Below are 115,083 nucleotides of genomic sequence, written 5' to 3' on the forward strand. Positions count from 1 at the left end.
GCGCATCTCATAGATCAAGGGCGTCATACCGTAGATGCCGGCATCACCCGAAGAGATCACCACAACCGTCTTATCCTGTTCGGCCAGTTCAAAAGCCTGTTCAGCGCGCTGTCGTTCCTTCTTCATGCCCGTATCGATACACTCACAGTCGGCCTTTACATAAGGCATGATAAACTGGAAGTAATACAGATAGCCCACTATCACGTCGGCCTGTCGCACTGCCTCGAGCACTGCAGGTGTGATGTCCTGCTGCGAACCAGGACCAATGCCAGCTACGATAATCTTTCCCATATTCTCTTAGTTTTTGAATTTTACTTTCAGTCCTACCACTAGCATGCGTCCTGGTGTGTATAGCGCATACTTGCGCGTAGAAGAGTCTAAGCGACGGTCAACCTTATCGAAGAGATTATCTACACCGATGCTAGGCTCCAGATAAGCCCACTTGGCCACATCAAAGGCATGCGTGGTATGCAGGTTCCACAAACCGAAACCAGGCGCATCTTCATAACTGCCCGTATAATAAGTCTTCGACTGCAATCGTCCATTCAGGTTCACGGTGAGTGCATATTTTCCCCAGGCATGATGGTAGTTGGCTGCCACCGTAGCAGCGTGGCGCATACTGCGCTCCAGCACCGTCCACACCTCACCACTATGGGTGCGGGCATACGTATAGACATAGTTGGCTGAGAGGTTGAAACCACTGAAGAGATTAGCCGACACATTCATCTGCACACCCTTCACGTCGCCTTTATCACTGTTCTGATACAGGGCGTAGCTCACCATTTTGTCGGCCTGGTCCTGTGTCATCTCCGGGAATTCTGTCATGAGCATCTGCCTACTGGCATCATCCACATCCACATTCTGTTTCACCACCATATCGTTGATACGGTTCAGATAGCCCGTCACACTCACAGCCAGAGCCTGTGTGCGATATTCAGCATTCAGTGCGAAGTAATTGCTCTTCTCAGGCTTCAGGTCCTGATTGCCAAAGCTGATCTGTGCCTTACCACGATTCACTGAGAAATAGTGGTAGTAGAGTTCATCGAGCCCAGGTGCACGGAAACCGGCTGAGTAAGTAGCTCGGAATCTGAAGTTTCCCGGTGCATACATCAGTGTGGCTTTTGGTGTGAGATGCTGGTCAAACGTCTCATGATGCGTCAGTCGCAATCCCAGTGTCGCCGTCAGGTTCTTCAGCAGCGTCATCTCGTGCTGGGCATAGGCAGCGAGCGAATACACATGACTGTCGATATTACCGCTGGTGGCATTGAGATTCTCCTTGCGCCAGTCGGCACCGAAGATGGTGGTTGAGTGAGCCGTCAGTCCTAAGATAGTTTTCAACTGTCCCTCCATCATGCGCTGCTTCTTCGACTGCACGTAGTCGCCAATGGCATTGGTCTTCGTGGCCACATCATACTCCTTGCCATAACGGAAACGGTCCACCACGAAATCGGCCTGAATCGAGTTCTTGGCCGTAAACTTATAGATTCCGCCCACGTTCCATCGCAGTCCTTTGTATCGCATCTCGTAGTCGGTACCGCCAGTGATATCGCTGCGTGTTTCTGGGCGATCGGTTATCTTATATGAATAGTCTATACCCGCATTCAGCGCCAAATGCTTATTGGGGGTATAAGTAAATTTCTGTCCGATGATATCAGAGCGATAGCCGGTGAACAGCGGGGCTATCGACGCCTGAGTTTCTGTGTCGGAACCTTTCACCAGTTCCAGGTCGTTGTTACGATAACTGTCGGCCCTATCATGCATGAACGAGGTATAGGAGCCGAAGCCATTCTTAAAGATGTCGAGCCCAACCGACTCGGTGAGCACGCCATGCCCCGACACACGCGTGTCGCTGGTGACGCTCATCATTTCCTGTGTGGGCTGATCGGTGATGATATTGATAACGCCTGCGATGGCATCGCTACCATAGAGTGATGAGGCAGCTCCATCCAGCACCTCGATACGTTTCACGCGCGACATGTTGATACGATTCAGATCCACATTGTTTGAGATGTCGCCCGATAGTTTCTGACCGTTTATCAGAATCAGGATATATTTATTGCCAAGTCCGTTCAGTCTGAGGAAGCTCCCCATGCTGCTGGGAGCCATCGATGCCTGAGGCATCATACGTGTGAGTGCGCCGTCGAAGGTCGTGATACCTTGTTCACGCATCTCCTGACTGGAGAGCACCCTCACAGGTGTGGCTGTTGATTTCAGGCGCTGGTGATGACCAGAACCGGTAACCACAATTGGATTAAGGTTGTAAGAACGACGGACAGCATTCGAGTCCGTCTTATGAATTTGTGAAAAGGCGGTACTCCCCGAAAGGAGTACCACCAGGAAAGAGAAATATTTAATTCTCATTTAACAAAACTAATCTTAATTATTCGGCAGCTGTTGTAGGAGTCGAGAGGGCGTCGTCGGTGCCCAACTTGGCGATAGCCTCACGGGTGTGGTTCATCCACAACTTGCGCACGGCACTACGCTCAGCCAGTCCGGGGATATACTCCTCGCCGCTCTTATACTTCTTCCAGCAAGCCTCAGTGTAGTTGGTCTCATAGGCAGCAGTCTCAATGCCTGCAGCATTAAACATAGAGAACCAGCTCTCGTCATCATCGGGGTCAGCCATGTCGTTATGAGCGTGGTCACCGGCGATACTCATCAGCGGATAGAGCTGAGCCTTCTTAGCACCGTTGGCAGCATAGCTCATGCTCACGGTCACGTCACCTACAGCGATGTCAAAGTCGCCACCAGCCACATGCTCTAGCACATTATCTACATAAGTATCCTCCATATCCACAGTACCTACATAGTAGTTGGTATTGATGTCACGCAGGTAGTTCTCCAGCTGCAGGTAGCGCACGTTACCACCATAGTAGTCGTAACCCTCTGGATTTCCATGACCCATGAAAGCCACGATGCCCTGAGCCACAGCGGCCTTCACGTCAGCCTCGTTGTTCAGTGTGGTAGCCAGTGTCTTGGCGTCGCTCTCCTCAGCCATCAGTGGGGTACCTACAACCACCTGGCGGTCCAGACTCTTCATGTAAGCATCAGTGAAGTCGCCATTACGGTTGTTCATGAAGTCCTTCACATAGCTGTCGCGCACACGGCGATACTCTTCACCAGGGATTACCTGCAGCGACTGTACCACCACCTGCTTGTAACCAGCCAGACCGATAGCAGTGAGCCAGTGCTCTGGGTCGTAGTAGTCCTTTGGATCCACATTCTCACCCGCACGGGCATTGTTGATACAGATGGCCGAAGAGAATGAGAGATATACATCCCATCCACCGAACTGAGCCTTGTAGTCATCCACCACCTTATCAAAGGTATCGTAAGCCTGCTCCCAGGTAGAGCCGAAGGCTACCAGCAGGATCACCTTGTCACTCTTCTTCTGTGCATTCACAGTCTGGTTCACAGCCTGCTGATACCTGTCATAGTTCGACTGTGTTGATTTGTTGTCATCATCGCTGTCGCAAGCTGTAAACAGTGCGCTGCCCACTACTGTCAGCATGGCCAGCATCAAAAACTTAATCTGTTTCATTGTTGTTGTAATTAAAATTAGACTTATACTTATTTGATAGTTTCTTACCTTGATTGAATCTCAGCGTGAGCGAGGCATAGATAGTTCTGCCTGGCGAGGTGGTGCCCAAATGCAGTCCGTGAGGCGTGCGGTCCACGAAATCAAAGATGTTGTCGATACCGGCATCCACTTTCAGCAGTCGGCCTATCTGATGATTGGTTGAGAGTCGCCACAATTGATAACCCTTGCCGTCGCCGTCTATCTGATAGTAGCGCTTACTGCTCAAGCGTCCGTAGATACCCACGCCCAACTGGTATTTCTTTGAGAACTGATGGTTCCAGGTGGCATATACGTTGGCCTTGTGATGCGCCATACCGTCGATGGTCACCTTCTGCATCACGTCGTTCTCAGTGTCATACTGGTTGGCTTCGGTGTCCAGATAGCTGTAGCTACCACCAGCGGTGAAGTGCTTACCCTGATAGCGCACGGTGAAATCCACGCCATAGGTCTTGGCATCTTCCATATTCTGATATTGACGCACACGGATGGGGTCGTATTTCGTAATCAGTTCGCCCGGAGCCTGCTTGGTAGGTATGGTCACCAGCGTGATCATGCGGTCCACCTTATTAATATAAGGCGCCAAGGTCAGCGTCAGGTGCCCGATGGTATATTCCACGCTGGCACCGAAATAATTCGAGGTCTGTGCCTTCAGGTCTTCATTGCCCAGGTAGAGATACACACCATTCATATTCTTGATATACTGATAGTGCAACTCCTTAGGCGTAGGTGTCTTGTAACCCTGACTCCAGGTGGCTCGCAGTCGCAGGTCGCCCAACTTCAGCATGGCTGACAGTTTGGGTGTCAGTCGGGTGCCGAATCCCTCATTGCGGGTCAGTCGCAAACCGCCTGTGATGTAGAGTGGATCCAGCAGTGCCCACTCGTCCTGCACATACAGTGCTTCGGTATTGTCAGTCGCTTTTCCGCCAGCCACACGCATCGGCGCTTTCAACCAGTCGTAGCGATACTCCAGTCCGGCACTCAACTGCTGCTCATAGGGCAACGCAAAGATTCCTTTCAGCGAGATGTTAGTCAGTCGTTGGTCGCTCTGCAGTTCCTTATCACCGGGGAAGTAAGGGAAATAATTGGTAAAACGGCCGTTCACATAGCCATCCGTCAGCGTGGTATCGGTATAGGCGTAGTTATAGGCATGCTTCTTCCAGTCGGCATCCAGCGTAATCACGTCGGTCTTGTTCAGCTTCCACTTACCACCAACCGACGCCGACGCATTGTTGTACTGCAGATCCCATGTCTTCACGTCCACACCGGGATGATGACCGCAGGGGCGATAGATGCGCTTCCAGTAGATGCTACCGTCGGCATAGAGTTCGATGGCAGGCGTGAGCTGATAAGTCAGTCGCTCAGCTATCTGCCAGTTGGTATGCCGGTTCACCGTCTTGTTGCGCGAGTCGGTGATGTGGTATTCCGTTTGTTGGATAGCTTCCTCGGCGGTGTTCTGCCAACCGTCGGAGTGCTGCAATTGGAAGTTGGTGTAGCTCGACAGTTTACCATAGTTGAGCGCCACGCCGTTATGCTGCCTGATGTCGCCATAAGAGCCCACGCGCGTGGTGTTCTCCACCATCACGCCCTGTTCGCGATGCTTGCGGGTGATGATATTGATCACACCTGCTATCGCATCACTGCCATAGAGGGCACTCGAGGCCCCTTTCACGATTTCTATTTTCTCGATGTTGTGCGGGTCGATAAGACTCAGGTCGTTCTCGCCACCATTATCACCATGCAGGCGCCTACCGTCTATCAGTATCAGCACATACGCGTTGCCCAGACCATTCATCTGCAGTCTGCTACTCATATCGTTCTCGCTGAAATCGAACGATGCCGTCAGTCCCGACAGGATATCCTCGATACTCTTGCCGGCATACTGCTGCAACTGCCGGCGACTGATTACTTCGGTCTGCACGGGCGCATCTTTCAGCAGGTGCTGCGTACCAGTACCTGTCACCACCACCTCCTGCAAACTATCAGCACGCCAAATGTCCGTCTGGGCATTTACACCAATAGCAAGCAAACTCAGGCCTATTGCCAATTGCTTCTCTAGTTTCATTACTTTCAAATTATCACAACCGCTAACTCCTGAACGGTCTAAAGTTAAATTGTCAATCTTCAATTGACATTCGGCAGGTCTTCTGACTTTCCTCAGTCTGCCTTACCTTCCCGAGCCTGTGGCTCAGTGGCGTTATACAGGCAAACCCTTTTTGCGAGGATTACAGCTGCAGGTACAGTTACGGATTCTCACCGTATTCCCTTTTCATCGTAGTGGCATCGGCCACCAGATGACCTTATTTTGGCGACAAAGGTACAACTTTTTTCGGTTAACCACACATATTTAGCAGAAAATTTATATATTTGCACCCAAATCAACTTCAGAAGATGCCGAACAAGACAGCGTTTATGATAGCAGCACCCACCAGTGGCTCAGGCAAGACAACCATTGCCCGAGGCCTGATGCAGTGGTTCACCCAGAACGGTTACCGGGTGCAGCCCTTCAAGTGCGGGCCCGATTATATCGACACTAAATTCCACACAGCTGTCTGTTGGCACCCGTCGGTCAATCTCGATACCTTTATGACTACGCCCGCACACGTACGCGCGCTATTTGCGCACTACGGGGCTGATGCTGACATCTGTATCGTCGAAGGTATGATGGGCCTTTATGATGGCTACGATCGCGAACTGGGTTCGTCGTACGACATCGCCCGCGTGCTTGATATTCCCGTGATTCTGGTGGTCGATGCCAAGTCGGCAGCCTACTCGATGGCAGCCCTCTTATCGGGCTTTATCCACTTCCGCGGCGACGTTTATATCGCCGGTATAATATTTAACAAAGTTGGTTCGCAGCGCCACTTCAACATGCTGCGCGAAGTGTGCGATGAGCTCCATGTCAAGTGCCTGGGCTACCTGCCTAAATCGCCCGACCTGGAGCAAAATTCACGCTATCTGGGGCTCGATTTCTCTCAGCTACCCGAGTCAGACCAGCTGACTGCCCTTTTAGAGGAGAATATCGACCTTCCATCTCTCAAAAGTCTCACTACCACGCTCCTTGACGAGGTAGAGTCCAAAACAAGAAACTGCGAGTTCCAGCATCTGGAAACGAAAACGCTTATAGCCAGGAATCATGAAAGTTTTTCGTTCATCTATCAGGAAACTTTAGACCAGTTTGGCGACGTCATTTTCTTCGATCCTGAGAAAGATGTGCCAACTTTTGATGGCATCGACCTGCTCTATCTGCCAGGCGGTTATCCTGAGAAGCATTTGGAGGCTTTGACAGCCAATCAGGCTTGTCTGCATGCTATCAAAAAATTTGCGGAGGATGGCGGCAGGATTGTTGCTGAATGTGGCGGTATGATGTACCTCTGTCAAGCCATCATTACCGACGATGACAGCTACCCCATGTGCGGTGTACTGCCCTACTCGATCACTGCCCGCAAAGCTGATCGCAAGCTGTCCTTAGGCTACCGCCAGTTCACCCTCGATGGCAAGACCTATCGAGGGCACGAATTCCATTACACGCAATTCATCGGCGATCCCCCTGAGAGTATCACCCAAGTCTATAACGCTAAAGGTGAGCCTGTACCAACGCCCGTATTCAGATATCACAACGTACTGGCCAGCTACACGCACCTTTATCAAATACCCAGCATCCTATGAAATTCATCGTCATTGGTATCACAGACAACCCCAACCCCTATTTTCCCCCTGAGGTGATGGCCATCATACGCGATGGAAAGGTGTTTTCTGGCGGCAAGCGCCACCATGAGATTGTAGCCCCGCTGCTACCTGCAGATGCCGAATGGATAGACATCACTGTACCGCTCGATGCCGTATTTGATAAGTACTCTCAACATGCATCACTCCACTCGACCTTTGGTCGCTCGCAAAGCGAGAACACTAGACACTCAACAGAAATCATCGTCTTTGCTTCTGGAGATCCGCTGTTCTTTGGGTTTGCGAATACGATTCGTAGGAAGATGCCAGATGCTGAAATCATCGTCTATCCTACCTTCAACTCGCTGCAGTTGCTGGCCCACCGATTGGTGATGCCCTATCACGACATGCGTATCGTGTCGCTCACAGGGCGCCCCTGGGCAGAATTCGACAGAGCACTCATCGAGCGCGCACCGAAGATAGGTATCCTAACCGACCGCGAACATACACCTGCCACGATAGCCCAGCGCATGACCGACTACGGATATACCGATTTCATCATGCACGTAGGCGAGAAATTAGGCAATCCATCGGAAGAGCACCTTTCTACGCTTTCGCCGAAAGAGGCAATCCATCGTGATTTTGCCATGCCTAATTGCATCATCCTGGAACACCGTGGCGCAGTGCCATCACGACCATTCGGCATTCCCGATGCTGCCTTCACGCTCCTCGACGGGCGCGAAAAAATGATCACCAAGATGCCCATCCGCTTGTTGACGCTGCAGGCCCTCCAGTTGACCGGTCGCCATGTGCTCTGGGATATCGGCTTCTGCACAGGTAGCGTCAGCATCGAGGCGCGACTGCAGTTCCCACACCTGCAAATAGAGGCTTTCGAGATTCGTCCTGAGTGCGAATCCATCATCCAGCAGAACACCCGGAAGTTTGGCGCGCCAGGCATCCATACCCATATAGGCGACTTCCTTGAAACAGACTTGACCACCCTTCCAAAACCCGATGCCGTGTTCATTGGCGGACATGGAGGAAAACTTAAAGAAATCATAGCTAAGTTACTGACAGTCATATCAGATAACGGTATCATTGTATTCAATAGCGTCACCTCACCGAAGGTCACCACCGACAGTCATCAGCTCTGGGATGAAGCCTGTGCCGAACTCGGTTTGCAGCAATTCCCACCCCAACGCATACAGTTAAATGATTATAACCCCATAGAGATATTATCATGCAAAAAATAGCCATCATTCAGATTAGTGATGCTGGCAGCGAAATCGCCAGTCAGTTGCAGTGCGAACTCGGTGCCGAACTCATCCAACGAACCGATGTTGGTAACCAATGGGCAGCCTATGATGCCTTCGTTTTCATCGGTGCCATGGGCATTTGCGTGCGCACCATCGCCCCTTACATCGAAGACAAGCATACCGACCCGGCCGTGGTCTGCATCGACAGTTTCGGGCTCAACGTCATCTCCGTTCTCTCCGGCCATATCGGTGGCGCCAACGACCTGACACGCCACATTGCCGCCCATCTTGGTGCGCACGAAGTGATCACCACCCAGAGCGACAATGCCGGATTGTGGCCACTCGACACGCTGGACAAGCAGTTCAACTGGAATATGGTGGGGTTTGACGATATCAACGCGTGCATCAGCGCTTTCGTGAATCGCGAGCCCACTGCACTGCTCATGGATATCCGCGACGCAGGTACCGACTTCCTGGAGCGCACCCTGCCCGACCATGTCACCATCGTCAACAGCATAGATGAGGTTACCCCCAAAAGATTCAGACTGCTAATCCAGGTGACGCCCTACATCATCGACACCCCACCAGGCGTACTCAAGGTGTGCTATGTGCCAAAGGTAGGCGTACTGGGATTTGGTCTGGCTAGTCATCCTGCCAACAACGAGCACATCCTTGAAGAAATCGACGAGGCTATCACTGACAACGATATCATGCCTTGCTACAAGCGCTTCTGCACCATCGATGTGAAGCGGGATGAGGAGTTCTGCGCCGAGCTCAGAAAAGAACCAAATAGCGAGGTGGTTTATTACACCGCCGAGGAGTTGGCCAAGGTAGAAGTACCCAATCCCAGTCCTACCGTAGAGAAACATGTAGGAACGCCCTCTGTCTGCGAGGCAGCCGCCATTCTCGGGTCTAATCACGGACAACTGATTGTCCCAAAGATAAAAGGCAAGAACTGGACGGCGGCCTTGGCCATCGACCGCAAATACCTGCGCGAGCAGAAAGGACACATAGAGATTGTAGGTGCCGGACCGGGCAATCCCGACCTGATTTCGGTGCGTGGCCGCAATATGCTCGAAAGGGCTGATTTGATACTCTATGCAGGCTCACTTGTTCCAAAGGCTTTGACGGAGTGCCACAAGCCAGGAGCAGTAGTTCGTTCGTCAGCTGATATGGCACTCGAGGAACAATGCGAGCTGATGAAGAAGTTCTATGACGAGGGCAAATTCATCGTGCGCCTCCATACAGGCGACCCATGTATCTTTGGTGCCATTCAGGAACAGATGGCCTTTTTTGATGCCCACCAGATGGAGTATCATATCACCCCAGGCATCAGCTCGTTCCTGGCGGCAGCAGCCGAACTGCAGAGTCAGTTCACGATTCCAGAGCGCTGTCAGACGATTATTCTGACCCGTGGCGAAGGACGCACACCCATGCCCGAGAAAGAACAGTTGCACCTGTTGGCCAAGAGTCAGAGCACGATGTGCATCTTCCTCTCAGCCAGTATCGTAGATGATGTGCAGCGCGAACTTCTGCAGGAATATCCTGCAGACACCCCCGTGGCTGCCTGCTATCACCTCACCTGGCCCGACCAGAAGATCTATCGCGGAGTACTTAAAGATTTAGCTCAGATAGTTCACGATAACCACTTGACGCTCACCACAATGCTCGTCGTTGGCGAAGCCATCGACAACCGTCAAGGACTGTCTGAACTCTATTCAAAAAACTTCACTCATCTATTCCGAAAAGGCAAAGCATGATACTGGTATTTGGTGGAACAACAGAGGGACGCAAAGCCGTGGAGGTGCTGGAAGAAGGGGGTTCGCCCTACTTCTACAGCACAAAGACCGGCGAGCAGGACATCACGCTGCAGCATGGTGTGCGCATAGACGGCGCACTCGATGAGGCAGCAATGATGCACTTTTGCACCGAGCACGGCATCCGGATGATAGTGGATGCCGCCCACCCCTTTGCAGCACTGTTGCACCAGACCATTGCCAAGACTGCCAGCGCACTCTCGCTGCCCGTAGTACGCTTTGAACGCATATACCCGCCATGCGACCCTGCCATCACCTGGATTGACGACTACACCCAGATACCACGCGACATCCATAGCCTTCTCGCCACCACCGGCGTGCAGAGCATCAGCAAACTGAAACCGCTCGAGGCCGATGGAATCAGTATCTTTTATCGCATCCTCAACCGACCGTCGTCGATCGCCTTAGCTCTGAAACAAGGTGCCACCCAAGCGCAGCTATGCTATTACGACGACCCTAACGATATACCCGTTCAAGCAGACGCTATCTTATTGAAAGAAAGCGGTTTATCAGGCGGATTTACAGAAAAAGTAGAAGCAGCCAAAGCCTGCGGCATGCGGGTGATAGCCATCAAGCGCCCAGAACAGCCCAAATCATTCATCGTGGTTGACGGTCCTTACGGGCTACGGAGAATGGTAGAGAAGCTACTGCCAGAGTTCTATCCCCTGCATAGCGGACTCACCACGGGCACCTGTGCCACAGCAGCAGCGGTGGCAGCCTGCATCCGACTGACTTCAGGCGAGATGCCTGCCGAAGTGCCTGTGATGCTGCCTAACGGCGAGACCATCCATGTAGCAGTGAGCTATGGCGACGACTATGCCGCCTGCATCAAAGAAGCCGGCGACGACCCGGATGTTACCAATGGCATCGAGGTCAGGGCCCAGGTCACCGAATCCGATCACTTTGAGATTCTTGGTGGCGAAGGTGTTGGCAGGTTTACGCTGCCTGGCTTCGATTATCCCCCAGGCGAGGCTGCCATCAACAAGGCCCCACGGGAGATGATTCGCCAGAACTTAGAAAGATTGAAGATGGAAGATGGAAGATTGAAGATTGTGATTAGTGTGCCGCAGGGGGCTGAGATTGCGCGCAGGACTTTTAATCCGCGATTGGGGATTGAAGGGGGCATCTCCATCATTGGTGTTTCGGGCATCGTAAAGCCGTTTAGTGAGGAGGCGTTTGTGGATAGTATCCGTAAGTGTATGACGGTGGCTAAGGCGTCTCAATCGGCAAGAGTGGTGATCAATAGCGGCGGAAAGAGTGAGCGGTTTGTGAAGGCCCTCTACCCCGAGCTGCCCCAACAGGCGTTTGTGGAGTATGGCAACTATATTGGCGAGACGCTCAAGATAGCCCACGAACTGGATATACGCAGCATCACACTCGGCGTGATGATAGGCAAAGCCGTCAAACTGGCGGCTGGTCATCTCGACACGCATAGCAAACGCGCCACCATGGATAAGGCGTTTATCAGTGAGATGCTGCACGAGGCCCATTGCGATATCGACATCAGCGATATCACCTTGGCACGCGAGATATGGGAGAGACTCTCCCTAGAACAACAACAGGATTTTGCCGACGTCATCATCAGCCATTGCGCCGCTTATTGTCAACCGCTACTGCCCAATGGCGAGTTGACTATTCTTCTGATTGCCGACGACGGAACAATACTACCGCTATCACCGGCGCACCAACCAGTGCCGTCACGGAGTTAACGGGCAGTGCACCCTCGAAACCAGGCATACGGGCTATGAGATTGCATACCAGCGCCAAGGCCGCCCCACAAAACATCGTGGCAGGCATCAGCACGCGGTGATCGCTACTGCCAAACAAGGCGCGCGCCAGATGGGGCACCGCCAATCCGATAAACATGATAGGTCCGCAATAAGCTGTGACGATGGCCACCAGCACACCCGAGCTCAGAATCACCAGCAGTCGGGCACGCTTGATGTTCAGTCCCAGATTGGCAGCATATCTATCGCCCAGAAGCAGCAGATTCATCGGTTTCACCAGCAGGCAGGCCAGCGGCAGCAGCACACACATCAGTACCACAAACAGCACCATTTCATCGCCCGATACGCGCGAGAACGAGCCTAAGCCCCACACCACAAATGCCTTCACATCCTCTTCGGGCGAGAGAAACTTCAGTACACCGATGATGGCATTGGCCAGATAACCTATCATCACACCGATAATCAGCAGCGTCACATTTCCCTTCACCTTCTGCGAGAGCCATACGATGAGCATCATCACCGCCAGGGCACCGATGATAGCCGCCACACTCATGGCAGCATCGCCCAGATAACCCAGTCGGCTCAGTGCCACGCCACCTATCCTACCCGACAGTAGCACCACGAAAGCCACACCAAGCGCCGAACCATTGGAGATACCCAATACCGAAGGTCCTGCCAACGGATTGCGGAACACCGTCTGCATCTGCAGTCCGCTCACCGCCAGTCCGGCACCAGCCACAACAGCCGTCATCACCTGTGGCAGTCGTGATTGCCAGATAATATTCGTCCATATCTCGTTGGAGATATCCCCAGCCAGAATGCGGCACACATCCCCCACCGGAATCTCTACCGACCCCAGCAGCAGGTTTACAATCGCCAGCACAGCGATACCCAGCAACAGTGCTATGAACTTCGGTGCTTTCATTTCAGCAAGCGATAGAATGTAGGTTTATAATCAGACTCCACCAGTTCTGGATGGAAGATAGCCACAAAATCCTTCAGCAGCACGTCGGGCCTCACGGGCGATATCTCGTAATAGGCCGTCTGCTTCATGTTGCAGTAGATCACCTTTTTCTCCTTATAAGCCTTGAAGAGCTCGTTGCGCGGTTCAGATGCCTTCAGCGCCTCGTACGAGAACTCACCGGGATAACTATTCAAGATGCGCCAGTAGTCGGCATTGGCCGCCATGGCGTACATCTTCTCAAACTCCAAGTCTTCGCCACTGGTCTCCTCATCGTCGATCACGTAGTCGGCTCCTGCATCGCGGAATATCTGAGCCAGATAGTTCTTGCCGCCCACCGCATGCCAGTTGCCGTAGTGCATCTCACCACTCAGCACGGTGGGGCGTTTTGTCACGTTCTGTGTTTTCTCTTTCAGAGCGTTATACCGACTCTCTATACCGGCAAACACCTCGTTGGCCTGCTGCTCCTTACCTATCAGCATACCCACAAACTTGATCCATTCAGCCTGTCCCAGTGGGTCGAGCTCTTTATAGCCCAGATGGGGCACTAGTGTGATACCCGTCTCCTTGATGGCATCATAACCGCCACGTTTAGAAGGAGATATCAGGATTATCTGAGGATTTGCTGCAAGCACTATTTCGGTATCAAAATTACCCTCCATACCTATCTTTACAATCTTGCCTTCCTTCACGCGTTGCAGGATATCCTGGTTATAGAGGTTCTTGGTGCCGGTGATACCCTTCACCACATCGTGGGCATCCAGGGCGGTGAAATTCGAGAGTTGCAGTGCCGTCATACAGATGGTGCGCGTGATGGGCACCTGAATCCTGGTATAGCCCTCAGGCGCGTCGGCATCCGATTTCATCAGTGCAAAATGATACTTTTCACCGATATTCACCAGTCGCACGCCGGCCGAATCCTTCACGCTGAACCCTGTGGCATATTTCACGGTGATAGCAGCGGTAGAGTCGGCCTCACCATCGCCCTGCGCCTGTTGCACACCCTTACCCTTGCACCCCACAAAGAGTGCTGCAGCCACTATCATCCATGCTATTTTCTTCATTTTTTATCATTTTATTGGTTTCGTGTGTGCAAAAGTACAAAAAGTTTTCATATCTTTGCCCTCAAAAACGAAAATTATGCAGATAAATATTGATCAGACACATTGGTACGACCGTGTTTGGGCGGCATTGATATTTTTTACGCGGTTGCCTTTCTGGCGATTGCATCAGCCGCCTAAGGCTTGTTATGCCACGGTAGTGGAACACTGGCCACTGACAGGTTGGCTCACCGGCGGCACCATGGCTGCCACGCTCTATTTCGGCAGTTGGTATCTACCTTATTCGATAGCCGTATTGCTGGCCATCGTGGTACGACTCCTGCTGACAGGCGCGCTTCATGAAGACGGATTGGCCGACTTTCTGGATGGTTTTGGTGGTGGCGGCAGCAACCGCGATCGTATCTTGGCCATCATGAAAGATTCGCATATCGGCACCTATGGCGTTATCGGTTTGATTTGCTACGAAGTGTTGCTATTTGCTGCTTTGTTCGCCATGCCTCCCGCTTTGGCAGCACTCACCATCTTGGTCGCCGATCCATATGCCAAAATGGTTACTTCGCAACTCATCATTATGATGCCATATGCCCGCAATATCGAGGAGTCGAAAGCTCGTACCGTATATCGTAAAATCAGTGTAAAGGCTGGTATAGGGTTAGCCATTCAAGGGCTCCTGCCAATGGCGGCTTACATCTGGTACACGGGCATGCGCTGGGATCTGATTATCTTCCTTCCTGCCCTCGTGATGTATTTCCTTTATCTGCTCATCTGGCGCAAGATTCACGGCTATACCGGCGACTGCTGTGGCGCCGTTTGCTTGTTGGTTGAGTTGAGTGTTTATTTGGTTGTTTGTACGCAATGAAAAAGATTATATTGATTACAGGCGGTCAGCGCTCGGGTAAGAGCACCAAAGCCGAAGAGCTGGCCCTACAGCTGAGTCCCCATCCCGTTTATCTGGCTACGGCTCACATCTGGGACGAAGAGTTTCGTGAACGAGTACGTAAGCACCAGGAGCGTCGCGGTCCGGAGTGGACGAATATCGAGGAGGAGAAATACCTCTCGAAGCACGACCTCACGGGGCGTGTGGTGGTGATAGACTGCGTGACGCTGTGGCTGACGAACTGGATTTCGACTGAAACCACCGACATCGACACAATCCTAACAGCAGCGAAACAAGAGTTCGACCGATTCACCGCTCCCGATGCCACCTACATTTTCGTAACTAATGAGATAGGACTGGGTGGTGTGAGCACCAACCAACTGCAGCGGCGCTTTACCGACCTGCAAGGTTGGATGAACCAATACATCGCCCAGAAGGCCGACGAGGTGATTCTCATGGTCAGCGGCATCCCAGTAAAAATCAAATAAATCCGTGTTAATCCGCGTTAATCCGTGCCTAAAAAAATGAAGTCATTCGCAATTCACCCCGTTGACCAAACGATTAAGCCAAGTATTCTGGCAAAGATCGACAACCTGAACAAACCCAAAGGTTCACTGGGCCGATTGGAAGAGTTGGCCCTACAGATATGTTTGATTCAGCAGACGCTGGAACCGAGTCTCGCCCACCCCTGTCACCTGCTGTTGGGCGGCGATCATGGCATCGAGCGCGAAGGCGTGAGCGTGTCGCCACGCGAGGTCACCTGGCAGCAGATGATCAACTTCACCCATGGCGGTGGCGGTGTAAATATGTTTTGCAGGCAGCATGGGTTTAAGTTGCGTATTGTAGATGTAGGTGTAGATTACGATTTTACAGGTATCGATGGCATTATTAATCGCAAGATAGCCCGAGGCACCAAGAATTTTCTGTATGAAGCAGCGATGACCGAAGCAGAGTTCGATCGAGCCATCCAGATTGGGTGCGACCTGGTAGATGACTGTATCGCTGAAGGCTGTCGTGTACTGAGTATCGGCGAGATGGGTATTGCCAATACCTCACCCTCCAGCATCTGGATGCACCTGTTTACAGGCGTCCCCTTACAAGAGTGTATCGGTGCAGGTGCCGGTCTCGATACCCCAGGCATCCGCCACAAGTACGAAGTGCTCTCAAAGGCATTATCAAACTACCAAGTTACCACCCCAAACCAAGCACCTATCACCCCACTCGCCTACTTCGGCGGCTACGAGATGGTAGCTGCTATCGGCGCCATGCTAAAAGCCGCCGAAAAGCATCTGGTGATACTCGTCGACGGCTTTATTATGACGGCCTGTGCGTTGGCTGCTATTCAGCTATATTCTGCCGCTCAGGACTACATGATTTTTGCACATTGTGGTGATGAGAGCGGCCACAAGCGCATGCTCGATGCGATGGGTGCAAATGCCTTGCTGCATCTGGGTTTGCGATTAGGCGAAGGCACTGGTGCTCTCTGTGCATTCCCGATAGTTGATTCAGCCGTTCGGATGATGAACGAGATGAACAACTTCGAGAACGCCAATATCACCAAGTATTTTTAACGGAGCATTTCCTTTACAGCACGCTCCAACTGACGGTCGCGACCGTTGATGTAATCCTCGGGTGTGTTATACACCTCGATATCAGGATTCAATGTAGTGTTCTCGCCGAACACACCACGCATATCGCGACAGCCCACCTGAGGAATACCGAAAATCATTCCGTTCTGCAGGGTCTCCCACCAAACGGCAGTCATTGTTCCGGCTACAGGTGCACCAATCAGCTTACCAATCTTTAGCTCCTTATATACCCATGGGAAACCATGTCCGTTACTGTAGTCATCCTCGCAAATCAGCACGCACGATGGCTTCAGCCATTTGTTATAAGGATCAGAGCCTACATACTTACCATGAGGCACAAACTCCTGATACTTCTTACCGCTCAGCAGGGTGCACAAATCGTCGTGTAACCAACCACCACCGTTGTGACGCTCGTCAACTACAGCAGCCACACGATTGCGGTTCTTGTCGCTCAGCAGCTCACGGTAAACCGTACGGAAGCTGGGACTGTCCATAGCCTTTACATGCACGTAGGCCAGCTTGCCATCCGAGAGACTGTCGGTCATCTCACGCTGACGGTCAACCCAACGCTTGTACAGCAACTCAGTCTGTGCACTACGACTGATGGCTTTGATAGTCACATCGTTACGCTTACCGGTTGAAGGATTCAGAATGGTTAAACGTACGCGCTTTCCAGCCTTTCCATCCAGCAGTGGGAAGTAGTCGTCGTTAGCCTTGATGGCTACACCGTCGATAGCCTCAATCACGCATCCGGCTACCACGCCAGTCTTCTTCTGGGCCAATGGCGAACGCTTGATAACCTCCTCGATACGCAGTCCGTCGCCCTGATAGTTCTGGTCGATAAACACACCTAATGTGGCGGTGCTGAGTGATGCACCATTATGATAATATCTGGCACCTGTGTGCGATGCATTCAGCTCGCCCAGCATCTCGCTCAGCATATCCCTGAAGTCGTACTCATTATTGATATATGGCAGGAAACGGCGATAGTTATCACGATAGCCTTCCCAATCTACATTGTGCAGATTCTCTACATAGAACTTATCCTTAACCTGGCGCCAGATGTGGTCGAACAAGTAGGCACGCTCCTCGTAAGGACGATAGTTGAATACGGTCTCGAAGTCAATGTTCTTGGTAGATTTCTTAGCGAGATCCAACTTCTTGATACCACCACGCGATACCAGGAACAGGTTATTAAACTTCTTGTCGGGCTGCATAGCGCCGCCGCCAACACCCTTTATCAGCAGCTCGGTCTTATCCTCGCGCAGGTAGTGTACCCACAGGTCTCTGCCACCTTCGAACGAGGCCTGATAATACAATGTGTCGCCCTTCAGTACAGCGTCGCCCATACGAGCTGAATTATCAGTTACGCGCACAATGCGATCGCGACAGTTTTCTAAGTCGAATGCCAGCAGCTTCTCGGTCTTTGGCTTCTCGGCAGTTTTCTTCTTACTGTCTTTTTTCTTCTTAGCATCCTTATCGTCAGCCTTTTCATTCTTCTTAGCCTCCTTCTCAGCCTCTTCCAGAATTTCCTTATCCTCCTTACTCATGGTAAAGCGGTCGTAAGCATCTACATCGAAGAACATCACGTAGTAGTCAGACTCGGCACCCCAGCTACCGTGACTGCGATAGCCGGCGCGATCACTCTCAAACAGCATGGCCTTACCACCAAGCACCCAACGGGCCGAACTTTCGTTGTAGCCACTCTCGGTCAGGTTGTGTACCTCGCCATTACCGCTGGCGTTTACCAAAGCGATATCGCTGCTGTTCCAACCGCCAGTACCTATATAGCTGGCCAACAGCCACTTGCTGTCGGGACTCCACTCAAACCAAAGGTCGCCATCGCGGTACGAGAAGTTGTACTTACCATCAAGCACAGTGCGCTCCAGTCCGGTCTTCAGGTTAATCACGCACAGCTCCGAACGGTTCTTGAAGTAAGCTACCTCTTTGCCATCAGGACTGTACTTTGGCTGCAGCGATGTCTCGTTGCTGTTAGTCAGACGCTCCTCTTGCAGGGAGGTAGCGTAAGTAAAGAGTTTCTCGTTCTTATTCTTCAGTTTGGTCTGATATATCTGCCATACGCCACCACGCTCTGCACAGTAAACCAGACTGCGACCATCAGGTGCAAAATCCACACTGCGCTCCTGCTGTGGTGTGTTGGTAATCTGCTTGGTAGTCTTGTACTCAACCGATGTCACGAAGATATCGCCACGTAGAATAAAGGCCACCTCTTTGGCATCGGGCGAAAGACTGATCTCGGTTACACCACTCGAACGGAGCTGACGAATCAGGTCCTTATCCTGACGGTCGCCGGTAATAGTTACCTTTACCTTCTGTGGCTCAGAACCTTCCTTCAAGGTATAAATCTCGCCATTCTGACTGTAGCAGAGTGTACCCTCGTTGCTTACCGAGAGATAGCGTACGGGATTCATTGTGTGGTGCGAGAGCTGCTTTTTACCTGTGCCGTCGATATTTCGGCGATACACATTAAAAGTACCATCTTCCTCGCTGGTGTAATAATACGAGTTGGCATCAGCCCAGCGTGGTGTACGATCCTCGCCCTTAAAGTCGGTCAGTCTGGTGTAGTGTCCATCCTGCATCATCCAAATGTCGCGACAGATAGGACTCTGATGGTGCTTGCGGAAAGGATCCTCGTAACCCTTATAGTCGTGATACAATATACGACCATCCTTGGCAAAGCTAATATCCTCCATTGGCAGTGTTGAGAACATGCGAGGACGACCGCCCTTGATGCTCACCTCGTACACCTGATTCTCGCCAGGGAACAGAATCGACTGTGCCGATGGCATCCACGAAGCCGAGAACAACACATGTTCGTTGTCTCGCCAAACCACAGGCATCTCGTTGGTGCTGTTGGTTGTCAGGCGCACAGGTTCGCTACCTTGCGCATCCATCACATATACATCCATGCTACCCTCACGACTCGAAGCAAAAGCCAATTTGGTGCCATCGGGGCTCCATACCGGACAAGCATCGTAAGCCGCATTGGTGGTAAGCTGTCGGGCCTGTCCGCCAGTTGATGCTACTGTATATACATCACCTTTATACGAAAAGGCAATCGTTTTGCCATCAGGCGAGATGGCAGTGTACCGCATCCACAGCGGACCTTCTTCGGCATGCGAACTAAGCCCCGCCATCAGGAGCCCAGCAGCCAGAATCAATTTACTAGTTTTCATCACGTTATTTTAAGTTTATCTATTGTGTTTGAAATTTCAACAAAATCGGGTGCAAAGATAAGAATTTATACGCATTATGCAAAAAAATACGCTAAATTTTCGCATTTTTCGTTACTTTTTGTTACTTTTACAGCCAAAAAACAGTCAATATGAAACGATTACTCACATTTGCATGCGCCTTTTGCCTGGCATCGGCAACATTAAATGCACAAACAACCAGTACCGAAGTGCTCTTCGAAACCACCAAGGGTAACATCCGTATCGCCCTTTACGACGAGACACCAAAGCACCGCGACAACTTTCTGAAGCTCACCAAGATGGGCTCGTACGATTCGCTTCTGTTCCATCGTGTGATTAAGGATTTTATGATCCAAACAGGCGATATCTTCAGTAAGAAAGCCAAACCCGGACAGTTGTTAGGTTCGGGTGATTACGATTATACCACCGAGGCTGAGTTCCGTTTGCCTAAGATATTCCATCGTCGAGGTGTGGTAGCTGCTGCACGCGAAGGCGACGAAAAGAATCCAGAGCGCCGTTCTGGTGCCAGTCAGTTCTACATGGTTTGGGGTAAGGTATACGACGATCGCCGACTGGATTATACCCAGCAGAAGATCGATTCGATTACCAATGGCCAGGTAAAGATTACCCCAGAGATGCGCGAAGTTTACAAAACCATCGGTGGCACGCCCCATCTGGATGGTCAGTACACCGTGTTTGGTGAGATTGTCGAGGGTTTGGATGTAGTCGAAGCTATCCAAGGTGTGGCCGTAGATAAGAACGACCGCCCCTTAGAGGATATCCGCATCCTGAAGGCCACCGTTACAAAGGACCTCCCTGCCCCACCTGCTCCCAAAGCTACTCCCAAACGTAAAGTAGCACCAAAGAAAAGAAGATAATACATATTATTTATTATTCATATCGCAAGCGATATTTAGTTAATTCTTCTTAAAGTGTTATCTAAATCGCTTGCGATATAAATTATTCTTATTACCTTTGCAGCGCTTTTAAGTTGATAACATCACAAAAACAACAATATATATTAAATACAATGATTTACGGAAAAACGAAAGGTACCGATTTTGAAAAGCTGTGCGACGGAGCTGCTAAGGCCGAGGCACAGGGAGTAATGGTTTATTATGCGCTGGCTCGAATGGCTCGCGAACAGGGCTATCCCGAAGAGGTTTCGGCTACGTTTATTGAGATGGCGAATCAAGAGGCAGTACATGCAGGATTCTATGCTACCCTGATGGCTAAGTACGATAGCGATATCTGGAAGATTGCCGAGAACTTTGCCAAGAGCGAATATCACGGCGAGCAGCAGGTAAACCAGTTTGCTCAGGCATTACGTGCTGTAGGACTGGATGATGCAGCCAACGAGATGGATGTGTTTGCCAAGCAGGAACGTCATCATGGTGATACGCTTACAGAGTTGATTAGCAAGTATAAAAAGTAAATCAGTATGGAAAGTCAGAGTGCCATCAATTTGGCAGAATACATGAATGGCAGCATTCGCAATATCATGGCTACAGCCTATAAGAATGTGCTGAGTAATCCCCGTGAAGCGAAGTTTGCCTTCAAGATGCAGCGCCTGTTCGAGAAATCGGAAAAACGCCGTAAGAAGATGGCAGAAAGCGAAGGTTTAGATGTGCCACCTTTCTTAATTAGTAGTATCTCAACCACCTGCAATCTGCATTGCAAGGGTTGCTATGCCCGCTCTAACGGAATAGCCGAGGATAAAGAGTCCGACCGCAAGGCCACACTTACTCCCGAGCAGTGGCGCCACATTTTTGAGGAGGCTGCTGAGATGGGTATCAACTTCTCGCTGCTGGCTGGTGGCGAACCTATGATGCGCAAGGATATTCTGGAGCAGGTGGCTGAGGTTAAGGACATGATATTCCCCATTTTTACCAATGGCACACTGATTGGTCCATCGTACATGGAGTTTCTGCGTAAGAATCTGAACATGGTGCCTATCATCAGTCTTGAGGGTACTGCCATCGGTACCGACGAGCGTCGAGGTCAGGGTGTGTTCAAGCGTGCTATGCAGTCGATGGAGATGCTGAAGACCGAGAATCTCTTCTTTGGTACCAGCATCACCGTTACTACCGAGAACATGCAGCTGGTAACATCTGCTGATTTCATTAATCAGCTACGCGGCTATGGTTGTAAGATTGTGTTTTATATCGAGTATGTGCCCACAGAACCAGGCACTGAGCATTTGGCATTTAGCGATGCACATGTGGCCCAGATGGAGCAGGTACTCGAAGAACGCCGCACGATGTATCAGGATATTATCTTCCTGTCGTTCCCCGGTGACGAGAAGGCTTTAGGTGGCTGTCTGGCCTCAGGTCGCGGCTTCTTCCATATAGGTCCAGATGGATCGGCCGAGCCCTGTCCGTTCTCTCCATTTAGCGATAGTAATGTGTTAGAACTTGGTGTACGACAGGCACTTAAATCACCTTTATTCAAGAAGATTAGAGCTGCCCGTGCATTAGGTTGGGAGCACACAGGCGGCTGTACCCTCTTTGAGCACCGCGAAGAAATAGAACAGATGATGAACAAATAAATAAGCTCAAGTAGATTAAGCTATAGCACAACTGCTGTACCGCTGGCGGCTACCATCAGCATAGAGCCGTTAGCACCGATAGTTTCGTAATCCAGGTCGATGCCTACGATAGCGTTAGCACCTAACATCTGGGCACGCTCCATCATCTCGCGCATAGCCTCGTCCTTGGCCTCGCGCAGCACCTTCTCATAGCTACCGGCGCGACCACCTACGATATCACGGATACCAGCAAACAGGTCCTTAAACATGTTTGCACCGATGATTGTTTCACCTGTCACTACACCCTTATACTCACGGATAGTGTGACCTTCGATTGTTGGAGTTGTTGAAAGTACCATAATTTTAAAATTTAAGTTATTATTACCAATATTCTTTTGCGTCAAGTATCACATGTTTCTGCTGGCCCTGTGGCGTCACGATATCAAGTTCGTGGCGTGGTGCTTTGTGCAAGGCTTCCTCCTCGTCCCAGGTGTAATCCTTTACATCGCGACCATTAATGGTGGTAATCGTGTCGCCGATCTCTACACCAGCCTCATGGGCCTCGCTCGAGTGGTTCATATAATACACCACCCAACCGCGACAGATATCCGTACGGTTTCGCCAGCCGTAACCATATCTCTTACCGATGGGGTCATCAGCCTTATGCCGGCGCAGATAAAGTTTCAGGTTCTGGGCATCGATAATAATGTTAAACCTATCCCAAACGTCGTTACCGATAATACCCAGATAAGGTCGGTCGCTCATAGCCCCTACCCCCTCGGGTACATAGCTGATATCAGTATAACGGATGGTGTCGCCACCTATCAATATATGGTCGCTCATCATTTCAACTGATGTCTCCATCGCCTTGTCGCCAATGCCAGGCTGAGCCATATCTGCCAGGTAGCGCTTGCCTTCAATCTTATCAAGAGCGAACTCGGTCACGGCACCCGACGTAAAGGTAACCGAACCACCACTGCCCGTATCCATCAAGTACCAGCCACGTATCTTCTTGCCACCCAACTGTACCTCGGCCTGCAGCATAATCCTATTATTCTCGTATTTTATGGGTAACTGCTGATAGCCCTCGGTATTGGGCTTGGTGCTGGTGTACTGCTTAAGATACTGCTTTTCGAAGTTGATCTCGAGCGGATATTTCGAGATATCCTTGATACCCCAGATACCATCCACATGGCGATTTACAATGTCGCGCAACTTAAATATCGGCACTATCTGATATTGCTGCACCACATTTCCCATCTGTACCTTGGTGCCATCGGCTATCACACGTACCATGGTCGATCCTGCGACACCACCAGCTCTGGCCTTACCTACTTTCTGTGGATGCCAGGAAGATTGCGCAAGCGCTACGCTGTCGATACCAAAGATGTTAGCTGCACCTGTATCAAACAGCGTATTTACGTGCAGCTTATCGTTAATGATAGTCTGCAGATAGATATGGCCATGATACACAAACGGCATCGTATTATCGTTGGCATTATTCTGTGCCAAGCCATTCAGACTGCTTAATGCAAGTATGATAGTTGATAACAGTTTCATAAAATAGCGTTTTTAAATAATCCTATCTGTTGCAAAATTAAGCATAATTTCTGAAAGGCCCAAAAATATTAGCGTTTTTTGGTAATAATTTGCTTAACCAATTAACTCAAACGATCATGGCCTATACGTAAACGGCTAAAAGGTATCAAATTAGCATAAAAAAGAAGCAATATTTGGTGGTAAACAAAATAATATGTACCTTTGTCAGCGAAAACAAACAATAAATATCAAAAACAAACAGCAATCAAGATGATAAAAAAACTGATTTTTGCACTGGTGATTGGAGCCAGTAATAGCGCATTGGCTCAGGTAAGTATGGTAAAAATGCAACCCGCATGTGGGGCACAGGATGTAAATATCGATACCCATTTGGAGCTCACACTTTCCGACACTGCCTCGATCGGCCAGAAAGGTTTCATCTCGGTTTACGATAAACAATCGGGCAAACTGGTTGATCGCTTGGACTTAAGCATACCTGCCGGTCCTACACAAGGACAGTCGCGTAATCCTGCAGCACAATACACGCCTATACCTTATATGTATAAGGCATCACAAAACATCACCAACCGCAACACCAAAGCCGGAACACCATCGGGCGTAAACGCTATCGATAGGTCGCGCTATCAGTTGGATATCATTGGCGGATTCTCCGATGCCTTCCACTTCTACCCCATCATCGCTCACGAGCGCCGCTTTACCATCTACCTACATCATAACATGTTGGAGTACGGGCACGAATATTACGTAACCATTGATAACAACGTCATTAAAGGTTTTAAAGGTATAAAAGGAAAAAATGCGTGGTCTTTCAAGACAAAAAGTAAAGCTCCCGATGCAAATAAACGCACGCTAACAGTTTCTGCCGATGGACAAGGTGATTTCTCTACGATACAAGGTGCCATGGATTTTATCCCTGATTCGCTAGCTACAGAATACAGCCGTTATTGCGTGCAGGTAAAAAATGGCGATTATCAGGAGTTGGTATATTTCCGCAACAAGCGCTTTGTAACCATCCAAGGCGAAACACGCGATAGCGTGGTTATCCATTACCCCAACAACGAGGTGTTTAATCCTCATCCATCTGATATCAAGACCAACGAGGTGCGTGGCACATTCCCATCACGACGAGCAGCCTTTGCAGCCGACAACTGTAGCGATCTGATTTTCAAGGATATCACCATTAAGACCGATTGTAAAGGTCAGGCCGAAGGACTCTTGGTTAATGGCGAACGGAACTACTTTGAAAACGTTCATGTTATCGGCGACGGCGATGCCCTGCAGGCCAATGGTAGCTGTTACTGGTTAAACTGCCAGATTGATGGTGGCGGCGATACGATATTAGGTCGAGGTCCTTCATTCTTTAATCATTGTACGATAACCAGCTATGGAGCGTTTATGTGGATACGCAACACTGCCGAAAACCATGGTAACGTGTTTGTTGATTGTCACTTCAAAGGCTTGTCGGATTACGCAGAATTGGGTCGTTTACCCGACAATAAGGGGCGTAACTATCCCCATGCCGAGTGCGTACTACTCAACTGCACACTCGAGAACATCCCTGCAAGAGGCTGGGGCGTGATTGATAATGGTGCCCAAACAGCCACTATCCTCGAGTTTAACAGTCACGATACCGAAGGATATCCTGTAGATACTACCAAACGTAACCCTCTCATGCGTCAACTGCATCCAGTCCGCGATGCCGAGCTGATTGGAAAATACTCGGATGCCAACTGGGTACTTTACCATGGGATTTAAGATTATATAGGAAATACAAATGCAGACAAGCTTCACAGCTTATCTGCATTTTTAAGTTGTTTTATTATAAATGATTTACTCAAAAAGTTAATTCAGTTATTTCAGTCGCTGGTAGCCGTAAGCAGCTGTACTGCCCAGCTCTTCCTCAATACGTATCAACTGATTGTACTTGGCCATACGGTCGGTACGAGAAAGTGAACCAGTCTTGATTTGTCCAGAGTTTGTGGCTACTGCGATGTCGGCAATTGTAGTGTCCTCTGTTTCACCTGAACGGTGAGAAGTCACTGTGGTGTAGCCGTGACGGTGAGCCATTTCAATAGCCTCCAAGGTCTCTGTCAACGAACCAATCTGGTTCACTTTAATCAGTATCGAGTTAGCAGCGCCCATCTTAATACCCTTCTCCAGGAACTTGGTATTGGTCACAAACAGGTCGTCGCCTACCAACTGGCAGCGGTCGCCAATCTTCTCGGTCAGTTTTACCCAGTTATCCCAGTCGTTCTCGTCCAGTCCGTCTTCGATAGAATCGATAGGATACTTGGTGATGAGCTGCTCCAGATAAGCAATCTGCTCATCGGCCGAGAGCTTCTTGCCGTTAGGATCCTTCTTCGCACCATTCTTAAGCTGACGGTAGTCGTAGAACCACTGCCCATTCTCGCAGGTAGCAAACTCAGATGCAGCACAGTCCATTGCAATCTTTACATCCTTACCAGGCTCATAACCAGCTTTCTTGATAGCCTCTACAATGGTGTCGAGTGCATCCTCGATACCGTCGAAGTTAGGCGCATAGCCTCCCTCATCACCTACAGCTGTTGACAGTCCACGTGCCTTGAGCAGCTTGGCCAGGTTATGGAATACCTCAGCACCCATACGGATGGCCTCGCGCTCATTGCTGGCACCCACAGGACGAATCATAAACTCCTGGAAAGCGATAGGGGCTGCAGAGTGTGCACCACCATTTACAATATTCATCATAGGCACGGGTAAGGTGTATGCATTGCAGCCGCCTATATATCTATAAAGAGGTATATTCAGTGCCTTAGCTGCAGCCTGAGCACAAGCTAACGATACACCGAGGATAGCGTTGGCACCCAGTTTCGACTTGGTAGGAGTACCGTCGAGAGCCAGCATCTTATAGTCGATGGCACGCTGTTCCAGTACGCAGTCTCCCTTCAGCGCAGGTGCAATCACTTTGTTTACATTGTCAACGGCCTTCAAAACACCCTTGCCCAGATAGCGCTCTTTGTCGCCATCGCGCAGTTCAAGGGCTTCGTTCTCGCCAGTCGATGCTCCTGATGGCACAGCGGCACGGCCCATTACACCATTCTCAAGTGTTACTTCTACCTCTACTGTTGGATTACCTCTTGAATCGAGAATCTCTCTCGCATGAATCTTTTCAATTTTCATTTTTTCTTCTTACAATTATAACTAATAACTAACAAAATTGCGCTGCAAAGGTACGGCGAAAAAAAGAAGTGCGCAATACCTAAAACATGGTATTTTAAGCACGGCGCACTTACCACGTATGCAGAAACGGATTAATTATAAGTAGGTATTACTTATGTTTCTTGTAATAATCCAAACCGGCTTGTACGTTCTTAATCACCGCTTCGGATGTATAGGTGGCGCCGGTCACGCCATCTACCTGCAACTTCTGAGCCTCGCTCACCTTCAGATTGTTCCACTTCTCAAACAGCGCCTTCTTCACACGGGCATAGTATTTGGGAGTCTCCTGATTCTTCAGAGCTTCAATCTTAACCACCTTGTTCTTCTTGATGTAGATTTTCAGCGGGGTTGGACCGTTATAACCCTCGATATTCTTACCCAGTTCCGTGGTGTTAATGATGTACGTACCATCCTCTTTGGTGATGGTATCGTCCTTCAGACCAGCACTCTGTATGCAGAGCGCCAGTCCTAGGATACTAAAAAGCTTGATCTTACTATTCATATTCTTATTTTGTATGATTTTGATTAATATCCGGGATTCTGTGTCAGGTTGCGGTTACGACCTATCTGCTGTTCGGGGATGGGCAGCAGCGACTTGTACGACTGCCAGTTCACCTTTTTATAGCTGTTCTTACTGTAGATGGCATCGGCACGACCCGTACGGTTCAGATCCATCCAGCGATGACCGCACTCGAAGAAGAACTCCTTGCGACGCTGACTCTCAATCTCCAACAACAGCTCGTCCTTACCCTGCCCGCCTGCATAGTTGCTAAGTGCGGCACGATGGCGAATCTTGTTGATGTCAGCAACGGCCTGTGCTGCATCACCCAGATGTGCGCTTGCCTCGGCACGAATCAGATACATCTCGGCCAGTCGCAATATCACGTAACTCTCGTACGAGGCCGCACTGGCTGGAGTGGTCATATTCTTATATTTATAAGGATAATAGTATGTCTTACCACCGCTGCCGGCCTTCTCCCCTATCCACTCGTTACGCAGGTCGGTTGGCTCCGAACGCAGGTCGTCCATCAACTCATCACTGAAGTAGTAGCTGGCATAAGTGGCGCGGGCATTTGGGATAAACAGATTGCCGATACGGGTGTAGCCCACGTAGCTGCCTGTGCCGATAAATCCCTCCTGATTACTCTGCAGGATAGCCTCGCTACTGGTTGAGAGGAATACGCGCTGGGCTGTTTCGAGGGCATATTTACTACCCAGTCCACCATCGGCTGTAGGTATCAGCTTGTTGGCCTCACTGATGGCTTTATCCCACTGTTCGGTATAAAGATACACACGGGCCAACAGGGCTGTAGCAGCATCGGCCGAGATACGGGTGGTACCATTGCCGGCATCCTTCAGATACTGCTGTGCCTGCTGTAGGTCGGCTATAATCTGCTGATACACTTCGGCCTTTGGTGCGCGTGGTGCAGTAGCCGTCACACTCACATCGTAAGTAGTGAGCAGAGGTACATCGCCAAACAGGTTAACCAGATAGAAATAAGCGTTGGCACGAAAAAACAGTGCCTCGCCACGATACTTATTCAGCTCGTCGGCAGGTATCACTGTCGACCCCTCTACATGTCCCAAGAAATCGTTAGCGCCATAGATACTTGAATATGGGGCGCTCCACAAATTGGGAATATAGCTTGTTGATGAGTTGTAGTTGTTCTGATACAAATCGGCAAACTGACCTGAACGTGCCAGCAGCTCGTCAGTTATCTGACTCACGTAGAGCTCCAGTCCCTGATAGTACATCAGGTTGTTCAGAAAGTTGTCTGTATAGAATCCAGTTGCGGCGGTACGTATGCCTTCGGGGGTTGAGAATGTCACCTCGGCTGTTAGCGAGTCGGTAGGCGGATCAATCTCGAGTATGCTTTCGCACGAGGTGAGTGCAAGAGCGGTTGTTAATGATAATGCGATATATTTCAGTTTCATACCTATTAATAATTAGAATGTTACGTTTAATCCGAATACAACCGACTGCGTTGGTGGCACAGCCTTCACGCTGGTCTCAGGGTCGTACGCATCATAGTTGGTAATGGTTACCAGATTCTTGCCCTGAACGTATAGCTGCAGGGCGCTGATGCCCAGTCGGCTAATCACTTTCTGGTCGAAGTCGTAAGCCAGTCGCACGTTCTGCAGGCGCAGATAACTACCTGTGCTGAATGCTGCGTCGCTATACGACATGTAGCGGTAGTAAGCATCGTAGATGTCGCTGGCACTGGTTGTCGTCAGTCCGGGATATTTGGCATCAACTCCCGGTGTAGTCCAGTAGTTGCTGGCCATCTCACGGGTCACGTTCTCGCTCATACCCAGTGGATAGTAGAATATCCACAGATAGCCGTATTCAATAGGCTTGTTACGATAGTACAGATTAAAGTCGAAGGTCAGGTTCTTCCACTTGATGGTGTTCTGCAATCCGGCGTAATATTTAGGATCTTTACTGCCCAGTGTGATGTAGTCGTCGTTGCTGTTAATCTTACCGTCGCCATTCTGATCCTGCACCATTGGCACACCCGTCTGATTGTCAACGCCTAAATACTTGTAGCCGCGGATGATGTTCACCGACTTGCCTATCTCGTAGGTGTTGTAGTAGCCCGAATTCTCCAGGTCGGCAAACTTGGTCAGTTTGTTGCTGGGGATGGTCAGTGTCAGCTGTGTGGTCCAGCGGAAGTCCTTGGTCTTGATGTTCTGGGTGTTCAGTTCCAACTCCAGTCCCTTGTTCACAATCTCTGCATCCAGGTTCGTCATCATATACGAGAATCCAGTCTGGTTTGGCAGATACTGTCGTGTAAGCAGATCTTTGCTGGTGTTGTAATAGTAGTTGGCGGTCAGCAGTATGCGATCGCTGAAGAATCCGAGCTCCAGTCCAACATCAAACTTGTCGGTAGTCTCCCAGTGCAAATCGTCGTTAGCCAGATTGCTGGGAACGATACCCACGCTGCCCTCGTAAGGATACTGGCTGGTGGTATACTTGGTCATATACTGATAGTCGCTGATACCATCGTTACCAGTGCGACCTAACGAAAGGCGCAGTTTACCATAGCTCAGCCACTTCAGGTTGTTCTTGATAAACATCTCATTGCTGAACAGCCAACCCAGTCCTATCGAGTAGAAGTTACCGTAGCGGTGATTCTTACCAAATCGCGACGAACCATCGCGACGGAAGGTGGCATTGAGCAGATAGCGGTCCTGCCAGTCGTAGGTGATACGTCCGAAGAACGATGCGCTTTTGGTCTGTGTCGAAGGATTCTTGTGATAATTGATGAGCGATGCTGCGTTGGCATCCTTCAGGAAGATGTCGCCAGGATATTTCTGTCCATAGAGATACAATACATGAGTATCCGAACTCTGATAGGTTGTACCCAGCAGGAAGTCGGTTTTACCTCCCAGAATCTGACAGTTGAACGTGAGTTGTGGCTCAACAATCAACGTACTGGTGTTCATCGAATAATATCTTGCCTGATTATAGGCTGTTGTGCTCAGTGGATGATAATAGCTGCGTGGATACAAGTCTTTCTGGTCGCTCGAGCTGTAGTTATAACCAGCCTGCAGCTTAAAGGCCAACTGGTCCCAGATGCGATAGCTACCATTAAAACTGGCATTAAGCGATGTGGCATCGTTGGTGCCACTATAGTTCAGAATACTCAGTGGAGAGCTGTAGTTACTGTTCTCCATCAGCCAATAGGGATCGCCGTTCTCGTCGTATGGTGGCATGTTGGGCTGCGATACTACAGCCGAATAGCCCGAACCAGCTGCATCGGCATCCATCTTTAGTTTGGTCAGAGATATGCCTGCATCCAAATGCAATCGGTGGTCGTCGCTCTGGTGCTGCACGTTCGAACGACCTGTCCAACGGGTGTACTTATCCTCGCCTACGGTTACTGTACCCGAACTGTAGTAGCCACCGCTAATCATAAACGAGGTGTTCTTGTTACCACCCGACACGTTCAACTGTATGTCGGTGCCCCAGGCGGTGTTGCCAAACAGGATATCCTGCCAGTCGTATGTGGTATGTTGGTCCCAAAGTGTCAAGTCTGGAAATTTTGCGGGTGTCAGGTCGGCATCAGTCACGTAGCCCTTAGCCTTATCTGTCTCGAAAGCCTTGCGGCGCAAAGCGGTGTATTCCTCTGTATTCAGAAAGTCGAGTCGCTTGCTCATAAACTGGGCTGTGGTACTCATCTTCAGGTTTACTTTTACGCGACCCTCGCGACCTTTCTTTGTTGTAATCAGTACCACACCTTTCGATCCGCGCGTTCCATATATAGCAGTAGCGTCTGCATCCTTCAGTACTTCGATACTCTCAATGTCGCTGGGGTTGATGAGCGACAACTCATCGGGCAGACCCAACAGTCCGGTTGATGTGTATGCGATGGGGTTCTCAGGGTTTGAGTTCAGGGGTACACCATCCACGATATATAATGGATCCTTGCTACCGGTAAGTGTGTTGGCACCACGGATCACCATACTGGTAGAACCGCCTCCAGGCACACCTGATGCCTGTGCCACATACACACCCGATGCAGTTCCTTGCAGGGCCATGATAGGAGCATCCTGTGTGGCCTCGCTCACCACATCGCCCTTCACCTTTGATACGGCACCTGTCAGTTTCTTACGCGACTGCTGACCATAGCCCACAACCACTACATCGTTGAGCGAGTAGCCATCCTCGTGCAGCTTGATGGTACCCAGGTTGCTCTTATTACTAATTACCTTCACTTCCTGTTTCTCATAGCCCAGGTAGTTGATGGTGATGACCACCGGCAGTTTGTTCGAAGTCAACTGCAGGTTGAAGTTTCCCTCGGCATCGGCTACGGTTCCCTCTTTCGAGTTGTTCACCCTGATAGTTGCGCCTATCAGCGGATTGCCGTTGGCATCAACCACCTTACCTTTAAGCGGATGAGCCTCTGTATTTTGAGAAAAAAGGAAAATTAGTGTTAATAATGCGAAATATACTCGTGTTTTCTGAGGCCACCCTACGATGGTCTCAACCAAATTATATACTTTTGCCATGCTTATCTAAAAATAAGTAAGGCACCACCGCTGTTGCACTTCTATTGCCGTAGTACCGCAACAGCGTGGTGCCTTTTCATTAATGGTTAATGTTACTTCTGGGCCTCGGCCTCTTTCTTGGCGTGGTGTCCGCAGCCTCCATGACCATTCTGGCCTTCGTGCTTACCGCAACCACCTTCCTTACCTTCGTGCTTGCCGCAACCACCCTTGGCCTCTTTGCCATCGCACTGTTTCAGGATCTCTGCCTGGTACTTAGCATCGGTCAGGGTCTTCAGCAGGGCCTCTGCATTAGCCTTCTTGGCATCGTAGCTCACGCATACGGTCTTGGCCTGCAGGTCAACATTAACCTCCTGTACAGCCTCGTTTGCTTTAAGCGTCTTCTCTACGCGCTTAGCGCAGTTCTGACAGCGAATGTTGGTTACCTTGAACTTCACGTTGTCTGCCATTACGTTCATCGCGAACAGGGCGGCAAACATCATCATTACAATCTTTTTCATCTCTTTTAAAGTTTAAATTAATAATGTATAAAAATGGTTGTTTAAAAACGAGTGCAAAGGTACGGCGAAAAAATGAGTTGCGCAATACCTAAAACACGGGGTTTTAAGCATTGCGCAACATTTAAACGCAACATTTGCGATTAACCATAAGTAGGTATTCGCGTTACATAGAGATGGGCACTACCAGTTTGAAGGTGATGTTGCGGCCCATGTTATATACGCCTCGGCGACCGGTAACCACATTCTCATCGGCATACTTCAAACGGCTCAGGTGGTTCTGATAGGCCTTGTTCAGCAAGTTATCGGCGGTGACGTATAACTCTGCTATCTTCTTACCTTTTACCTGAATATCGGTTCCTGCCGAGAGATTCAGCAACGCATAGCCGGGTGTAACTGTTTCGGTATCGTCGGCGCTATAGATATGCGACTGCTTCAGATAACAGTCGAGACCTGCGGCGATAAAGAGGTTGTTCAGCACCGAACGGTGGGCTGCATCGGTAGTATGGTGATGATTTACTGTGGTATGCGAGTGGTGGAACAGCTCCCACTTCAGTTCCGAAGCCCATTTGGGTGCTGGCGTAAAGGGCAGATACTTGGTGCCAGGATCGGCATGCATCTGCTGTGCATCAACGTACGAGAAGGTATTCGAGAAATGTACGCTGTGTACAGGATGTAAGTCCACGCCAGCCTCGAAGCCTAACAAGCGGGCATCGCCCTGGGTATAGGCATAAGTCAGGTAGCCTTCTTCAATCTCCTCGGCCAATCGATGGGTGAAAATGTAATTATCGATGCGATTGGCAAAGAGTGCCAACTGTGCTGATACATATTGCGAAGTAAACTCCAGTCCCAGATCGGCCTGCATACTATATTCAGCCTTCAAATCCTGGTTACCAATCTCGTAGCGCAAAGAACCCTCGTGTACACCGTTCGAAGCCAGTTCGCTCATGTTTGGTGTGCGGAAACCGCGGGCCAGATTCAAGCGTACATTAAAATGCTCGTTAATGTTGCATACAGCACCGATGCTACCTGTTACACCATTGAAATGGCGACTGAAGTTGGCGAAACGAACGTCGCCATCCTCCATCAGCTCGTAACCGTGCAGTCGGCGATGATCGTAGCGTAATCCACCGTTCAGTGTCCAGTTGTTGCCAAGACTCTTGGTGGCAGTGGCATAGAAACCGAAGTCGAACAGTCGGTAGTCGGGAATCAGATATTCCTCGCCCTCGTTACCCGACTTCTGATACATACCACCAATACCAGTCGACAGTTTCCAGCCGTTAAACTCGTTGGTAACGTAACGCAGGTCGTATGTCAGTGTGTGCAACTTGAAATACAGCTCGTACTCATCCATCTCTTCCTCGAACTCCTGGCGGCGGTTCTGCTGGTAGCCGATGATGGCCTTCAAGTAGCCCGACGACAGGTTCAGCGAGTTGTCCCATACCACCTTGTAGTGCTTTACCTGCTGGAATGGGAGTGCTTTCGAGTACTGATGTCCGGTCCAACCCTCTTCGTGTTCCAGTTCACCAGTCTCAGCATCACGCTCTCCTTCAACGATTCCTGGTGTTAAGTGATAGGCAGTCCACGTCAAGCGCGAGTGCCCCCACCCTTTGTTCAGGCCCAGCATCAGTCGTCCTGCTCTTTCGCGGAACTGTGAGCCAGGCACATAACCATCGTACTTATTCTTATAGGCATGTGCCATCTTATCGCTATAGCGGGCGTCCCACACAAAACCTTTCTGGTTGCCTGCCATTTGCAATGAGTAATTAAACAAACCATTGTTGGTTTGGTATTCGGTACTGATATTGCCTTTCAGCTCGCCCTCGGCCAATGTAGGTTGAGCGTGCAGGATAACCACACCTGCCATAGCATCCGATCCGTACATCAGCGAGGCAGGACCTTTCAGTATCTCAACACTGCCCACGCTGCTGCCATCAACCTCAACGCCATGCTCGTCGCCCCACTGCTGTCCTTCCTGGCGCACACCTTCGCTCATCACTACCACGCGGTTATAACCCAGTCCGCGGATGATGGGTTTCGAGATGCTACCACCGGTAGTGAGCTGACTCACACCTGGCTGATGGGCGATGGCATCGATGATATTGGTAGAGGCCGTGGCCTTTAATATCTGTGGTGTAACAATGCTCACGGGTGCTGTAGCGTGTTTCAGTTTTGTATCGCCCGTTACGCCTGTTACTGTTACTTCGTTTAAGTTCAGATGGCGGAAAAACACATCTGTTGAATCTTCAATATGGTGATGTTTACTATTATCCTGAGCTGCCACGGTCATGCATACGCACAACAATGGCAGAATGATATATCTTGCTTTCATTCTGTTTTGTAATTAATTGTATGTTATATATATGTATGTAAATAATCCGAGGTAATCAGAGTGTTGGAGGACCTCGGGTTACGATGTTGCCACAGCTGTAGGTGCGAAATCCGCACAAGGGCTGGGCATAACTCTTGATACATACATGAACATATAACGTAACAGCCATCACAGCGGCTGCCAACATAGTCAGCGTCAGGAACTGGCACAGCACGCAGTCGTGATCCCACGAGGCCACCGACGAAAGGTGACCATGACAACTATGGTGTACGCAGTCGTTACACTCGGTAGTTGTTGTATCGCCAGTTTCATGAATGTGAATAGACGACAGCAGCAGTATTGGCACAAAAACTGCCAATAGCATCCAAGCCGCCATATGTCGTTTATTCGCTAGTTTCATATATTCGGCTGCAAAAGTACAAATAAAATCCCAAAGCACAATTGTTTTGCCTTGGGATTTAACTTTTGTTGAATTCTGTCGTATTTAATTATTCACTGGCAGGGTGATAAGCTGATTATCAAATAAATTCTATTGAGATATTCAATGCTTTTTCGAGGTCATGATGTTCAAAACCATATCATCGGTTTTACACATGGCCTCGGCACCAATGCTGGTAAGATTGTGGATGCTCTTGTCAACACTGTCGTCCACGATACCTTCGTCCTGCGATACGCATTTGCCCTCCATAGCCAGCAGTGCTGACAGCAAAGCCGTGCTGACGCCACTGGTAATCTTCAACGAGCACGATGGTTTGGCACCATCACAGATCATACCCGTCAGATTGGCAATCATATTCTTTACAGCATAGCAGATACGCTCGTAGTCGCCTCCCATCAGGTAGGTAATGCCACAACTTGAACCTATCGAGGCTACCACACAACCGCAGAGTGCCGACAGCTTTCCAAGACTCTGTTTGATATAGATGGCCGTCAAATGACTCAGCATCAGGGCGCGCAGCAGTTCCTCCTCCGTATTCTCGTTTTCTTTGGCATACACACATACGGGGTTTGTGGCACAGATGCCCTGATTACCCGAACCTGAGTTACTCATCACAGGAATCATGGCACCACCCATACGGGCATCACAAGCCGAAGCTGTTCGCGAAATAATGTGCGAATAGATGCTGTTACCGAAGATGCCTTTGGCCAGCGGACGATCGATGGTCTTACCCAGATTATGACCGTGGTTGCCCTTCAGCGCCTCGCGGGCAGCATTCATGTTGTAGGTGCGTGCTTCCTCAATAAAACGTATCTCGTCCAAAGGAGCGGTAGTTGCAAAGTCGTACACCAGTCGCATGTTCAGTGCTATCTCGTCATCTTCATCGCTCGCCGCAGTCCTGGCGTAACTGGCATCACCCGAAACAAAATGGGTATGACTGCCTGCGATGATAGCCGTTTCCTGTCGGTCGCCTGCCGATGCAATAATCTCAATGTACAGTTTGTCGCACTTTCCATCCTTTAACCGGATGTCAATTCTATCCTCCGTGATATATTGTTTGCCCTCTTCAAGTGCCTCAGGAGTAAGGTCTTTCAGCACCTCCAACTGGTATTCGCTCTTGCCTATGAGCGCACCCAGGGCAATGGCAATGGGAAGTCCTATCATACCTGTGCCTGGAATACCTACACCCATGGCATTCTTTAGGATATTTGCACTCAGCAGGGCCACAATCTTTTCTGGTTTACAGCCTAACTGCTCTTTAGCTTTTGCCGTACACAGGGCCACCGCCATCGGCTCGGTACACCCGATAGCAGGCACCACCTCTTTATGCACCAAAGCTATTATCTGTTCGCGTATATCTTTACTTATCATAGAATTTTAATAATTTGGTTGCAAAGATACGAAAAAATCCCAAAGCATGTTGATTCTGCCTTGGGATTTATGATTTATTTGGTATCGTTTATATTATCGAAGCAAGTGCCACTACCTTCCGTTTGGTTTCCTCGGTCTTCTGCTCGTCAATCTTGGCAGTAACAAAGCCCATGTTCTCTACCTTCCAGTAGTTGCAGATATCGCGGAACTCGGCTTTAGCACCATCATATACACCAGGCGAGTACGACGATATCAGCAGCGCCATCTTCCTCACGTTGGCTGGCTTGTTTACGCAGTACATGCGCTGGATAGCAGCCTGAATCTGTGCACAGATTGTAAAGTAGTAGATGGGTGCAGCCAGTACAATTACCTCGGCCTCGTTCATCATGGGGCAGAGTTCCTGCATGTCGTCCTTCTGGATGCAGGTGCCGTTGCCCTTCGTATGACAGTACTCGCATGCCAAGCAGCCTGCAATCTTCATTTTGGCTACGTTCACCAGTGTCACCTCATGACCTGCTGCCTCGGCAGCCTTCTTGTACTCTTCCGCCATCCAAGCGGTGTTTCCATTAGCTCTTGGAGAGCCTTGTAAAATCAAAACCTTCATAATCGTAATTGTTTAGTTATTATAATATTGTCGCAAAGTTACAGCACAACTTCCATGGTTATTTTCTGTACTTTCATGCCCATGTTTTTGTAGAAGGATAATGCGGCATCGTTACCCTCCCACACATTCAGGGTGATGTTGTTACAACCAATCGATGCGGCGTAATCGCGCACGTATTCGTACAAAGCCTTGCCCACATGCTGGCCGCGTGCATTTTCATCTACACAGATGTCATCTATATACAGTGTTTTGATGTCCTGCAGCAACTTGTCGCCCTTTACTTCGGTTATCTTGCAGAAAGCATGGCCTAACACTCCCCCATCTTCGAAAACAAAGATAGGTTTGCTGTCATCGCCTATCAGAGCCTCCAGTTCCTGCTCGTTATACTTGGTGGTATAGGGCTTGAACAAATCGGGGCGCAATACATGATGCACCATGTTTACCTGATGCAACAGTTCAATAATACCTGGTATATCTTTTATTTCTGCTCTTCTAATCATCGTTTTAATTTTTTGGGATGCAAAATAAGGTAGTGCTACTTTCGTCCCTTGAACGTATAACCAATACCTTCAACGGCGGCACGGATAGCCTCTTCGGTAGCAGTGCCTTTGATGGTAAGGCTATTGGCAGATGCACTGGCCTTAGCTTTCTCAACGCCAGGCAAATCCTCAACGGCACGAACCACGGCAGCCTCGCAATGACTGCAATGCATGTCCTCAACGCGATAGATGGTTACATCGGGGGCTAACGTTTTTTTGGTGGTAAACTTGCTGAAAAACTTCATCATAAGCGCAAATATAATTAATAATGTTAATACTGTGGCACAAACAATCTTGAACACACTTGGCATAGCCGATTCATTCATGCAGCAAGCATCCTGAACGGCAACGGCAAAGTCGAGCCCCGTAGCATTGAGCAGCAGGCCGAAGAGAACGGCAAAGCCTACGATGGTCATCAGATAAATCGATGTAAAACGACGCCCCATCGACTTATGAACCACCAGGATTGATGCGAGATTAACGGCAGGCCCTGCCATCAGCATCACCAATGCTGCACCAGGCGAGAGTCCCTTCATCATCAGCGCGGCTGCCACGGGGATGCTACCCGTAGAACAGATATACATCGGCACTGCAATGATCAGAATCACCAGCATCTGCAACAATGGCTGACTGCCGAAACTGAGGAAAAACTCATCAGGCACAGCCACCTGAATCAGCGCTGCTACTATCAGTCCGATAAGCAGTCGCAGACCGATGTCGCGAAGCATATCGTAATAGGCATATCGCAGAACACGCCAAATTCTGTTTCCACTTTCCACCTCACACGAACAGTTGTCGATGCTGGAGATATCATCCTCGCGAACCAGTCGGTTCACCAGCAGTCCACCACAAACACCGGTGATAAGTGCAGCCACAGGACGGATAATGGCAAAGCCAAGTCCCATCAGCGAGAATGTGGCCAAAATAGAGTCGATACCCGTCTGTGGTGTGGCAATCAAGAACGAGGCAATGGCTCCCTTCGAAGCCTTCTCGTTCCTCAAACCAATAGCAGTGGGGATTACTCCGCACGAACACAGTGGCAGGGGTACACCCAACAGCGCCGCCCAAAGCACCGAAAACTTATTGTTGCGCGAAAGATAATTGGCATAGAACCTCTGTGGCACAAACACATGTAGCACGCCTGCGATGAAGAATCCCAACAGCAGGTAGGGAGCCATCTCGCAAACTACATTCAAAAGCGATATAAAGAAACTCTTTAAATCTATAATCATATTTGTCATAGTCATATTGTTTAGTAATTATTTTGCAAAGATACGAAAAATATCCCAAAGCAGTATCACTTTGCCTTAGAATTTAACTGTTCTTTTGTTTTAGGATGGGTGTCAGCATTGCTTGGTGATGATGACTACCCCTATGCCGTTCCCATCAGTTATGTCTATTATGAAGGAAAACTGTATTTCCACAGCGCTTTAAATATACTTAAATCATCTTAAATGTTGCCACAAAAGTACTGAATTCTGCTGGATTTTTACTACTTTTGAACAATCAAATTAACATAAACACATTGGAAGAATGAAAAAACTACTACTAGTATCACTTACATTACAATTGGCTCTGGTTGGTTGTACGGTCGATAACTCTGTCGATAACCCGGTAAAAGATTTGTCCACTCAAGAGGCTTTCGACGAGTATAAATCATCGTATATAAGCTATCAGTTGGCTGAGGCGAATTTCTTTGAACCTGAAGCATCGTTCCGTCAAAGTTTGCTCTACAGAATGTGTCAGGTAATGCCTAAGGGAGCCGACCTGCATGTGCATTGTGATGCATTATTGCCCATCGTGGAACTGATAAAGTTTGTGAGCGATCATCCAAACGAATTGGTTGTTTGTTGTGTTGCGGGAAAGGACTTTGGCATGTTGCGCTATATTGGCGACGGTACGCCTTGTCCCGAAGGTTACAAGACCATGGCCGATGCATTGAAAAGCGGATGCACGCAAGATGATTTCGTCCGCGCTTGGACGATAAAAGGCACAGGAACTCAGCGTGCATGGGACTGGTTTGAGGGAATCTTTGACAAAAACATAAACCTGACATCATCGGTTTCTTTGTTAGAGGACTATTACACACGCGCCTTCAATTTCTATCTTGATCAAGGCGTGGTTCACATGGAGCTAAGGCCTCTGTTCTTCGGCGACCATGCTGCGGCTTTGGAACGAGGCCGTGCTTTCTATCGTGCCATGAACACTGCTCGCAAGAAGAACCCCGAGTTCAGCGTGCGCCTTATAGGCTGTGGACTCAAGGCCAAGACTGATGCGTATGACAAAACGCAATATAACGAAATGCTTATTGATAATGCCGTCTATGTAAGTCTGAATCTGAAGGACACCGTAGCCGGGCTCAAGGATTTCCTCGTCGGCTTAGACTTGGTCAATGAAGAAGACCTGAGCGTGAGGCTTACGGATTTCAAAGAGCTGTTGGCGAATGCCCGCAAACAGAATCCTAACCTGCACCTCACACTTCATTCAGGAGAGAGTCTGAAGTCAGACAACGTTGAGATAAGCAGTGCCCTGTCGCTGGGTGCAGAGCGTATAGGTCACGGTTTCAATCTGTATAAATATCCCGATGTACTTGCGCAAGTCAAACAAAAGGGTATCGCCCTGGAGGTGTGTCCTATCTCGAACCATTACCTGGGTTATGCAGATGACCTCACCCAGCATCCTGCCAAAGACTATATCCGTCAGGGAGTTAGTGTGGTGCTTTGCGACGACGACCCTGCCTACTTAGAGGGCAACCCCTATGTCGATGATGTTTTTGCTGCAGTAGTGGCATGGAATCTCAGTCTTGACGAACTGGAGCAGCTCTTCCGCTTGAGCATCACGAAGTCATTCTTGACAGAGGATCTTAAACAACAGCATCTCGCTTCGTTTGAAAAGCGATGGGCAGCGTTCCGAGCTCAGAAATGGCAGTAAGAATATGTCAGGGGCTGTCATATTTTTTCATTGTCATTCACTATAGTTATGATCCACTACGACAACCACTTGCTGGTCGGGCACTAACGGCTGAAGTTCTGCGGTAAGCTGACTGATAAAGGCAGCCTCGTCGTGGACGGAGATATCAGGCACAACATCTACTGAAAGATACTTCCTTTTCTCTGAATAGTAGAAGCCGTGCACCTGTACGATGTCCTTGTGGGCTGCAAGGGTCTGTGTCACCGTTGCTTGCAACTCGGCCCGCTTGTTATCGCCTGTAGCGATGGCATATACGCCAACGGTCATGATAATACCATGCTTCACATACATCTGCGAAGAAATCCGTCGTGTCAGTCCGTGAATCTCGTGGGCTGTCATCGTATCATATACGTTGATGTGCAGCGAACCAATCTTTACGTCAGGGCCGTAGTTGTGCAGTATCAGGTCGAAAACACCATGAACACCCTCGAAATCTGCGACCTCCTTCTGTATCTGTTTGGCAAAGTCTTCCGAGATACTCGTACCCAGCAGTTCGTTTACAGGCGAAGCCAGCATCTCGAAACCTGCCTTGATAATCACAACCGATATCAGTGCACCCAGAATACCATCCAGCGATACACCCCACAGCAGCATAACACCAGCCGAGATAAGCGTTGCCAGCGTGATAACGGCATCGAACAGCGCATCAGAGCCGGAGGCAATCAGCGCATCGCTCTTCAGTTGTTCGCCCTTCTTCTTCACATACTGGCCAAGGATGAGTTTTACCACGATAGCCACCACAATAACCACCAGTGTTGTGGTAGTGTACTCTGGCTCTGTGGGGTCGAAGATTTTCTTCACCGATTCGATGAGCGAGGTGATACCTGCCGACAGTACAATAACAGCAATGATGATGGCGCTGAAATACTCGATACGCCCGAAGCCAAAGGGATGCTTCCTGTCGGCAGGACGTTGCGAGAGTTTAGTGCCAACAATGGTGATGACACTCGACAGTGCATCGCTCAGGTTGTTGATGGCATCCATCACAATAGCTACACTACTGGCCAGTATTCCTACAGCGGCCTTAAAGCCAGCCAACAGCACATTGGCTACAATACCAATCCAACTGGTACGGATGATTTCTTGACTACGATCCATTATCTCTTCTAAAAATATGTGGCAAATATACAAAAGAAATCCCAAAGCAAAACAAATTTGCCTTGGGATTTAGGATTTTTTGATTTTATTCGGGCTGAAAGTCGGCGTACTCCTGGGTTACGTTCTCGATGCACGGGCAGGCCTTCATCGGGTTCAGGTCGTGATGACCTACGATAACCGCACGTGGATAGCGGCGATGCAAATCAGCCAGTAGTGTGCGCAGGGCCGCCTTCTGTTCCGGTGTTCGCGTATCGGCGGGTTGTCCGCGGGCATTCAGTCCTCCTTCGTAGCACACACCGATGGAGTACTTGTTATGGTTCATGCAGTGAGCCCCAGCCAACCATTCCGGTCTACCCTGCTCTATCTCTCCGTTACGACGCACCACGTAATGGTAGCCAATGCCGAGTTTAAAACCTCGCTGGCGATGCCATGTATCTATCTGGGCTGCCGATGAAGTCTGCAAGGGTTTCACTGCCGAACAATGAAGAACAATCATTGTTATCGACCGCATGACTGTACAGCAATAGTTCCCAGAACTGTTGTAATCACTGTTGCTGCAAATCGCAACCACTTAGCTACTCTATTCCAATTTACTTTTATCATAAAATTACTACAAATTAAATTAATACTAAGTTATCTATATCTTTCATTTCTTTCATCACTGAAAGAAACGAAACAAAGAAAGGTGCAAAAACGTCCTGAGCTCAGAGGCCGGAACACAAATTCTTCAAATCACTCAAAGAACTCGCTACGCTCAAACAGCTTTTCGTATTTCGTTGTTCAGATTGCGTTCCGCAATCCGAAACTCAATGTCGATTCAAAGAATTTTCATTCCTATAAATACCTCTTCGTGCGGAATGTTTTTGAGTGATTCGGGGGTATGGGGCACTCCCCATTAAGAAATATATGGCGAATCCCGAAGGGACAAAGGCTGGAGAGCCATACCAAAACTTTGATGGAGAGGGTTTTCCCTCGGAATCAACTACATCCCCTCCATATAGGGAGGGGCTTGGGGAAGGTGGATGCTTCTTTTACTTCTTTTCTTCGCGCCGAAGAAAAGGAGAATCTCCCCTCTTCGGCTTACGAAGAAATTGGCTTAATCACCAATAGGCTCGTGACTTGAGTTACCGCCACCTGAGGTATTACCGCTGCCACCGGTATTGCCACCGCCATTACCAGTAGAGGGTGATTCGCTCTCGGTGTTCATGGAGTTATCATGTGTCTCCTCGAACACCACATCCTTCAGCAGGGAGATGGCCGTAACATACTTCTGCTTAACGGTGCCATCCGTGCGCTTCTGCTGACCAACCACAACACGCTCTGTCTCTGGCTGGAACAGGATGCGACGTGTAGTGATGGTTGAAGCCGAACACTCTTCAGCCTTTGCCACACCGATGCTCGAAAAACCAACCTTCAGGATACCGATGCCCTCCAGCTTAATCTTCTGTCCCATCTCAAAGAAATGCTTCATGGCCTCGCCCAGCTCCTGCAGCACAGCCTTGATATCACTCTTCTTAACCGAGGCCTGACGCTGGATAAAATCAGCAATCTCGTCGGTACCCACAAAATGGTTGTCGTAAACTGCAGTGGCAAAATACTTACCGTAAGCCTTCGCATTGGCGCGGTTGTTGTTCTTTAGTTTAATAAACTTCTGACTCATTTTTAATGTTTAATCTTTAATGTTTAATGTTCTCGGCAGCCGAGGTAGGTTGTGGGTTGCTCAGATAGTCTGCGTGTGCTATCCGGATAGTCTTTACCAGGTGTTCGGATAATCCCTATAGGGGTATGGAAATAATCTGAACGAGTGGTTCGTGACGTCTGAGTGAGGCATAAGTACCATCCCCACGGCTCATCTTGCTTACCGCTTACAAAGATACCACATTTCGGAGAGCGTTTTGTCTGCATATTCAGCACTATCCGTACAATCGGCAGATTCTGCATTAATTTAACATTCATTCAAATAAAATCGATTTTTTCTTTGTTGCTATCATAATTAATCGTATATTTGCACAATATAACCATCTTACTCTATTAATTATTTTACAATCTATGGTGACATTCTTGGTTATTTTACAACTGTTTATCGTATTGGCCCTCATATTTATCGGCGCCAGGGTTGGTGGTATCGGACTGGGCATCTACGGTATGGTGGGTGTGTTCATACTCGTGTTTATCTTCGGCATGCACCCCGGCAAGGTGCCCATTGATGTGATGCTGATCATAGCATCGGTAATTACGGCTACGGCGGCGCTGCAGGCTGCTGGTGGCTTGGATTACCTGGTAGGATTGGCAGCTAGGTTCCTGCGTAAGCACCCTACACACATTACTTATTATGGTCCGCTCACCACCTGGTTGTTCTGCTTGGTAGCAGGCACAGCCCATACCTCTTACTCGCTGCTGCCTATTATCTCTGAGATTGCCAAGAATTCTAAGATTCGTCCGGAGCGCCCCATGACGGTGGCCACCATCGCGGCCTCGTTAGGTATCACAGGTTCGCCCATGTCGGCGGCTACGGCAGCTGTTATATCCACCGACCTGCTTGGCGGACAGGGTATCGAACTGAAGGATATCCTGCTGGTGTGTATCCCAGCCTCGCTGATAGCCATCCTGGTGGCTTCGTTTGTGCAGAACCGTGTGGGCAAGGAACTTGAAGATGATCCCGAATACCAGCGCCGTGTACGTGAAGGACTGATTGACCCGGAAGCCGAAGCCATGGCGATGGCACAGATGGAGCAGAGTCCCAATCCACGTGCCAAGTGGAGTGTGCTGGCATTCCTGTTGGGCGTTGTGCTAGTGATTGTTTTTGGTAGCGCCCCTTCGCTGCGTCCATCGTTCGAGGTTGACGGCGTGGTTACCCAGCTATCGATGCCTGAGACCATCGAGATACTGATGATGTCGATGGCAGCAGTGATTCTGCTGGTTGGTAAGGCCAGTGTGAAGCAGGCTGTGAGCGGCAATATATTCAGTGCAGGTATGAATGCCATGATAGCCATCTTTGGTATTGCCTGGATGGGCGACACCTTCTTTAATGGCAACCTGGAGTTCTTTAAGAGTCACATAGCCGACGTGGTAACACAGTATCCGTTCCTGTTCAGCGTGGCCCTGTTTATCATGAGTATCATGCTGTTCTCGCAGGCAGCCACGGTACGCACGCTCTTCCCGCTGGGTATTGGCTTGGGCATTCCGCCATTGGCACTCGTGGCTATGTTCCCCGCTGTCAACGGTTACTTCTTCTTCCCCAACTATCCTACCGAGGTGGCAGCCATCAACTTTGATACCACGGGTACTACCCGTATCGGCAAGTACGTGCTTAACCACTCGTTCCAGCTTTCGGGCTTTATCACCACTTTTGTGAGCATTGGCGTAGGCTATCTTATTATAACATTCCTATATTAAACTTACTAAAGTTTCGCAAGTGATGGCGCACCTGCATAATCGAAGTCATGCTATCGCGTCAGCCTGATTTCCTCGTGGTAGAAATAGTTGACCACGACGGGATGGCCATACTCTGAGCGACCATAGGGCAGGTCGTTGATGACGTAGGGCATCTGGTGCTCCATCGTGTAGGCTTCCACCTGCAGGGCGAGCGTCTGCCAGTAGTCACGGCGCTTGCGCTTGTAGATGTCGTCGTAGAGCGGTAGCAGGTCGGGATGCTCTTCGCGGATGTACTGCATGATGGTGGGCTTGAACTGTCCGCGAAGGTTCAGGTTCTCCAGCCATACAAGGTCAGAATAATCCTTAACACGCTCGATGATGGCAAAGACATCGGTAATGCCTGGGAAGATGGGTGACACGAAGCAGACGGTGCGGATGCCCGACTCATAGACCTGCTTCATTGCAGCCAGTCGTCGCTCGATGCTGGGCGCATCGTCCATCGCTTCCTTGAACTGCTCGTCGAGGGTGTTTACAGACCACGATACCGTGACGCGCTTGAACGTTTTCAGCAGGTCGAGGTCACGCAACACGAGGTCGCTCTTCGTGGTGACGATAATCTTGCAGTCGGCACCCTGTAGCTGTTCCAGCAGTGCACGGGTACGCTTGTATTCAGCCTCCTGCTCGTTGTAGCCGTCTGTCACCGAACCGATGACGATGCGCTCGCCGTCGTACTTGTGCGGATTGGTTATGGCAGGCCAGTACTTCACGTCGAGGAAAGTCCCCCACGGCTCGGTATGACCTGTGAAGCGCTTCATAAAAGAGGCGTAACAGTACTTGCAGGCATGGGTACAGCCCACGTACGGATTGACGGAATAACCGCCCACAGGCAGCGATGACTTTGTCATCACCGACTGCACTTGTTTGTCATTTATAATCATAACCCTGTTGTTTTAATACTTCCTTAAATTCCTGTGGCAACACGCTCTCACCGTCCTCGGGAATGTGGACGCGCCCAGCCACTCCATGCTCCCTGGCAGCCTGAAGGAGTGCGGCACGGGTGACGTGATTGTGGTTCACGCCCTCCAGGTGGGTGGCCACGAAGGTGGCCTTCGGTGCGTAGTCCATCGTCTTCAGCACATCGGGAATGTGCATGATGACATGCCCTCCCACATGAAACTTGTTGCCGCCAGCATTGACTATCACCACATCGGGCTGCCAGCGGTCAAGGTTGCGACGCACACCACTATACCAGATGGTGTCGCCAGCCAGATAGGTCGTGGGCTCCGCAGGGTGCTGGAACACATAGCCGCAGGTGTGGCCGGCCTTCGGCAGCATCCACCAGTGGCCGTGATGGCTCTCAGCCTTCGACAGACGAACATCGCCCAGCTGCATCTCGCCCTCAATCACTTTCACCTGCTTGAACCCATGCGACACGACCACCTCACGGTCCAGCTCGTCCTGCACGACGATGAGCATTTCCTTCGGCAGCTGCTTATAAGCGGCATCGTCTATGTGGTCAGTGTGCAGATGGGTCAGCAACACGCAGTCCACATCCCTTAATAGTTCGTCCACCGTCATCGGCAGGTCGTGAATCGGGTTGCGCAATTCCTGATGGTGCGAGAACGGAAACGGAGGCATACAGCCCTTTTCGCCCAGCATGGGGTCTATCAGCATCACCTTACCGGCATACTCAATCTTAATCGTAGCGTTTCTAATCTGTTGAATCTTCATGTTCTTTTCTGTTTTTTTGATTTCTGGGTGCAAAGGTACGGCGAAATGTTAAAGATGTCTATACCAGAACAACATGTTGTTATGCCATTTTGATAAATCACGCTTTTTTCGTACCTTCGCAGCCGAAATCATATAAAGAGGTATGGCAAAAACAACATACAGGCTCGTAGAGGTGCCTTTCAGCAAGACGGAATGTGGTGTAGATTTCTTTATCAACACCGCCCATGGCAGTGAGCGGAGGGGCGTGCTGACGGAATACCCCGTGTTCAAGACCGATTTTTTCGAGATGTTCTTCTTCCGTAAGGCCAATGGCTATCTGTTGCTGGGCTACCAGAAGATAGAACTGCGCGATGGCATGGTGCTCATCCTGAAGCCCCACCAGCAGCAGGAATGGCACATTGACGAAGATGCCCTCGACTACGATTTCCTTATCTTCCGCAACGACTTCATGCGTACGTTTATTGCCGACAAGTTCTTTGTCTATCGCCTGCAGTACTGCCAGCAGACCGACACGCCACCATACTTCATGGCAACAGCCGACGAACTGGCGGAATACGAACGGCTGCTGAAGAAAATCCGCAGCGAACTGCGCCAGCCTGTAGCCGACAGCTACCATATCATCGTCAGCGTGCTCTACTATCTGCTGGCCGTCTTGAACCGACGCTATACCGAGACATATAGTCTGCCCTTTGAACTGCCGAAGAACCACTACGCTTTCCTGTTTGTGGAGCTGATGGAGCAGCACATCCGCGACCTGCAGCGTGTGCAGGAATATGCCGACCTGATGCACGTCAGCCGGGTGACGCTTAACCAGAGCGTCATGGCGCAATATGGTGTTCCAGCCACCGTCCTGCTGAAGCAACGCCTGCTGGCCGAAATCAAGAACGGACTGTTGTTCAGCCACAAGACGGTCAGCGAGATTGCCTACGACTTCCACTTCTCAGAGCCTTCACATCTGATGCGGTTCTTCAAGAAAGCCACAGGCAAGACGTGTACACAATTCCAGCAAGAATACGAGAATGGAACGTTTGAATAACTCTTTTATGATGCATCGCCCCCACCCCGTTAGTCAATACACAGCCAGTACTTGATGCGCTCCACCATCTGGGCTGTAAACCCCGAATCGCCCGAATGGTAGTGCAGCCGTTGCAGATCGCGCAACAAGTCGGGGCACCCGTTAACTTCACGCCACAGCTTGCGCAATCGGCTCTCAGGTTTAATGTTACCAGCATAAAGCGCATCCGCCAGTTCTTGCTTAGAATAGTCTTTTACTTCTAACATAATTACTTATATTATTTAAAAATTTTACTATTTAACTTATTGGTATTCAGCTATTTATATATAATAGTGTGATTTTGTGAATTAGAGAAATACAAAGTTTTGTATACAAAAAAGGAAAATGTGCAACATTTTAGTTTTTGTATGATAAAAGTTGCATATTGCTAATTCACTGATTCACACTTTCGATCACAGAGGCAGTCCAAGTTGCTGATATTCAGCCGCTTCGTCGTCATCCGCCTCTTTAAATTCAAAGTTAAAATCTTCGGAGGCAATATATACTTGCTGATGGTCGAGCGGGATTTCAACAACCTTAAAGAAGTTGCCATTACGCTTATGCATGCTTTCATATCCCAGTTCGAGCATAATATCCCCTATCTTACGATTTGAGAAAAAGTTATTATGCCTGCCATAGTTTAAAAACAGGTTTATCATCTGCGAACTCATCAATTGATAAGGTTCATTCTTCTTTGGCTTGCGCAAACGTATCACAATCATCTGCTCTTCGGGGCTGATAACCCTGAAAGGCTCGTTAAGTTGCTTTACACGCTTCTCGTCGGCTTTCGAAAAGTAATACTTAAACCCCTCATAGTACTCCTTTTGTAGCTGAGCATACAACTGTGCGTAATCAATGGTCCACTCAAACGGACTGTCAATCTCGCTTAACTTAAAGCAAAGCCATCGCCGGTTACCGGTTGCATCTGTCAATATCTGTTGCTCGTTGGTTGATGCGCATAGCGAGGCTAAACGTGGTTTCTCCTCACGTGCGCGACCATATACAGGGCGCTCTTTTATCTTATCGGCAGTAACCAATGCTTTCAATTTAGCCAGCTCCGTGCCCTCAAAAGCCGACACCTCCTCGAGCTCTATCACACAGTGCTCCTGCATAGCTATACGATCGTCTTTCTGCGATACAGAGTTGGTGCGGTTCTCCATAAAATAGGATTGGAGCTGTGGTGGCAGCAGATGACGGAAGAACTCGGTTTTATACTTTCCCTGCGGACCAACGAGCGTAAAAATACAGTGATTCATTACACGGTCGTCGAGCCATGTGCCCACCGCAGCCACCATCCATTTATGAAAAGCCCAGTGCATGGCCTCCTGTGCCTCCTTGTCGGTCATATCCGGTGTGGCCGAAACAGCATGGATATGGTCGGATAGCTCTTTCACACGGTCGATACCATCCCACTCAGGTAGCAGCTTCATATATTGTCGGATGGGATGCACTTTCAGCGCAAAGTCGCTTTTATAAACAGCCCTCAGATGTTTCTCCTCTACACGCTTTCCAGTATCAAGTTCTATCTGATACATGCGGGTGTTTATCTCTACATCATCAACAGGTTGCCATTTGTCGGATGTTAATGGCGGCAACGAAGAAATCAGGTCATCATCATCATCCCCATCAGTTTCGGCGATATCATCCCTCGAGCACCATAGCAAGGCGTTGGTTAATATATTAAAGCAGCACACGATACGTTCGGATAGCCATTTTCTTATTTCGGGCAGTGTCATCAGTACGTTACCGCGTGGTTTCTCCATCCCGGGCAGGCGCCAGGTGCCATGCAGTGCTTCCTTTTTATAGCAATGACTGATGGCCCTGTCGCGCTCTTTCTTTGTGTGGTCGCGCCACTCTACATCGGCAAACTTCACAAGCTCGTCTTTCGGCACACCGTAACGGTTAAACAGGTAAGCGGCATGCAGTATGTAATCGTGATGGTGACCAGGCTCATAGCGTATCTGTTTCTGCGACAACTGCTGCTCGATATGTTGCCACGCCTCTTCAGCTTTTACCTCGAACGATTTAGCATCGTAAACCTTACGGGGACGGCCGTGTTCCTGATGCTCGCAGTTCTGTTCCACTATCATATCGTCGGAAATAACGAAAGGTACGGCCTGCTCGTTAAAATACACATCGGGATCGCCAGCCAAACACGACAAGCGTGTAAAATCGCTGTTGGCCTTATCGTAAGGGTGCTGTGCCACGGCAGCCAGATACTCATTACCCTTGATAAAAGCGCCCTGCCACGAGGTATCATCGATACGTTTACCACCCTCGCGCTCGTAACAATAGATGATGTGCAAACCTAATCCGCCTATCGAGCGATACATCAACAGTACATGCGGATCCTTGGAGAGCCGCTCGATGGCGGCCTCCAATTCTTCCACACTCTCAAAATGATCGATATCACACAGGGCAAGCCTCGTCCATCCACAGGCCTGCGCCGCACTATGTCCTAACCCACTAAAATTTACTGCCACACCAAAGGCAGGCTGCAGTTGCGATTTGATATAACTATCAGCCTGCTTTTTGCCCATCGCTGCCATTGTTTTACGATAGCTAACGGTATTGGCGGCAACAATTTTATCGTAACGTATAAGGTGTACAATCTCATTTAGAGTTTTAAGTACGTTAGAGTAGCTTGTATGGTTAGCAAATAGTGATACCTTTAGTTTGTTGATATCCATCATTTCAATAACTTTTTATAGCGTTTATAACTGCGCAGTATGGTGTTAACCCGTTTGCTACAAACAGGATTATCAGCCAGATTGGTAAACGTGGCCAGAATAACAGCCAGTTTACGCTGTGAGCATTTTAAACCATTAGGCTGAGTGGTTGCCTTTACCAAAAACTTATACACATCGCCTTTACTTATGAGCTTAAAATCAAACTCAACCCTAACTAGTTGGTCGGGATTACTCTGACTATAAACCTCATTGATAGCTATAGCCAATTGATCGAGCGAAGCACGCAATTTATGCATATCACTGGGATACACAATCCCATAAAGAGAGTATTCCCTCTTTTCAATTTTGTTCATATTCATATTTGTTTTTATTTAACATTAAGTGTGCCTGAGATCATCAGTCAGCACACACACACAGGAACTGATAAGTTAAACCGATCAGTCGGGTGAATGTTCGAATCTGGCGCCCATCTCAAGGAAAGCCTTCCATGAAGCTGAGCCGGGGTGAATGTTCTTAGTTATTATCATCTATATATCTGTTTTTAATGTTATTGTTACACGCAAAGTTAACAACAAGAAATGAATCTTGCAAATTATTAGGGACGTTTTTATTAAAAACATCCCTAAAACCTGCAAATTGTTGTACCCACGGCCCAATTTTGATGCTAAAAAGCAAGAAAAACGCCATTTTTCTTTGATTATTGTCCGCTTTTAACTACCTTTGCAAACGATCGCCGGCACATACCATAGTGAAAGGCTACGGGTAGGCGAACTCTGTTCGGGAATGGTGCCGGTGTGACTTTTGTGGGTAAAATATAACAGCATTAGCTGATTATTCGGTATGTCTTGAAACCTAGGAAATTTCAAAGATTGTAGAATTACCGATGATTAGTCACTGATGTCTGCGCTGCATGGCGTGGACATGACTTATCTGGTAATTCGGGCTTTCCTAGGGCCTCAAGACATAGATAGGGCGGTTCACGCTTTTTCTGTGCCTTGAGGTCCCGTAGTTTTAGCCCGTAAAAAATCCCGATAAGTCGGCAGTGCTATAAACCAAATAATAGCAACTATGACCGACAAACAACAGTCAGCCGCCGCTGCAGCCTTTGCTGAGCGGTGGAAAGGCAGAGGATACGAACGGGGTGAATCACAGCCATTCTGGATTGACCTCCTAAGCAACGTGTATGGAATCGATACACCTACCAATGGTTTTATCACTTTCGAAGACCATCGGATGGTGGACAGCTCAAACTTTATCGATGGGCGCATACCATCCACCAAAGTGCTTATTGAACAAAAATCGCTAGGTAAGGATTTGCGTAAAGGCATAGTTCAGAGCGATGGTTCGCTACTTAATCCATTCCAGCAGGCACGCCGCTATGTGGTAAGTTTGCCTGTATCCGAACATCCCCGATGGATTGTTACCTGCAACTTCTCTGAGTTCCTGGTTTACGATATGGAGCAGCCCAATGGCGAACCCGAACAGATACTGCTCGAAAATCTGGGCAAAGAGTATTACCGTCTGCAGTTTCTTGTGGATGCCAAGAATGAGCACCTGCGCAAGGAAATGGAGGTATCGATGCAGGCTGGCGAAATAGTGGGTCGCATCTACGAGGCACTGCTCAAACAGTACGACGATAATTCGCCCGAAGCCCTGCGCTGGCTGAACATCCTTTGCGTTCGCATCGTATTCTGCTTGTATGCCGAGGATGCAGGAATATTTAGTCACGACCAATTTCACGATTTCCTGGTAACCTATGAGGCTAAGGATTTACGCCGTGCACTGCGCGATCTGTTCGAAGTACTGAATACGCCTAAGGAGCAACGCAGCAAATACCTGCAGGCAGAACTGGCTGCATTCCCATACACCAATGGCGGCCTGTTTGCTGAAACCATCGAGATACCGCAGTTTACCGATGAGCTGAAGCAGAAACTGCTGCAGAATGCCAGTCTGGATTTTGATTGGAGCGAGATCTCCCCTACTATCTTTGGTGCTGTTTTCGAGAGCACGCTCAATCCTGAGACGCGTCGCAGTGGTGGTATGCACTACACCTCGATCGAGAACATCCACAAGGTTATCGATCCGCTGTTTCTGAACGACCTGCGTGCTGAACTCGATGAAATATTGGATGAGAAAGTTGAGAAGCAACGCGTTCGAAAACTCGATGCCTATCAAGACAAGTTAGCATCGCTCACCTTCCTGGATCCTGCCTGCGGCTCAGGTAACTTCCTGACCGAAACCTACCTGAGTTTGCGCCGATTAGAGAACGAGGCTATCCGTTCTAAATACCACGACCAAACCATGATAGGTGCATTTATGAACCCCATCAAAGTGAGCATCCACCAATTTTATGGTATCGAGATTAACGACTTTGCTGTAACCGTAGCCACAACAGCTTTATGGATCAGCGAGGCTCAGATGATGGCAGAAACAGAGAAAATAGTAACCTTTGAAGATAACTTCCTGCCATTAAAAAGTTACTCAAATATCCACGAAGGCAATGCCCTCCGCACCGATTGGGAAACCGTAGTACCAAAATCTCACCTTACTTATATAATAGGCAACCCCCCGTTTGTGGGAGCTAATATAATGAATGATAATCAAAGAGCAGATATAAGGTCCATTTTTGGTAGTAAATGGAAGAACATCGGTGAAATGGACTATGTAACAGGATGGTACTTGAAGGCAACTCAAATGATGCATGGAACAGATATACGTACGGCTTTAGTTTCGACAAATAGCATATCACAAGGAGAACAAGTTGCCAATCTATGGAAACCACTCTTTGAAAAAGAAGGTGTTCACATAGACTTTGCCCATCGCACATTTCGCTGGGATAGTGAAGCATCACTTAAAGCACATGTTCACTGCGTAATTATAGGATTTAGCTGCACGAACGATAAACATACAATGACCATTTACGACAATGCAAAGGAACATAAAGCATCAAACATTAATGCATATTTGATGGATGCCCCAAATGTATTTGTCGAGAGTAAGAGCAAACCCTTATGTAGGGTACCTTCTATTCGTAAAGGCAATCAACCTACTGATGGTGGTAATCTTATAATAGAAGCAGCTGATCTTGAAAACTTTCTTGCTTGTGAACCAAAATCAAGAAAATTTATAAAACGCCTAATTGGATCAAAAGAATACATAAACAATAAAGCAAGATACTGTCTTTGGCTTAAAGAAGCAACACCTGCAGAATTAAGGCAGATGCCAACAGTTCTTAACCGCATAGAAGGCGTGCGGAAAATGCGAGAATCAAGTAGTGACGAAGCTACTCGCCGTCTAGCCAATTATCCTCACTTATTCCGTGAGACGAACAACCCTGAAACGTACATCGTAGTTCCCAGCGTCTCTTCTGAGCGTCGTCGTTATGTTCCAATGGGATTTCTTACCAAAGACACCATTCCTACCAACCTCGTTTTAATTATACCTGATGCAACTTTATATCATTTCGGTATTCTAATAAGTAATGTCCATATGGCATGGATGAGAGCAGTATGTGGAAGACTTAAAAGTGACTATCGATACTCAAAAGATATCGTTTACAACAACTTCCCCTGGCCTATTCCAACAGAAGAGCAAAAGGCAAAGATAGAGCAAACAGCTCAAGCCATCTTGGATGCAAGGGCCCTCTACCCAGACTCATCGCTGGCCGACCTCTACGACGAGCTAACCATGCCCGTAGAACTCCGCAAAGCCCATCAAGAGAACGACCGCGCCGTTATGGCAGCTTATGGTTTCCCCATCAAAACCACGACCGAAAGCCAGTGTGTAGCCGAGCTGTTCAAACTATATCAAGAACTTACAAACAAAAACCAATAACGATATGAAAGCAAGCTTTGTACAAAAAAAACAGTAAAATATTTGGAAGTTTCAGAATATCTTCCTATCTTTGCAGCGTGAAAGGTGGAACCAAGTAGAGCCACGATGTGCGGAACGGTGGCATCTGTGTGATGATGAGCAATTCGACCTTGCCGCTTGGTTTCATAAACATAGCGCCCATCACTTCAAGGGGAGTGATGGCCGCTTTTTTTAGACTGTGCTACATCGAGGACACCTGAAAGTCCTGCTTCTTTAGTATTGAGCTATTGTTTTAGACATACTCTTACGAGAATGACTTAGAAAGGCATTTCTAAGTTCTCTATGCGCTTCTTCTTCCTCGGTCTTCGGCTTGTAGGAATTGTATTCTAATGTAGTGGTGTACATTTACTCAGGTTTGTTGGTTAAGATACTAATAGTCTCTCTAAATTCTGAAACAATTTCAGTTAAACGTGGATTAGACTTTTGTACTATGAGTGCCGCAAAATTTTTAGTTTCACCTTCCATGACTTCTGCTGTTTCTAAGATATAAGCATCACGATGACTATATGTATTAAACCATCTAATAAAAAGGCGACTTCGCATTGCCTGCTTACCATCTCCCGTTTCACAAATATAAAGTAATATATCAGGGTTCGCCTTGAAAAAGGCCTCAATTAGTAAAAGAATTGTTTCGCGTAGTTTATAATCGAGCGGTGATGGTCGATGGCTTTGATTGTTAATGGTAAACTGATATGCGCCAGTCTGCCAGATAGAATAATCATCCATAAAACCTATTACAAAGATTTGACCTCTACTAGTCTCTATGAGATAGTCACGTCCCTCTTTCGTCCACACTTTATAAGGTGCGAGACGGTTAACATATGCCAAATCGAGTGAATTCATCATCAGATACTTAGTTGTAAACGCTCTTGACGAATTTTCTCGATTTCCTTTTCTGCCTTTTCTTGCCATTCGTGTTTTTTACGAATAGACTCCCGAAATGCAGCTATTATTTCATCGCGTGTACGATTTTTAAATGCAACTGATGCCATAGTTTGATCCTTTCTTTAATTCCGGCAGCAAAGTTACGATAATTATTTGATACTTCCAAACTTTTAATAAAAAACTGACGAAATAAAAAAAACAGCCTAAATATTTGGAAGTTATAAAAACTACTTGTATCTTTGCCCCCAGAAACGGAACCAAGTAGAGCCACGATGTGCGGCGCTCGGCTTTGCCGCTTCGCTTGCGAAGAACGGTGGCATCTGTGTGATGATGAGCAATTCGACCTTCTTGCGTCCCGATGGTGGCAAGCCAGCATAGCTGGAGCGGCCGCTTGGTTCTTATAAAAATAGACTCCGTCTAGGACAAGAGCCCCGTTTGTATCGGCAAGCCATCAAACTTAATCATTGTCACTGTCCTCCTCTGAATATTTGTTCATAATATGGCGAGCTATTTCAATCTCACCTTTATATTGTTTGATTACTTTATGACGAGCTTATCGCCGGAGAGATCTACTTCGAAGAAATGGGGAATGCGGACGGTGCGACCTTGGGCATCTTTAGCATGACTGTGAACCGACATCATCCACTGACCATCGAAACGCTGGAACAGCATACTGTGACCGTAAGTGGGAGGCGTGATGGGCTCGGGCTCCTGAATCCATGGGCCATCGAGGGTGCCGCTGGCAGAATAAGCCACACCCTGGGTATAAACATCATATACCCACGATGTCCACAGCATACCAAGACGACCAGTACCGGTGCGGAAAAGCCATGGACCATCGGTTACTTTATTCCAGGTGATGTTGCCCTTATCATCTTTTTCGCGACTCCAGGGCGAATCGCTGGCACGGAACAGCAGCTTGGGCTCGCCAACCGTTCCACTCAGGTCGGGCTTTAATTCAATCTTCTCTATCGTACCGTTCCAATTCTGCAGCCACTCGCCACAGAACACCATATAGGGTTTGCCATCGGTATCGCGCCAAAACGTGCCATCGAGTGTGGGACGATTGGCGGGCAGATAGGTGGCATCGCCAAAAGCACGATATGGTCCCATAGGGTTATCGGCACGTAACACCTGACAGGCACGGCGCTCGATGACATTACCACGAACGGTATCAATCTTTACAGCCTGATTGGTAAACGTAGCAAAATAGTAATAAAAGCCATCGCCTGTCTGGTGCAGTTCGGCAGCCCATATCATAGGATGTGCGCCCATCCATGAGTTGGCATCGAACTCGGTAACGCGAAATGGTCCCTCCCACAGTTTTAAATCTGCACTACGCCACATCATACCGCCAGTACCCGTCATGTAGTACATCTTTGTTTTCTGATCGGCCAGGATGGCTGGATCGCTCAAACGGATGGAGTCGGTTGGTATATTACTACGAACCTTAAAGGCTCGCGGTTGTGCCTGTGCCATAGTCATGCACATCAAAGCGACAATACTGAGAAATACTCTTTTCATACAAAATATTATTAGTCAAAGTACTATACACAAGATTATTTCTTCTTGGTTTTCTTTTTGGGGCTGAAGATGTCGGAGATAATGTCAAGTGTGGTGTCGAGGATGGCATCGCCAAAGGAGTAATCTCCATACAGTTTCTGGCGCTCTTCCTGATCTTCAAATAATCCTTTCTGCTCAGGCACCCATACCACTCCTGGAATTTTGAGGGCATTGGGGTTAGCCTTGAGAGTGCCATACCGATTAACCAGCAACGACTGTTGATGAACAGAATCAGCATGATACAAATGATATGGATCGTACTTCATCTGCAACTCCACCATCACAGAGTCGACATGATGCATCTCGGCTGTTAAGCTCTGTGCCAAGCCTGCAACAGGAGTCACCAACAATAGCGCTATTAAAGATGTAAAGAATCCTTTTGCTGATATCATACACTTATATTTTGAGGGCAAATGTACAATTTTGTTTTGGAATTTACAAGGATTTACAGATTTTTGTTTACCTTTGCACGGATTTAATTAAATATATCAGCATGTTAAGTTATTCGATAATAGGTATGGGAGCCATCGGAGGCTATTACGGCGGACGTTTGGCAAAGGCAGGACGTGAGGTGCATTTCCTCGCGCATAGTGACTATCAATATGTGTTGCAGAATGGATTGCGAGTAGATTCGTGCGACGGCGATTTCTGTCTTCCACATATTAATGCCTACGCTACTCAGAAGGATATGCCAAAGACGGATGTGATCATCGTAGGATTGAAATCGGTTAAAAACCACGATGTATTACCAGAGCTACTACGCCCTATCGTACACCAGAATTCGATTGTAATACTTATACAAAATGGTATAGGACTGGAGGATGATTTGCAGAATGTGTTCCCAGGCCTGCAGATTGTGGCTGGCTTGGCATTTATATGTTCGGCCAAGGTTGGTCCAGGTCATGTTTCGCACCAGTGCTATGGTAGCATTAATCTGGGTAACTACTCGTGCCAGCAGGAAAAGTTCGAGGTGCTGTTGCAGGATATGACAGATGCCGGCATCCAAGCTGCCGAGGTTCCATATTTGGAAGCACGATGGAAGAAGGCTGTATGGAACATGCCATTTAACGGTATGACGGTAGCCCTGAACACCAGTACCGACAAGCTGCTGAAGAACCCAGCCACACGCCAGCTGATATACGACCAGATGATGGAGGTGATTGGCGCCGCCAATGCCCTGGGTGTAAACACCCTGACATCTGAATTTGCTGATAAGATGATGCAGATGACCGACGAGATGGTACCCTATAGTCCGTCGATGAAACTTGATTTCGACTATCATCGCCCCATGGAGATTGAATATCTCTATTCGCGCCCAATAGCAGAAGCAAAGAAAGTCGGCTTCGAGATGCCGAAACTAGCCATGCTCGAAGCCGAATTAAAGTTTATAGAAGCCCAGCTGAATAGCTGAAAACTAATCAGTAGTCTCGATAACGAGTGTATCGCCGTTGTCGAGAGCTGATTTGATGTCGCGGCCGCCACTCTGCACCTTACACAGACTGATGTCGTCGCCCTGAACTTCCTCGATCTTCAGCTTGCCAATCTGCTTCTTGGCCTCCTTACCGGCAACGGTCTTTACGGTATATACACCCATGTGCAGACCCTTGTAAGCACCCTCGGCACTGCCCAGGTCGATATACACTTCCTTTTGTTTGTCCTTCTTGTCGCGAGCACCCTCCAGTACGTTAGCGCGCAAAGGCAGCCAGCGGTTGCAGTATCTGTTTACATAATATGAAAGACGGTCAAGGGCCTTCAGCATAGCGCCGTCTTCGGTCTCAATCCACGACAGGTCGGTTTCGGTGACGTTGAACGTAGGACTGGCCAGAATCTCGTCGGTCTTGGCGCTCTTAAACTGCATGGTGATACCAATCAGCGCCTTATAATAGGTCTTGGTGCGGGTCTTTTTCTTCTCCTTGTCGATATACTCTGTTTCGGTTTTAGATGTGGTCGATAAGGTAGATACAGTAGCATCTACATAGCGTGCGCCTGGGAGTGCAGCCTCCTGAGCCGACAGCTGTCCGTCGATAGCCGACATGCGGTGCGACTGCGATATTCCCTTCAGGATAGCAGCCCTAACGGCATCCTGATACTTCGACTGATCCTTCGAAACCTCACCTGTCAACAGTACATCCAGCACCTTTTCAAGTGTCTTTGTTTTTTTCACCGTGTAGGTAAGATTGTTCATACCTACCACTACACGGGCATTTCTCTCATCCTGTGCCCAAGTTTCCAGTCCAAAAACCAGACAGAGGGCCATTAGCAGCAATTTCTTCATACGTTGTAATATGGTTAATGTTAATATTTGGCGGCAAAGATAGTACTTTATTTTGAAACATACAAGTGCTTGCTGAAGAAAAAAGCAGGTTGGCTGAAATTATTTTGCTGGTATTGAGCATATTACTAACTTTGCAGCGTCGAAATACAACATCGGTGATATTGATAGTAATAACAATTTTAATAACTTAGAAACAATGAAAAAGATTTTATTAGTAATGATGGCCCTGCTGACTATGACTACAGCAATGGCTCAGCCATCGGACCGTAAGGCTCACAAGAAGATGACGCATCAGGAGATGACAACCCAGATGACCAGTAAGCTGAAATTGAACGATGCACAGAAAGCCAAAGTGGCTGCGCTGAACAAGGAGTATCAGGATATACTGATGCCACCCGAACCACCTAAGAATGCCGACGGCAGCAGACCTGAGCCACCAAAGAATGGCGACAAGGCTATGCCAAAGAAACCCGACAGCAAGCACAAGGCTAAGCGACAGGAGTACGAGAAGAAGCTGAAGCAGATTCTTACCGACGAGCAGTACAAGACTTACCAGAAGATGCAGCCGCCACACGGTAAGCGACCGGGAAAGAAAGATTAAACAAATATAAAAGCGAGCCTGTTATAAAACAAGCCCGCTTTTATAATTATTTTTCGTATCTTGAAAATACCTGATCTACCAGAGCTGCGAATTCTTGGAAAGCATCGGTGTCGCTGAGCGACGAGAGGCTTTTTACCAATTGGCGATAATACCAGGCGTGGCACGCTGGATCTTTCTGATTAAAGCGCTGCCAAACCTGATCGCCCTGCTCATGATAATGAAGGAGCATGGCACGCATGTTTGACAGTTTATCGCCAAGCGCCACAATCTTAACATCGCGACTGGCTGCTGCGAGATGATCGATAGCAGCCTGTTTGCGTATCTGCCAGCTATCAATATGACTCATGCCGGGCACCTCGCTGTCGGTCTCGGAATCAACCAGAGCTGCTACACGGTCGCCGAACTCGGTGCGGATATCGGCCACATTTACACCGGCATCCTCAACCACATCGTGCAGTACGGCTGCTGCCAACAGTTCCTGATCGTCGGTAATACTACCTACGATAGCCATCGCCTCGAGAGGATGAGCAATGTAAGGAATTTTAGTACCCTTACGAACCACACCCGAATGGGCTTTGGTAGCAAAACAGATAGCACGATCAACCATGCTTGAATCGATGGTTTGCTTTTTCTTATCGTGAGGTTTCTCGTTGGTAAGATACTTCAGCAAATCACTCTGAATGATGCCATTGGTAGCTACCACACTGTTGCCTTGGGTAAAGTCGGTCTCGCCTTCGTAATTGGTTACGGTGCCGCCTGCCTCTTTTACTATCAACGCACCAGCCATGAAATCCCACTGACCGATGTACTGCTCGGCATAACCGTCGTATCGGCCTGCAGCCACATAGCACAAAGCCATGGCAGCCGAACCGCACATGCGGATGCTACCTACATGGCCGTAAAGCTCATCGATTAAGCGCTTGATAACGGGCTTATAAGCATCGCTGTTATAAGGCAGTTGCAAGCAGAGCAAAGCATCATTGATTTTCTGTGTACTTACGTGCAGCAGTTGGCCGTCCATATAGGCGCCCCCACCCTGCCAGGCGTAAAAACACTCGTCGTGACAAACCTCGTAAACCACACCTAACAATACCTCGTGGCCTTGCAACAGCGCAATGCTAACGGCGTAAGGTGCATACTGATGAATAAAATTGGTGGTACCATCAAGCGGATCTACCACCCATAAAAGCTGCTCCTGATTGTGACCAGCCAAACCTTCCTCGGTAATAAAACCTGCCTCGGGCAGTAACTGGCGCAATGCGGTTACAATCAGTTGCTCGGAGCCCTTGTCGACATACGACACGTAGTCGTGTGCATGCTTGCGCTCCACGCTCTCTAACGAGAACTTGCTTCGTTCGTTCCTAATGTAAGCGCCCGCCTGCCTAGCAATCTGGCAGACGGCGCTTGTTAATTGTCTTAACTCCATTTATTTGATTTCCTGGATAATCTTAGCACCCTCTTTCAGGGCTTCCATATTCAGAGGAATCAGTCCGTGGTGGCGCTCAGGCAGAGTTTTGTAGAGAGCCTTCTCTACACCCTTGTCGCTTACCACAGGGGCTACCTTTAAGAGTCCGCCCAAAACGATCATGTTGAACACCTTACCGTTTTTCATCTCGGCAGCCTTGTCCATCGCATTGATCTCGTAAACGGTGATATCCTTACGGGTTGGCTTGTTGATGATACCAAAGCCATCGTAAATCAGAATGCCACCGGGCTTGATTTTGGGCTCAAACTTCTCGAGTGAGGGCTGATTGAGTACCACAGCGATGTCGTACTTACTGAGGATAGGCGAAGAGATGCGCTCGTCGCTAACGATCACAGTAACGTTGGCTGTACCACCACGCTGCTCAGGACCGTAAGCAGGCATCCATGTTACCTCCTTATCCTCCATCAGTCCACTATAGGCCAAGATCTTACCCATTGAGAGCACGCCCTGACCTCCGAAACCAGAAATAATTATTTCTTTCTTCATAAAACTTCGTTTTATGCATCATCGGCTGCACCTCAGCAAAGAGTAAACTCTCTGCATTCGGTTTGCACGATAATTCATTATTTATTTGTCGTATCTTTTAAGTCACCTTTGGGATAGAAGGGGAACATATTCTCCTTCATCCATTCGTTAGCCTTAGCGGGCGAAAGCTTCCAACCGCTGTTACAGGTTGAAACAAACTCTACCAGCGATGAACCCTTACCAGCCATCGAAGCCTCGAAAGCCTTACGCAGAGCCTTCTTAGCCTTGTTGATTGAGGCTACGCTCTCTACACTCTGACGGGTAACATAGCAGGTTCCCTCGAGCTGAGCAGCGATATCGGCCATCTTCAAAGGATAACCGTGAATCTCTGGATCACGACCATAAGGACAGGTAGAGGTTTTCTGACCAATCAGTGTGGTTGGAGCCATCTGACCACCCGTCATACCATAAATGGCATTGTTAACGAAGATAATCACGATGTTCTCGCCACGGTTCAGTGCGTGGATGGTTTCGCAGGTACCGATACAAGCCAGGTCGCCATCGCCCTGATAGGTGAATACCAGGCGATCGGGCCAGGTGCGCTTGATACCAGTGGCCAGTGCGGGTGCACGACCATGGGCAGCCTCCTGCCAGTCGATATCAATATAATTGTAGGCGAAGACAGCACAACCTACAGGCGATACACCTACGGTCTTGTCTTCCATACCCATCTCTTCGATGACTTCGGCAATGAGCTTATGTACCACGCCGTGGCTACAGCCTGGGCAGTAGTGCATATTGTTGTCGTTCATCAGCGTCGGCTTCTTGCAGACGATGTTCTCTGGTTGAACTATTTGATTTCTATCCATTTTCTATTAATTTTGGCAACGGACTTGCTACATAATTTTCTCTTTTAACGCATCTACAATTTCCTCGGGATCGGGAACGATACCTCCCAGGCGACCGAACTGCTCTACGGGAACTGCGCCGTTGGCAGCCAGACGAACATCCTGTACCATCTGACCAGCATTGATCTCGGCTACCAGGATACCCTTTACCTTCTTTGAAAGCTCGGCAATCTGCTTCTCGGGGAATGGGAACAGTGTGATAGGACGGAACAGACCTACCTTGATACCCTGCTCGCGGGCAATCTCTACGCTCTTCTCAGCAATACGGGCAGCACTACCGAATGCTACGATAGCATACTCGGCATCGTCCATCTGCTGCTGCTCAAAGCGTACCTCGTTCTCCTGAATCTTGCGATACTTCTCCTGCAGAGCCAGGTTGCGCTGCTCCATGATCTCAGGCTTAAGCTCGAGTGATGTGATAACCACACGCTCGCGGTTCTTTGGCTTACCAGTTGAAGCCCAAGGACACTCCTTAATCACCTCCTCGTCGGTACGACGGGGCTTGAATGGGGGCAGAACCACCTTCTCCATCATCTGACCGATAACACCATCGCTCAGAATCATGGCAGGGTTACGATACTTAAATGCCAACTCGAAAGCGAGATCTACGAAATCGGCCATCTCCTGAACTGACGATGGAGCCAGAACGATTACCTTGTAGTCGCCGTTACCACCACCACGGGTAGCCTGGAAATAGTCGCCCTGCGATGGCTGGATGGTACCCAGACCGGGACCTCCACGCTGAACATTGACAAACACACCCGGCACCTCGGCACCAGCCATGTAAGTGATTCCCTCCTGCATCAGTGCGATACCAGGAGACGAAGATGAGGTCATGGCACGCTTACCGGCACCGGCAGCACCATAAACCATGTAGATACTGGCCAGCTCGCTCTCGGCCTGAACTACCTGCATACCGGTAGTCTCCCAAGGCTTCAGCTCAGCCAATGTCTCGATCACTTCACTCTGCGGAGTAATAGGATAGCCGAAATAGCCGTCGCATCCGCATCGAATAGCAGCGTGGGCAATAGCCTCGTTGCCTTTCATCAATACAACTTCCTTTTCCTGTGCCATAATTACTCCTCCACTTTTTTACGATACACGGTGATACAACCATCGGGGCAGACGATGCCACACGAAGCACAGCCTACGCAGGCCTCTTCGTTGACAGCCTCCACGTAGGGGTAGCCGTGCAGATTAACTTTGTTGGCAAGGGCGATAACCTTCTGAGGGCAAGCAACGATGCAGAGGCTGCATCCCTTACACCTCTCGGTATTCACCTCAATAGCGCCTTTCATTTTTGCCATATTCAGTATTTGTTTATGGATTATACATATCTTTACAATAGAAAGCCATGATGTCGTCGAGCATACGCTTGGCTTCCACAGCGGGACTCTCGGGATCGAGCTCAATAGCCTGGATATAGCTGTTGATAGCCTCGTGCCACTGACCGCGCTTGCGGGCCTCATTGCCTTGCTGGTAATACTCTTCGGCTGTCATTACTTATAGTACTCTTTTTTACCTGCGGCTAAGGTATTCTTCATGAGCGAACAGATGGTCATAGGACCTACGCCACCAGGAACAGGTGTAATATACGAGCACTTAGGTGCAACCTCGTCGAACTTCACGTCGCCATTCAAACGGAATCCGCTCTTACGGGTAGCATCGGGTACGCGAGTGGTACCTACATCCACAATCACAGCACCCTCCTTCACCATATCGGCGGTAACAAAGTCGGGCTGACCGATGGCAGCGATAATAATATCGGCGGCACGGCACTCCTCCTTCAGTGTTTTAGAACGCGAGTGGCATACGGTAACGGTAGCGTCGCCATACTGCTTCTGCATCATCAGCTGAGCCATGGGCTTGCCTACGATGTTTGAACGACCCAGAATGACACACTTCTTACCGCTGGTTTCGATACCATAGCGCTTAAGCAGGGTGATAATTCCAAGAGGTGTGGCTGAGATGAAGCAAGGCAGTCCGATAGCCATACGACCCACGTTAATGGGGTGGAAACCGTCGACATCCTTACGGTAGTCGATTGCCTCGATAATCTTCTGCTCGTCGATATGCTTTGGCAAGGGCAACTGCACGATGAAACCATCTACATCGTCGTCCTTGTTGAGCTTATCAACGCAACATAAAAGCTCATCCTCCGAGATATTATCCTCGAAACGGATGAGCGTACTCTTAAAGCCACAAGCCTCGCAGGCCAGCACCTTATTTTTTACATAAGTCTCCGATCCCCCATCGTGACCCACTAAGACGGCGGCCAGATGGGGTTGTTTGCCTCCTTGGGCAACAATCTCTTTTACCTCCTCAGCGATTTCGGCCTTGATAGCCGCCGCTGTTGCTTTTCCATCAATCAGTTGCATATGTGTTGTATTTAGAACTTGGGCATACCACCTCGCATCTTCATGGCTGCAGCCATCTGAGCCATTTTCGACGAATTGAGGCCGGTAACCATCTTCATCATCTTGCGAGTCTGCTCGAACTGCTTCATCAGTCGGTTCACATCGTCCAATTTGGTACCCGAACCGGCTGCGATACGACGGCGACGGCTTGGATTGATGATATCGGGATTAGCGCGTTCCTTTGGTGTCATCGAGTTGATGATAGCCTCGATACCCTTAAAGGCATTGTCGTCGATATCCAGATCCTTAATCTGCTTGCCAACGCCAGGAATCATAGCAGCCAGATCCTTGATGTTACCCATCTTCTTGATCTGCTGTATCTGACCCATGAAGTCGTCGAAGTCGAACTTATTCTTGCGGATTTTCTTTTCAAGTTTCTTAGCTTCCTCCTCGTCGAACTGCTGCTGGGCACGCTCAACCAGAGAAACGATATCACCCATACCGAGGATACGGTCGGCCATACGCTCGGGATAGAACACATCGATAGCCTCCATCTTCTCGCCCGTACCTACAAACTTAATAGGCTTGGTTACTACGGTGCGGATTGACAGGGCAGCACCACCACGGGTGTCACCATCGAGCTTGGTAAGGATAACACCATCGAAATCCAGACGATCGTTAAACTCCTTAGCGGTGTTAACGGCATCCTGACCGGTCATTGAGTCAACTACGAACAGAGTCTCGTTAGGATTAACGGCCTTCTTCAGGGTCTCGATCTCCTGCATCATCTCCTCATCTACAGCCAGACGACCTGCAGTATCGATAATAACCACATCGTTGGCCTTCGACTTGGCCTCCTGGATAGCGTGGTTGGCAATCTCTACCACATTTTTATTATCAGGCTCGGAATATACGGGAACACCTACAGTCTCGCCCACTACCTTGAGCTGCTCGATAGCAGCAGGACGGTACACGTCGCAGGCTACCAGCAAAGGCTTCTTGTGGTTGCGCTCTTTCAGCATCTTGGCCAGCTTACCACTGAAAGTAGTCTTACCCGAACCCTGCAGACCCGACATCAGAATGATGGCAGGCGCACCGGCACGGCCCTCGATCTTCAGCTCGGCAGCCTTACCACCCATCAGCTCGGCCAGCTCATCGTGAACAATCTTCACCATCAGCTGACTTGGCTTAACGGCTGTAAGCACGTTCATACCCAAAGCTTTCTGCTTAACGGTATCGGTAAAGCTCTTGGCTACCTTATAGTTTACGTCGGCATCCAACAGGGCACGACGTACATCTTTCAGCGTTTCGGCTACGTTAATCTCGGTGATTTTACCCTCACCCTTCAGTATCTTAAACGAGCGTTCTAGTCTATCACTTAAATTCTCAAACATATTACTAATCTATTTTTAGGGCGCAAAGTTACAATAAAAAAACGACACACCCAAATTTTACTCGTCGTTTTTTACATTTTCTTTTATTTCTGTTGATTTAGGCCGCATACTGAACTCACAGCCGCAATACTGCTGATTATAGAACTGATACTCCTTAAGCAGTTGGTTGCGGCGTTCGTACAGGCCACCCTTGCGCCAGTTCTGGGCCCAGAATTTAACTTCATTGAACATTGACGATTGACCATTGACCATTTCCTCTGCGATATGGCCGGCACGCTCAATCTGCTCTAAGCTTTTCCAGCGGCTCGATGCCAGCGTGGTGGTGAAATACTTAATACCTAACGCCTGGGCCTGCTTGGCAGCGGCAATCAGGCGCAATGTAAAACAGCGTTCGCAACGGCGCCCGCGTTCGGGCTCGGCCTCCAGTCCGCACACACCACCCAACCACTCCTCGTGGTTATAGTCACCATCAATCCATCGCAGTCCTAAGCTCTCGGCATGACGCTTACTCTCCTGTTTGCGAATCTCGTATTCCTCTCGGGGCCAGATATTTGGATTAAAATAATAAATCACAGGTCGAATACCGTTAGCCATCATCCATTCGACGATAGCCGACGAGCAAGGTGCGCAGCAAGCATGCAGCAATACCTCGCTGATATCTTCGGGTTTCTGTATAGCTGGTTGTTTCATCGGGTGCAAAATTACACAATATTATTGTTAATCTTCCCAAATTTTGCATTTATTTCGCCTAAAATGTGTACTTTCGCAGAAAATTTATACTTTACTACAATTAATATAACGATGATGAATTTAAATCTAACTAACAGTATTAAGATGCCTAACCACGAGCTTAGACGTCAGGTAATCGAACTGTGTGAGAAGGTAGAGAAGCCACTGCTGAAGCTTTCTACCAAGGATTATGTTGAGAATGGACTGGGACATCTGGTTGAGCAATTCGACGGTCAGGCCGGTCTGGTAAACATCGAGGTGTTTAACGAACTGCAGCACACTATTACTGGTTGGCCCGGCGGCAAACCCAATGTAGATGATAGCACCCGCCCCGAGCGCGCAAAGCCCTACCCCAAGCGTGTGATTGTATTCTCGCCCCACCCCGACGACGATGTAATTTCGATGGGTGGAACCATTCGAAGACTGATGCAGCAGAACCACGATGTGCATGTAGCTTACGAGACATCTGGTAACATTGCTGTAGGCGATGAAGAGGTACGCCGCTTTATGCACTTTATCAATGGCTTTAACACCATTTTTGCCAACGGTAGCGACGAGGTTATTAAGCACTCATACCAGGCAGTAAAGGCCTTTATCAAGGGTAAGAAACCAGGTGATCTGGATAACGAGCAGATTCTGCGCCTGAAGGGACTGATTCGCCGTGGCGAGGCCCGACTGGCTTGTGAGTACAGTGGTATCGACAGTAAGCATATCCACTTCCTCGACCTGCCTTTCTACGAGAGCGGTAAGATTGAGAAGCTGCCTATGACCGAGGCCGACGTAACCCCCATTATCGAGCTGATTAACGAGATTCAGCCACACCAGATTTACGTGGCTGCCGACCTGGCCGACCCACACGGCACACACCGTAAGTGTACCGATGCTGTGCTGGCTGCCATCGACGAGACCAAGAAGGCTGGTGCCGAGTGGTTGAAGGACTGCCGTGTATGGATGTACCGTGGTGCCTGGGCTGAATGGGATGTAGCCGATATCGAGATGTGCGTACCTATGAGTCCAGAGGAACTGCGCGAGAAACGTAATGCTATCCTGCGCCACCAGAGTCAGATGGAGAGTGCCCCATTCCTGGGTAACGACGAGCGCCTGTTCTGGCAGCGTGCCGAGGATCGCAACCGCGAGACAGCCAAGCGCTACGACAATCTCGGACTGGCATGCTACGAGGCCATGGAGGCGTTTGTAGAGTACAAATTCTAAACGTAATAGATTAACATTAAAGATTAAACATTAAAGATTAAACATTAAAGATTAAACATTAATGAAGACCGTAAACATGAAGTTTAAAGGAATGGTGTTAACAGCACTCATCTCGTTAGGCTCAATGACAGCTGCAGCTGGCGAGCCTGCCAACTACAACGTGGTACCACTGCCACAGTCGATTGTGATGACAAAAGGTGCAGCCTTTGAGGTTGACGCCGACGTACAGATTCTGGCCCCTGCCGAACTGCAGAGCGAAGCAGAATTCCTGAAGCAGTACATCAAAGAGCTGACCAAGTGCGACCTGACCATCGTGAACAAGCGTGCTAAGAAGGTGCGCTACATCGAGCTGGCCGTATCGCCAAAGGTAACCGCTAAGGAAGGTTATGTATTGAACATCAACCAGAAGGGTGTTACCATCCAGGGTGGCACAGCAGCTGGTGTGTTCTATGGTATCCAGACCCTGCGCAAATCGCTGCCTATCGCCTGCAAGTGCGGTAAGCACAAGGGTGGCAGTCTGCCTGCCGCAACGATTACCGATGCCCCACGCTTTGGTTATCGCGGTATGATGCTGGATTGCTCACGCCACTTCTGGAGCGTGGATTTCATAAAGAAGTTCATCGACCTGCTGGCTATGCACAACATGAACACCTTCCACTGGCATCTGAGCGACGACCAGGGTTGGCGTATCGAGATCAAGAAGTATCCTAAGCTTACCACTATCGGTTCGCAGCGTTCGGGTACTATCCTCGGCACCAACTCTGATTTGGACGATGGTATCCCCCACGGTGGTTTCTACACCCAGCAGGAGGCTCGCGACATTGTGAAATATGCCCAGGAGCGCCATATCACTATCATCCCTGAGATTGACATGCCCGGACACATGCTGGCTGCACTGGCTTGCTATCCCGAACTGGGTTGCACAGGCGGTCCTTACGAGGTAGGTCACTACTGGGGTGTTTACACCGATGTGCTGTGCGTAGGCAATCCTAAGGTTTACGAGTTTGTAGAGGGTGTGCTGGCCGAGATTATGGACATTTTCCCTTCGGAAGTAATCCATATCGGTGGCGACGAAACTCCAACAGTAAAATGGGAGGCATGTCCTAAGTGTCAGGCCCTCGGACTGAGCAAGGATAAGCTGCAGGCTCACTTTACACAGAAGGTATTCGGCTACCTGACATCCCATCAGCGCCGTGCCCTGGGATGGGACGAGATTCTGGATGGCTGTCCACAGGATGCCATGATTATGTCGTGGCGTGGTAGCGAGCCTGGTGCCAAGGCTGCCGAGTTAGGTCACGACGTGGTGATGGCGCCTACATCGCATGTTTACTTCGACTATCTGCAGTCGAAGGAGGCTCAGTTCGAGCCAAGCCGTTGCGGTGGTTTCATTCCTGTAGAGAAGGTATATTCGCTGGAGCCTGCTCCCGACACCCTGTCAGTCGAAGCCAAGAAGCACATCTTGGGTACACAGGCCAACCTGTGGGCTGAGTATCTGCTGACTGAAGGACTGGTGGAATATCAGGCCCTGCCACGTATGTCGGCTCTGTCGGAGGTACAGTGGACACAGCCTGAGCTGAAGAACTACGACGCCTTTAAGGAGCGCTTGACACGATTCACAAAGCTGTTCGAGTTCTACAACTACAAATATGCCAAGCATCTGTGGCCTGAGCGTCAGTTGCCCAGTCGCTGGCAGTTCTAACAAATTCAAAACATCTACCAACACTTTTTATGAAGAAAATCATTTTACTGCTATTTAGTATCCTGAGTCTAGGCATCCAGGCTCAGGTTAACTTAGTACCTGCGCCACAGAAAGTAACTGTTGGCACAGGCGAGTTTAATCTGGCACAAGGCACTACCATTGCCTACTCATCGGCTGCACTGAAGCCTGCTGCTGAGTACCTGCAGGTATGCCTGCAGCGCTATGCAAAGGTAAACGCCACGCTGGTTGCCGGCAAGCAGGGCGACATCCGACTGACTACCAAGAAAGGTATAGCCAAGGACGGCTACCAGTTGAATGTAAAGGCCAACGGTATCGACATCAACGCTGCCAACTACAGCGGAACCCTGTCGGCTATTGCCACCTTGAACCAGTTGCTACTGCAGAACGATGGCAAAGCTGCCATCCCTACTGTTGCGGTTACCGATGCACCACGCTTTAACTGGCGCGGATTCCATCTGGATGTATCACGCCACTTCTTTACAGTTGACGAGGTGAAGGAGATTATCGACCTGATGGCACTGTACAAGCTGAACCGATTCCACTGGCACCTGACCGACGATCAGGGCTGGCGTATCGAGATTAAGAAGTACCCACTGCTGACCGAGAAGGGTGCCTGGCGTATCTACAACAACCAGGACACTGCTTGCATGCAGCTGGCTGCCCGTGATGATAATCCCAACCTGCTGATTCCCCAAAAGAATACCCGTGTGGAGAATGGCGATACCCTGTATGGTGGTTACTACACACAGGATCAGATTCGCGACGTGGTGGCTTATGCCAAGCAGCGCGGTATCGAGATTGTACCCGAGATTGACATGCCAGGTCATTTCCTGAGTGCCATCGAGAACTACGAGGGTCTTTCGTGCTTCCCCACCATCGGCTGGGGCCAGTATTTTACTACCCCACTCTGTCCAGGAAAACAGAAGGTGCTGGATTTCTGCAAGGATATCTGGAGCGAGATTTTCAAGCTGTTCCCCTATGAGTATGTACACGTAGGTGGTGACGAGGTGCGTAAGGATACCTGGAAGGAATGTCCCGACTGTCAGAAGCGTATCAAGGATAACCATCTGAAGAACGAGGAGGAACTGCAGTCGTGGTTTATCCATCAGATGGAGGCATTCATCAATAAGAACGGTAAGAAGATGATGGGCTGGGACGAAATCCTGGAGGGTGGACTCTCGAAGACCGCTACCGTAACCTGGTGGCGTACCTGGGTGCCCGATGCACCAAGTCAGGTAACAGCACAGGGCAACGATGTCATCTTCTGTCCTGGTTCGCCCATGTATCTCTCGCAGGCCGAGGAGAAGACCAGCATGCGTAGCATCTACGAATACGACAAGGAGATGCTGAAAGGCATGAACGCCAAGCAGAAGCAGCACGTGATTGGCGTGCAGGGTAACATGTGGTGCGAGTATATCCCTACCCGTGAGCGTGTGCTGTTCCAGTATTTCCCACGCATCCTGGCACTCTCAGAATTAGCATGGACCAAGCCCGAGCTGAAGGATTACGATGAGTTCTACAGTCGCCTGCCTAAGCAGTTTGCCATGCTGCACAAGCTGAACGTGCCTTTCCGCACCCCAAGTCTGGATGGTGTATATCACGTAAACGCCTTTACCACTGAGGGTACCATGGCAGTGAGCTGTGCCGACCCATTGGCAACAGTACGCTACACCACCGATGGCAGCTTCCCCAACAAGAACTCGCAGCTATATAACGGACCTGTGAAGGTTGATGAGACCACGCACTTTATTCTACGTACGTTTGCACCTAACGGACAGGCTGGTGAGATGTTGAAGGCCGACTTCCTGAAGCAGGGACTGCTGGAGCCAGTAAAGGCAGATGCCAGCAAGCTGACACAGGGTTTGGACGCTGTCTGGTACAACTATCGCGGTGAGAAATGTCGCGAAATCCACAAGGCCCCATTCAACGGCAATTATCCTGCTAACGACGTAGTGATTCCCGAGGGTGTAAAAGGTAACATCGGACTGATTATTACCGGTTACCTGCGTGTGCCTGAGGATGGTGTATATACCTTCTCGCTGATGAGCGACGATGGTAGCTGGCTGAAGATTGATGGCAACATGGTGGTAGATAACGACCGTCCACAGAGTCCTCACGAGGAAGTAAGTCAGCAGGCACTGAAAGCCGGACTGCACAAGATAGAGGTTCGCTACTTTGATAGCAACGGTGGTATGCTTCGCCTCTGGGTATTTGATACCAAAGGCCAAAAGATGCAACCCGCCGACATCTACTTTAAATAAAAAAGAAATCCCGCTTCAGTTTGTTTGAAGCGGGATTCTTTTTATAGATTATTCAATAACTCGGTTTTGCCATCAGCTATGAGTTTTAATACCAACTCACCAAAGAGTGTGTTCTGCCAAGCAAACCACGGACGGGTGTAATCGTTGGCATCATCCTTATTAAAACTCTCGTGTATAAAACCTGTACCGGCATCGGTAGCTAACAGGGTTCGCATGCACCAGCGAATCTCATCATCATCGGTGGCTGTAAAGCATTTCATCATAATCGACATAGGCCATACCATATCATAACCGATATGCGGACCGCCTATACCCTCGCCTGCCTTACCACGGAAGAACCAGGGGTTATCCTCGCTCCACACAAAACGACGGGTATTCTGATAGACAGGATCGTCCATAGGCACATCGCCTAAGTAACCCATACCCAACAAGCTGGGCACGTTGGCATCGTCCATCAACAGATGATTACCGAAACCATCCACCTCGTAGGCATAAATCTTTCCGTACTTAGGATGATCAACCACGGCATACTGCTTCAGGGCGGTTTCTACCTCACTGGCCAAAGCCTGGCACTCGGCAGCCTTTTCGCTCTTGGCGTTAACCTTAGAAAGAATCTCAGCCATCTTTTTAAGCGATGATACTGCCATGAAGTTAGAAGGCACCAGGAAAGGCAAAGAGGTACGATCATCAGATGGACGGAATACCGAAGCTATCAGACCAACAGGTTTTACTGGAGCGCCGTAGCCATTCCATCCCACGGTATCGTAGGTACGATCGGTCATACGGAAGAATCGGTACGGACCATGTCCATCCTTACGCTGCTGTTCGCGGAAGGTTTTTACGATGTTATCAACTGCCTGCAACCAGATATCGCCAAAGATAGTGGCATCGCCCGTTACCAGCCAATACCAATAAGCCAGTCGCACGGGATAGCACAGCGAGTCGATCTCGTACTTACGCTCAAACACATCCTTGGTCATCCTGGTCACATCCTTCTGCCAACCGGCACCGGTAGGACCATCGTTAAAGGCATTCGCGTACCTATCTATATTAATACACTTCAGCTGGCGCAGAATCACACCACGCAGCATTTTTCTGAGCTTCTTATCCTTGGCACACAACTGCACGTAAGGCCATACCTGAGCACCCGAATCGCGCAGCCACATGGCAGGAATATCGCCGGTATATACAAAGGTATCATCCTCGCCATCTACCACACGGTAATGCACGGTAGATTCCAAGGTGTTTGGAAAGCAGTTGGCAAACATCCAAGCCAGACGGGGATTGCCACTCAGCAGTTTCTGCACCTCGCGGATCTTGGCCTCTACGGCATCCGACGTAAAAAGGCGCTCGGCTACCGGTGGACGTTTGGAAGGATACACCTTAGTATTATCAGAAACCACAGAGGTGTATCGGGCATTGACTTGCTGTGCTGAGGCTGTGAATAGTGAACAGTGAATAGTGAATAGTATCACTAAACACCATCTCACACAGCTCACACTTAGTGTATATCTAATCATCACAATACTTTTCACTATTCACTAAAATTAAGGACGATTCTTAATCTGAGTCCCCCATGCTGAAGGCTGGTTGCCCATCTCGAGTTCGAGTACACCACCCTTTACGATATCCTGGAACATCAGGTACGACTTAGCATAAGGCTTGCCATTCAACTTGGCACTCTGCACGTAGATATTATCCTTGCTGTTGTTATGAGCCTTAACAGTAAATGTCTTACCGCCACCTACGTTAACCTTAGCCTCGTTGAAGAGTGGACTGCCGATGATGTACTTGCCACCTGCAGGCTCTACCTGATACAGACCTAACGACGACATGACATACCAAGCCGACATCTGACCTACATCCTCGTTACCCGACAGACCGTCGAAATCGTTGAAGTAGAGTTCACTCATGGTCTGGCGCAGCAACTTGGCTGCCTTCCAAGGCTGACCTACGTAGTTATACATATATAATATGTGGTGACTAGGCTCGTTGCCATGTGCATACTGTCCAATCAGACCAGAGATATCGGGCGAAGCCTCGGCACCCATATCGCCACTGACGATGAAGAGTGAGTCGAACTTCTCAACAAAACGCTTCTCGCTGGGGAACAAACTAACCAGTCCGTGTACATCGTGAGGTACCAGCCAGGTGTACTGCCAAGCATTACCCTCGGTATAGTCGTCGGCGGTATGTACACTCTTGAATGGATTGAATGGCTCGTGGAAACTACCATCGCTACCGCGTCCACGCATAAACAGAGTCTTGCGATCGAAATAATGCTTATAGCCACGACTGCGATTATAGAAGTACTTGTAATCAGCCTTCTTACCCAACATCTTAGCTACCTTAGCGATACAGTCGTCAGCCAGTGCATACTCCAAGCCCTTAGCCACAGTCTGGAAAGCAGAATCCTTATCGTAAGGCAGATAGCCATACTTTTTGAGCAGATCCATACTGCGCTCATCAAGCATAGCCGATGTCTTCATCGCATTAAAGGCAGCCTCCTTATCGGTTACAAAACCTTTCAGAACCATATCGGCCAGCACAGCTGCACCGGGGTTACCCACCATACAGTCGGTCTCGTTACCCATCAGGTGCCATACAGGCAGCTTGCCCTGCTGCTCGAAGATGTGCTGGAAGGTGGCAGCCATATCCTTCTGCTTCTCAGGATGAATCAGCGTCATCAAAGGATGAGCTGCACGATAGGTATCCCAGAGCGAGAAGGTGGTATAGTTGGTAAAATCGCCATGGTGCACCTTACCATCGGCACCACGGTAATTGCCTGTAACATCGCTGAACACCGATGGTGCGGTCATAGTGTGATAAAGGGCTGTATAGAAGATGGTACGAACGGTCTCATCGTCGGTATCTACATCAATCTTACCCAACTCGTCGTTCCATGCCTGATTAGCAGCAGCTACGGTAGCCTTGAAGTCCCAACCTGGCAGTTCGGTCTTGAGGTTTGCCTTGGCATCCTCGACACTTACTGCCGAGATGGCACATTTTACCATCACTGGCTTAGAGATATCTTCGAAGGTAAGCACCATGATAGAGTCGCCTACCTGCTTCTTCACTTTTACAGGGGTTGAGAACTCGGCTGCAAAGAACACATGCTGATTGCGGGCCCAACCCGACGACTGACGGAAGCCGGTAACCATGGTAGGACTCTCAACAGAAAACCCGCTCTTACGCCAGTTGTCCCAACCGGTACCCTGTCGCAAATCGATACGCAGCATACCTTTATGATTGTCGGCACCGAATGTATAACGGTGGAAACCAACGCGTTTTGTAGCAGTGAGCTCAACAAAAACATTAGGCTGCTGCAAACGGATGGCATAGTAGCCTGGACGAACCGACTCGTTGGCATGTGAGAACTTAGTCTCGGTAGCGCTGCAATGAGCCACTGGCAGGAAACCGATATCACCCAGATCGCCGATACCCGTACCACTGAGGTGGGTATGACCAAAACCTACCAGTACCGAATCGCTGATGTGATAGCCCGAGCACCAGTCCCATCCATGGGTGTGCTCTGTGGGGCCGAGCTGTACCACGCCAAAGGGTACGTTTGCACCCAAGAATACGTGACCGTGACCTCCGGTACCAATCCAGGGATTAACATAATTAGTAAACTCGTTTTTGTGTTGGCAAGCATCTGCCGCCATAACCTGACCAGACACTGCAGTCATGGTCAACGCCAGAATAAATTTATTTAAGCATTTCATAATTTAAATAGGTATATTAGCAATTCGCTTACAAAATTATAAAATAGTGTACGATAACAGAACAAAATGCAAGATTATTATATGAATTTAACCTAAATTAACCTAAAAGTCTTGCTAGTTTGTATAATTATGTTTAGATTTGCACCGTTTTTATAACTATAATTACTATTCAATTAATTAAAACCAACAACATGAAAATGGGAAATTACTTTCTTAGCTCTCACATGAGAGCGTGTATGATGGCCATTTGTCTGCTTTTTGCAGCAGTTGTCAATGCACAGAATGTTACGGTTAAGGGAAGTGTTCTCGACACTAAGGGTGACCCCATTATTGGAGCCACTGTAAAGGTTGAAGGCACCCAAGCCGGAACGGTTACTAACTACGATGGCGACTTCACCATCTCTTGTCGCAATGGAGCTACGCTTAATGTCAGCTACATTGGCTTTGCCCCAAAACAGGTAAAAGCCGAGACAGGCAAAGTTCTCAAAATTGTTCTTGAGGAAGAAGCTACTACCCTGAACGAGGTGGTTGTAACAGCTCTTGGTATCAAGAAAGACCAGAAGAAACTGGGTTATGCCATCAGTTCGATCAATAGCGACGAGCTGATCAAGACTGGTGCCTCTAACTTCGCATCAGCCCTGTATGGTAAGGCTCCTGGTGTTCGCATCCAGTCAGCCCCTGGTGGTAACACATCTGCTGTATCTATCTCGGTACGTGGTATGTCATCAATCACTGGTAACACCCAGCCTCTGATCGTTATGGACGGTGTGCCCATCCACAACGGTAATACCAATAACGAAGGCTACTGGGACAACCAGCGTATCCGTTCAAACGGTTTGGTTGATATCAACCCAGAAGACATCGAGAACATCTCAATCCTGAAGGGTGCTGCCGCTTCTGCACTGTACGGTTCTGAGGCTGCCAACGGTGTTGTAATGATTACCACCAAGAAGGCTGCCAAGGGTACTGGTACACGTGTAAACTTCAGCGCTAACGTTAGCTGGGACAAGATTGCCTACATGCCAGACATGCAGACAGAGTTCGGTCCTGGTTACGACAACTGGGTACTGGGTAACGCCAACCAGGAGGCTCTGACCGGTATGCGTAATGTATATGTTGACCGCAATGGCAACAGCATTACCACTCCACGTGCAGCCTACTATTCTTATGGTCCTCGTTACGATGGCCGTGAGGTAACTTACTTCGATGGTACCAAGCGTGCTTACTCACCTATCGGTGGTAACCAGTGGAACGAGGTATTCCGCACAGGTTTCAACCAGAACTACAACGTTGCTATCACTAACAGTTCAGAGCGTAGCAACATCCGCTTCTCATACAACTTCAACGATGTGAAGCCCATGCAGTTCAACTCTGCTAACCACAAGCACAACTTTAATGTAAATGGTTCGTTTGATATCACCAACACCATTAAGTTGAACTATACCGCTACTTATCAGAAGCAGTTCATTAAGAACCGTCCTTATCGTATCAGCCGTATCGTCCAGAACTACTCTGGTATGTTCGGTAGCTTCACAGATGTTAAGTACATCCGTGAGCACACCATGACAAGTCTCGGTTATATGAACAGCGTATATGCAGCTAACGGTGGTACAACCAACACACTGACTCCCGACGAGCAGTTCCTGTACAGCCCAATGGGTTCTACCTCATTGATCAGCGAGTACTTCTGGAACATCCTTGGTAAGGAGCAGCTTGAGGATCACCAGCGTTTCATCGGTAGCGTGAACCCAACATGGGAGATTATCCCTGGTCTGACTCTTGGTGCACGTATTGCTACCGACCTGACATCAGATAAGATTGAGAATAAGAACCGTGCTGAGAGCGCACACATCTTCTCAACCAACGGTCAGTTCAGCGATGCATACGCACTCGAGAACAGCAAGTATGAGATTGTTTACGGTGACGTAATGCTGAGCTTCGACAAGACATTTGCTGATGTTCACAACGTACAGGCTAACTTCGGTTACAACGCCCGTCAGGAGACATACTACATGTCAAGCGTTAGCACCAGTCAGGGTCTGAGCCAGGAGAACTGGTTTAACCTCGCAGCTTCAGTTGGTACCAAGAACGCCAACATGAACAAGCAGGATATGCTTCGTACAGGTATGTTCCTCACCGCTAGCTACGGCTACGACAACTGGGCATACATCGAGGGTACTATCCGTAACGAGAAGACCTCTACCCTGAAGAAGGGCAACAACTCATTCTGGTATCCATCAGCCAGTGCCAGCATTCTGTTCACAGAGCTGATGAAGGACAACAAGCCAGCTTGGTACGACTATGGTAAGATTCGCGCTTCTTACGGTATCGTAGGTAATGCTCCTGAGATCTACCGCGCTAACTTGGCATACAGCCAGGGTAACCTGCAGCACGGTGATACTTACATCTACAACTACATGAGTACATCAGTAGGTAACGAGAGCATCAAGCCTGAGAAGAAGTACGAGTTCGAAATTGGTCTCGAGAGTAAGTTCTTCAACAACCGCTTAGGTTTCGAGTTCTCTTACTACCACAATGATATCAAGGACCAGATCCTGCAGACAACTTCTGCCTACTCTATGGGTGCACAGAGCATGCTGATGAACGTAGGTGAGTTGACTAACTCAGGTGCTGAGTTCAGTATCTATGGTACTCCATTCGAGAATAAGGACTGGCGTGTTGACCTGCGTGCAAACATCGCAGTTAATAAGAATAAGGTAAAGAAACTGGCCGATGGTCTGGATGTTCTTTCACACGCTAACTGGGATAACGGTGCAGCTACCCTTGAGTCACACGTTGGTGAGCCTATGGGTGACTTCTACACATACACTTGGAAGACCGACGAGAACGGTAACCGTATCGTAGGCGAGGATGGTTTGTACATCACCGATACTTCTGAGCGTCATAAGGTAGGAAACGCTATGCCTGATGCCGTTGGTGGATTCGCTGCTTCGGTAAGCTACAAGAACTTCACACTGGATATGAGCTTCGACTACCGTATCGGTGGCGACGTTATCAACCAGCCTTGGCAGTACTACATGGATACCGGTATCATCAAGGACGCTGTTGGTGCTCGTGACTACCAGAGCGGTGGTATCTTCTACTACAGCACTACCGAGAATGTTGACGATAAGGCCAGCATCGTACGTGTTGATCCTTCACAGGTTCCTAACTACCAGCGTGGTGTAACCATGATCGATGGTCACTATGTATGGGATAACGGTGTTATCCAGAAGGGTGTAAAGGAGGATGGTACTCCTAACGACATCATCACCACTCAGTTCGCTATCAACGACATGCAGTATGGTTGGGGTACCAGCGCTACTCAGAGCTATCAGGAGGCAATCCAGAAGAACAGCTACGTGAAGTGCCGTGAGATCAGCCTGTCATATCAGCTCCCAGTAGAGTGGACCAAGCGTTTCGGATGCAGCAACCTCACAGTATCTGCATTTGCACGTAACCCATTCTATCTCTATCGTACATTGAAGCTGTTCGATTCAGAGACTACCGATGGTACTAACTGGATCTACCAGGCACAGGTTGGTGGTTCAACTGCCAGCGCCCGCACATTCGGTGTTTCACTCCGTGCAAGCTTCTAATAGATGGTGCAATAGAACATTTGAAACTAACTAAAAGATTATAAGATTTATGAAAAAGATATTTTTTACAGTCTTTGCCGCAGTGGGAATGATGTCTCTCGTATCTTGTTCTGATTCAGACTTTAACGAGAAGTATGCTGACCCATCAAAGACTACAACAGTAGGCGTTCCACAGGTGTTCACCGGCGTGCTTGATGCAGGTAACCGTTGGATGAACCTGGATTATTGGCGCTATTACACCCAGTCAACCACATCAGGTTGCTTCTCGGGTGTAATCGGTAACGCTAACGGACGCGGTCGTTTCCGTGGTGCCAGCGAGGGTTACTTCAATATCCGTTGGCAGGATTTCTACAACATGCTGACTCAGTTCCGTGTGCTGGAGGATACCTATAACAACCTCTCTGACGACGAGAAGGCTGCTAACAAGATTTTCTTCTATCTGGGTCGTACCCTGATGCAGGCTCAGCTCCACGAGGTTATCTCTATCTGGGGCGATGCTCCCTACTCTGGTGCAGGAACACTGTGGAAGACCGGTAACTACGATGCCGCTAAGACAGCAGCTACATACGATGACGACGTACAGATCTACAAGCAGATTCTGGCCGACCTGAAGGAAGTTGGTGATTACTTCGCCGCTGGCAACTTGAATGCAGCTGGTGTCAGCGCACTGAAGCGTCAGGACTATACTTCTGCCGCTGGTTCTACCGACATCTGGCAGCGTTATGTTAACTCACTCCGTCTGCGCATCGCTCTGCACCTGGCTACCAATGGTGACCTGACTGCCGACGCTAAGAGCGCTATCCAGGAGATTCTGAGCAACCCAACACAGTATCCTCTGATTGAGAGCAACGATCAGAACATCGGTGTAAACGGTGATACAGCTACCGACCACTTCAACTATGGTAAGGGTGTTTCTCAGGCTCTGGGTGGTAGCAGCTCTATGGCTGCTGGTTCACAGGCTATGCTCGACGCTATGAACGTGCCTGCTAACGGTGTGCCCGATGAGAATACCGACCCACGTCTGGCTGCTATCTACGATTGCAACCCCGACGGTGAGTATGTAGCTTACGACAACTCACTCACCAGCAGTGAGATCGACGACATCGCTGATAAGAAGAATAAGGAGTATATCGACCGTGGTATCAACACTTCTAATTACTACTGTCGTATCGATACCATCGCTTTCGCTGGTTGGGCTGCTTATCAGGGTAATGCCAACCTGAATGGTACTTGGATCAACGCTGCCGAGGTAGCTCTGAGCAAGGCCGAGGCTTACCTGATGGGTTATGGTGTGGCTGCCAACGAGGCTACAGCTAAGGAGTATTTCATTAAGGGAGTAGTACTTTCTAACGAATACTACTGGAACATGAAGACCACTTCTTCACTGTACAAGGAGGGTAACGACTCATACAGCGGTTTCCGTGCACTGACCGTTCCTACATCAGCCGACTTCGAGGCATATGCCAACAAGATCTGGAAGGCTACTCAGGAGTGCGTTGCTACTCAGCTCTGGCTGAACTTCGCTTACCTGAACGAGCTGGAGGCTTGGAACGTAAACCGTCGTACTGGATTCCCCAACGTGAAGTTTGCTAAGGATACTCAGATGGCTGACTATCCTACTCCTCCAAACCGTCTGCCTTACCCAAGCGACGAGTTGAACTTCAACAAGGACAACTGCGAGGCTGCTAAGGCTATCAACTACTCAGAGAGCACTGGTTACTACACTAACCTGTTCTGGGCTAAGCAGACCTACTACTCACTCTATTAAAAAATAGATTGAAACACAATAATTATCCCGAGACCCTTTGCGGGTTTCGGGATTTTTATTAAAACCCAACAAACCCAAAACTGAAATGAAAAGACTTCTATTGCTAATTATCGCATTATGCGTTTTCTGGCATAGTTATGCTGGAAAGCAGGTTACAAATCGTGTAGTGGTAGCTTATGTTACCGCAGGTACAACAGAGATTCCCGATCCAACGTTGATGACCCACATCAACTATGCATTCGGAACAGTCAACAAAACATTTAATGGTATAGATATCCAGAAGCCAGAACGCCTACGGGTGATTGCTGGTTTGAAACAGCAGAACCCCGACTTAAAAGTGCTGCTGTCGATTGGTGGATGGACAGCAGGACGATTCAGCGAGATGGCTGCCACCAAACAGAACCGCGCTGCCTTTGCAAAGGACTGCAAACGCATTGTAGATGAGTTCGGACTAGATGGCATCGATATCGACTGGGAATACCCGTCATCAAGCGAGGCTGGTATCTCGTCATCACCCGACGATATCGATAACTTTACGCTGCTGATGAAGGAACTGCGCCGCGTGTTAGGAAAACAGAAACTGCTTACCATCGCCACCATCTGCACCGCAAAGTATATCGACTTTAAGAAATGTCTGCCTTATCTCGACTTAGTGAATGTGATGTCGTATGATATGAGCGATCCCAACAAGGCTCACCATGCAGCCCTCTACCCCTCGCCTATCTCAGGCTACTGCACCGGCTCAGAAGCTGTCGAGGCACACCTGAAGGCAGGCGTACCCAAGGAGAAACTGGTGATGGGTATGCCCTTCTACCAAAAAGGCAGAAGACAGGACGCTGGTGTTGACGAATATCTGCGTACGGGTATCCTGCCCGTAGGCTACACACGTCAGTGGAGCGATGTGGCACAAGCCGATTATATTGCCAACGAAAAGGGTGAGTTTGTATGGGCCTACGAAACCACACGTTCATTAGGATCCATCTGTCAGTATATCCTTGATAACAACCTGCGTGGTGGTATGTACTGGGAATACTCAAACGACCGGACTGGTGAGTTCAGCTCACTGCTTAGTAAAATGCTATTAGAACAACCTACCACTGTAGGCCATAAAACCGCAGCCCTTAACACATCAGCCTGGCAGAATGCCGAATGGATTTCGGTTGTGAATGCCCCTGTAGTAACAGGTCGTGCCGACAAGGTGATTCGTGCTGCCGATGGCGCCAGCTGGTTTGTATCTACCATCCAGAACGAAAAGCCCGTTACCCAAGCTAAATGGATGACAACGGGATTAGGTGTGTTTGAACTTTACCTGAACGGACAACCTGTAGGCGACGAAATCCTGAAGCCCGGATTTACACACTACGCCAAAACCAAGCGTTCGTTTACTTACGATATCACCGCAGCTTTCCAGAAGCAGACTGGTAACGAGAATGTACTCTCGGCTCAGGTCACACCGGGCTGGTGGGCTGATAAGATTATCACTCCAGGCGATCACGAAGGTATGATTGGTAAGAAGTGTGCCTTTCGTGGTGTATTGGAACTGACATTTGCCGATGGCACCAAGCAATACTACGGCACCAACTGCAAGGATTGGAAAGCAGGTATTGCAGGTCAGGTAAAGCACGCCGGTATATTTGATGGCGAGGCTTTTGATGCCCGCGAACTGCCTGGATTTGCTACCCCTGAAAAACTCTCAACTCCTGAGGTAAATAGCGAGTTTACAGGCGAGATTGTACCATCCGATGGTGCTGAGGTTTATCTGCGTCGCGACTTGGCATTACGCCCCGCCAGCGCCTATATCTGGCAAGGTGTAACCGGCGAGAAACAAGCCACCGACAAGAAGGATATCGAATATGGTAAGGTTACCATCAAACGCAACTATGCCCTGGGCGAAACCATCACTCTGAATCCTGGCGAAACGCTGATTGTAGATTTCGGACAGAATACATCAGGTGTACCATTCTTCAGCTTTAAAGCCAACGAAGGTACTACCCTGACTTGCTTGCCTGCTGAAATCCTGAACGATGGCAACGGTGCCGAACGCCGTGGCATGGACGGACCAGAAGGTAGCGTGCATCGTCGCAACCTGCGTATCCAGAAAACTGGTATCCGTATCGATTATACCTTTGCCAACAACCCCAGCTTTGTAAGCTACTATCCCCACTGCACCTTCTTTGGCTACCGTTACATCTCGGTAACCGCTACCGATAAGGTAGAGATTCAACGCGTTGAATCACTGCCTGTAACCAGCATCGCCAAAGGTCTGGAAATAGGTAAAATCACCACAGGTAACGACCTGATTAACAAACTGATTTCGAACACCGTTTGGGGCCAGCGCTCTAACTATCTCTCGGTTCCTACCGACTGTCCGCAGCGCGATGAACGATTAGGTTGGATGGCTGATACTCAAGTGTTTACCGAAGCCGGTTCGTTCTTTGCTAATACCGACGGATTCTTCCATAAATGGACCCGCGATGTACGCGACTCACAGAGTGCTACAGGTGGATTTCCAGGCGTATCGCCTACTGCCCAGTATGGTAATGAGATGATGCGATTGGGTTGGGCCGATGCCGGTGTGATTGTGCCATGGACAGTATGGAAGCAGTTTGGCGATAAAGCCATCGTAGATGAGAACTGGGAAGCGATGGAACGCTTCATGAATCACATCAACGAGGTGAAATACAACCACGAGGCACTCGTAAAGGAAAACGGCAACTACCAGTGGGCCGACTGGCTGAGCTGCGAGGCTTTGGAGACTTGTATTAACCTGGCTTTCGACGAGAACTGGAAACCACGTCCCGATGCCATAGTCTACTGGAATTACCTGAGTGCCTGCTACTGGCAGATTGATGCCGAGATGATGCGTGACATGGCACTGGCAACAGGTCGCGATGCCTCGAAATACCAGCAGATGGCAGAGGCTGCCCAGATTTATCTGAAGCAGCAGTTCCTGAATCAGGATGGTACCTTTAAGACTGACGTGCTGAACACCATGCAAACCCCTGCCCTGTTTGCTTTGAAGAACCGTCTGGTAGATGGTGGTGCCAAGGAGCGTATGATTCAGCGCCTGCGCCAGAATTTTGAGGAACATGGCAACTGCTTGCAGACCGGTTTCCTAGGCACCAGTATCCTGATGGCTACACTCACCGAAAACGGCATGGTAGATATTGCTTACGAACTGCTTTTCCAGCGTAAGAACCCCAGTTGGATTTACTCGATTGACAACGGTGCCACCACCATCTGGGAGCGTTGGAACAGCTACCGCCGCGATAATGGCTTAGGACCTAACGGCATGAACAGTTTTAACCACTATGCCTACGGTGCCGTATGCGAGTGGATTTGGGAGACTGCAGCCGGTATCGCTACCGACACCCAGGTGCCAGGCTTTAAGCAGATTATCATGAAGCCTATCCCCGATAAGCGTTTAGGCTTTATGAAGGCCGAATACCAGTCGGCAGCCGGTTTGATTAAGAGCGAATGGAAATACGAAGGCGACCTGTGGTTGTGGAACTTCACCGTTCCCGAAGGAGCCACCGCCATCGTTACCCTACCCGGCGAGACAACCCCGAAGACATATCCAAGTGGCACTTACCACTTACAAAAGAAACTCTAACAAAAAAAGCCGCCCTTCAGCATTTTGAAGAGCGGCTTTCTTTTTGGGAATCTGATTAGTTAATCGGAGTCACCTCAATCACAGGACTCTGACCTCTACCATCCTCAGCTTTCCATTCGATGGTAACCACCTTCTGTTCGCCAGGCATCATGGTAAAGTAGTTATCGCTGTAAATCACAGGCAGAATCTGCTCGCCATCGGCACCCTTCAGATTTATACGCAGGAATGGAGCTACCGACTTACCAGTGTTCTTCAATGTCACAACAGCCTTGGTACCAGTAACCTTTACGCTCTGCTGCAAGGCGGGTTTTGGCAGGGTGTTCAGGGCACGGTAGTTATTCTCCTCTTTGCCCATGATATACTCGTTCTCCGAAATCACACCACGCTTACCGGCAAGTGTCAAACGCAGGAACCATACATCTGATGGCGCCTGAGCCTGCAACTTAGCCAACTTCAGGATGGCCTTGGTGGTATCCTCGTTGCTATTCAAACGAACCTTCTGCTGGCGCACTTTCTTACCATTCAGATCGAATACCGTTACTGTAGCGGTGATACCAGCCACATTTCCTGCAGAGTGGTTCACTACCTCAACGCTATCCGTCAGAGCGTTATACTGGATATGTAAGGGCTCGCAGGCCTTCTTTACACCAAAGTAAGCCGCTGTGGGGTCGAAATAGTAATCGTAAGTCTGCCAAACCATCGATGGCCAGCAAGCATGACTCATCCAGATCAACAGTCCTGCACGACTCTTGCTGGTACTCTCGTACATGCCACGATAACCGTTATAGTTAATGAGCTGAGCCCAACGGGTAAACTCCTCGGCGCTGTTAGCCTTGCCAAGTCCCTCTTCTACCAGTCCGTTAAACTCGCGGGCACGCTGGGCACCTAACAGGGTGTAATCGTGCATACCCCACTGTACGCTCTGTGGCCAGAGTGAATCGGGACTCAATGTACGCTTCAAACTCTCGATATTCATCACGTTAGGCATACCACGCTCGGTGTGAATCTTACCACTCTGACGAGAGAAGTACTCCTTCATAGGCAGTGCCCAGTATGGACCGTGACCACTCACACCATCATCAGCCGAGCTTGAGATAAACTCCAATCCAGGCGACAGGGTATGTACATACTCACGCAACTTGCGATCGATAGCCTCAGGTGGGAATCCCTCGTTACGTCCTACCCAGATACCAATGCTGGCATGACTGCGGATACGGCGCAGATAATCCTGTGCATTGCTCAGGAACAGCATATCGTCGTGAGGATCAGGTCCGTCGGCTGGGTTAGCCAACCAGAAGTCCTGCCATACCATGATACCATGCTTATCGCAAGCCTCGTAGAAAGCCTCGTCGCCAATCTGTCCTACCCAGTTACGAATCATGGTGCAGTTCATCTCCTTGTGATACCCTACAGCAATATCGTACTCACGTGAGCGGTACAGCAGATTGTGCTCATCGAAGCCCCAGTTACCACCCAGTGGAATAAAGCGGCGTCCATTAATATACATGATGAGCGAATCCTTCAGACCCTCGTATTTCATCTCGCGGATACCAGCCTGATAGTTGATGGTAGATGCCACGCCGTTATCAGGGGTGAAGGTAAAGCCAGCCTCGTACAGATTAGGCTCGCCGTAACCATTAGGCCACCACAGCTTAAAGTCGCTGCTGGTCAACTGCTTGTTGCAATGAGGACAGAAGCTTACCTCCTGCTCGGTGTTGGCAGGCAGCGTCATCTTCTTCTCAAACTTCACGTCACCAATCCAGCCCTTCAGGGTACCAGTAACTGGCTTGTTATCGTTGTTGCGTACAAACACAGCAGGCTTTACACTGGCTGTTTTGCCATCAGCAGCCAACTTGGTTTTTACATATGGATCGCTCACAGTCACATTACCTGTTGAGGTGAGATAAACCTCGTTCCAGATACCAACCTCGCGTCCACGTACAGTGGTAATCCAGTCCCATCCGATAGTAGCGTGGAAGGTAGGATTATCGGCACCAAGCAGTCCACCATTCAACTGGGTGGTGTTGCGGTCCTTCTCCTTTACGGCACCAAAGTACTTGTTGCACTCCACCTCTACTGCCAGGTAGTTCTTACCCTTATGCAGCAGACCGGTTACATTGAATTTGCCACGCATAAAGGCACCCTCGATACGGCCCAGACGCTGTCCGTTCAGATAAACGTTAGCTTTCCAGTTGATACCATCGAAGTTGAGCCACTGCTGCTCACCATCAATACGCTCTACGTTGAACTCCTGACGGTACCAGAAGTTTGAGCGGAAATATGATTCTGAAATTTGATTGATATCGTCGGCATAGTTTGGATCGGGAACAGCACCGATATTCATAAACGATGCCAGCACGGTGCCAGGTACTGTAGCAGGCACCCAACTTCTACTATCATAATCAGCCGATGCAATCTGCTCGCCACGGGCATCCACCTCCGATGCACGCTGCAACTGCCACATGCCGCCACTCAACTCGTAGCGTCCGTTCTTCATACCAGCCACAGCATGTGCGGTGTAAACCTGTTTCTGCTTCGACAGCACCTCCAACTCACGCAGAGCATAGCAGCCATCCTCGCCGGGCTCCTGGAGGAGCAAGCGCACGTAGCGGGCAGTACATTGAACATTGACCATTGAAGATTGACCATTGAGAGATGCCACCTTTTTCCAGGTTTGGGCGTCGTCGGATATTTGGATGATACCTTTCTTGGGGGCATAAAGCCAGTCGAGATTAATCTGCTCGATAGGCAGACTCTTTCCAAGGTCGGTGTATATCCACTGCTCGCCACCGCCATCGCTCATCCACAGGCTACTGAACTGCTGCGATGGCAACAGCTCTACATACTCGCCGATGGCATTCTGGAACTGCAACTCGTACACGTCCCAGTGGGCAGCACCAGTCATATCCATTACCACACGCAGATGCTGGGTGTTTACAGGTGTTTTGAATTTAATCAGTTCATCCAACTGACGGGCTGGCAACAGGCTCTCCTCGGTCTGTTTGTTGGGGTCGGAATGCAACTTATAATACAGCGGCTTACCAGGCAGTTTGTCGCCCTTCAGTTCGCCAACCACCTGCCAGTCTTTTCCATTTTCCGAAGCCTCGCAACGAATGCTGTAGCCCTCGGTAGCCAGCTGGTCGTTATAGGCCATCATACCTACCACACGTACCCCGGCAGTTTTTACTGTCATGGCACCGCTATAGTCGTACTGCAGCCAGGTCTTCTCGCCCATCAGGATATTCTTTGAATAGGCACCGCCATCGATGGCCCATTCGGCTTCCTTACGTGGCAGCACACCATCCTGGGTAGAAACCTTCAGCAGGATGGGATCGGCAGTATCGCAGATACCATCTGTTACCAGATGTGCCGTCAGGTTGTAGTCGATAGCCGACGAAGCCCAGGCCGCACGGTGGCGTGCTACATTTGTTAATGTCTGGCCATTCTCCACCCAGCTCAGTGTGGGTGCGTAATACTCACTCTTGGCACCCGGATACTGTCCGATGCCACGCGTGTAATCAGTTGGTTGAGGTGCAGCCACAGCGCACATACCGATACACGAAAAAATTGCTGTAAGATACTTCATATTGTCGTAGTTTCTGATTTTTGTGCACAAAAGTACAAAAAAAATGGATACCATACTAAACTTTCGTCATTTTTTTGCTATCTTTGCAACCATAACTAATATACAATTTCTATTTATGCTAAAAACAAGAAGATTATGTCTGGCCTTAGGGCTGGCAGTGTGCCTGTCGGTAGGTGCACAGGATAACGAGATTCATCAGCGTTCCGAAACCTACGAGTGGCCAACCGACCAGCTGGTAGTAAAGAATCTTAAAGCATGGCAGGACCTGAAGTTCGGCGTGCTGTTTCATTGGGGATTATATGCCGTACCAGGCATGGTAGAATCATGGGCTATCTGCGACGAGAACTGGATTACCCGCGACTCTACACGCACCTATCAGCAGTATATGGACTGGTACTTCGGACTGGCCGACGAGCTGAAACCCACCAAGTTTGATCCTACCCAGTGGGCTGAGGCCTGCAGCAATGCGGGTATGAAATATATGATTTTCACCACCAAGCACCACGATGGTTTCTGTATGTGGGATTCACAGGAGACCGATTTTACCATTGCCAAGCATGCCTTTAAGGACGATCCACGTCGCGACGTGCTGAAGCATGTGCTGGATGCCTTCCGCCAGAAGCAGTTCACCATCGGTACCTACTTCTCTAAGCCCGACTGGCACTCGCAGTACTACTGGTGGGATGTGTATGCCAAGAAAGGTCGCAACGTGAACTATCCCGTTGATCAGCACCCCTGGCGCTGGCAGCAGTTCAAGAAGTTCACCCACAATCAGATGAACGAAATTCTGTCGCGTTACGGTAAGGTAGATATCCTGTGGCTCGATGGCGGCTGGGTAGCTAAGGAAAACCGCGGTCAGGATCTGGATATGCCCGAGGTGGCCCGTATCGCCCGTAAGAATCAGCCTGGCATCATTATCGTAGATCGTACCATCCATGGTCCTTACGAGAACTACCAGACACCCGAGCGCACCATCCCCGAGACACAGTTGGATTTCCCCTGGGAGAGCTGTATCCCTCTGAGCGACGACTGGGGCTGGGTACCACGTCCACGTTTCAAGAGTCCTGAGAAGGTGATTGGCACCCTCATCGAGATTGTAGCCAAGGGGGGAAACCTGGTGTTAGGCGTTGGTCCTACTCCCGAAGGACTGATTGAGCCTGAGAGCGTGAAGCGCTTGAATGCCATTGGTGCCTGGCTTAAGCTGAACGGTAAAGCCATCTATAACACCACCATCACCCCTTATTACAACGAGGGTAATGTATGGTTCACCAAAGCCAAGGATGGTAGTCGCTATTATGCCATCTACCGTTTGAACGATGGCGAGAAACTGCCTACCAGCATCACCTGGAGCCAGAATCTGCCAAAGAAAGCCATCCGTTTGGTTAGCAACGGCAAACGTGTAAAATACAAGCTGCAGGGCAATCAGGTAACCGTTTATCTGCCCAAGCAGCTGCCCAAGCAGTCGATTGCACTTGAAATAGAATAACGCAGTTTGAACTAAACTCTGAACTTATGAAGATACGTTGCATCCAAAAGGTCTTCGTAGCCTTGTTTCTTTTAGCGTGCCAGTCGGTTTTTGCCAAGCTGCAGCCGGTTGATTACGTGAGTACCTTGGTAGGTACCGAGTCGAACTACAACCTCTCAACAGGTAACACCTACCCTGCCGTAGCCATGCCTTGGGGCATGAACTTCTGGGTGGCACAGACCGGTAAGAATGGCGATGGCTGGCAATACACCTATACCGCCAACAAGATTCGCGGCTTGAAGCAAACCCACCAGCCCAGTCCGTGGATTAACGATTACGGACAGTTCTCGCTGATGCCCACGGTAGGCCCTAAGGTGTTCAACGAAAACAAGCGTGCCAGCTGGTTCTCGCATAAGGCCGAGGTAGCCACACCCTATTATTACAGCGTGTATCTGGCTGATTACGATGTAACTGCCGAGGTGGCTCCTACCGAGCGAGCTGCTGTGATGCAGTTTACCTTCCCCGAGACTGATGAGGCCAACGTGGTGATTGATGCCTTTGATAAAGGTTCGTACGTAAAAATCATCCCCGCCGAAAATAAGGTGATTGGCTATACCACCAAGAACAGCGGCGGTGTACCCGAGAACTTCAAGAACTGGTTTGTGATGGTGTTCGATAAGCCATTCGCCAGCAGCGTAACGGTGCAGGATAGCATTTTTACCAATCAGTTGGAGATGACAGCCCATCATGCCGGTGCCATCGTATCGTTCAAAACCCGTAGAGGCGAGAAGGTATGTGCCCGTGTGGCATCATCATTCATCAGTTTGGAGCAGGCCGAGCAGAACCTGAACGAGATTGGCAAGCGTTCGCTGCAGCAGGTAAAAACAGCCGGCTGCAAACGCTGGAACGAGGTATTGGGACGTATCGAGATCGAGGATAATGATATCGACCACCTGCGCACGTTCTATAGCTGCTTGTACCGCTCCGTGCTCTTCCCACGTAGTTTCTACGAGCTCAACGCCCAGGGTGAGCCCATCCACTACAGTCCTTACAACGGCGAGGTTCGCAAGGGTTATATGTTTACCGATACCGGCTTCTGGGATACCTTCCGCTGCCTGTTCCCACTGCTTAATCTGGTTTATCCCTCGATGAACACCAAGATGCAGGAAGGACTGGTGAATGCCTATCTGGAAAGCGGCTTCCTACCCGAGTGGGCCAGTCCAGGTCACCGTGGCTGTATGGTAGGCAACAACTCAGCCTCGATTGTAGCCGATGCATACCTGAAGGGGCTGCGTGGCTATGATATCAACAAGCTTTGGGAAGCTGTGGTGCACGGCACCCAGGCTGTACACCCCAAGGTGAGCAGCACAGGCCGTTTGGGCTACGAGTACTACAACAAGTTGGGTTATGTGCCTTACGATGTAAAAATCAATGAGAATGCCGCCCGCACCCTGGAGTATGCCTACGACGACTGGTGTATCTACCAGTTAGGTAAAGCCTTAGGAAAAAAGAAAAAGGAGATCGACGTGTTTGCCAAGCGCGCCATGAACTATAAGAACCTGTTTGATGCCGAGACCAAGCTGATGCGAGGTCGCCTGAAGAATGGTGAGTTTATGAAGCCCTTCAACCCCTTGAAATGGGGCGATGCTTTTACCGAGGGTAACAGCTGGCATTACACCTGGTCGGTATTCCACGACCCACAGGGACTCATCAACCTGATGGGTGGTAAGGCTGCCTTTAATCAGATGCTCGACTCGGTATTTGCCCTGCCTCCCGTGTTTGATGACAGCTACTATGGCTTTACCATCCACGAGATCCGTGAGATGCAGATTATGAACATGGGTAACTATGCCCACGGCAACCAGCCCATACAGCACATGATCTATCTGTATGGCTACAGCGGCGAGCCTTGGAAAACCCAGTATTGGATTAACCAGACGATGAACCGCATGTACAATGCCAACCCCGATGGCTATTGCGGCGATGAAGACAACGGACAGACTTCGGCCTGGTATGTGTTCTCGGCTTTGGGATTCTATCCCGTTTGTCCAGGCAGCAACCAGTATGTCATCGGTACCCCATACTTTAAGCAGGCCACCGTACACCTGGAGAACGGCAATACGCTCTCTATCGATGCCGACGGCAAAGGCTGCTATATCCAGCAGATGACGCTGAACGGCGCCGACTACCAGCATAACTACCTGAATCACAACCAGCTGATGCAGGGCGCTACCATCCGTTTCGGTATGAGTACCACCGCCAACAAGCAGCGCGGCACCCAGCCACAGGATGCCCCCTATTCGTTTACGAATGCACAATAATAACACAAAATATGAAACAATTACTTTTACTATTCAGTTTTAACTTCCTACTTCTACCTACTTTTGCCCAAAAGCAGGCACCAGCACCAGTTGCGCCCCTGCCTACAGCCCATCAGGTGGCTTGGCAGAAGTTAGAGACTTATGCTTTTATCCACTTCGGTCCCAATACCTTTGGCGATCGCGAGTGGGGCTATGGCGATGCGCCATTGAGTGATTTCAACCCCACCAAGCTCGACACCGAGCAATGGGCCCGCACCATTAAGTCTGCCGGTATGAAAGGTGTGATACTCACCGCCAAGCACCACGACGGTTTTTGTTTGTGGCCCACCAAGTACACCGACTACAGCGTTCGCAATACGCCTTACAAGGATGGTAAGGGCGATATTGTAGGCGAGTTGGCAACCGCCTGTAAGAAGTACGGCCTGAAACTGGGTCTGTACCTCTCGCCATGGGATCGCCATCAGGCATTCTACAGCACCCCACTCTATGTGGAGTATTTCTATGCCCAGCTCGAGGAGTTGCTCACCCAGTATGGCGAGCTTTTCGAGGTGTGGTTCGATGGTGCCAACGGTGGTGATGGCTGGTATGGCGGTGCCAAAGAACAGCGCAAGATTGATCGCCGTACCTACTACGATTTCCCCCGTGCCCACAAATTAGTGTATAAGCATCAGCCACAAGCCATCATCTTTAGCGATGGCGGCCCCGGTTGCCGTTGGGTTGGCAACGAAGAGGGTTATGCCGATGCCACCAACTGGTCGTTCCTGCGAATCAACGAGGTTTATCCTGGTTACGATAAGTACTACGAGCTGACCAGCGGACATGCCGATGGCGACACCTGGGTACCCTCGGAGTGCAACACCAGTATCCGTCCGGGTTGGTTCTATCACGAGAGCGAGGATGCTCGTGTAAAAAGCATCCCACAGCTCACCGACCTGTACTACCGCAGCGTGGGTCATAACGGCACATTCCTGCTCAACTTCCCCGTGGATAAGGAAGGACTCATCCATCCTATCGACTCGGCTAATGCCGTAAACTATCACCAGCAAGTAGCTGCCGAACTGAGTAACAACCTGTTGCGTAAAGTCAGCATCAAAGCTTCGAATGTTCGTGATAAGAAACTGTACGGAACGGCAAATCTGACCGACGGCAACTACGATACCTACTGGGCTACCGAGGATGGTGTAACCACTGCCACACTCGAGATTGCACTCAAAGGTACGCAGAAGATTAACCGCATCATGCTGCAGGAGTATATTCCTCTGGGCCAGCGTGTTAGCAAATTCCACTTAGAGTACTTTAACGGCGGCAAATGGCAGCCCATCAGCATCAAGGAGGCTACAACCACTATCGGTTACAAACGTCTGCTGCGCTTCCAGACCATTACCGCCAAGAAGCTGCGTGTGTGCTTCGACGAGGCTCGTGGTCCGCTCTGCATCAACGGCATCGGCGCCTACTATGCCCCCAAGGCTTTGGAGAGCTACCAGCAGCAGGAACTGAATCTGAAAGGCTTTGATTACACCATCCAGCAGCAGGATGCCAAAGCCATCACCATCGACCTGGGTCGCACCCGTCAGATCCGTTCGCTGCATTACAAACCAACCACTACTGGTATGATCTCTCACTACGAAATATGGGCTGGCAATACCCTCGACAACATGAAGCGTATTGCCGCAGGCGAGTTCTCGAACATCCGCAACAATCCCATTATGCAGGATGTGTATTTTGCACCCGCCGACTGCCGTTACGTACAGCTGAAAGCCGTACACCTGGTGAGCGAATCAGAATCAGCATCTTACGATAAACTCATCATTCTGTAAACATGAAACGAATACTGATATCAACAATGGCTTGCTGCATGGCCCTGAGCCTGTCGGCCGCCAAAAAGAAAGCTAAGGAGCTACTGCCCTACCAGAACCCGAAACTCTCGGTAGAACAGCGTGTAAACGACCTGGTTAGTCGTATGACATTGCAGGAGAAAGTGGGCCAGTTACGATGCACCTTGGCCTGGAACTACTACACCATCAAAGGAAAGAATGTAGAACCCTCGGAACTGTTCAAGAAGGATATTGCCGAGGGACAGATAGGTATGCTCTGGGGCACCTACCGTGCCGACCCCTGGACACAGAAGTCGCTCGAGAACGGACTCAACCCCGAACTGGCAGCCAAGGCTGGTAATGCCCTGCAGAAGTATGTGATAGAGCACACCCGACTGGGTATCCCCCTGTTCTTAGCCGAGGAGGCACCCCACGGACATATGGCTATCGGCACTACCGTATTCCCCACCGGATTCGGTATGGCTGCCACCTGGAACCCAGCCCTGATTGAGAAAACCGGCGAGGTGATTGGTCAGGAAATCCGCTTGCAGGGTGGCCATATCAGCTACGGACCGGTATTAGACCTGGCCCGCGAGCCCCGTTGGTCGCGTGTAGAGGAGACGATGGGTGAAGACCCCGTACTGGCAGGCGAGTTAGGTGCTGCCATGGTAAAAGGACTGGGTGGCGGCATCCTGTCGAAGCCCTATAGCACCATCGCCACACTGAAGCATTTCATCGGCTACGGCACCACCGAGGCCGGACAGAATGGCGGTATCACCATTGCCGGTGCACGCGAGTTGCAGGAGAGTTTCCTGCCCCCATTCAAGAAAGCCATCGATGCCGGCGCCCTGTCGGTGATGACCAGCTATAACTCGCTGGATGGTATCCCCAGCACCTGCAGCAAGGCGCTGCTTACCGACCTGCTGCGCACCCAGTGGGGATTCAACGGCTTTGTAGTCAGCGACCTGTATAGCATCGACGGTATCCATGGCACCCACCGTGTAGCCGAGACCAAGCAGCAAGCAGGTGTGATGGCGCTGAAGGCTGGTGTTGATGCCGACCTTGGTGCCCTGGCTTTCGGCAGACTGGAAGATGCCGGACAGAAAGGCATGGTAACTGAGGCTGAGATTGATGTAGCTGTTAAGCGCATTCTGAAGATGAAGTTCGAGATGGGCTTGTTTGAGCATCCTTATGTAGATGCAACCCAGGCCAAGCAGCTGGTTCGTAGCGATAACAACAAGGCTGTTGCCCTGCAGGTGGCTCGCGAGGTTATCACCCTGCTTAAGAACCAGAACAACGTGCTGCCACTCAGCAAAACCCAGAAGGTGCTGGTGTGCGGACCTAATGCCGACAACGTGTATAACATGCTGGGCGACTATACCGCACCACAGGAAGAAGCCAACGTAAAAACCATCCTCGCTGGCATCCGCAGCAAACTGCCCGCCAGTCAGGTAACCTACGTCAAAGGTTGTGCCGTACGCGACACCACCGCATCGAACATTGCCGAGGCAGTAGCTGCTGCTAAGGAGGCCGATGTCGTCGTGGTAGCTGTAGGCGGTTCGAGTGCCCGCGACTTCAAGACCAGCTATAAGGAGACCGGTGCTGCTGTTACCGACAGCAAGACTATCAGCGATATGGACTGCGGCGAAGGATTCGACCGCGCCACCCTCACCCCATTGGGTCATCAGATGCAGCTGCTCAAGGCCCTCAAGGCCACAGGTAAGCCTCTGGTAGTGGTATATATCGAAGGTCGACCCATGGATAAGAGTTGGGCCGCCCAGCATGCCGATGCCCTGCTCACGGCTTACTATCCCGGACAGGAAGGTGGTACCGCCATTGCCGACGTGCTGTTTGGTGATTATAACCCAGCCGGACGCCTGCCTGTATCGGTACCCGCCAACGTAGGTCAGATTCCAGTTTACTACAACAAGAAGCCACCTATGCCACACGATTATGTAGAGATGAGTGCTCGTCCGCTGTATGCCTTTGGCTACGGCTTGTCGTACACCACATTTAAGTACGACGATCTGAACATCGAGGAGACCGGCGACACCCAGTTTAAGGTAACCTTCAACGTTACCAATACCGGCGATATGGATGGCGACGAGGTGGTACAGCTGTATCTGCACGACGAGTATGCCTCTACTGCCCAGCCTATGATGCAGCTCAAGAAGTTCAGTCGTATCTTCATCCCCAAGGGCGAAACCAAGCAGGTATCGTTCACCCTCGAAGCCGAGGACCTGGAGATTGTAGACCAAGAGATGAACCACGTCGTAGAGACTGGCGACTTTACCGTGATGATAGGCCCCAGCTCGGATAACATTATTCTTAAAGCCACATTTACCCAGAATTAAATGAAAAAGCTCATTTTTACATTTTTAAATTGTTACATTTTAGGCTCTCTGTCTATCTGCGCCCAGCAGCCCGTGGATTACGTCGATCCCTTTATCGGCACCACCAACTACAGCGTATGCAATCCAGGTGCCGTGTGCCCCAATGGCATGATGAGTGTGGTACCCTTTAACGTGATGGGTAGCGACCTGAACATGCACGATAAGGATAAGCGCTGGTGGTCGGCACCTTACGAATATAACAACAAGTATTTCACCGGCTTTGCCCATGTAACGCTGAGTGGTGTGGGTTGTCCCGAACTGGGCACCCTGCTCACCATGCCTACCACTGGCAAACTGGATGTAGATTACCGCCATTACGGCACCGAATACAGCAACGAGCAAGCCACCCCAGGCTACTATGCCGTGAGCTTGAAAAAGTACGGCATCCGTTGCGAGGTTAGTGCCACCACCCGCAGTTCGGCCGAGCGCTTCACCTTTCCTAAAGGCGAGGGTCATATCCTGCTGAACCTGGGTAACGGACTCACCAACGAGGTGGGTGGCATGGTGCACCGTGTCAGCGATACCGAGATTGAGGGTTATCGCCTGGTGGGTACCTTCTGCTACAACCCGCAGGCCGTATTCCCCATCTACTTTGTGATGCGAGTTAACAAACAACCCGTATCGGCAGGCTACTGGAAAAAGCAGCCACCGATGGACGGACCCGAAAAGGACTGGGATCCCGATCAGGGCAAATACAAGCTCTACACCACCTACGGCAAGGAGCTGGCAGGCGATGATGTAGGCTACTATTTCAACTACGATTGTGCCGAGGGCGAACAGATTGAGGTGCAGATGGGCGTATCATTCGTATCTATCGAGAATGCCCGCCAGAACCTGAACACCGAACAGCCCCAGTTTGCTTTCGACAACACCCGACAGCAGGCTCGTCAGATATGGGCCGAAACGCTGAACCGTGTTACCGTCGAGGGTGGCAGCGAGGCCCAGCGCCGCATGTTCTACACCGCCCTGTATCACACCCAGATTCACCCCAACATCCTGCAGGACGTTAACGGCCAGTACCCCGAGATGGAGAGTTTTAAGATTGGCACCACCAGTACCAACCGCTACACCGTTTTCTCACTCTGGGACACCTACCGCAACGTGGGTCAGCTGATGACACTACTCTACCCCGACAAGCAGTTAGATATGGTACGCTCTATGATTGGCATGTACAAGGAATGGAGCTGGATGCCAAAGTGGGAACTGTACAGTCGCGAAACGTGGACGATGGAGGGCGATCCTGCCATCCCCTTTATTGCCGACACCTGGTTGAAGGGTCTGCGAGATTTCGATATCAACACCGCCTACGAGGCTTTCTATAAGTCGGCCACCCTGCCTGGCAAGGATAACAAGATGCGCCCCGATGTAGACAACTACTACAAGCGCGGTTACGTGCCTATGGGCGAATATGCCGCCGATATGTCGGGCGACAACTCGGTATCGCACGCCTTGGAGTACTATATTGCCGATGCCTCGCTGGCTAACCTGGCCGAGGCCCTGGGTAAGAAACAGGATGCCAAGCGATTCCGCCAACAGAGTCTGGGCTACCGTCATTACTATTCCAAGGAGTCGGGTACGCTGCGCCCCATCAATCAGGATGGCACGTTCCTCACACCTTTCGATCCCAAGGATGGTGCCGACTTCTCGAATGCGCCCGGATTCCACGAGGGCAGCGCCTGGAACTACACCTTCTACGTGCCTCACGACATCAAGGGACTGGCACGCCTGATGGGTGGCGACAAGAAGTTTGTGCAGAAGCTGCAGCGTGTGTTCGACGAGGGCTTGTACGACCCAGCCAACGAGCCCGACATTGCCTACCCTTACCTGTTTACCTATTTCAAGGGCGAGGAATGGCGCACCGAGAAGATTGTTACCAGCCTGATTAACAAGTACTTCAGCGATAAGCCGAACGGCATTCCAGGCAACGATGATTGCGGCACCATGTCAACATGGCTCATCTTCTCGATGATGGGCTTGTATCCTGATTGTCCTGGCACACCCAGCTATGCGCTTACCAAACCGGTATTCGACAAGGTAACGTTGCATCTCGACAAGCGTTATTACCCCAAGGGCGACATCATCATCGATGGCACCAAACCACTCAAGAAATATCGCATCTCGCATAGCGAGCTGGTGCATTAAACATGAAACATGAAACATGAAACATTAAAGATTAAACATTATATGAAACGAACATTAGAAGTATGTACTGGCAATATGGCCAGTGTGATTGCAGCTGCTGAGGGCGGTGCCGAGCGCATCGAATTGTGTACAGCTTTGGCATTAGGCGGTGTTACCCCCACCATAGGTATGATGAAGTGGATTCGCCAGCAGTATCCCGAACTCAAGATTCAGGTACTCATCCGTTCACGCGAAGGCGATTTTGTGTATAACAAGGCAGATATCGAGGCGATGCTCGAGGATATCCGTCTGTCGTTGCCATACTGCGATGGTATCGTGTGCGGCGCCCTCACTGCCGATGGCGATATCGACGTAGAGGCATTGAAGCTGATGGTTGAGGCTTCAGGCGACAAACCCTTTACTTTCCACCGTGCTTTCGACCGCTGTCGTGAGCCCGAGAAGGCCCTTGAGCAGATTATCGCTGCCGGTTGTGCCCGCATCCTCACCTCAGGTCATGAGCCATCAGCCGAGAAGGGAATTCCCCTGCTGCGTAAACTCGTAGAACAGGCAGCCGGACGTATCATCATCATGCCAGGCGGCGGCGTAACAACAAAAAATGCCCGCCTGATCATCGACCAAACGGGCTGTATGGAAATTCACGGTTCATTCTCGGCAGGCAGTGGTGTTACCAGTGCCGACGACGTGAAATACGTGCTTTCTACAATTGACGAATAACCTTGATCAGCTGCTCACCTAAGTTGATGGTGTAGCCCTGCTGAACAAATACCACGCGGTTAAACGAATCGCAAATCAGGAACACAGGGAGTGCTGGGCTCTGCAGTTTCATCTGCTGCCACACTTCCTGTTTTATTTTACCCTCTACATCGGTTCCCCAAACCACGGTGTTAGGCAGCTTGTCGAACTCGGCAAAGTTAAAGCGCTGTGCCTCGTCGTCGTTCTGGAACAGGAAAATCATCTTTCTACCCCACTCCTCAAACTGCTGCTTGTAAACCGAGATATCGCGCATAGCGTGGTTGGTAGGCTCCTGGTTAGGTGCCACAATAGCCAGCACATAATACCCGCGCCCAGTAGTAGAAAGCAGACTCTTATCGCTATCGGTAGCTTTGTCGTGATAGATATCCTCGGCATTTAGCGACCCAATCACCTGTACATCCTCCTGATTCTCGCGCAGGGCATAGCTGATGGTGGTATCGCCGTTGAGAGTAAAGCGCTGCATACGAGCCAGTACCTTACCGCTGGCCATACGCACACCGGTAGTAAGGATATACTCACCCTTATCCAGCTCCTGTCCGTTCACGAAATCTTGCTGGGTGGCATCCTCGGGGAATGTCTGCAACTGCAACTGTCCATCCACCACCTTGCTCAGCGTAAAGTGGATGTAATACTTAGGATTATCGTTGTGAGCCGACAGCTTGTAATCCAGCTTCAACTTAGCGGTGTTAGCCTGTTTGGCGTTCTGGGCCTTGGCAAACACATCCACCCAACGTCCATCGGCATAGTACTGGGGCTTGCCGTTCACCTCGTTGATACGGGTAGGCATGCCTAAGCTGCGAGCCACCGATACAAAGAAGATGTTACGACCCAGATCGTCGGTCAGCTTTTCGCGATACACACTCATAGGCTGCATACGCAATCCCTGTGGGTTATGATCGTTGTCGATGCGGATGTTCTGGTTGCACCATGCCTCCAGCTGGGCAGGACTCTTGATGCTGCCCATGTGCTCGCGGAAGAAAGCCTTATAAGGTGTGAGCCACTCCAGCTCTACACGGGGGCACAGCACATACTTCAGATAGATATCCGATGTATCTACGGCAGCCACCTGATTATCCTTCAGCACAGCCAGTTCGATATCACGCAGGTCCTTCTTAGCCAATACGCCGAGCAGTTTCTCAGCCATCAGCTTGTTGGGAGCCTCGTTCAGGAACTGCTGGATGATTCGATGGTTACCGCGCCAGTCTTCAACCGGCATGGTAGCCTCGTAGGCATGACGAATACTGTCCTCGTAAGCCGAACGACGGTTGTTCTCGGCACGCTGCTCAGCAGTTACCAAAGGCAGCTGACCACTAACTGGTGGTGGCACGATATCGAGATCCACCAAATCAGGCAATTCCTTGCTGTTCAGCACGATTTTCACCTGCTTGTCCTTACCAAACGATACCTTACGGGTAGCCACCAAGCCACCTTTCGATACCCACAGCAGCATGTCGCCCTTACCGGCAGTCAGCGAGGCATGGCCCAGCTTGTCAGTAGTCTTGTTAGCTACGGTGTAGAACTCAGCATAGTTATACAGCTTAAACTCTACGCGGGCACCCGAAACAGGCTTGCCTTTAGCGTTAACCACCTGTACGTTAACCTGCGCGGTAGGTGCATAGTTATCTACCACGTTAATCTCTGTGTAACAAGGTGTCTGGCTCATCACCTCCTCAGGTCCGTCGTAGTTGCCAAAAGCCTTGGTGTGCATCAGCATACCACGCGAGGCACTCTCGTTAAACCAACCCAGGTTCAGCACAGGCTCTGGCTCGCAGGCACCCAAGAAGTACCACTTGCCATCGGCCCAGGCCTCTACCCACGCATGGTTATCGTCGGTATGCGCCCAACGCGGGGTATAAACCTGACGGGCAGGAATACCTACGGCTCGCAGGGCTGCAACAGTAAAAGTGCTCTGCTCGCCACAGCGTCCATAAGCCGTACGGAGCGTTGCCAGCGGACTGCTGGTTCTACCATCCGACGGACGGTACGTCACGTGCTCGTGGCACCAGTGGTTCACCTCGAGGATAGCCTCTTGCATACTCAGTTTCTCAACACGGGGCTTGAGGGCCTTGTAGAACACCTCGCGACTGTTGTCGAGATTCTCGTTGTTAACTCGCACGGGCACCACAAAATGGCGGAACTCGCGCTCTGGAATGGTTTTGCCCCACGGCATCTCAGCACGTGCTTTGAGCGACAGGGCAACGTTCTGCTGGTAGAACTCGCGACTGTAATCAGTCTTGTCTGGCTGTGGCATAAACTGGTAAAGGTAGTCCACATAGCTGTCGCGGGTTTGAGCGCTGGCTGGTAGGCACATGGCGCTCAGCAGAATGGTGAAAATAGTTAGCGTTTTGTACATGTAAAATATCTAGTTAGCGTTTAATCTCTATGTCGTTCTTGACGTTGTTGCGAATCTTCGTCAGATAGCCCTTCATACCAGCGGCATCCTTCTGGTCGATAATCTCCAGCAGTTCCTTCAGCTCGGTACGAATCTGTGCCACCTGATCGTGCGTGTAGGGGTTGAACAGGATTTCCTGCAGCAGGTAGTCGTCCTCATTCAGCACGCCCTTGGCAATACGCATATGGCGCTTAAAGGTGGTACCTGGTGCATCCTGATGCTTCATCACAGCAGCGAACACAAACGTTGAAACAAATGGAATACTCAGCGAGTAAGCCACCGTTTTATCGTGCTCCTCGAAGGTATACTCGTAGATGTTCAAACCCAGCTTGCGATACAGCTCCTTAAAGAAGCAACGACCCATGCAGTCGCCCTCCTGGATAATGATGGCATTCTCCTCGCTCAGCTGTTGCAGGTTGGCGAAGGTAGGACCAAACATAGGGTGCGTAGATACAAAGCGCATACCGGTCTGCTCATAGAAGTCCTTCAGATCGGTCTTTACGCTGGCGATATCGCTGATAATGCACTCCTTAGGCAGGTAAGGTATCACCTCTTTAAACACGGGGATGGTATATTTCAGCGTTACCGCATTGATGAGCAGTTCGGGCTCAAAGGCCTTAATCTCGTCGTAGGTGGTGAAACGCTGACAGTTGTATGTAAATCGCATGCGTTTGGCATCTCTCTCAAACACAGCCACTTCGTGGTCGAAACTCAGCAGGTCGATGAAGAACGATCCCATCTTTCCTGCGCCCATTACTAATATTTTCATTGCTTTTTTCTTTTGGCACGAATTACGCGAATTTACACGAATTTTAGCTTATTATTCAATAATTCGCGTTAATTCGTGAAATCCGTGCCTTAAAACTACTTATTGATAATCTCAATCTGCTGGCGAACGCTCTCCTCGTGGATATTCTCGAATACGTGCGCTACGAACTCGGGATCCATGCCACAGAGTGAGCCCTGGGCACCACGCTTATTCAGGATTTCGTTGTAGCGGTTAGCCTGCAGTACTGTCATGTTGTGCTCCTTCTTGTACTGACCAATCTCACGGCACACACGCATGCGCTTAGCCAACAGATCCATCAGCTGGTTATCCAGCTCGTCAATCTGCTTACGCAACTGGGTGATACCCTCGGTAGTGGTCTTCTCGTCGCGGATTACCAACAAGCTCAGGATGTAGTCGAGTACATCAGGTGTTACCTGCTGCTTGGCATCGCTCCAGGCCTTATCAGGATCGCAGTGGCTCTCCACAATCAGACCGTCGAAACCAAGGTCCATAGCCTGCTGACACAGAGGTGCTACCAGCTCACGACGTCCACCGATATGCGAGGGGTCGCTGATGATAGGCAGTTCGGGAATACGGCGACGTAACTCGATAGGAATCTGCCACATAGGTGCGTTACGGTAAATCTTTTGTTCGTAGCTTGAGAAACCACGATGGATAGCACCAAGACGCTTGATGCCAGCCTGATTGATACGCTCCAAAGCACCAATCCAGAGCTCCAGGTCGGGGTTCACGGGGTTCTTTACAAACACGGGGATGTCCACGCCCTTCAGCGAGTCGGCAATAGCCTGCATGGCAAAGGGGTTAGCCGATGTACGGGCACCAATCCACAGGATATCTACACCGTGCTTCAGGCACAGCTCTACGTGCTCGGGAGTAGCCACCTCGGTAGAAACCAGCATCTTGGTTTCCTTCTTCACCTGCTCCAGCCAAACCAGAGCGGGCTCGCCATGACCCTCAAAGCCACCGGGCTTGGTACGAGGCTTCCACACACCAGCGCGGAAGTTATGGCAGCCCTTCATAGCCAGCTGCTTAGCGGTTGTCATCACTTGTTCCTCGGTTTCAGCACTACAAGGGCCTGCAATCACAAAGGGACGTTCGTTGTCACTTGGTAAATTCAATGGTGATAATTCTAATTCCATGACTATATTTTTCTATTTTACTATTTCACTATTTTACGATTTTCTCGATGCGCTCGAGGGCGGCTTTGATCTTCTCTTCCTTGGCACAGAGCGAAATGCGGATGTAGCGCTCGCCGTTGCTACCGAAGATAAAGCCTGGGGTGATGAATACGCGGGCCTCGTGCAGCACACGCTCTGTCAGGTCCTCTACGTTCTGGATATCAGCGGGAATCTTTCCCCACAGGAACATACCCACCTGATTCTTATCGTAGGTACAACCCAGCACATCCATAATCTTCTCGGCCCACTGGCGGCGACGCTTGTAGTTATCGATGTTGAACTCGCGATGCCAGGCCTCGTCGTTGTTGTTCAGCGCCTCGGCAGCAGCCAACTGAATGCCACGGAAGGTTCCACTCTCAATGTTACTCTGAACCTTCAGTATCCACTGGATAAACTGTGGGTTCGACAAGCACATACCTACACGCCAACCGGGCATGTTATGACTCTTCGACATCGAGTTGAACTCAATACAGCAGTCCTTGGCGCCTGGCACCTGCATAATGCTCATGTGCTCCTCGCTCAGGATAAACGAGTAAGGGTTATCGTTCACCACCACAATGTTGTGATCCTGGGCAAACTTCACCAGTCGCTCGTAGGTTTCCATACGGGCACGTCCGCCTGTAGGCATATTGGGATAGTTGGTCCACATCAGCTTCACCTTCGAGAGATCCATCTTCTCCAGCTCGTCGAAATCAGGCTGCCAACCGTTGTCCTCACGCAGATTGTAGTTCACGATTTTGGCACCCAGAATCTTGCTGAGCGATGTGTAGGTAGGATAGCCGGGATTGGGCACCAGCACCTCGTCGCCTGGGTTTACAAAGGCCAAGGTTACGTGCAGAATACCCTCTTTCGAACCAATCAGAGGCAATACCTCAGTCTTCCAGTCGAGCTCTACGTTGTACCAACGCTTGTAGAAGTTAGCCATGGCCTCGCGCAGTTCGGGTGTACCTACTGTTATCTGATAGCCGTGTGCATCGGGCAGCTTAGCCACCTCGCACAGCTTTTCGATGGTTCGCTCCGATGGTGGCATGTCGGGACTACCGATAGCCAATGAGATAATATCCTTACCCTCGGCGTTCATCTGCGCCACCTCCTTCAGTTTCCTACTAAAGTAGTACTCCTGCACCAAACTTAATCTATCTGCGGGTTGTATCATTTTAATCTTTAATGTTTCATGTTTAATGTTTAATATTTAATCTTAATTGGTTTGCTTCCCATCCTTGTACTCACCCAGAATCTTCAGCGCCTTGGTAAGTGGGATGATGGCATCCACCGCCTGACGGTATCGTGTCAGATCGTCGTACATCACATCTACGTAGAACAGGTACTCCCACTCCTTGCCGATGATGGGCAGACTCTGAATCTTAGTGAGGTTAATGTGATAGAACGACAGGATGGCCAGTACATGTGCCAGCGAGCCCTGCTCGTGAGGCAGCGAGAAAACCATACTGCTCTTATTAGTCTCTGTAAGCGGACGCATCATATCGGCCTTGTTAGGATTGCTCACTACCAGGAATCGGGTAAAGTTATGCTTGTTGTCCTCGATATGATCCTCAAGCACCTTCAGTCCGTACAGCTTGGCAGCCTCGGCATGACAGATGGCAGCCCATCCGCGCTTCTTGCCCTCGGCTATCATCTTGGCACTACCGGCAGTATCCTCGGCCTCCACATTCTTAAGCTGTGGGTGCTGAGCCAGGAAGTTGCGGCACTGCATCAGGGCTACGGGGTGCGAGTGTACCTCGGTAATGGTGTCCCAATCGTCCTCAGGCAAACAGCAGATGCTGTGGGTGATGTGCAGCTTATGCTCGCCTACGATGGCAGTACCGCTATCACGCAGCAGCTCGTAGTTGTGCAGCAGACTACCCGCAATCGTATTCTCGATAGCCAGCATGCCTATGGCGGTAGGATCCTTCTGCATCTCCTGGAACACCTGTTCGAAGGTTGAGCAGCAAATCAACTGTATCTGTTCTCCCTCGAAGTACAGGTGCGCCGCGATATCGTGGAACGACCCGATTAATCCTTGTATTGCAATTCTCTTCATTATCTCAATTTTTACATTTTCTAATTTTTACACTTTAAAAAAGCAAGTCCCGCTATCACTTGGTTGTGAAGCGGGACCTTGTTGTTTTATCTTCCATTGTCATAAGTTGAACTTTACACGCAACTTCCCGCTTCACAGTGTCCTGCAAAGTAAAAATAATAACCGTAAAACCACGCATTCAACATTGACATAATTCTCTCGTTTTATTTGTTTACGGCTGCAAAAGTATAGTATTTTTGCGAAATAAACAAATAAAATGGCAGAAATTTTGCGATTTCTGCCACAAATTGTTATTTTTCGTGCTTTTACCTATATATTTACGGTAATTCTTTTAAAATTTTACGATACACGCCATAACTTACTTTCTTGATTACGCCATCCTCTTTCAAGCGCTTTAGAGCACGCGATGTGGCAGAATCACTCGTGCCAAAACTGTCCTTAAACTGCTGCGTATTAAACTCCTCAGGCAACTGGCGGAAACATTCATCGTAACGCGTGGTGCGGCGGCGCTGTACAAACTCCTTGTTCTGATCGGCAAAATAGTTGAAGGCCATTTCACCAAAGAAGAACTTCTGAGACTGATACTGAATGTCCATCACCACACGACAGAAACGCTTATCTGTCTCATCCATGGATAGTGTGTGGTGCTCCTGCCACTCGTCCCAATGGCGCATCAGGATAAAGGGCAACGAGATGCCGATGCCGTAATACGGAATACGCTTTAGCAACATGCGATCGGCCTTATCGCCATTAAATTCGGCTATCTCCATCTTATCGGTCTGCCACTCATAGGTTTCGTCGTTCAGCGGTTCTATGGGTATCTCACCAGCCACCTTATCCAATCGGTAGGCCCACTTCTTCAACGTTTCTTCGCTACCCTCAATCACCTCTTGGTAGCGCTCCACCTTACCTTTATCTGGCAAAGGAATCACAGCCAGTCGGGTACTCATACCCGTACCAAAATTACGCTGGTTCACCTTGCGATGCAGGGCATAAGGCGTGCCGGTGTAGATAAAGTTCCAGTACACGTTGAACATACCTGTTACGCTCTCCTGATTGGCGTACATCTGTCCGTCCTCCTCATTGTGGAAGGCTTTCAGCTCCAGAATCTCACGGTCTTTCCAATCGCCACCTTTATTATTTTTGGTAACGTTGTCAAGTTCCGAGTCAAACGAGAACATGTGCAGGTTCAGCGGCTTGCCATCTATCGTTTCGATGGCGGCATTCATGTGGCGGATAAACTCACCGGTAGCCGTACGTGCAGGGTGTACGCGGATGCCTACAGCAGGTCGTTTCAATGCCTCGCCCTTCTGGGCTTTGGTGCTGGTGGTGCGTTCCGTGCGCCCCTCCTTGTAGCGGTTCACAGCATCTATCAAACAGCTATCGGCTTGAATCATCGGGTCGGCAATCTGCTTGTAAAACTCCTCAATCATGTGCTTTCCCGCACCTGGATCACCGATAATAAAGATGCAGTAATTCAGCCTGCGAACAATCTTAGGCGCAAACCAGAAGTGATACCAGGCACGCGTCATCAACGTCCCGAACAGCGCCGCCGATGAGAACAATACCGCTGGCAGTTTATGGGGATGCACATTCACAAACAGCTCCTTCATACAAGGGTAAACATCGGCCATCTCCTGCAACTCTTCAGCCCACTTATCCAGCGGCAACTGCGCATAAACATCATCACTCCCGTCGGGAGAATTTACAGTTGGTTCCGAAGGCTCTAAGACCGCCTTCATCTCTTTTGAGATTTTTGGCAGCCAGGCCTTACCTTTCTTGGCATTCTCGTTTTCTTGCGCCGTTACGTAATCGGCAGCATTATCCACGGTACGCTTCACATCCTCGCCGCGCTCTGCTATCATATCCTGTACCCAAGGCTGTACCATCAGCAGGGCCAATGTCTTTGCCTTATCGCGATCAGTCATGATATACAAGTCGCGAGCCAGCACCACGCTGGCTTCATGCCTCGAAACCTCATCGCTGCTGGTAGATCGTTTTTTCCACCATGCTGCGATTATCGAGAGTAACGGCATGCCATTGTACGTCAGAAGCTCAGCAATCCGCAGGTAGTCTCCATCGCCAGCTGATACAGCAGGTTGGTTTTCTCCAGCACTTTCCACAGTGGCCATATCAGCGCTATCAGCACTATTCTTAGCAACGTTAATAGTAGGCTGGCTACGACCAGCATGGTACTCATCGTTATACTTCTTACCAAAATCTTCGTTTTCATACGTAATCAATTTTTCTTCGTCAATAAAAATAATATCTTCACTTGTAGTAAGGAACGCACCCCTTGAGGCATCCTTGCAAGCCTCATCGGGGTTAAGCCCCAGCTTTTTAGAGAACACTATCTGGTTGTCAATCAGGTTGCCTACGTTGGCATCAGCCATAAACACAACCTTCAATCCATGCCCCGATGGTGTAACGTACACAAACAGGACCCTCGCCTTATCCTCGTCAGATAGCTTGGCATAAGCTTCCTCCCAAACCTGGCGCACATCGCCCTCCACATGGTCATAGTCAATCACACACAAGCCGTTCAGCCGACAGCGTTCCTGCTTTCTCCACATGCCCATCTTGGCAGTTTGCTCGCCAGTAAGCTTGTTTTCGAATATCTTAACCGAATCATCGTACGTGGCAACGAAAATCACAAACGGCAAGGCTTTCTTTTTCTTATCGTAGGTATTCTTGTCGCCTCGTTCCAGCGCCTCTCGGGCCTCTTTAACAAGAGCCTGAGTTCTGGGCGCCCTGATGAGCGCCCAGAACTGTTCGGCTGTAACTATTTCGGTTGGTAAACCGAAGCTTCGTTGATAACAAAACATTTATCTATTTCACTTGTTAGTTGGTACAACTGCTTCCTTACATTCAATGCTCCTTCAACCTCGAATGTGAGCCAGGCCATCAGCTGGGGATGCTCACCTTTTACAAGACATACCTTCAGGTTGTCGTTGTTTACCAGATACTCGCCTTTCGGCAAGGTAGGTTCCTCAATCTCGATGTCCTTCGTCAGCTTAGCCAGCTCCTTGCGGAAATAAGCAGCCTTATCAACTACTTCTTCGGGACATTTCAATTCCACACACGTCAGCGGGTTCTTACCCGAAGTCTGATAGCGCTTCGACTTCCCCACCTTCTTCACATCCTTCTGAGCCGGTGCTCCCTTCTCCTGTGGTGTTACCTCAATCGAATCATCATCAAACACTCGGGTGTTCGATTTGAAACTTCTGATGCACTTACGTTTCTTTACGTCTTCCATTTTACATCAAGCCGATTTTATCCACATAGATTGTTGTTGCCTGCATGGCATCACCCGTCTGCTGCGAGTTCCACTCACGAACCACCATCGAGCATTGCACCTTGTACTGACGCTGAGGGTCGAACTTAGGACAGTTCACCGCTCTCTCGCCTGTAATCTCACCCAGGAAAGTGTCGGTACCGTCGGTCAACTTCAGCACAACTGTGTTGATCACCTTCTGCTCACCCGTTTTCTTGTCGGTGTACTCGCGGGTGTTCAATCCGCTCTGATTCAAAATTCTTACTGTTGCTTCCATAATTAATGTTTAATTTTTAAATTTTTCCATTTTTACATTTTCCTTGTCGCCTCATCCTTAATTCCGAATGCAAAGATAGATACAAATAATGTACGGGGGATAGTTTTAAGCAGCACCTGCCCTTACTATCCCCTGATTGCCCTTAATTTCCCTTGAAAGCCCTTAATTGCCCTTTGTTATTTGCTTAAATAGTGGTTACTAAAGTGTTTTTCACTGAATCCTGTACCAGTTGACATACCCAACCTCACCAACTCGGCATATACTGACGACGGGTTGTGTGGCAGCAGTATTTTCTTGTCGCGAGCCATCTGCTGCAGATACTCGCATATCACTTGTACACTTTGTCGTTTTACTAAGCGTTTCACTTCATTATGAATCGCCACCCCATCTTCATCACTAATCGTTGGATGAATAAACTTAAACAGCTCCTCATCCGGTGTCTTTGCATGGGATGTTTGCTTCTCTAAGTCTTTCTGTTCTGCTTTCAAGTTTATGATGTCTTCGTGAATCATTTTCAGCTGCACGTCGTACTCATACAGGGCTATGCGCTGCTCCTTTGTAAACTTCTCGAAACAATACGAAAAAAGATAGGTGTATATTTGTTGGTAATCAATCATAAACATGCGTTCATCTTTCCAATACGAATACCGCTTCAGTTTAGCACACTCCTCAACAAAGTTTCCTGGCAACTCTTGTCCATGTTTGATGTCCTTCTTTACCAGCTCCAACTTCACCGCGGCTATCTCGTCGCCTTTAGGATCCTCATCGTAGTACAAAACACCTTTTATCAGCATGTCAGCGGTTAGTTGCACCTGCTGCTGTATCAGCTGTTTTATCGTGGGATGCGGATGGCGTATGCGCCATAACTCATAATCAAGGGTATGGGTTGATTTCTCTAGTCGTGCTGCCATCCGCTTAAATACTTTTTCAGCATAATCTACATCCACTTGCAAAATCTTAATTTGCAGCTCCTGCAGCATGTTCACCAGAGTAACAATCTTCTGTTTCAGTGGCTCGATAAGCGGTTGACGAGGCACGCTAAAGATTTTGCTTTTCAGCCAGTAGTCCACATCAGTCATGCGGTCAAAGTCAATTACCAGTGGAATCCTACAGCTTCTTATTGCCGACTTATCCAATAGCCGCTTTACAACACGTATGGCATCATCGGCCAGTTCGTTCATACACAAGCTGCAATGCACAAAAATCCGTTCACAGGTAAGGTCGTGCATGTTACAATGCTCCATCAAATCAGCTAGATTCATCAAAGTCTGTTTTTGTTTCATAACAGCCAAACACCTCCTTTCTGTTTGATGGTTAGATACTTGGTTGCATAGCGGGAACACTTCACACAGAAGGTTCCCTTGCGTTGGAGCCAGTTAGCTCCGGTTTGGGGGTTGATAGTCATAATTATAAATTTAGAATGTTAATTTGTTAGCGTGTTCTATTGAAGAACAGACGCAAAGGTACAAATAAGTCAGCACAATACAAAAAATGGGTACCCCCAAAAACTACATATTCATTTAAGATGTAGGATAATTAAGAATTTTTATGTACCTTTACTCGATATGCCACATGCACAACTGACGCAGTTCTGAGTGATCTGTGCATATTTTGCACATACCACTTCTCGTTGTAACTCACCCTCTTTAATTAGATACAAAGAAAAAAGAGAAATACCAACAATTTACCCAATAATTCTTGGAATTGAAAAGAAATTCGTAATTTTGTACCCAAATAACAAACATTCAAAAACGATAAGCTATGATTAAGATGTATGTAATGGAGACTTGTCCCGACTGTGCTTATGTCGAGAAGCAAGTAGAAGGAAACCCTAATTTTGAAGTGATCGACATCGGTAAGCATGTCAGAAACCTGAAGCAGTTTATCAAGCTTCGTGATACACATCCGGCTTTTGATGAAGCGAAGGCCGTGGGTGACTTAGGTATTCCCTGCTACGTACTGGAAGATGGCACAGTAACGCTCTACTCGAAGGATGTCGGTTTGGAGCCACGTCCCCAGAACGAAGGTGCTGCTTGTAGCCTCGATGGACGAGGATGTTAGGTATGTAACTCAATCGTTTAGAAAACAACATATCCTTTATATTGGAAATATATTTTCAAATGGAGCTATTTGACGAGGAGAATATACATACCACGCTTGATGAACAGTGGGAGAATTACGGGACGCTCAACTATATTGAAGATGAGCGTCGTGAGAGCTATGCTGATTCTGCTGTGGAACGTAGTGAACTACTTGGACAGATAGCAGCAATGATAGATCGACATCTTACCCGTCAGGAATCAGAAATACTCCGTTCCTATTTTGGGCTGCAAATGAAGCGCGTATCTGTAGAGGAACTGGCACTAAGGAATGGTGTGTCGAAAAAACGAATCATGCGTATTGTCGGTGATGCTGTAGATAAACTACGCTTCAGCGACGATGCTATTGACATCTGGAAGTATCTGTATAGAAAATGAATAAAGCCTGTCATCACGACAGGCTCTTCTTTTTGGCAGTTATTCAAACATGTAGATACTTTGGCTAAAACATTGTGGGTGCAAAGGTACGGTGATTCTCCGACATTTGCAATACCTAAAACATGGGATTTATATTCAGATCGATGCTATCAAAGAATAGAGGTAGCTGCCGAAGGATATGAGTGCCCATATCATGAGGGCGATCAGCAGAAGGAGAACAAGCAGGACGATGGCGGATTGCAGCGCACGGCGGTTTACTTGTTTGATGATTGCTTCGTCGCCGTCGATAAAGCCCTGAATCATCGCCATGTTTTTCATGTTGGCGCGGTGGAAGATATCTATCACGTCGCCGATAAAGAATGGAATCATCCCTAAGAGCACGTCCCTCAGCGCGTTGTTGAGTACGGCTAATGTTAATGGAATACTCTTGATGATACACATGGAGAAATAAACGAATGGCACCACGCAGAGCAAGGCCACAGCATCACCCCACCCCGGAATCAACCCGATGACCGCATCGAGATAGAAGCGATCCATATATCGGGTAAATGATTGCATCGACTGATAGACCTGATTGTCCATCAGCCGAGCACGCCGTTGCAGTCGTATTTCGTCGTTCATCTGTTGCTAGATTACTGCTCTGCCGAATGGTGAGAGGGCTAATTTGGCCAGGCGGAAGTGCATTTTTCCGAATGGGATACCGATGATAGTGATGCAGAGGATGAACCCATAGAATATATGTGTGAGGAAAATCCATATGCCACCAACAAAGAACCATAGTACGTTCATAAAGGTGCTCAAACATCCTGGTTGCGACTGCATCCATTCTACCTTTGCACCGAATGGCCACAAAGCAAGTATGCCAAGTTTGAAGCTTTGCAAACCGAACGGGATGCCTACGATGGTGAGCATCAGGATAAGTCCTGCAACAAAGTACTCGAGGGCGATGTTAATGCCTCCGAAGATGAGCCAGATGATGTTTCCTAATAGTTTCATATTCTGAATTTTTAAAAGTCTTCAACTTTTAGACGTATGAAAAGGTAGAAAAGTTGCATGATATACGAAAAAAAGTGTAATTTTGCAGCAAAATAATAAATATATGAATGAACCAGAGATAAAAAAGGCGGATGTTTCTACCGAGCTGGAGTTGCCGATGTACGATGCGATTGCTGCGGGATTTCCCATTACCAGCGACTATCCTGCTGACAGGTTGGACTTTAATCGCGACTTTATCAAGCACCCCGAAAGTACGTTTTATGTACGTGTGAAAGGTGACTCGATGAAGGAGGCCGGCATTTTTGATGGCGACTTGTGCCTGGTGGACAAAGCCGAGGAGATGGAACACGGCAATATCGTAGCTGCGTATGTAAACGGTGGCTTTACGGTGAAGTATCTCGATACATCCACCAAGGATCAGGGCTTTATCCGACTGGTGCCTGCCAATAAGGATTTCAAGCCGTTTATCATCGATTCGTCCGACGAGTTTACCGTCTGGGGCAAAGTTATTTTTACCATTAGAGACTGGAGGAATAGCTATTGTTTGCCATTATAGATTGCGATAATTGCTTCGTGAGTTGCGAGCGTGTATTCAGGCCCGATCTCAACGGAAAGCCCGTCGTTGTATTGTCGAACAACGATGGTTGTGTGGTTGCGCGCTCAAACGAAGCAAAGGCCATGGGCATCAAAGCTGGAACACCTTATTATCAGTTGAAGGAGCTCTTCCCCGGACAGGAGATAGCCGTATTTTCATCGAACTACGAACTGTATATCGATATGACCGACAGAGTGATGTCGCTTATCCGAAAAGAGGTGCCTGAATTCTATCGTTACAGCATCGACGAAGGTTTCTGTATGCTCAAGGGGTTAGAGCATCTCGACCTGAAAGCATGGGGCGAAGAGATGCATCAGCGCATCAAACAATGCACGGGCATGCCGGTAAGCATAGGCATCGCCTCTACCAAGACATTGGCTAAGATGGCCAGCCATTATGCCAAGAAATACCCCGGATTCCACCATTGTTGCTATATCAACCATGTGTCACGTCGCGACAAGGCCTTGGAACTTTATCCCATCAGCGAGGTTTGGGGTATAGGCCGACAGTATGCCAAGCGACTTGAAGCTATAGGCATCAAGACAGCCTATGATTTTGCAACTCAAAGTCGAAGTTGGGTTCGATCCACCTTTAATGTGGTGGTTGAGCGCACCTGGCGTGAACTGAATGGCGAGGATTGCATTTTGCTGGAGGATATGAGCAAGAAGAAAAGCATCTGTACCAGCAGGAGTTTCCCCGGGATGGTGAACGATTTTGAGACGCTGCGAACCAGTATCAGCAACTTTGCCGCCCATTGTGCCGAGAAACTACGCAAGCAACAATCTGCAGCGGCGATAGTGAGTGTGTTTATCGATACAAATCACTTCAGAGAAGACCTACCCCAATATTGGAACTATGCCGAGGAACGACTGTTGACACCCAGCAGTAGCACGCAGGATATCGTGCAATGTGCGCTGCGATGCACCAAGCAGATATACCGACAGGGGTATCAATACAAGCGAGCAGGTGTAATCGTGATGGGCATTTGTCCTGATACGGCTGTACAGACCAATTTCATCGACTACGATTCGGAGAAATATGAGAAAAAGCGAAAGCTGGATGAAGCCATCGACCGTATCAATCGCATAAATGGTAGTGAGACAGTGGTGCTGGGGGCGCAACAATATACGGCTAAAGACGGTAAAGGCCGAGCTGGTATTTTCCGTGACAGCATCAAGCACGACTTCCGCAGTCCAAGCTACACTACCAAGTGGAGTGATATCCCAGAAGCGGAATAACTTTTGCAGTTTTGCGGTTTTGCAAACTTGACTTAAAGGTTTTTAGAAATCTATAATACAAAACCTATTATTATATAATATATATATTATATAATAATAGAGATATTTTACTAAAATATCCAATACCTTAATGTCAAGTTTGCAAAAGTGCAAAAGCGCAAAACCATCATCAGATA

At 49.3% G+C, this 115,083-nt stretch carries 88 protein-coding genes, 3 pseudogenes and 1 riboswitch (1 of these 92 cut by a window edge); of the genes and pseudogenes, 34 read left to right on the top strand and 57 right to left on the bottom strand.

Going from position 1 to position 115,083, the window contains the following annotated elements:
* The 4 genes in view from cobJ to T499_RS0111530 are tightly spaced (at most 19 nt apart) and all read right to left on the bottom strand, a layout consistent with a single transcriptional unit that may run on beyond the window.
* Window positions 1–291: the start of a precorrin-3B C(17)-methyltransferase gene (cobJ, locus tag T499_RS0111515; RefSeq protein ID WP_033151093.1), read on the bottom strand. Its footprint begins 1,110 nt before the window's first position; the window shows 291 of its 1,401 coding nt (coding positions 1–291); its start codon is at window positions 289–291; the stop codon falls past the left edge of the window.
* A 6-nt stretch (window positions 292–297) separates the two neighbouring features.
* On the bottom strand, window positions 298–2,361 hold the full coding sequence (locus tag T499_RS0111520; RefSeq protein WP_033151094.1) for a TonB-dependent receptor plug domain-containing protein: 2,064 nt from the start codon (window positions 2,359–2,361) through the stop codon (window positions 298–300).
* 19 nt (window positions 2,362–2,380) lie between these two features.
* Window positions 2,381–3,541, bottom strand: a complete 1,161-nt coding sequence (locus tag T499_RS0111525) for a sirohydrochlorin cobaltochelatase (RefSeq protein WP_052173685.1) — start codon at window positions 3,539–3,541, stop codon at window positions 2,381–2,383.
* Complete coding sequence (locus T499_RS0111530; protein ID WP_033151095.1) at window positions 3,528–5,642, bottom strand: TonB-dependent receptor plug domain-containing protein; 2,115 nt, start codon at window positions 5,640–5,642, stop codon at window positions 3,528–3,530. Before T499_RS0111530 ends, T499_RS0111525 begins: the two co-directional genes overlap by 14 nt.
* Before the next feature lie 54 nt (window positions 5,643–5,696).
* Window positions 5,697–5,887: riboswitch (cobalamin riboswitch) on the bottom strand.
* Between the two features lie 81 nt (window positions 5,888–5,968).
* Between T499_RS0111530 and T499_RS0111535 the strand changes: the two genes are divergently transcribed.
* The 4 genes from T499_RS0111535 to cbiD are packed head-to-tail and all read left to right on the top strand — an operon-like array spanning window position 5,969 to window position 12,025.
* A complete protein-coding gene (locus tag T499_RS0111535) occupies window positions 5,969–7,246 on the top strand; it encodes a cobyrinate a,c-diamide synthase (protein WP_033151096.1) in 1,278 nt (425 codons plus the stop codon).
* On the top strand, window positions 7,243–8,496 hold the full coding sequence (locus tag T499_RS0111540) for a bifunctional cobalt-precorrin-7 (C(5))-methyltransferase/cobalt-precorrin-6B (C(15))-methyltransferase (protein WP_033151097.1): 1,254 nt from the start codon (window positions 7,243–7,245) through the stop codon (window positions 8,494–8,496). Before T499_RS0111535 ends, T499_RS0111540 begins: the two co-directional genes overlap by 4 nt.
* On the top strand, window positions 8,484–10,259 hold the full coding sequence (gene cobM / locus T499_RS0111545) for a precorrin-4 C(11)-methyltransferase (RefSeq protein WP_033151098.1): 1,776 nt from the start codon (window positions 8,484–8,486) through the stop codon (window positions 10,257–10,259). Before T499_RS0111540 ends, cobM begins: the two co-directional genes overlap by 13 nt.
* Entirely contained in the window at window positions 10,256–12,025 is a 1,770-nt protein-coding gene (gene cbiD, locus T499_RS0111550; RefSeq protein WP_033151099.1) for a cobalt-precorrin-5B (C(1))-methyltransferase CbiD, read from the top strand. Before cobM ends, cbiD begins: the two co-directional genes overlap by 4 nt.
* Here the strand turns inward: cbiD and T499_RS0111555 are convergent.
* Together T499_RS0111555 and T499_RS0111560 are read right to left on the bottom strand one after the other, a co-directional pair.
* Window positions 11,949–12,968, bottom strand: coding sequence for an iron ABC transporter permease (locus T499_RS0111555; RefSeq protein ID WP_033151100.1), 1,020 nt, complete (start codon window positions 12,966–12,968; stop codon window positions 11,949–11,951). The genes cbiD and T499_RS0111555 overlap by 77 nt on opposite strands.
* The gene (locus tag T499_RS0111560) at window positions 12,965–14,068 is read right to left on the bottom strand and encodes an ABC transporter substrate-binding protein (RefSeq protein ID WP_033151101.1); all 1,104 of its coding nucleotides are present in this window, start codon (window positions 14,066–14,068) and stop codon (window positions 12,965–12,967) included. The genes T499_RS0111555 and T499_RS0111560 overlap by 4 nt, the downstream gene beginning before the upstream one ends.
* A 76-nt stretch (window positions 14,069–14,144) precedes the next feature.
* On the opposite strand from T499_RS0111560, the gene T499_RS0111565 reads away from it, so the two are divergent.
* The 3 genes from T499_RS0111565 to cobT are packed head-to-tail and all read left to right on the top strand — an operon-like array spanning window position 14,145 to window position 16,513.
* A complete protein-coding gene (locus tag T499_RS0111565; protein WP_033151102.1) occupies window positions 14,145–14,924 on the top strand; it encodes an adenosylcobinamide-GDP ribazoletransferase in 780 nt (259 codons plus the stop codon).
* The gene (gene cobU / locus T499_RS0111570) at window positions 14,921–15,430 is read left to right on the top strand and encodes a bifunctional adenosylcobinamide kinase/adenosylcobinamide-phosphate guanylyltransferase (RefSeq protein ID WP_033151103.1); all 510 of its coding nucleotides are present in this window, start codon (window positions 14,921–14,923) and stop codon (window positions 15,428–15,430) included. Before T499_RS0111565 ends, cobU begins: the two co-directional genes overlap by 4 nt.
* A 36-nt stretch (window positions 15,431–15,466) precedes the next feature.
* Complete coding sequence (gene cobT, locus T499_RS0111575) at window positions 15,467–16,513, top strand: nicotinate-nucleotide--dimethylbenzimidazole phosphoribosyltransferase (RefSeq protein ID WP_033151104.1); 1,047 nt, start codon at window positions 15,467–15,469, stop codon at window positions 16,511–16,513.
* On the opposite strand, the gene T499_RS0111580 is transcribed toward cobT, so the two are convergent.
* Window positions 16,510–19,728 carry a S41 family peptidase gene (locus tag T499_RS0111580; protein WP_033151105.1) on the bottom strand — a complete coding sequence of 1,073 codons (3,219 nt, stop codon included), beginning with the start codon at window positions 19,726–19,728 and terminating at the stop codon, window positions 16,510–16,512. The genes cobT and T499_RS0111580 overlap by 4 nt on opposite strands.
* A gap of 149 nt (window positions 19,729–19,877) precedes the next feature.
* Between T499_RS0111580 and T499_RS0111585 the strand changes: the two genes are divergently transcribed.
* The 3 genes from T499_RS0111585 (at window position 19,878) to T499_RS0111595 (ending at window position 22,294) form a co-directional block, all read left to right on the top strand.
* Window positions 19,878–20,624: a peptidylprolyl isomerase gene (locus T499_RS0111585; RefSeq protein WP_033151106.1), complete on the top strand. Its 747-nt coding sequence runs from the start codon at window positions 19,878–19,880 to the stop codon at window positions 20,622–20,624.
* A 152-nt stretch (window positions 20,625–20,776) separates the two neighbouring features.
* Window positions 20,777–21,181, top strand: coding sequence for a ferritin family protein (locus T499_RS0111590; RefSeq protein WP_033151107.1), 405 nt, complete (start codon window positions 20,777–20,779; stop codon window positions 21,179–21,181).
* A gap of 6 nt (window positions 21,182–21,187) precedes the next feature.
* A complete protein-coding gene (locus T499_RS0111595; RefSeq protein ID WP_033151108.1) occupies window positions 21,188–22,294 on the top strand; it encodes a radical SAM/SPASM domain-containing protein in 1,107 nt (368 codons plus the stop codon).
* Between the two features lie 20 nt (window positions 22,295–22,314).
* Here the strand turns inward: T499_RS0111595 and T499_RS0111600 are convergent, their stop codons facing one another.
* Entirely contained in the window at window positions 22,315–22,632 is a 318-nt protein-coding gene (locus T499_RS0111600) for a heavy metal-binding domain-containing protein (RefSeq protein ID WP_013064104.1), read from the bottom strand.
* Between the two features lie 22 nt (window positions 22,633–22,654).
* Entirely contained in the window at window positions 22,655–23,833 is a 1,179-nt protein-coding gene (locus T499_RS0111605) for a hypothetical protein (protein ID WP_033151109.1), read from the bottom strand.
* Window positions 23,834–24,082: 249 nt separating this feature from the next.
* Between T499_RS0111605 and T499_RS0111610 the strand changes: the two genes are divergently transcribed.
* Window positions 24,083–25,588: a pectinesterase family protein gene (locus tag T499_RS0111610; protein ID WP_157054604.1), complete on the top strand. Its 1,506-nt coding sequence runs from the start codon at window positions 24,083–24,085 to the stop codon at window positions 25,586–25,588.
* Window positions 25,589–25,684: 96 nt separating this feature from the next.
* Here T499_RS0111610 and eno read toward each other — a convergent pair whose 3' ends face one another.
* From eno to T499_RS0111665, 11 genes are all read right to left on the bottom strand, one after another.
* Window positions 25,685–26,992 carry a phosphopyruvate hydratase gene (eno, locus tag T499_RS0111615; RefSeq protein WP_033151110.1) on the bottom strand — a complete coding sequence of 436 codons (1,308 nt, stop codon included), beginning with the start codon at window positions 26,990–26,992 and terminating at the stop codon, window positions 25,685–25,687.
* Between the two features lie 148 nt (window positions 26,993–27,140).
* Window positions 27,141–27,533 (bottom strand): FMN-binding protein, encoded by a 393-nt coding sequence (locus tag T499_RS0111620; protein ID WP_033151111.1) that lies wholly within the window; start codon window positions 27,531–27,533, stop codon window positions 27,141–27,143.
* A gap of 23 nt (window positions 27,534–27,556) precedes the next feature.
* Window positions 27,557–28,966 (bottom strand): RagB/SusD family nutrient uptake outer membrane protein, encoded by a 1,410-nt coding sequence (locus T499_RS0111625; RefSeq protein ID WP_033151112.1) that lies wholly within the window; start codon window positions 28,964–28,966, stop codon window positions 27,557–27,559.
* Window positions 28,967–28,978: 12 nt separating this feature from the next.
* The gene (locus tag T499_RS0111630; protein WP_084163129.1) at window positions 28,979–32,044 is read right to left on the bottom strand and encodes a SusC/RagA family TonB-linked outer membrane protein; all 3,066 of its coding nucleotides are present in this window, start codon (window positions 32,042–32,044) and stop codon (window positions 28,979–28,981) included.
* A gap of 92 nt (window positions 32,045–32,136) precedes the next feature.
* Entirely contained in the window at window positions 32,137–32,541 is a 405-nt protein-coding gene (locus tag T499_RS0111635) for a heavy-metal-associated domain-containing protein (protein WP_033151113.1), read from the bottom strand.
* Window positions 32,542–32,704: 163 nt separating this feature from the next.
* Complete coding sequence (locus T499_RS0111640; protein WP_232221097.1) at window positions 32,705–34,870, bottom strand: TonB-dependent receptor; 2,166 nt, start codon at window positions 34,868–34,870, stop codon at window positions 32,705–32,707.
* A 55-nt stretch (window positions 34,871–34,925) separates the two neighbouring features.
* Window positions 34,926–35,270, bottom strand: coding sequence for a hypothetical protein (locus T499_RS0111645; RefSeq protein ID WP_157054605.1), 345 nt, complete (start codon window positions 35,268–35,270; stop codon window positions 34,926–34,928).
* Window positions 35,271–35,411: 141 nt separating this feature from the next.
* Complete coding sequence (locus T499_RS0111650) at window positions 35,412–36,680, bottom strand: L-cysteine desulfidase family protein (protein WP_033151115.1); 1,269 nt, start codon at window positions 36,678–36,680, stop codon at window positions 35,412–35,414.
* Between the two features lie 88 nt (window positions 36,681–36,768).
* The gene (locus tag T499_RS0111655) at window positions 36,769–37,284 is read right to left on the bottom strand and encodes a flavodoxin family protein (RefSeq protein ID WP_033151116.1); all 516 of its coding nucleotides are present in this window, start codon (window positions 37,282–37,284) and stop codon (window positions 36,769–36,771) included.
* A 38-nt stretch (window positions 37,285–37,322) separates the two neighbouring features.
* Entirely contained in the window at window positions 37,323–37,784 is a 462-nt protein-coding gene (locus tag T499_RS0111660) for a GNAT family N-acetyltransferase (protein ID WP_033151117.1), read from the bottom strand.
* Window positions 37,785–37,819: 35 nt separating this feature from the next.
* Window positions 37,820–39,064: a permease gene (locus T499_RS0111665; RefSeq protein ID WP_033151171.1), complete on the bottom strand. Its 1,245-nt coding sequence runs from the start codon at window positions 39,062–39,064 to the stop codon at window positions 37,820–37,822.
* A 105-nt stretch (window positions 39,065–39,169) separates the two neighbouring features.
* On the opposite strand from T499_RS0111665, the pseudogene T499_RS15020 reads away from it, so the two are divergent.
* Window positions 39,170–39,256: pseudogene (locus tag T499_RS15020) on the top strand (nitroimidazole resistance protein NimJ); the annotation flags it as partial.
* A gap of 100 nt (window positions 39,257–39,356) precedes the next feature.
* Window positions 39,357–40,754, top strand: coding sequence for an amidohydrolase family protein (locus tag T499_RS14310; RefSeq protein WP_052173692.1), 1,398 nt, complete (start codon window positions 39,357–39,359; stop codon window positions 40,752–40,754).
* 33 nt (window positions 40,755–40,787) lie between these two features.
* Here the strand turns inward: T499_RS14310 and T499_RS0111675 are convergent, their stop codons facing one another.
* The 3 genes from T499_RS0111675 to T499_RS14315 all read right to left on the bottom strand — a co-directional run bounded on the left by T499_RS0111675 (window position 40,788) and on the right by T499_RS14315 (window position 43,551).
* Window positions 40,788–41,891 carry a cation diffusion facilitator family transporter gene (locus tag T499_RS0111675; protein WP_033151118.1) on the bottom strand — a complete coding sequence of 368 codons (1,104 nt, stop codon included), beginning with the start codon at window positions 41,889–41,891 and terminating at the stop codon, window positions 40,788–40,790.
* Window positions 41,892–41,976: 85 nt separating this feature from the next.
* On the bottom strand, window positions 41,977–42,402 hold the full coding sequence (locus T499_RS0111680) for an N-acetylmuramoyl-L-alanine amidase (RefSeq protein ID WP_033151119.1): 426 nt from the start codon (window positions 42,400–42,402) through the stop codon (window positions 41,977–41,979).
* A 585-nt stretch (window positions 42,403–42,987) separates the two neighbouring features.
* Window positions 42,988–43,551: an HU family DNA-binding protein gene (locus T499_RS14315; protein WP_052173694.1), complete on the bottom strand. Its 564-nt coding sequence runs from the start codon at window positions 43,549–43,551 to the stop codon at window positions 42,988–42,990.
* Window positions 43,552–43,940: 389 nt separating this feature from the next.
* Here T499_RS14315 and T499_RS0111690 point away from each other — a divergent pair, with 389 nt between their 5' ends.
* A complete protein-coding gene (locus tag T499_RS0111690; RefSeq protein WP_033151120.1) occupies window positions 43,941–45,287 on the top strand; it encodes an anaerobic C4-dicarboxylate transporter family protein in 1,347 nt (448 codons plus the stop codon).
* 50 nt (window positions 45,288–45,337) lie between these two features.
* Here the strand turns inward: T499_RS0111690 and T499_RS0111695 are convergent, their stop codons facing one another.
* Both T499_RS0111695 and T499_RS0111700 read right to left on the bottom strand, forming a co-directional pair.
* The gene (locus T499_RS0111695) at window positions 45,338–46,204 is read right to left on the bottom strand and encodes a radical SAM mobile pair protein B (RefSeq protein WP_033151121.1); all 867 of its coding nucleotides are present in this window, start codon (window positions 46,202–46,204) and stop codon (window positions 45,338–45,340) included.
* Window positions 46,191–46,997 carry an MBL fold metallo-hydrolase gene (locus T499_RS0111700; protein ID WP_052173695.1) on the bottom strand — a complete coding sequence of 269 codons (807 nt, stop codon included), beginning with the start codon at window positions 46,995–46,997 and terminating at the stop codon, window positions 46,191–46,193. The genes T499_RS0111695 and T499_RS0111700 overlap by 14 nt, the downstream gene beginning before the upstream one ends.
* 142 nt (window positions 46,998–47,139) lie before the next feature.
* On the opposite strand from T499_RS0111700, the gene T499_RS0111705 reads away from it, so the two are divergent.
* Window positions 47,140–48,033 carry a helix-turn-helix domain-containing protein gene (locus T499_RS0111705; protein WP_033151122.1) on the top strand — a complete coding sequence of 298 codons (894 nt, stop codon included), beginning with the start codon at window positions 47,140–47,142 and terminating at the stop codon, window positions 48,031–48,033.
* A 29-nt stretch (window positions 48,034–48,062) separates the two neighbouring features.
* On the opposite strand, the gene T499_RS0111710 is transcribed toward T499_RS0111705, so the two are convergent.
* From T499_RS0111710 to T499_RS0111730, 3 genes are all read right to left on the bottom strand, one after another.
* Window positions 48,063–48,278, bottom strand: coding sequence for a DUF4248 domain-containing protein (locus T499_RS0111710; protein ID WP_033151123.1), 216 nt, complete (start codon window positions 48,276–48,278; stop codon window positions 48,063–48,065).
* Between the two features lie 186 nt (window positions 48,279–48,464).
* Window positions 48,465–50,744 carry a VapE domain-containing protein gene (locus tag T499_RS14320; protein ID WP_084163131.1) on the bottom strand — a complete coding sequence of 760 codons (2,280 nt, stop codon included), beginning with the start codon at window positions 50,742–50,744 and terminating at the stop codon, window positions 48,465–48,467.
* Window positions 50,741–51,094 carry a hypothetical protein gene (locus T499_RS0111730; protein ID WP_157054606.1) on the bottom strand — a complete coding sequence of 118 codons (354 nt, stop codon included), beginning with the start codon at window positions 51,092–51,094 and terminating at the stop codon, window positions 50,741–50,743. The genes T499_RS14320 and T499_RS0111730 overlap by 4 nt, the downstream gene beginning before the upstream one ends.
* Window positions 51,095–51,809: 715 nt before the next feature.
* Between T499_RS0111730 and T499_RS0111735 the strand changes: the two genes are divergently transcribed.
* Window positions 51,810–54,575 carry a DNA methyltransferase gene (locus T499_RS0111735; RefSeq protein ID WP_033151128.1) on the top strand — a complete coding sequence of 922 codons (2,766 nt, stop codon included), beginning with the start codon at window positions 51,810–51,812 and terminating at the stop codon, window positions 54,573–54,575.
* Between the two features lie 384 nt (window positions 54,576–54,959).
* Here T499_RS0111735 and T499_RS0111740 read toward each other — a convergent pair whose 3' ends face one another.
* From T499_RS0111740 to T499_RS0111755, 4 genes are all read right to left on the bottom strand, one after another.
* Window positions 54,960–55,460, bottom strand: a complete 501-nt coding sequence (locus T499_RS0111740; protein ID WP_232221099.1) for a DUF6169 family protein — start codon at window positions 55,458–55,460, stop codon at window positions 54,960–54,962.
* Window positions 55,460–55,606, bottom strand: coding sequence for a hypothetical protein (locus tag T499_RS14880; RefSeq protein ID WP_033151129.1), 147 nt, complete (start codon window positions 55,604–55,606; stop codon window positions 55,460–55,462). The genes T499_RS0111740 and T499_RS14880 overlap by 1 nt, the downstream gene beginning before the upstream one ends.
* Before the next feature lie 430 nt (window positions 55,607–56,036).
* Complete coding sequence (locus T499_RS0111750) at window positions 56,037–56,984, bottom strand: glycoside hydrolase family 43 protein (RefSeq protein ID WP_369793401.1); 948 nt, start codon at window positions 56,982–56,984, stop codon at window positions 56,037–56,039.
* A gap of 74 nt (window positions 56,985–57,058) precedes the next feature.
* Complete coding sequence (locus T499_RS0111755; protein ID WP_157054607.1) at window positions 57,059–57,454, bottom strand: hypothetical protein; 396 nt, start codon at window positions 57,452–57,454, stop codon at window positions 57,059–57,061.
* Window positions 57,455–57,555: 101 nt separating this feature from the next.
* On the opposite strand from T499_RS0111755, the gene T499_RS0111760 reads away from it, so the two are divergent.
* The gene (locus tag T499_RS0111760; protein ID WP_033151132.1) at window positions 57,556–58,473 is read left to right on the top strand and encodes a 2-dehydropantoate 2-reductase; all 918 of its coding nucleotides are present in this window, start codon (window positions 57,556–57,558) and stop codon (window positions 58,471–58,473) included.
* A gap of 3 nt (window positions 58,474–58,476) precedes the next feature.
* On the opposite strand, the gene T499_RS0111765 is transcribed toward T499_RS0111760, so the two are convergent.
* Window positions 58,477–59,337 carry a hypothetical protein gene (locus tag T499_RS0111765; RefSeq protein WP_033151133.1) on the bottom strand — a complete coding sequence of 287 codons (861 nt, stop codon included), beginning with the start codon at window positions 59,335–59,337 and terminating at the stop codon, window positions 58,477–58,479.
* Window positions 59,338–59,533: 196 nt separating this feature from the next.
* Here T499_RS0111765 and T499_RS0111770 point away from each other — a divergent pair, with 196 nt between their 5' ends.
* Entirely contained in the window at window positions 59,534–59,938 is a 405-nt protein-coding gene (locus T499_RS0111770) for a DUF4890 domain-containing protein (RefSeq protein ID WP_157054608.1), read from the top strand.
* Between the two features lie 46 nt (window positions 59,939–59,984).
* Here the strand turns inward: T499_RS0111770 and T499_RS15155 are convergent, their stop codons facing one another.
* The 10 genes and pseudogenes from T499_RS15155 to T499_RS0111815 form a co-directional block, all read right to left on the bottom strand.
* On the bottom strand, window positions 59,985–60,545 hold the full coding sequence (locus T499_RS15155) for an HD domain-containing protein (protein ID WP_369793402.1): 561 nt from the start codon (window positions 60,543–60,545) through the stop codon (window positions 59,985–59,987).
* 33 nt (window positions 60,546–60,578) lie between these two features.
* Window positions 60,579–61,364, bottom strand: a pseudogene (locus tag T499_RS15160) (inositol monophosphatase family protein); the annotation flags it as partial.
* Window positions 61,365–61,910 carry a 2-oxoacid:acceptor oxidoreductase family protein gene (locus T499_RS0111780; protein ID WP_013063811.1) on the bottom strand — a complete coding sequence of 182 codons (546 nt, stop codon included), beginning with the start codon at window positions 61,908–61,910 and terminating at the stop codon, window positions 61,365–61,367.
* Window positions 61,911–61,987: 77 nt separating this feature from the next.
* The gene (locus tag T499_RS0111785) at window positions 61,988–62,758 is read right to left on the bottom strand and encodes a thiamine pyrophosphate-dependent enzyme (protein ID WP_028907129.1); all 771 of its coding nucleotides are present in this window, start codon (window positions 62,756–62,758) and stop codon (window positions 61,988–61,990) included.
* Between the two features lie 27 nt (window positions 62,759–62,785).
* Window positions 62,786–63,871, bottom strand: coding sequence for a 3-methyl-2-oxobutanoate dehydrogenase subunit VorB (locus T499_RS0111790; RefSeq protein ID WP_033151135.1), 1,086 nt, complete (start codon window positions 63,869–63,871; stop codon window positions 62,786–62,788).
* A gap of 2 nt (window positions 63,872–63,873) precedes the next feature.
* The gene (locus T499_RS0111795; protein WP_028907131.1) at window positions 63,874–64,104 is read right to left on the bottom strand and encodes a 4Fe-4S dicluster domain-containing protein; all 231 of its coding nucleotides are present in this window, start codon (window positions 64,102–64,104) and stop codon (window positions 63,874–63,876) included.
* Window positions 64,105–64,117: 13 nt separating this feature from the next.
* Window positions 64,118–64,297 (bottom strand): tetratricopeptide repeat protein, encoded by a 180-nt coding sequence (locus tag T499_RS0111800; RefSeq protein ID WP_033151136.1) that lies wholly within the window; start codon window positions 64,295–64,297, stop codon window positions 64,118–64,120.
* A complete protein-coding gene (gene folD / locus T499_RS0111805; protein WP_033151137.1) occupies window positions 64,297–65,175 on the bottom strand; it encodes a bifunctional methylenetetrahydrofolate dehydrogenase/methenyltetrahydrofolate cyclohydrolase FolD in 879 nt (292 codons plus the stop codon). The genes T499_RS0111800 and folD overlap by 1 nt, the downstream gene beginning before the upstream one ends.
* A gap of 11 nt (window positions 65,176–65,186) precedes the next feature.
* Window positions 65,187–66,548: a signal recognition particle protein gene (ffh, locus tag T499_RS0111810; protein WP_013065532.1), complete on the bottom strand. Its 1,362-nt coding sequence runs from the start codon at window positions 66,546–66,548 to the stop codon at window positions 65,187–65,189.
* Between the two features lie 57 nt (window positions 66,549–66,605).
* Window positions 66,606–67,238, bottom strand: a complete 633-nt coding sequence (locus T499_RS0111815; protein WP_033151138.1) for an epoxyqueuosine reductase QueH — start codon at window positions 67,236–67,238, stop codon at window positions 66,606–66,608.
* 126 nt (window positions 67,239–67,364) lie between these two features.
* Between T499_RS0111815 and T499_RS0111820 the strand changes: the two are divergent.
* The 3 genes and pseudogenes from T499_RS0111820 to T499_RS0111830 form a co-directional block, all read left to right on the top strand.
* Window positions 67,365–68,489, top strand: a pseudogene (locus T499_RS0111820) (PIG-L family deacetylase); the annotation flags it as partial.
* A 76-nt stretch (window positions 68,490–68,565) separates the two neighbouring features.
* On the top strand, window positions 68,566–70,188 hold the full coding sequence (locus tag T499_RS0111825) for a beta-N-acetylhexosaminidase (protein WP_052173702.1): 1,623 nt from the start codon (window positions 68,566–68,568) through the stop codon (window positions 70,186–70,188).
* 29 nt (window positions 70,189–70,217) lie between these two features.
* Window positions 70,218–72,470: a family 20 glycosylhydrolase gene (locus T499_RS0111830; RefSeq protein WP_033151139.1), complete on the top strand. Its 2,253-nt coding sequence runs from the start codon at window positions 70,218–70,220 to the stop codon at window positions 72,468–72,470.
* Between the two features lie 41 nt (window positions 72,471–72,511).
* Here the strand turns inward: T499_RS0111830 and T499_RS0111835 are convergent, their stop codons facing one another.
* Window positions 72,512–73,990: a glycoside hydrolase family 125 protein gene (locus T499_RS0111835; protein WP_033151140.1), complete on the bottom strand. Its 1,479-nt coding sequence runs from the start codon at window positions 73,988–73,990 to the stop codon at window positions 72,512–72,514.
* Between the two features lie 27 nt (window positions 73,991–74,017).
* Complete coding sequence (locus tag T499_RS0111840) at window positions 74,018–76,195, bottom strand: GH92 family glycosyl hydrolase (protein ID WP_033151141.1); 2,178 nt, start codon at window positions 76,193–76,195, stop codon at window positions 74,018–74,020.
* 236 nt (window positions 76,196–76,431) lie between these two features.
* On the opposite strand from T499_RS0111840, the gene T499_RS0111845 reads away from it, so the two are divergent.
* The 3 genes from T499_RS0111845 (at window position 76,432) to T499_RS0111855 (ending at window position 85,175) form a co-directional block, all read left to right on the top strand.
* Entirely contained in the window at window positions 76,432–79,794 is a 3,363-nt protein-coding gene (locus T499_RS0111845) for a SusC/RagA family TonB-linked outer membrane protein (protein ID WP_033151142.1), read from the top strand.
* Window positions 79,795–79,843: 49 nt separating this feature from the next.
* On the top strand, window positions 79,844–81,562 hold the full coding sequence (locus T499_RS0111850) for a SusD/RagB family nutrient-binding outer membrane lipoprotein (RefSeq protein ID WP_033151143.1): 1,719 nt from the start codon (window positions 79,844–79,846) through the stop codon (window positions 81,560–81,562).
* 85 nt (window positions 81,563–81,647) lie between these two features.
* Window positions 81,648–85,175 carry a family 78 glycoside hydrolase catalytic domain gene (locus T499_RS0111855; RefSeq protein ID WP_232221100.1) on the top strand — a complete coding sequence of 1,176 codons (3,528 nt, stop codon included), beginning with the start codon at window positions 81,648–81,650 and terminating at the stop codon, window positions 85,173–85,175.
* Between the two features lie 55 nt (window positions 85,176–85,230).
* On the opposite strand, the gene T499_RS0111860 is transcribed toward T499_RS0111855, so the two are convergent.
* Window positions 85,231–88,761, bottom strand: coding sequence for a glycosyl hydrolase 2 galactose-binding domain-containing protein (locus tag T499_RS0111860; protein ID WP_232221101.1), 3,531 nt, complete (start codon window positions 88,759–88,761; stop codon window positions 85,231–85,233).
* A 115-nt stretch (window positions 88,762–88,876) separates the two neighbouring features.
* On the opposite strand from T499_RS0111860, the gene T499_RS0111865 reads away from it, so the two are divergent.
* From T499_RS0111865 to T499_RS0111890, 6 genes are read left to right on the top strand one after another with little or no spacing between them, the layout of a single operon-like run.
* Entirely contained in the window at window positions 88,877–90,247 is a 1,371-nt protein-coding gene (locus T499_RS0111865) for an alpha-L-fucosidase (RefSeq protein WP_033151146.1), read from the top strand.
* Window positions 90,248–90,273: 26 nt separating this feature from the next.
* Window positions 90,274–92,547, top strand: a complete 2,274-nt coding sequence (locus T499_RS0111870) for a GH92 family glycosyl hydrolase (protein WP_033151147.1) — start codon at window positions 90,274–90,276, stop codon at window positions 92,545–92,547.
* An 11-nt stretch (window positions 92,548–92,558) separates the two neighbouring features.
* A complete protein-coding gene (locus T499_RS0111875) occupies window positions 92,559–94,364 on the top strand; it encodes an alpha-L-fucosidase (RefSeq protein ID WP_033151148.1) in 1,806 nt (601 codons plus the stop codon).
* Between the two features lie 2 nt (window positions 94,365–94,366).
* Window positions 94,367–96,715 (top strand): glycoside hydrolase family 3 N-terminal domain-containing protein, encoded by a 2,349-nt coding sequence (locus T499_RS0111880; RefSeq protein WP_033151149.1) that lies wholly within the window; start codon window positions 94,367–94,369, stop codon window positions 96,713–96,715.
* A complete protein-coding gene (locus tag T499_RS0111885; protein WP_033151150.1) occupies window positions 96,716–98,896 on the top strand; it encodes a GH92 family glycosyl hydrolase in 2,181 nt (726 codons plus the stop codon).
* Between the two features lie 42 nt (window positions 98,897–98,938).
* The gene (locus tag T499_RS0111890) at window positions 98,939–99,610 is read left to right on the top strand and encodes a copper homeostasis protein CutC (RefSeq protein WP_033151179.1); all 672 of its coding nucleotides are present in this window, start codon (window positions 98,939–98,941) and stop codon (window positions 99,608–99,610) included.
* Here the strand turns inward: T499_RS0111890 and T499_RS0111895 are convergent.
* The 9 genes from T499_RS0111895 to T499_RS0111935 form a co-directional block, all read right to left on the bottom strand.
* A complete protein-coding gene (locus T499_RS0111895; protein WP_033151151.1) occupies window positions 99,594–102,002 on the bottom strand; it encodes a transglutaminase-like domain-containing protein in 2,409 nt (802 codons plus the stop codon). The genes T499_RS0111890 and T499_RS0111895 overlap by 17 nt on opposite strands.
* Before the next feature lie 13 nt (window positions 102,003–102,015).
* Entirely contained in the window at window positions 102,016–102,810 is a 795-nt protein-coding gene (locus tag T499_RS0111900; RefSeq protein ID WP_013063524.1) for a prephenate dehydrogenase, read from the bottom strand.
* Between the two features lie 95 nt (window positions 102,811–102,905).
* A complete protein-coding gene (locus T499_RS0111905) occupies window positions 102,906–103,970 on the bottom strand; it encodes a bifunctional 3-deoxy-7-phosphoheptulonate synthase/chorismate mutase type II (protein WP_013064980.1) in 1,065 nt (354 codons plus the stop codon).
* A 28-nt stretch (window positions 103,971–103,998) separates the two neighbouring features.
* Window positions 103,999–105,165 carry a pyridoxal phosphate-dependent aminotransferase gene (locus tag T499_RS0111910; protein ID WP_198021302.1) on the bottom strand — a complete coding sequence of 389 codons (1,167 nt, stop codon included), beginning with the start codon at window positions 105,163–105,165 and terminating at the stop codon, window positions 103,999–104,001.
* 42 nt (window positions 105,166–105,207) lie between these two features.
* Window positions 105,208–106,050: a prephenate dehydratase gene (locus tag T499_RS0111915; protein ID WP_033151152.1), complete on the bottom strand. Its 843-nt coding sequence runs from the start codon at window positions 106,048–106,050 to the stop codon at window positions 105,208–105,210.
* 317 nt (window positions 106,051–106,367) lie between these two features.
* Window positions 106,368–108,875 (bottom strand): BT4734/BF3469 family protein, encoded by a 2,508-nt coding sequence (locus tag T499_RS0111920; RefSeq protein WP_033151153.1) that lies wholly within the window; start codon window positions 108,873–108,875, stop codon window positions 106,368–106,370.
* Window positions 108,833–109,306 (bottom strand): hypothetical protein, encoded by a 474-nt coding sequence (locus tag T499_RS0111925; protein ID WP_033151154.1) that lies wholly within the window; start codon window positions 109,304–109,306, stop codon window positions 108,833–108,835. Before T499_RS0111925 ends, T499_RS0111920 begins: the two co-directional genes overlap by 43 nt.
* A 1-nt stretch (window position 109,307) precedes the next feature.
* Window positions 109,308–109,601: a hypothetical protein gene (locus T499_RS0111930; RefSeq protein WP_139208820.1), complete on the bottom strand. Its 294-nt coding sequence runs from the start codon at window positions 109,599–109,601 to the stop codon at window positions 109,308–109,310.
* Between the two features lie 176 nt (window positions 109,602–109,777).
* Window positions 109,778–110,866 (bottom strand): hypothetical protein, encoded by a 1,089-nt coding sequence (locus tag T499_RS0111935; RefSeq protein WP_198021303.1) that lies wholly within the window; start codon window positions 110,864–110,866, stop codon window positions 109,778–109,780.
* Between the two features lie 496 nt (window positions 110,867–111,362).
* Here T499_RS0111935 and T499_RS0111940 point away from each other — a divergent pair, with 496 nt between their 5' ends.
* Window positions 111,363–111,662, top strand: a complete 300-nt coding sequence (locus T499_RS0111940) for a glutaredoxin (protein ID WP_033151157.1) — start codon at window positions 111,363–111,365, stop codon at window positions 111,660–111,662.
* A gap of 59 nt (window positions 111,663–111,721) precedes the next feature.
* Window positions 111,722–112,078 carry a sigma factor-like helix-turn-helix DNA-binding protein gene (locus T499_RS0111945; RefSeq protein WP_033151158.1) on the top strand — a complete coding sequence of 119 codons (357 nt, stop codon included), beginning with the start codon at window positions 111,722–111,724 and terminating at the stop codon, window positions 112,076–112,078.
* Between the two features lie 135 nt (window positions 112,079–112,213).
* Here the strand turns inward: T499_RS0111945 and T499_RS0111950 are convergent, their stop codons facing one another.
* Window positions 112,214–112,699 carry a DUF4112 domain-containing protein gene (locus T499_RS0111950; RefSeq protein ID WP_033151159.1) on the bottom strand — a complete coding sequence of 162 codons (486 nt, stop codon included), beginning with the start codon at window positions 112,697–112,699 and terminating at the stop codon, window positions 112,214–112,216.
* Between the two features lie 6 nt (window positions 112,700–112,705).
* Window positions 112,706–113,074, bottom strand: a complete 369-nt coding sequence (locus T499_RS0111955; RefSeq protein WP_033151160.1) for a YccF domain-containing protein — start codon at window positions 113,072–113,074, stop codon at window positions 112,706–112,708.
* Between the two features lie 103 nt (window positions 113,075–113,177).
* Between T499_RS0111955 and T499_RS0111960 the strand changes: the two genes are divergently transcribed.
* Complete coding sequence (locus T499_RS0111960; protein WP_013065178.1) at window positions 113,178–113,630, top strand: LexA family protein; 453 nt, start codon at window positions 113,178–113,180, stop codon at window positions 113,628–113,630.
* A complete protein-coding gene (locus T499_RS0111965; RefSeq protein ID WP_033151161.1) occupies window positions 113,615–114,907 on the top strand; it encodes a Y-family DNA polymerase in 1,293 nt (430 codons plus the stop codon). The genes T499_RS0111960 and T499_RS0111965 overlap by 16 nt, the downstream gene beginning before the upstream one ends.
* Window positions 114,908–115,083: the final 176 nt, after the last annotated feature.

The organism is Prevotella sp. RM4 (genome assembly GCF_000701965.1).
GTDB classification, from domain to species: Bacteria; Bacteroidota; Bacteroidia; order Bacteroidales; family Bacteroidaceae; genus Prevotella; species Prevotella ruminicola.

What these genes read in the sequence shown, in the direction of transcription:
- T499_RS0111690 (WP_033151120.1), top strand. Translation starts at nt 43,941, where the DNA reads ATGGTGACATTCTTGGTTATTTTACAACTGTTTATCGTATTGGCCCTC.
- T499_RS0111585 (WP_033151106.1), top strand. Translation starts at nt 19,878, where the DNA reads ATGAAACGATTACTCACATTTGCATGCGCCTTTTGCCTGGCATCGGCA.
- T499_RS0111555 (WP_033151100.1), bottom strand. Translation starts at nt 12,968, where the DNA reads ATGAAAGCACCGAAGTTCATAGCACTGTTGCTGGGTATCGCTGTGCTG.
- cobM (WP_033151098.1), top strand. Translation starts at nt 8,484, where the DNA reads ATGCAAAAAATAGCCATCATTCAGATTAGTGATGCTGGCAGCGAAATC.
- T499_RS0111600 (WP_013064104.1), bottom strand. Translation starts at nt 22,632, where the DNA reads ATGGTACTTTCAACAACTCCAACAATCGAAGGTCACACTATCCGTGAG.
- T499_RS14315 (WP_052173694.1), bottom strand. Translation starts at nt 43,551, where the DNA reads ATGAGTCAGAAGTTTATTAAACTAAAGAACAACAACCGCGCCAATGCG.
- T499_RS0111785 (WP_028907129.1), bottom strand. Translation starts at nt 62,758, where the DNA reads ATGGATAGAAATCAAATAGTTCAACCAGAGAACATCGTCTGCAAGAAG.
- T499_RS0111610 (WP_157054604.1), top strand. Translation starts at nt 24,083, where the DNA reads ATGATAAAAAAACTGATTTTTGCACTGGTGATTGGAGCCAGTAATAGC.
- T499_RS0111880 (WP_033151149.1), top strand. Translation starts at nt 94,367, where the DNA reads ATGAAACGAATACTGATATCAACAATGGCTTGCTGCATGGCCCTGAGC.
- T499_RS0111940 (WP_033151157.1), top strand. Translation starts at nt 111,363, where the DNA reads ATGATTAAGATGTATGTAATGGAGACTTGTCCCGACTGTGCTTATGTC.
- T499_RS0111925 (WP_033151154.1), bottom strand. Translation starts at nt 109,306, where the DNA reads ATGGAAGACGTAAAGAAACGTAAGTGCATCAGAAGTTTCAAATCGAAC.
- T499_RS0111620 (WP_033151111.1), bottom strand. Translation starts at nt 27,533, where the DNA reads ATGAATAGTAAGATCAAGCTTTTTAGTATCCTAGGACTGGCGCTCTGC.
- eno (WP_033151110.1), bottom strand. Translation starts at nt 26,992, where the DNA reads ATGAAAATTGAAAAGATTCATGCGAGAGAGATTCTCGATTCAAGAGGT.
- T499_RS0111900 (WP_013063524.1), bottom strand. Translation starts at nt 102,810, where the DNA reads ATGAAAATATTAGTAATGGGCGCAGGAAAGATGGGATCGTTCTTCATC.
- T499_RS0111960 (WP_013065178.1), top strand. Translation starts at nt 113,178, where the DNA reads ATGAATGAACCAGAGATAAAAAAGGCGGATGTTTCTACCGAGCTGGAG.
- T499_RS0111835 (WP_033151140.1), bottom strand. Translation starts at nt 73,990, where the DNA reads ATGATTAGATATACACTAAGTGTGAGCTGTGTGAGATGGTGTTTAGTG.
- T499_RS0111945 (WP_033151158.1), top strand. Translation starts at nt 111,722, where the DNA reads ATGGAGCTATTTGACGAGGAGAATATACATACCACGCTTGATGAACAG.
- folD (WP_033151137.1), bottom strand. Translation starts at nt 65,175, where the DNA reads ATGCAACTGATTGATGGAAAAGCAACAGCGGCGGCTATCAAGGCCGAA.
- T499_RS0111580 (WP_033151105.1), bottom strand. Translation starts at nt 19,728, where the DNA reads ATGAAAACTAGTAAATTGATTCTGGCTGCTGGGCTCCTGATGGCGGGG.
- T499_RS0111800 (WP_033151136.1), bottom strand. Translation starts at nt 64,297, where the DNA reads ATGACAGCCGAAGAGTATTACCAGCAAGGCAATGAGGCCCGCAAGCGC.
- T499_RS0111855 (WP_232221100.1), top strand. Translation starts at nt 81,648, where the DNA reads ATGAAAAGACTTCTATTGCTAATTATCGCATTATGCGTTTTCTGGCAT.
- T499_RS0111860 (WP_232221101.1), bottom strand. Translation starts at nt 88,761, where the DNA reads ATGAAGTATCTTACAGCAATTTTTTCGTGTATCGGTATGTGCGCTGTG.
- T499_RS0111700 (WP_052173695.1), bottom strand. Translation starts at nt 46,997, where the DNA reads ATGAAGATTCAACAGATTAGAAACGCTACGATTAAGATTGAGTATGCC.
- T499_RS0111630 (WP_084163129.1), bottom strand. Translation starts at nt 32,044, where the DNA reads ATGGCAAAAGTATATAATTTGGTTGAGACCATCGTAGGGTGGCCTCAG.
- T499_RS0111870 (WP_033151147.1), top strand. Translation starts at nt 90,274, where the DNA reads ATGAAGATACGTTGCATCCAAAAGGTCTTCGTAGCCTTGTTTCTTTTA.
- T499_RS0111850 (WP_033151143.1), top strand. Translation starts at nt 79,844, where the DNA reads ATGAAAAAGATATTTTTTACAGTCTTTGCCGCAGTGGGAATGATGTCT.
- T499_RS0111565 (WP_033151102.1), top strand. Translation starts at nt 14,145, where the DNA reads ATGCAGATAAATATTGATCAGACACATTGGTACGACCGTGTTTGGGCG.
- T499_RS0111695 (WP_033151121.1), bottom strand. Translation starts at nt 46,204, where the DNA reads ATGATTATAAATGACAAACAAGTGCAGTCGGTGATGACAAAGTCATCG.
- T499_RS0111560 (WP_033151101.1), bottom strand. Translation starts at nt 14,068, where the DNA reads ATGAAGAAAATAGCATGGATGATAGTGGCTGCAGCACTCTTTGTGGGG.
- T499_RS0111760 (WP_033151132.1), top strand. Translation starts at nt 57,556, where the DNA reads ATGTTAAGTTATTCGATAATAGGTATGGGAGCCATCGGAGGCTATTAC.
- T499_RS0111915 (WP_033151152.1), bottom strand. Translation starts at nt 106,050, where the DNA reads ATGAAGAGAATTGCAATACAAGGATTAATCGGGTCGTTCCACGATATC.
- T499_RS0111525 (WP_052173685.1), bottom strand. Translation starts at nt 3,541, where the DNA reads ATGAAACAGATTAAGTTTTTGATGCTGGCCATGCTGACAGTAGTGGGC.
- cobT (WP_033151104.1), top strand. Translation starts at nt 15,467, where the DNA reads ATGAAGTCATTCGCAATTCACCCCGTTGACCAAACGATTAAGCCAAGT.
- cobU (WP_033151103.1), top strand. Translation starts at nt 14,921, where the DNA reads ATGAAAAAGATTATATTGATTACAGGCGGTCAGCGCTCGGGTAAGAGC.
- T499_RS0111665 (WP_033151171.1), bottom strand. Translation starts at nt 39,064, where the DNA reads ATGACAAATATGATTATAGATTTAAAGAGTTTCTTTATATCGCTTTTG.
- T499_RS0111730 (WP_157054606.1), bottom strand. Translation starts at nt 51,094, where the DNA reads ATGAACAAAATTGAAAAGAGGGAATACTCTCTTTATGGGATTGTGTAT.
- ffh (WP_013065532.1), bottom strand. Translation starts at nt 66,548, where the DNA reads ATGTTTGAGAATTTAAGTGATAGACTAGAACGCTCGTTTAAGATACTG.
- T499_RS14310 (WP_052173692.1), top strand. Translation starts at nt 39,357, where the DNA reads ATGAAAAAACTACTACTAGTATCACTTACATTACAATTGGCTCTGGTT.
- T499_RS14880 (WP_033151129.1), bottom strand. Translation starts at nt 55,606, where the DNA reads ATGGCATCAGTTGCATTTAAAAATCGTACACGCGATGAAATAATAGCT.
- T499_RS0111790 (WP_033151135.1), bottom strand. Translation starts at nt 63,871, where the DNA reads ATGGCACAGGAAAAGGAAGTTGTATTGATGAAAGGCAACGAGGCTATT.
- T499_RS0111640 (WP_232221097.1), bottom strand. Translation starts at nt 34,870, where the DNA reads ATGAAAGCAAGATATATCATTCTGCCATTGTTGTGCGTATGCATGACC.
- T499_RS0111750 (WP_369793401.1), bottom strand. Translation starts at nt 56,984, where the DNA reads ATGACTATGGCACAGGCACAACCGCGAGCCTTTAAGGTTCGTAGTAAT.
- T499_RS0111755 (WP_157054607.1), bottom strand. Translation starts at nt 57,454, where the DNA reads ATGATATCAGCAAAAGGATTCTTTACATCTTTAATAGCGCTATTGTTG.
- T499_RS0111530 (WP_033151095.1), bottom strand. Translation starts at nt 5,642, where the DNA reads ATGAAACTAGAGAAGCAATTGGCAATAGGCCTGAGTTTGCTTGCTATT.
- T499_RS0111845 (WP_033151142.1), top strand. Translation starts at nt 76,432, where the DNA reads ATGATGGCCATTTGTCTGCTTTTTGCAGCAGTTGTCAATGCACAGAAT.
- T499_RS0111655 (WP_033151116.1), bottom strand. Translation starts at nt 37,284, where the DNA reads ATGAAGGTTTTGATTTTACAAGGCTCTCCAAGAGCTAATGGAAACACC.
- T499_RS15155 (WP_369793402.1), bottom strand. Translation starts at nt 60,545, where the DNA reads ATGGTTGATCGTGCTATCTGTTTTGCTACCAAAGCCCATTCGGGTGTG.
- T499_RS0111680 (WP_033151119.1), bottom strand. Translation starts at nt 42,402, where the DNA reads ATGCGGTCGATAACAATGATTGTTCTTCATTGTTCGGCAGTGAAACCC.
- T499_RS0111780 (WP_013063811.1), bottom strand. Translation starts at nt 61,910, where the DNA reads ATGAAGAAAGAAATAATTATTTCTGGTTTCGGAGGTCAGGGCGTGCTC.
- T499_RS0111645 (WP_157054605.1), bottom strand. Translation starts at nt 35,270, where the DNA reads ATGAAACTAGCGAATAAACGACATATGGCGGCTTGGATGCTATTGGCA.
- T499_RS0111520 (WP_033151094.1), bottom strand. Translation starts at nt 2,361, where the DNA reads ATGAGAATTAAATATTTCTCTTTCCTGGTGGTACTCCTTTCGGGGAGT.
- T499_RS0111910 (WP_198021302.1), bottom strand. Translation starts at nt 105,165, where the DNA reads ATGATACAACCCGCAGATAGATTAAGTTTGGTGCAGGAGTACTACTTT.
- T499_RS0111795 (WP_028907131.1), bottom strand. Translation starts at nt 64,104, where the DNA reads ATGGCAAAAATGAAAGGCGCTATTGAGGTGAATACCGAGAGGTGTAAG.
- T499_RS0111895 (WP_033151151.1), bottom strand. Translation starts at nt 102,002, where the DNA reads ATGTACAAAACGCTAACTATTTTCACCATTCTGCTGAGCGCCATGTGC.
- T499_RS0111885 (WP_033151150.1), top strand. Translation starts at nt 96,716, where the DNA reads ATGAAAAAGCTCATTTTTACATTTTTAAATTGTTACATTTTAGGCTCT.
- T499_RS0111740 (WP_232221099.1), bottom strand. Translation starts at nt 55,460, where the DNA reads ATGATGAATTCACTCGATTTGGCATATGTTAACCGTCTCGCACCTTAT.
- T499_RS0111825 (WP_052173702.1), top strand. Translation starts at nt 68,566, where the DNA reads ATGAAGTTTAAAGGAATGGTGTTAACAGCACTCATCTCGTTAGGCTCA.
- T499_RS0111955 (WP_033151160.1), bottom strand. Translation starts at nt 113,074, where the DNA reads ATGAAACTATTAGGAAACATCATCTGGCTCATCTTCGGAGGCATTAAC.
- T499_RS0111875 (WP_033151148.1), top strand. Translation starts at nt 92,559, where the DNA reads ATGAAACAATTACTTTTACTATTCAGTTTTAACTTCCTACTTCTACCT.
- T499_RS0111865 (WP_033151146.1), top strand. Translation starts at nt 88,877, where the DNA reads ATGCTAAAAACAAGAAGATTATGTCTGGCCTTAGGGCTGGCAGTGTGC.
- T499_RS0111890 (WP_033151179.1), top strand. Translation starts at nt 98,939, where the DNA reads ATGAAACGAACATTAGAAGTATGTACTGGCAATATGGCCAGTGTGATT.
- T499_RS14320 (WP_084163131.1), bottom strand. Translation starts at nt 50,744, where the DNA reads ATGATGGATATCAACAAACTAAAGGTATCACTATTTGCTAACCATACA.
- T499_RS0111650 (WP_033151115.1), bottom strand. Translation starts at nt 36,680, where the DNA reads ATGATAAGTAAAGATATACGCGAACAGATAATAGCTTTGGTGCATAAA.
- T499_RS0111765 (WP_033151133.1), bottom strand. Translation starts at nt 59,337, where the DNA reads ATGAAGAAATTGCTGCTAATGGCCCTCTGTCTGGTTTTTGGACTGGAA.
- T499_RS0111660 (WP_033151117.1), bottom strand. Translation starts at nt 37,784, where the DNA reads ATGATTAGAAGAGCAGAAATAAAAGATATACCAGGTATTATTGAACTG.
- T499_RS0111635 (WP_033151113.1), bottom strand. Translation starts at nt 32,541, where the DNA reads ATGAAAAAGATTGTAATGATGATGTTTGCCGCCCTGTTCGCGATGAAC.
- T499_RS0111595 (WP_033151108.1), top strand. Translation starts at nt 21,188, where the DNA reads ATGGAAAGTCAGAGTGCCATCAATTTGGCAGAATACATGAATGGCAGC.
- T499_RS0111735 (WP_033151128.1), top strand. Translation starts at nt 51,810, where the DNA reads ATGACCGACAAACAACAGTCAGCCGCCGCTGCAGCCTTTGCTGAGCGG.
- T499_RS0111950 (WP_033151159.1), bottom strand. Translation starts at nt 112,699, where the DNA reads ATGAACGACGAAATACGACTGCAACGGCGTGCTCGGCTGATGGACAAT.
- T499_RS0111830 (WP_033151139.1), top strand. Translation starts at nt 70,218, where the DNA reads ATGAAGAAAATCATTTTACTGCTATTTAGTATCCTGAGTCTAGGCATC.
- cbiD (WP_033151099.1), top strand. Translation starts at nt 10,256, where the DNA reads ATGATACTGGTATTTGGTGGAACAACAGAGGGACGCAAAGCCGTGGAG.
- T499_RS0111815 (WP_033151138.1), bottom strand. Translation starts at nt 67,238, where the DNA reads ATGAAACAACCAGCTATACAGAAACCCGAAGATATCAGCGAGGTATTG.
- T499_RS0111920 (WP_033151153.1), bottom strand. Translation starts at nt 108,875, where the DNA reads ATGTTTTGTTATCAACGAAGCTTCGGTTTACCAACCGAAATAGTTACA.
- T499_RS0111930 (WP_139208820.1), bottom strand. Translation starts at nt 109,601, where the DNA reads ATGGAAGCAACAGTAAGAATTTTGAATCAGAGCGGATTGAACACCCGC.
- T499_RS0111770 (WP_157054608.1), top strand. Translation starts at nt 59,534, where the DNA reads ATGAAAAAGATTTTATTAGTAATGATGGCCCTGCTGACTATGACTACA.
- T499_RS0111675 (WP_033151118.1), bottom strand. Translation starts at nt 41,891, where the DNA reads ATGGATCGTAGTCAAGAAATCATCCGTACCAGTTGGATTGGTATTGTA.
- T499_RS0111705 (WP_033151122.1), top strand. Translation starts at nt 47,140, where the DNA reads ATGGCAAAAACAACATACAGGCTCGTAGAGGTGCCTTTCAGCAAGACG.
- T499_RS0111590 (WP_033151107.1), top strand. Translation starts at nt 20,777, where the DNA reads ATGATTTACGGAAAAACGAAAGGTACCGATTTTGAAAAGCTGTGCGAC.
- T499_RS0111535 (WP_033151096.1), top strand. Translation starts at nt 5,969, where the DNA reads ATGCCGAACAAGACAGCGTTTATGATAGCAGCACCCACCAGTGGCTCA.
- T499_RS0111625 (WP_033151112.1), bottom strand. Translation starts at nt 28,966, where the DNA reads ATGAAACTGAAATATATCGCATTATCATTAACAACCGCTCTTGCACTC.
- T499_RS0111605 (WP_033151109.1), bottom strand. Translation starts at nt 23,833, where the DNA reads ATGAAACTGTTATCAACTATCATACTTGCATTAAGCAGTCTGAATGGC.
- T499_RS0111540 (WP_033151097.1), top strand. Translation starts at nt 7,243, where the DNA reads ATGAAATTCATCGTCATTGGTATCACAGACAACCCCAACCCCTATTTT.
- T499_RS0111840 (WP_033151141.1), bottom strand. Translation starts at nt 76,195, where the DNA reads ATGAAATGCTTAAATAAATTTATTCTGGCGTTGACCATGACTGCAGTG.
- T499_RS0111905 (WP_013064980.1), bottom strand. Translation starts at nt 103,970, where the DNA reads ATGGAATTAGAATTATCACCATTGAATTTACCAAGTGACAACGAACGT.
- T499_RS0111710 (WP_033151123.1), bottom strand. Translation starts at nt 48,278, where the DNA reads ATGTTAGAAGTAAAAGACTATTCTAAGCAAGAACTGGCGGATGCGCTT.